Source organism: Sphaerotilus montanus, assembly GCF_013410775.1.
Taxonomy (GTDB): Bacteria; Pseudomonadota; Gammaproteobacteria; order Burkholderiales; family Burkholderiaceae_C; genus Sphaerotilus; species Sphaerotilus montanus.
The window spans coordinates 4,002,072-4,114,365 of the sequence record NZ_JACCFH010000001.1 but is presented as its reverse complement, the minus strand read 5'-3'; the positions used below and the strand labels follow the sequence as shown (position 1 = coordinate 4,114,365).

The following is a 112,294-nucleotide window of genomic DNA, read 5'->3' as shown; positions in this document are numbered from 1 at the left end:
AGCGCGTCGGCGTCGGACCAGCACTGCACCTGCGCGCCGGCGGCCGTCAGATAGGCACACCAGTCCCGGGCCTGCTGCGGATCGTCCAGCAGCACGTGGCCCTGCAGGCCGGAGAGTTCGGCCTCGCGCTCGAAGTGGGTGGCCGGGGCGCGCTCGCAGCGCTGCAAGGGCAGCGTCACCGTGAACACGGCGCCCTGCCCCGGTGTGCTCTCGACGCGGATGTCGCCACCAAACGCCGTCACGAGGCGGCGGCAGATGGACAGCCCCAGACCGGTGCCACCGTAGCGGCGCGAGGTGCTGCCTTCGGCCTGTTCGAAGGGATCGAAGACCCGGGCCTGCGCCGATGCCGGCAGCCCGATGCCGTTGTCGCGGACCTGCAGGACCAGACGGTCTTCGCCGAGCGCTTCGGCCCGCACCCGCACCTGGCCGGCCCGCTCCAGCCCGGCCGAGAACTTGACCGCGTTGGCCAGCAGGTTGTTGAGGATCTGGCGCAGCCGCACCACATCGCTGAGGATCCACGCCGGCAGCGCCGGATCGACGAACACCTGCAGCGACACGCGCCGCGCCACCGCCACCGGCTGCAGCGCGTCACACACGCCCTCCACCAGCCGCAGCAGCGCCACGGGCTCGGATTCCAGCGCCAGGTGCCCGGCCTCGATCTTCGAGAAGTCGAGGATGTCGTCCAGGATGCCCAGCAGCGCGAAGGCCGAGTCGCGGATCGTGTCGGCCAGGTCGGACTGGTAGGGCGTCAGGCTCGACTGCCGCAGCACGTCGACGATGCCGACCACGCCGTTCATCGGCGTGCGGATCTCGTGGCTCATCGTGGCGAGGAAGGCGCTCTTGGCCTCGTTGGCCGCTTCGGCCGCCTGCTTGGCCAGCGCAAGTTCCTGCGTGCGCGTGGCCACACGCTCCTCCAGGTGGTGCATGTGCTGGTCCAGCGCCTGCGACTGGCGCCAGCTCTGCATCCAGTGGGTCGCCACGCGGCCCAAGTCTTCCAGCATCTCGCGCTGCGCTTCAGTGAGCTGGCGGGGCTGGCGGTCGATCACGCACAGGGTGCCGATGGCGTGTCCGTCGAGGGTGAGCGGCATGCCGGCGTAGAAGCGCACGTTCGGGTCACCCGTGACCAGCGGGTTGTCGGCAAAGCGCGCGTCCAGCGTCGCATCGGGTACCTCGAACAGGGTGTCCCCCAGGACGGCGTGCCCGCAGAAGGACGGCGCACGGCCGGTCTGGGTGGCATCCAGTCCGACCCGGGCCTTGAACCACTGGCGGTCCGCATCGACCAGACTGACCAGCGAGATCGGGCAGCCCAATGCCAGCGCGGCACTGCGCACCAGGCCGTCCAGCACCGGATCGGCGGGGGTATCGAGCACGTTCAGGCCCGTCAGGGTCTGCAGGCGTGCGGCTTCGTTCGGGGGATGGGGGGCCGGTTTCATGACAGGCTTCTTTCTTCTTCTGGTCCATGCAGCCCACGGGCGGATCGCTGCACCACCGCGTGCCAGCGGGTCAGCACGCTGTCCAGTTCTTCCCAGGCGTGCACCCGCTGGTGGCCGGGGACGGTGCGGGCGCGGTCATCGAACACCAGCACCTCGGTGACCGGTGCCACACGCGCCAGGTGCCGGACGACCATGGGTGCGAAGGCGTCATCCACCGCCAGGTCCAGCAGCAGCAGCTGCGCCGGCTTGCGGGTCAGGCGCAGCAGCGCCTCCACCACGGTGTCGGCAACTTCCACGAGGCCGTCGGGCATGACCAGACCCAGCACGGCGTGCACCTCGGCCAGCCGACGCGGCGAGCCGACCACGACCAAGACGCGGCAGGGCAGTTCGGATTCAAGACCGTGCAGGGACACGCCGAGGCTCCCGCCGGAGTGGCGCCGGAATGGCACCAGAGTGACTTCCAGCGTGCCGGGACTCTAGGAGGGCGGGCCTGCCGGGTCTGCGGGGAGTTCTGGACAGGTCCTGCCGGAAAACGCCGTCAGCACCAAGTAAGGCACGAAAAGACTCACGGTTCGTCGGCGTCGATCAGACCGGCCCGGATGGCCAGCCGCACCAGCGCCGGCACGTCCGAGACGCCCAGCTTGCCCATCAGGCGGCTGCGGTAGGAGTCGACCGTCTTGGGCGACAGGTGCAGCAGCGTGCCGATCTCGGTGCTCGAATGGCCGCGCACGACCATGGCGATGATCTGCCGCTCCCGCACCGACAGGCCGTCGAGTGCCGAGGCCTCGTCACGGGCCGTCAGGCCCTGCACGGCCAGATCGGCCACGTCCGGGCTCAGGTGGCGCCGTCCCTGCAGCACGGCGTCGACCGCGCCCAGCAGCTCGCTCGACGGCGAGCCCTTGAGCACATAGCCCATCGCACCCAGGCGCAGCGCTTCGGCCACATGGCGGGGTTGCGCCGACATGCTCAGCACGATGGTGCGCACCGGCAACTGACGGCGCTGCAACTCGCCCAGCAAGGCCAGCCCGGACTGCTGCTCGCCCAGGTGCAGATCGAGCAGCAGCAAGGCCGGCTGGAGCTGCTGCAGCTCCGCCAGCGCCACCGTGGGATCGCCCGACTCGCCCACCACCCGGTGCCCGGCCGCCTGCAGCACCGCGCGCAGCCCGTCGCGCATCATCGCGTGGTCATCGACCAGATACAGCGCACACGTGTTCATGTCTTGTCCGCCTTCCAGCGCAGGGAGACCCGTGTCCCGCCATCCGGGCCGGGCCCCACCGAAAACCGGGCGCCGATGGCGATGGCCCGCTCGCGCATGCCGACGATGCCGAGGTGGCCGGGCCGCCCCTGCTGCATGAGCGCCGGAATGCCGCGCCCGTCGTCCTGCACGTCCAGCGCCAGCCCGTCGGCGCCAGCCCCGTCGTCCTCGCCCAGGATCACGCGGATCAGGCTCGCACCCGCGTGCTGGCGGGCGTTGGCAATGGCCTCCCGCGCCACCATGAACACGCCATATTCGACATCCGCCGGCCAGCGCCGAGCGGCCAGCTCGTCACTGACCTCGATCAGCACGTCCGCCCCCGTCTCGCTGCCGACACCGGGCAGCACCCGGGAGCGGATCTCGTTGTCGATCGCCGTCACCAGCCCCTGCGCCTCCAGCAGCGGGGGGCGCAGATCGGCCAGCACCAGCCGGACCTCGCGCACCACCTGGTCCAGCATCTGCGACAGGCCACCGCAGGTCTGCTGCAGACCGGCCGGCATCGAGGGGCCGTAGGTGGCCTGCGCTGCATCCAGATTCAGCCGGATCACCGCCAGCGTCTGTCCGACGTGGTCGTGGAGCGCCTGCGCCACGCGCTGGGTGGTCTGCTTTTCCTGCTCCAGCAGGCGCTGGGTGAGCTCGGACAGCTCCAGCTGGTAGTTCAGCAGCGCGGTCTCCGTGGCACGCCGCGCGGAGATGTCGCGCAGCACCTTGACGTGGCGCTGCCCGTCCAGGGCCCGGACGCTGACCTCGGCCGGGAACTGCGTGCCATCCCGGCGCCGGTGTGCCCATTCGTCCAGGTGCATTCCCCCCGAGAGCAGCCGGACCCGCTCGGCATCCAGCCGCGGACGCTCGTGTTCGGCCAGCAGGTCGTGCATCGACAGGCGCAGGAGTTCCGCGCGGGTGTAGCCCAGCATGGCCTGCGCCTGCGGGTTGGCATCCAGCACCATCAGCGTGCTGTCGATCAGCAGCACGCCGTCGGCCAGTTGCTCGAACACCAGGCGGCGGTAGGCCTCGGATTCGCGCAGCGCCTCCTCGGCCCCCTTGCGCTCGGTGATGTCGAAGGTGGTGCCGGCCATGTAGATGGCGCGCCCGCGGGCATCCCAGACCGCCTGGCCCTGGGTTTGGAACCAGCGCCAAGAACCATCGGCATGGCGCATGCGGAATTCCAGCCAGTACGGCGCCCGCTGCCGCAGATGGGCCGTGAGTGCCGACCGGAAGCACGACAGATCGTCCGGATGCAGGCGCTCCTCGAACCGATGCAGGCTGGCCTGCGGCGGCGGCGCCTGCAGCCCCTGCCCCACCCAGAACCCGGAGGCGATGACCAGCTGACCGGTGTCGGCGCTCCAGTCCCAGATCTGGCCGTGGCTCGCCGCCAGCCGGTAGCGCTGCTCGCTGACCTGCAGCGCCCGCTCGGCCTGCCGCCGGGGCGTGATGTCGGAAAAGTAGATCGACAGGCCCTGCGGCGACGGGTAGATGCGGGACTCGAACCAGCGGTCCCAGGGCGGGTGGTGGTCCTCGCGCACGATGGGCTGCTGGTCCTGCATGGCCTGCTCGCAGGCCTGCTGGAATGGCCGTCCGACCACGGTCGGGAACGCGGTCCAGACCTGGCGGCCGATCAGCTCGTCCGGATGCTGGCGCCCGAGCATCCGGGCCGCCGGCGGATTGGCGTAGGTGAAGGTCCAGTCCCGGTCGAGCGCGACCAGGCCGTCGTCCACCCGCGCCAGCACGTCGCGCAGCAGATCGCGGGCCCGGTGCGCGGCCTCCAGCGCCTGCTGCCGCTGGCGGGCCAGCGCGCTGCGTTCGGTGGTGTCGCGCGAAATGCCGTACAGGCCGGTGACCTGGCCATCCGCCCCCCGCAGCGGCCCCTTGAGCGCCTGGAAGGTCCGCAGCCCGGCGACGGTGTCGAGCACCTCCTCGAAGGTCAGATCCTGGCCCAGCGCCATGACCTGCTGGTCGTTGGCCTGCACCGCCACGGCCTGGTCGGCGTCGAACAGCGCGCGGTCGTCCTGCCCGATCACGGCCGCGACCGGCTTGCCGACGATGCGGGCGGCCGCGGCGTTGAACAGCTGGTAGCGCCCGGTGCGGTCCTTCACGAAGATGGCGTCTGGCGAGGCATCGACCAGGGACTGCAGCAGCACCATCGCTTCGTCACGCTGTTGCCAGGCGGCGCGCTCGCGGTCGAAGGCCTGGTGTCCGCGCTCCACATGGCGCAGCAGCAGCCCGTACAGCACCACCGCGGTCACCCCGATGAACACCCAGCCCTTGAACGTGCCGACCACCCCGCGCAGCACCGGATCGGGCAGCAGCCACTGGACCAGGGCATCGGACAGGACGATCCAGAGCGCCGCCGCCAGCACGTAGAGCAGCACGACCCGCGAGACCTCCTCGCGGGATCGCTGCTGGGTCGGCGTTCCGGGGTGGGGCACGGGGCCCGGATCGGACGGGGACGGGACGTTCAATCGGCTCTGCCTGAAATGAAGCAACCCCCTCAGATTACAGGCTCTGACCGTGTCCTTGGTGTCGCAGGGGCTCGGAGACGGACCCGGAAGGCCGGCAGCACGATGCGGAACACCGATCCCTTGCCCGGCACACTGTCGATCAGCAACTCGCCGTCATGCCGCTGCACCACGTGCTTGACGATGGCCAGCCCCAGCCCGGTGCCGCCGGTCTCGCGCGAGCGGCTGCTGTCGACGCGGTAGAAACGCTCGGTCAGGCGGGGAATGTGCTCGCGCTCGATGCCGGCACCGGTGTCGGTCACGCGGAACTCGCCCGTGCCATCGGGGCGCACCGCCCACTGGGCCGTCACGCTGCCGCCCGCCGGGGTGTAGCGCAGCGCATTGCTCACCAGGTTCCAGAAGGCACTGAACAGCTCCGATTCGGTCCCGCCCAGCTGCGCCGGCCCGCCGACCTGCAGCTCGAAGTGGTGGCGGTCCTTGTCGGACGCCCGCGCGCTGATCTCGATCTGCGACATCAGCTCGCCCACATCGGTCCAGTGGTCCGACAGCGGCCGGGGCGCGCCCTCGATCTGCGCCAGCGCCAGCAGATCGGTGACGAGGTTGCGCATGCGGTCGGTCTGCTGGCGCATGAGCACCAGCACCCGCTGGCGCTCGGCCCCGGTCAGGGGCAGATCGGACAGCGTCTCGATGAAGCCGGCCAGCACCGTCAGCGGGCTGCGGATCTCGTGCGAGACGTTGGCGACGAAGTCGCGCCGCATCCGGTCGCTGCGCTCGCGGGCGGTGATGTCCTGCGACAGCACCAGCTTCATCGAGTCGCCGTAGGGCCGCACCACCACCGACAGCATCGTGTCGCCCCGCGGACTCGGAAAGCTCACGCCTTCGTCGAAGCCGTCGAATCGCCCGCTCTGCAGGTGTTCCACGAATGCGGGCGAACGCACGAGATTGGTCACCCGCTGGTCGCGGTCGCGCAGCACGTCGAGGCCGAAATGGGCCGCCGCGGTCTGGTTGATCCACTGGAGATGGTCCTGCGCATCGAGCAGCAGGATGCCGTTGGGCGAGGCGTCGATGGCGGTGAGGAAGGTCTCCAGCCGCCGCACCTGCTCGGCCTGGGCGGCGGCCCCGGCCCGCAGGGCACGCTCGACCCGCTGCCCGATCTCCCCAGCAGCGCCCGGCAGCAGCGGCGCGTCCGTTTCGCCCATGCCCGCGGCCGTCCAGCGCAGCAGGCGCTGCTGCCTGCGCCACAAGCCCGCCGCCACCGCGACAGCGACCAGCGCCACCGCCAGACTCAGCAGCAGCGCCCAGATCACTGGGCCGCCTGGCTGGTCAGGTTCGGTCGGGCCAGGCGGTAGCCGGCACCGCGCACCGTCTCGATCAGGTCGGCACACCCGGCCGGTGCGAGCGAGGCGCGCAGCCGCTTGATGTGGACATCGACCGTGCGCTCCTCGATGAACACATGGTCACCCCAGACGCGGTCCAGCAACTGGTTGCGGCTGTGCACCCGCTCCGGATGCGACATCAGGAAGCGCAGCAGGCGGAACTCGGTCGGGCCGAGCGGGACCTCTTCCTGCCCGTGCCAGACGCGGCGCGTGGCCGGATCGAGCCGGATCGGGCCGGCCTCGATCGGCGTGTCCAGCGCCTCGGGCAGCTTGCGGCGCAGCACCGCACGGATGCGCGCCAGCAGCTCGCCGGTCGAGAACGGCTTGGTCAGGTAGTCGTCCGCACCGGCGTCGAGACCCTGGATCAGGTCGCGCTCTTCCGAGCGGGCCGTCAGCATGATGATGGGCAGCTCCCGCGTGCGGGCGTCCGACCGCCAGCGGCGTGCCAGCGACACCCCCGACTCGCCCGGCAGCATCCAGTCCAGGATGACCAGCTCGGGCAGCTGTTCAGTGACCTGCCGCACGGCGGCGTCGGCAGTGCCGGCCACCCGCACGTCATGGCCTTCGTAGCGCAGATTCAGCGCGATCAGCTCGGCGATGGCCGGCTCGTCCTCGACGATCAGGATGCGTCCCATGGTCTTTCAGTCCCTGTTGTGGCGGTGGCTCACTGCACCACCGTCTCGACGCTGTCGGGCGGCGTGTGGCGCACATCGGCGCCCTTGACGACGTAGATCACCTGTTCGGCGATGTTCTTGGCATGGTCGCCGACACGCTCCAGCGCCTTGACGACAAAGACCAGGTCGATGCAGGCCGAGATGGTGCGCGGGTCTTCCATCATGTAGGTGATGAGCTTGCGCATCAGGCCGTCGAACTCGGCGTCGATCTCGCTGTCCTGCTTGATGACCTGCAGGGCCTGCAGCGCATCCAGCCGGGCGAAGGCATCGAGTGCCCGGCGCAGCGAGGCGATCGCGAGGCCGGCCTCGAACGCGACGTCCGCGATCGGCAGACGGCCGGACATGCCGAAGTTCGTCACGCGCTGCACGGTGCGCGCGATGCGGGCGGCCTCGTCGCCGACGCGCTCCAGATTGCCGATGGTCTTCGACGTGGCGATCAGCAGGCGCAGGTCGCGGGCCGTCGGCTGGCGGCGGGCGATGACGGTGGAGAGATCGCGGTCCATCTCGATCTCCATCTGGTTGACCCGGTGCTCCTGGCGGATCACCTGTTCGGCCGTCACATGGCTGAAGTGGGTCAGCGCGTAGACCGCCTGCGCGACCTGGGCTTCGACCAGACCGCCCATTTCGAGTACCCGGGCCGAGATGGCGCTGAGTTCAGCGTCGAACTGGCTAGAGAGATGCTTGTCGCTCATTGGGGGTCCTCCCTGGATGTGGGCCGGAATGGCCTGTAGCGGGAACTGGGCCACTGTAGGCAGCCACTGTGAAACTTTGGTGACAACGGGCGTCATGAACGGACACCCTGAACGGCATGGCCTTCAGGGTGCCGAGCTGAAGCGGTAGCCGACACCGCGCACGGTGCGGATGACATCCCCCGCGCCGGCCTCCTCCAGACAGCGGCGCAGACGCTTGATGTTCTGGTCCACGGTGCGGACGTCGACCTCGCTGCCCTTGCCCCAGACGCTGGACAGGATGTGCTGGCGCTCGATCGCGTGGTCCGGCCGTGCCATCAGGCACTGCAGCAGCTTCAGCTCCACCGGGGCCAGCTCGATCGGCGTCGCCCGGCCCTGGCGGTTCACCGTGATCAGGTGCCGCTCGGCATCGATCACGATCGGGCCGGCGCGCAGGCGCTGCGGATCGCGCCGCAGCAGCCGCACCACCTCGCCCACCAGTTCGCGCGGGGAAAACGGCTTGCGCAGCCGCAGCACCGCGTTGCATCCGGCCACTGCCTGTGCGGACACCAGCACCAGCGGCAAGGGCGGCACGGCCTCGGCCGCGAAGCCGGTGTCGGCCGTGGCCGGCACATCCGGATCGACCAGCACCACATCGGGACGCACCTCGCCCGCGAGCCGCCGCGCCTCGGCCGACGATGCCGCCAGCATCGGAAAGAACCCGGCGAACCGGAAATGGACCGCGAGCAGTTCGCGGATCACCGCCTCCTCCACCACCACGAGAACAGTCCTGTGGGGCGGGCGTGGCGCGGGAACGGCAGGTTCATGCATGGGGATCGACTCACCGGTGGGCCAGAAGCGGAACTGTCATGGTCGCGCCGTCATGTGACAGCGTTTTGACAGACAGGTGCCGGTAGTGGAAATCGTGTGGAATTACACCTATATTTCCAGCATAATGGAATCATGGAAGAATCAACCGCCACCACTGCACTGGCCGCGCTGGCCCAGCCGATGCGGCTGCGCGTGTTCCGGGCCCTCGTTGGCGCCGGCCTGGACGGCATGACCCCCGGCGCGCTCGGCGCGCTGCTCGACGTGCCGGCCTCGACCCTGTCCTTCCACCTGAAGGAGCTGACGCACGCCGGCCTCGTCAGCCAGGAGCGGGACGGCCGCAACCTCATCTACCGCGCCGCGATGGCGCAGATGAACGCCCTGCTCGCCTACCTCACCGCGCACTGCTGCGAAGGTTCGGCCACCACCTGCGCCACCACCCCCACACCCGACTGCGGCACCACCTGCTGCTGAACCCCTGACCGGAGTCCCGCCATGAAGCGTTTCCATGTCCACCTCCACGTCGATGACCTGTCCCAGAGCATCGCCTTCTATTCGAAGCTGTTCGCCGCCGAACCGGCCCGCGTCGAAGGCGACTACGCCAAGTGGATGCTCGACGATCCGGCCGTCAACTTCGCCATCTCGACCCGCGGCAGCCAGCCCGGCCTCGACCACCTCGGCATCCAGACCGACAACGCCGAGGAACTCGCCGGACTGAAGGCCCGTGCCGAGGCTGCCGACCTGGCGCTGCTCGACGAAGGCGCCACCAGCTGCTGCTACGCCCGCAGCGAGAAGCACTGGGTGACCGATCCGCAAGGCATTGCCTGGGAACACTTCCACACGCTGGGCAACATCCCCGTGTTCCGGGAGCGGGCCGATGCCACCCCGACCGCCACGGCCTGCTGCGCCCCGAACACCCGCCCGGCCACCGGACCGACCGTGCGCGGCAAACCGCTGGGCATCGCGATCAGCACGCCGGCCACGGGCGGCGGCAGCAGCAGCTGCTGCTGAGCCGATTGCCAAGTTCCGATGTCCATTGCATTCACCACGGTCTCGCAGACCAACTGCACGGAGCCTGCCATGCACCAGCGCCCTCGCCATGTCCTCTTCCTCTGCACCGGCAATTCCGCCCGGTCCGTCCTGGCCGAAGCCATGCTGCGGCAACTGGGCGGCGACCGGTTCGTCGCCCATTCGGCCGGAAGCCATCCGGCTGGCGCCGTCCATCCGCTGACGCTCCAGGCGCTGGCGCAGCTGAAATTGCCGACCGAAGGTCTGCGCAGCAAGTCATGGGACGAATTTGCCGCACCAGGCGCCCCGGTGCTGGACTTCATCTTCACGGTCTGCGACCAGGCGGCCGGTGAAGTCTGTCCGCACTGGCCGGGCCAGCCGATCAGCGCGCACTGGGGCGTCCCCGACCCGGTCGCCGCCGAAGGCAGCGACGCCCAGCGCTTGCAGAAGTTCGTCGATACCGCGCTCACGCTCAAGCGCCGCATCGATCTGATGCTGGCCTTGCCGATCGACAAGCTCGACGCCATGGCACTGACACACGAGCTGCGCAGCATCGGCCAATCCTGAGTTCTCCACACGTCCATGACCACCCACGTTCTCATTCTCTGCACCCACAACTCGGCCCGCAGCGTGCTGTCCGAGGGCATGCTGAACCACCTCGCGGCCCGGCTCGGCAAGGATGTCCGCGCCCACAGCGCCGGCAGCGCCCCGAGCGGCCGCATCAACCCGTACGCGATCCAGGCCCTGAACGGCGCCGGCATCGACACCAGCGCCTACCGCAGCAAGAGCTGGGACGCGTTCACCACGCCGGACGCGCCGCCGCTGTCGATCGTGATCACCGTGTGCGACTCCGCAGCCGCCGAGTCCTGCCCGGTGTTCTTCGGCGGTGCAGGCCAGCAGCCGGTCAAGGTGCACTGGGGTTACCCGGATCCGTCCAACGCGGCCGAGGCCGACAAGCCCCGCGCCTTCGAGCTGACCCGGCAGGCCATCGGCTACCGGATGCTGCAATTGCTGGCCCTGCCGCTGGAGACGATGGACCGCGCGGCGCTGCAGGCCGCGCTCGTCGCCATCGGCCAGAGCTGAGCGCAGGAGACACCCCATGAACGTCTTCGAGCGCTACCTCACCGTCTGGGTCTTCCTCTGCATCGTCGTCGGCATCGCGCTGGGTCAGGCCTTGCCCGGCCCGGTCCAGGCCATCGGCGGCATGGAGGTCGCCAAGGTCAACCTGCCGGTCGGCCTGCTGATCTGGGTGATGGTCATCCCGATGCTGCTGAAGGTCGATTTCGGCGCGCTGCACCAGGTCCGCCAGCACTGGCGCGGCATCGGCGTCACGCTGTTCATCAACTGGGCGGTCAAGCCGTTCTCGATGGCGCTGCTGGGCTGGATCTTCGTGCGCCATGTCTTCGCGCCGTGGCTGCCCGCCGGGCAACTGGACAGCTACATCGCCGGCCTGATCCTGCTGGCTGCCGCACCCTGCACCGCGATGGTCTTCGTCTGGAGCCGGCTCACCAACGGGCACCCGCTGTTCACGCTGTCGCAGGTGGCGTTGAACGACACGATCATGGTGTTCGCCTTCGCGCCGATCGTCGCGCTGCTGCTCGGCCTGTCGTCGATCACGGTGCCGTGGGACACGCTGCTGACCTCGGTGGTGCTCTACATCGTGGTGCCGGTGGTCATCGCGCAGCTCTGGCGACGGGCGCTGCTGGCGCGCGGGCAGGCGGCGTTCGATGCGGCGCTGGAAAAGATCGGGCCGTGGTCCGTCAGCGCGCTGCTGCTGACGCTGGTGCTGCTGTTCGCGTTCCAGGGCGAGGCCATCCTGCGCGAGCCACTGGTGATCGCGATGCTGGCGGTGCCGATCCTGATCCAGGTGCTGTTCAACTCGGCGCTGGCCTACTGGCTGAACCGGCGGGTCGGCGAGGCGCACAACGTCGCGTGTCCTTCCGCATTGATCGGCGCGAGCAACTTCTTCGAGCTGGCGGTGGCCGCGGCGATCAGCCTGTTCGGGTTCGAGTCGGGTGCGGCGCTGGCCACCGTCGTCGGCGTGCTGATCGAGGTGCCAGTGATGCTGCTGGTGGTGCGGGTGGTGAACCAGAGCAAGGGCTGGTACGAGGCGGGCTCCGCGCTGCACCGCCCCTGATCTGCATCAAGGGGCCGCACGCAGGGTCCCGCATGCTGGAGTCCATGCACGCGACCGCCCTGAACTTGCCACGCCGGTACCCTGCCGCCTTCCTGCTGGCAGCCGCCACCGTCTGGTGGCTGCTCTACCAGTCGCTGGTTCCCGTGTCGGAAGCCCTGGTCGCCGCGCTGCCCGTCGACCGCGCCAGCCACCTCGGCGGTGCCTTGCAGTTCTTCCTCTACGACACGCCCAAGGTGCTGCTGCTGCTCACGGGCGTGGTGTTCGTGATGGGCATGGTGAACTCCTGGTTCACGCCGGAGCGCACCCGCGCCCTGCTCGCCGGCCGCAGCGAGGGTGTCGCCAACGTGATGGCCGCCCTGCTCGGCATCGTCACGCCGTTCTGCTCGTGCTCGGCCGTGCCGCTGTTCATCGGCTTCGTGCAGGCGGGCGTGCCGCTCGGGGTGACGTTCTCGTTCCTGGTCTCGGCGCCGATGGTCAACGAGGTGGCGCTGACGCTGCTGTTCGGGCTGTTCGGCTGGAAGATCGCGCTGCTCTACCTCGGGCTGGGGCTGTCGGTGGCCATCGTCGCGGGCTGGACCATCGGGCGGCTGAAGATGGAGGCGCACCTGGAGGACTGGGTGCGCGACATGCCGCGGGTGCAGGCCGAAGCGGACCACGACGGCCTGGGCCTGTCCGACCGCATCGACGCCGGGTTCGCCAGCGTGCGCGAGATCGTCGGCAAGGTCTGGCCCTGGATCCTGGCCGGCATCGCCGTCGGCGCCGGCATCCACGGCTGGGTGCCGGAAGACTTCATGGCCTCGTTCATGGGCCGGGAGGCGTGGTGGTCGGTGCCGCTGGCAGTCCTGGTCGGCGTGCCGATGTACACCAACGCAGCGGGGATCATCCCGATCGTGCAGGCGCTGCTGGCCAAGGGAGCCGCGCTCGGCACGGTACTCGCGTTCATGATGAGCGTCATCGCGCTCTCGCTGCCCGAGGCCATCATCCTGCGCAAGGTGCTCAAGGTCCGGCTGATCGCCACGTTCATGGGCATCGTCGCTGGCGGCATCCTGCTGGTCGGCTACGTCTTCAATGCCCTGCTCTGACCCCCTCCATCCAGACAAGGAACCCCTCCCATGGACATCCAGGTTCTCGGCACCGGCTGTGCCAACTGCCGCAACACCATCGCCCTGATCCAGCAGGTCGCCCAGGCCCGCGGCGCGGCGATCACGCTGAGCAAGGTCGAGGAGATGCGCGACATCGTCGGCTATGGCGTCATGGCCACGCCCGGTGTCGTGGTCGATGGCAAGGTGGTCCACGCGGGCGGTGTGCCGACCCGGGAAAAGGTCGAGCAGTGGTTTCGCGGCTGACCTGCCTGACCCTGGCGGGCCTGCTGGCTGTCAGCGCATGGCCGCCAGCCGCCGCGCAGACCGGCGCCCGACTGGCCGCCGACAAGGGCTGCTACAACTGCCACGGCGACCCGCCGAAGAAGAAGACCCCCAGCTTCGCCACGCTGGCCAAGGACTATGCGCAGTACCAGGGCCAGCCGGACAAGGAAGCCGCCCTGGCCGAACAGCTGCGCACCGGCAGTTTCTTCGGTCACGTCGACGCCCACGAGCGCCTGAGCGCCGAGGACGCCCGGGCGCTGGTGCGCTGGATCGTCAGCGGCAGTCCACCACCTTGAACTCGACCCGCCGGTCGACGGCGTCCTTCAGGTCGTCGCTGCCGGTGCCGACGAGGTTGTCGCGCCAGCCCACGCCGGAGGCCTCGATGCGCTGCACCAGCGCCGGATTGGCGGTTTCGAGCTGCTGGCGGACCGCGTCGGCACGCTGGGCCGACAGCAGCACGTTGTAATCCTCGGCGCCGCTGTGGCTGGAGTGGCCGACCACCTGCAGGCACGACGGCACGTCCCCCGCCTGCCGGGCGATCTCGCGCAGCCATTCGGGGTAGAACTTGCTGATGGCAGGATCGGGCCAGAACTCGGTCTTGCCCGGCGCGAACAGCAGCTTCACGCCCATCACCCGGGTCTTGAGGCCGAGCGCGACGATGCGGGCGAAGGCTTCCTGCGCCTCCTGGTCCCGGCCCGAGCGGATGGCGGACAGGTAGGTGCCAACCAGCGCCTGCATGGTGTCCGCCCCGGGCAGCGTGGCCGCCGAGCGGTAGAGGTCCAGCGCGCGGTCGTAGCGGCCGGCGGCGTAGGCGGCGCCGGCTTCGTCCAGCCGGGCGATCGGCAACGTGCGGTCGCGTTCGGACAGGGCCGTCCCTCCGGCCGTCGACGAGGCGTCCGCCTCCCCCGACGCGAGCGAGAACGGGCTCTCGCGGAAGAAGTTCACCGGCGTGCCGTCCATGCCGGCGTCCACCACGGAGGCTTCGCTGCGGGCCAGCGTGCGGCCGTCATGCAGGCTGACCAGACGCATGTCGAGCCTGACGCGGTCCGTGGCCCGGCGCCCGTCCGGGAGCAGGGCCGCCGTGAGCGTGGTGTCCAGCCGGAGTTCGCTGCGCGCCGCCGCGGCGGCGGTGAACGGCACCAGCTCGATCCCGCGGTGCTGGCTCTTCAGATGCACGGCGATCAGCTCGCGCACACGCACCGTGCTCACCGTCTGTTGCCGGCTGCCGGCATCGACCACCGGGGCGACGTAGACGCGTGTCGAGCGGCTCAGGTAGCGGGCCAGACCGCGCTGCTCGTCCAGAAGGCGCACGGTCTGGTCGGTCGCCATGCCCACGGCCTGCGCCAGCGGCAGGTCGGCCGTGATCGCAGGCGGCGGCGGCGTGGCACATCCGGCGAGGGTCAGCAGCGCGAACAGGGTGCCCAGACCGACCAGGTGCCGGAGGCCGGCGGACAGGCGCGGGGGATGCAGAGGCATGGTGCAAGCTCCTTCTTCAAGGTTCAAGGCGAGGCAAGACGGACGACTCATTCGCAGGCAGGGTTCGACGTGCGCTCGCTGCCCGCAGGCTCCAGCGAGCGGCGACGCAGCCAGTCGATGCAGGCCTCGGAGGTTTTCTTGCGCGCAGCCACCTCGGTCGGGCGGACTGTTGTCGGAGGCAGCTCAGGCACCGGGGACACGGAAGCCTGCTTCGGCTTCGGTGTCGGCGCGGGCGCTTGCACCTGCGGCGGTGCAGGCGGCTTGGGCGGCGCCTTCGGTTTCACTGGCAACGGCGGCGGCGGGACGGGCGGAACCCGGTGTCCAGCGCCCGCGGGACGCTGGTCGAGGGCATCCGCCATCGCTGCAGCCACGGGCTCGGCCGTCGGCGGGCGGTTGATCCAGAGCACGGCGAACACCGCCGACAGCGACACCAGCAGGCCGCCCAGCGTCATCAGCCCGGTGCGGTCCGCCTTGGCTGGCGGGGCCGGCGGCACGGATGGCAGCGGTGCAGGCGCCGGCTTGGGCGCCGCGACGCTCGGCGCATGGCGTTCCGACCAGCCGAGCGCCATGCGCAGCGCCGCGATGCTGCCGAGCCGGTCGGCCGGCTTCGGCGCCAGCGCGCTGCGCAGTGCACGGCGGCGCAGCGGATCCGGCTCGGCCCGCTCCAGCTCGGCCCAGCAGTCCGGCGCATCGGCCTGGCGCCGCGACAGGCTCGGCGGTGCCGAGCCGGTCAGCAGCCAGTGCGCGAGCGCGGCGACGGCATGGACATCCGTCCAAGGCCCCGTCACCAGTCCAGCCAAACGGCCCGCCTCGGTCTGCTCCAGCGCCAGCCACGGCGACAGCGGCTGGCGGCTCGGGTCGGTGTCCGGCAGCGGCAGACACCAGGTGCCGCTGTCGAGCACGACCACGCGCTCCGGCGTCAGGCTGCCGTGCAGCTCGCCCAGCCGGTGCAGCGACTCGACGGCGTTGCAGCAGGCGTGCAGCCCGGCGTCCACTGTGGCGCGGTCGGGCCAGCCGGGCCCCGCCTCGGCCACCTGGCGCAGCGTGCGGCCAGTGGCCGGCGACAGGCAGACCCAGGCCGTGCCGTTGGCCTCGCCCCGCGCCTCGATGCGGACCAGCGCGGAGTGCGCCAGCCGCGCCAGATCGGCCGAGCGGCCCGCCTGCTCCCAGTGGCCGGTCAGGCGGGTCCAGCGGGCGAGCCAGTCGCGGAAATCGTCTTCGGCACCCGGCACGGGCACGACCTGCGCGCCGACACGCGCGACCAGCCCGACCGGGCAGCCCTCGCGGATCGTCACGGCACGGCCGCTGTGGCGCTCCACGGCGTCGTAGTCGAAGCCGTCGAGGTCTTCGCCATGACACGCGCCAAGCTCGTAGGCACCAAGGCAGGAACCCGGTGCCAGCGGCACCGGAACAGAAGGAATGGCAGGATGAGGTGACATGAGCGGCTGGATTATGGAAAAACCACACGCCTGTGACCTTGCGCATTGGCCTGTTTCACCCTGTCGCTTCAGCATAGGCAAAGTTTCGAAGGGGTTCCGGCAATGAAAGAAGTGATCAATACAACAGTGGGCCTTGCTGGCGGGTCTGGGACCCCTGCAGAGGTCCCATTTGGTACCGATCTGGCGAAGGCCCTGAACCAGGATTGCCACTGCCTGACGCTCGACCGGGACGCCCTCGCCCGCGCGCTGGATGCGGAACTGGGCGCGCCCGGCCTGTCGGCGCTGCTGCGCGAGCGCTGCCCCTTCGTCTTCGCCGCGCAGCCCGTGTTCGTCGCTGGCGCGCACCTGCGGCGCATGGGCGAGGTCATCCGTGCGGTCGAATCGGTGGTCGCCCTGCCGGCGTGGCACGAGCGCGTGCTGGCGGCCGCACCCGAAGCGGCGCGCGTGCCGCTGCCGCCGGGCCAGCGGCTGCCACGCAGCGTGTTCTTCGGCCACGACTTCCACCTCGACCACGACCAGCTCGGCCTGATCGAGGTCAACACCAACGCGGGCGGCGCGCTGCTGAATGCCCTGCTCGCCCGTGCGCAGCGCGCCTGCTGCCCCGAGATGGCACCGCTGGTACCGACGGCGGCCCAGGCGGCGGCCTTCGAGGCCGCGATCGTCGCCATGTTCCGCGCGGAATGGCAGCACACCGGACGCACCGCACCCCTGCGCACCATCGCGATCGTCGACGAGGCCCCCGCGCAGCAATACCTCTACGCCGAGTTCCTGCTCTTTCGCACCCTGTTCGAGCGCCACGGCCTGCAGGCGGTCATCGCGGATCCGGCGGAACTCGACTGGCGCGCCGGCCAGCTCTGGCACGGCGACACCGTGATCGACCTGGTCTACAACCGGCTGACCGACTTCTACTTCGAGCAGCCCGCCAGCGCCGCGCTGCGCCAGGCGTGGCTGACGCAGACCGCCGCCATCACGCCCCACCCGCAGGCCCACGCGCTCTACGCGGACAAGCGCCACCTGGCCGTCTTCAGCGACGAGGCCGAACTGGTCGCGCTGGGAGTGCCCGCCGAGACACGCGCGGTCCTGCTGGCACACGTGCCGCACACCGAAGTGGTGGCCGCGGCCGACGCCGAGCGGCTCTGGGCGGCGCGGCGCGGCCTGTTCTTCAAGCCGGCAGGCGGCTACGGCAGCCGCGCGGCCTGGCGCGGCGACAAGCTCACCCGGCGTGTCTGGGACGAGATCCTGGCCCGCGACGGCGACTACGTCGCCCAGGCACTCGCCACGCCCGGCCAGCGCCAGCTGGAGGCCGACGAGACCCGGCGCCCGATGAAATTCGATCTGCGCGCCTACGCCTATGACACGCAGGTGCAATGGGTGGCCGCCCGGCTCTACCAGGGACAGACCACCAACTTCCGCACCGCAGGGGGCGGCTTCGCACCGGTCTACAGCACCTGCTGAACCGTACTTCGGTCGGGGGGCGGGCGCGTGTCAGCGCGGCAGAATTCCCGCATGAACCCGCCACTCCGCCCCCAGCCAGGTTGTGACCGCGTCCGTCGAGAAGCTTCGCCAGCACGGGCCTGCGGCAGACGCTCGCGGCACACCCGCCGCTACGTCACCTCGCTCATCCACCTGGCACGCGCGATGGACATCCAGGCCCTCGACCGCCTGCGCCTGCGGGCCCGCCAGTCGGGCAGCGGCGGCGTTCTCGGACTGAACACGCTGACCGAGACGCTGATCCTGCCGACAGGCGCAGTTCACCCCTGATGCCGCGCGCGCGGCTCACGGACACTGGGCGGACGTGCGCACACGCGGCAGCACCTGCGCCCGGTAGCAGCCCTGCATGTTCGGCGTGCTGCAGTCCGCCGTCCGGGTCCCCGACCAGTAGTTGCAGAACAGGTTGCCGCCCGCACGGGCGCAGCCGAGATACCGCGCACCCTTCCAGACCATGGCCGTGAAGTGCCCGGCCGCGCCGGACGGATCCTCCGGCCGGTAGTCCGACACCTCGCTGTACCAGGACTGCACCGCTTCGGCGCCCGTGGGCACCTCGGACGAACCGTACAGGTTCTCGCCGAGCGGCCCGATCGGCGCGTTGTAGGAATCGCTGTGGTCAAACCCGCCCTGGCGGACCCAGTGGCGGGCATAGGCCGCGACCCCCGCGTGCCACGCCAGCGGCGCAACACCATGCAGGCAGCGCACCTGGTTGTGGGCCCGCAGGATGTCCTGCGCAAACGCGGCGTCGTCCGCCGCAGCAGCGACAGCGGTACCCGCAACCGCGAGTCCGGACAACAGGATCCGCCAGGGAAAGCGCAAGCGCATCACGTACTCCTCGGCCAAGGAGCTTGGCTGACCGCATCTTCGGCCAGAACGCCGCGAAATACCGTGAACAATTGCCACCCGATCCTCCAGATTGAGGAGGATCGGCACTGAAACGTACCACTGCTGGCGCCGCAGAATTCCGGCCCATGCACGCTCCTCCACACCATCTGCGCCGCCTCTGCGCCGTTCTGGGTCTCGTCGGGACGACCGCCCACGCCGCCACGGTCACGCCACCCCCTCCGCTGAAGGGCTATGGCATCGTCGCCTACAGCACCCCGGACGCGGTCACCACGGCGTGGATGGACCAGCGCTTCGAGGTGCGACTGGCCGGGCCGAAGCCGACGTCCCCCGCGGTGAAGTGGATGGGCTACCAGGACATCCACGGCATCGGCTCGATCGCCGAACTGCTGGAAATGAAGGACTGGGCGCTGGCCAGGCGGCTCGTGCCCGAAGAGATGCTGCTGCACGCCAAGGCGAACTACACCGCCCGGGTCGGGCGGATCTTCGACGGCCTGGACCGCTTCGACGCCTTCGAGGGCCGCAATGGCGTGCTGCGCAGCACGGACGGACGCAGCGTCACCGACGTGTCCGCCACCGCCTACGCGGGCCAGGTGGCGCTGTCGGGACAGACCTACCTCGGCTACGAGGAGCCGTTCGCCGACATCCGGTTCACCTTGTCCACGGCGGGGGCCGACGTCGTGCGGACCGTCCAGTACTGGAACGGCAGCGGCTGGGCCACGCTCTCGGCTGGACTGCAGGACGGCACGGCCGCCTTCACCCGGTCGGGCACGCTGTCCTTCGTGCCGCCGGCCGACTGGCAGCCGACCAGCCTGAACGGCTCGCGCCGCAAGTACTTCGTCCGCATCGTCGTCAGCGCGGCCCGGGTGGTCCCGGTCAGCAGCCAGATCCGCGGCGACGACTGGCTCGGCGCCACGCCGCAGAGCGGCCGGGGCTGGGACGCCAGCAGCCCGACCATCGTGCACCGCGGCACCCCGCTGGCCTACAACCCGACACCACCCGCCGGTGCCTCGGCGAAGTTCCCGTACCAGGCGCGCATCGCGTTCTGGTCGAGCAACCACTTCATCGCCAATCCGGCCGACCGGCAGGGGCTGGCCGATGGCAGCTGGGCGACCTTCCTCGCCAGCAAGATCGTCAAGGACAGCCGCAGCAGCGGCGCCGGCGGCGTGATGTGCGACGACGGCGAGCGCGACGTGGCCGACGACGGCGTGCCGGCCAGCGCCACCGATTTTGTCGACAAGGCCGCCGGCGCCACCTGGGCAGCCGCCACGCTGGCCAGGTACCGCAACGTCGTTCGCCTGACCCGGCAGCAGCAGCCCGCGCTGCTGCTGGGCGTGAACGCCACGAGCACCGCGCTGGTCAAGTCAGGCCAGTGGAGCATCGCCGAGTACCACACCTTCGTCTGGAAGACCAACGACCTGCGCGGCATCACCACCGGCGACGACGGCCGTCCGAACACGATGGCCTACGACGACTACCTGCCCGCCCGCAACCCGGCCGGAACGCAAGGCGTGTTCCTCTACGCCGACACGCAGGACACGGTCGCCGCGGGCAGCGTGGCCTGGGACCGCGGCAACCGCGGCCCGATCGTCGCCCTCAGCAAGCACCACATCGCCCGCAACGCGAACACCGCGTTCGCCTACTACTCGCGCGGCGGCTACATCTACAGCGAGACCGACGAGGTGCTGCGCGTGGACGGGGCCGTGCTGCACCAGGCGAAACAGGCGCTGCCGCGGCTGGACCAGGTGCGGCGCTGGGCGACGTGGTTTCCGGCCATGGGCGTCGACATCGGTGTGCCCGACCCGCGCGGCTACCGGGCCGGTGCACGCGACCTGGCATGGAAACGGGGCACGGACCTGGGCGGCGGGCCGGATGTCTGGCGGCGTGACTACACGAAGGCGATCGTGCTGCACCGACCCGCAGCGTGGAACACCACGGCGTCGCAGTACACCGTCCACTCGCCGCCGATCGACCTGGGCGGGCGCTACCTCCCGCTCGCCGCGGACGGCAGCGTCGGCGCCGCGGTCACCCGCGTCCGGCTGCGGGCCGGAGAGGGGGCGATCCTGATGAAAGCCGCGCCCTGAGTCAGCAGGACGCTGCCGTGCTGCTCAGGCCCCAGAACCACCGCCTGACAGCGGAACGACCCCGTCGTCGCACGCCTTGGCAAAGCAGGCCCAGTCGGTCTGCACCTCTTCCGCGCAGGCATGCGCCAGATCGATCAGGCGGCCCTGCCACTTGGCTTGCTGGCCAAACGCGATCAGCTCGTCGGCCGTGGCAGCGCCTCCGCGCCCGCTGCTGCGCAACTGCGCCCAGGCCAGGCACTGCCCCATGACCACCAGCAGTTGCTGCAGCCGCGCGACGGGACGGCCGACCTGCGACAGCGTCACCCGGTCTTCGCTCGGCAGCAGCGCGCGCAGGACAAACGGCGTGTCCTCCAGCCGGACCGCGTGCAGGAAGGCCATGCTCGCGGCCTGCATGCGCTGCTGGATGGCCACGATGCGGTGGGCCTCGTCCGGCCACGCCGGCTGCACGGTGGGCACGTGGCCCTGCAGCGACGAGGGCAAGGCCTTCTTGAGATCCAGCAGGTAGTTGCCGTCCGGCGAGCCCTTGCCGCGCACGAGCACGATGTAGCGCTCCACCCCGAGGCTGCCGGTGCCGGCGATGCGCCGCGCCACGTCGAGCACGTCGAAGAACCGCGGTCGGGACTGCTCGCGGGCAAAGCCGGTCATGAAGGCGCGGACCTTCTCCTGCTCGTCCTCGCCGGCCTTCAGTGCCTTGTGCCCGTCGACGCGGATGCGGCGCTGGCGCCCTTTCAGCGCCGTGCGGCTGTCCAGGAACTCCGGGCGGCTGCGCCCGCGCACCGCCTGCAGCAGATCGGACACCGGCGGCCGGGCCGTGTCGCGGTCCACCCAGCGCGCCTTGCCATCGACCAGTGCCTGCACGTAGGCGTGCAGCAGGACCTCGCACAGCTGGCGCGAGGAAGACGCCACGCGACGACCCAGGCTCCGGCTCTGCCGCCCCACCACGACGCTGGTCAGCAGCCGCACCAGATCCCAGGTGGCCGGTGCGAGCAGCGATTCGTCGAAGTCGTTGATGTCGAACTGCACCTGCCGGCTGTCGCCCTTGTAGCTGCCGAAGTTCTCCAGGTGCAGGTCACCGCAGGTCCACACGGCCGGCGCCTTGCGCAGCTCGGACGTCACCGGCAGGCGGGCGTGGAACAGGTGGCAGGTGCCGCGCAGGAACACGAACGGGTCGGTGCGCATGGCCTGGTACTTCATGGCCAGCCGGACCGGATCGCGGCCCTCGTTGAAACGCAGGATCTTCTTGACGATGTTCATGGACGATCCAGGGCGTTGAAAACGATGGCTGCCGCAGCGACTCAGCGCTCCTGCAGTTCCAGGGTGAGGTGGCTGGCGCGGGACCAGTTCGCCACCTCCTCGCGCAGCAGGTGCATGCTGCGCGGGTACTCGGCGGCCCAGGCACGGTCCAGCCGCAGCACGACCGTGTCCTGCTGGCACACCAGACCGGGCCGGAAGGCGCCCAGCTCGTTGCGGGCATGGCAGAACAGCACCGCCAGGCGCAGCGCCAGGATCTGGGCGTCGCGACCGGCATCGCCCAGCACCGCCTCGACCTTGCGCAGCCCGCCGCGCTGGCCCAGCACCAGATCGGCGAGTCGGCGCTGCTGGCTCTGCGAAAAGCCCGGCGCGTCGATGTGGGCCAGCAGGTAGGCGCTGTGGCGGTGGTGGTCGTGGTGGGAGATGCTCATGCCGATCTCGTGCAGCCGGGCCGCCCAGACCAGTTCCTGCTGCAGCACGGCGGACGCGTCCGGTGCGATCTGCCCGAACAGGTGCTGGGCCAGCTGCTGGACACGCGACGCGTGCGCCCGGTCGCACTGGAAGCGGCGCTGCAGGTCGCCGACCGTCTCGTCCTGCCAGCTGTGGCCGTCCTTCTCGCGCCGCACCTGGATGCGCTGGTGCAGATCGAAGATGACGCCCTGGCGCAGTGCCGCGCGGGTCGGCCGGATCTCGTCGATGCCGAACTCGTTCATCACCGCGCCCAGGATGGCCAGCCCGCCGGGCAGCACGGCCCGGCGCTCCGCCAGCAGGCCGGGCAGCTCCAGTGACTGCAACGCATCCGCCGCGACGCACTGCTTGCGCAGCCAGCGCAGGCCGTCCTGCGTGATCGCCCCATCGCCGCGGCCGGACTGCAGCAGGATCTGGCTCACGGCGCTGGCGGTGCCGGACGAGCCGAGGGCCTCGTCCCAGCGTTCCTGCCGGAAGGCCTGCACGGATTCTTCCAGCACCGCCTCGGCGTTGATCTGGGCCTGGCGGAAGCGGTGTTCGGTGCAGCGGCCATCCGCAAAGTAGCGCTCCGACAGGCTGACACTGCCGATCTGGAACGATTCGGCGAGCTGCGGCTTGAGGTTGCGGCCCAGGATGATTTCGGTCGAACGTCCGCCGATGTCGATCACCAGCCGGGGATGCGCCGCCGGCTCGATGCGCGACACGCCGGCGTAGATCAGCCGCGCCTCTTCCCGCCCGGAAATCACCTCGATCGGATAGCCCAGCGCCTCGGCGGCGCGGGCCAGAAACTCGTCGCGGTTGCCCGCTTCGCGCAGGGTCTGGGTGGCCACGGCACGCAGCTGCATGGCGGGCAGGCCGCCCAGCCGCTGGCGGAAGCGCGCCAGACAGGCCAGCCCGCGCTGGGTGGCCAGCGGGGTCAGCCGGCCGCGGGCATCGAGGCCGCCGCCCAGTCGCACCATCTCCTTGAGGTAGGCAATGCGCTGGTAGCGGCCCTCGCGGATCTGGGCCAGCTCCAGCCGGAAACTGTTGGACCCCAGGTCGACGGCCGCGAGCACGCCGCGCCAGTGCAGGCCCTGGCTGTCCGTTGCCAGGTCAGGGAGGTGGGCGGAATTCAGTGTGCTCGGGACAGGAGCGCAGGCAGCCAGGATGGTCATGACGACAAATTAAGTCGGATCGATGACAGCTTGATGGCAAGGCCGCTGCCCGGCCATGCCGGCGTGCACGGCAGCGCCTTTTCCCACACTTCAGCGCTTCTTGCCCGACTTCGGACGGCCGGTCTTGAGCGGCGTCACGGCCTTGAGCGCCGCGAGCAGCGCCTCGTCGGGCAGGGCCGACAGCGCCGCGATGCCCGCGCGGAGCACCTCGCTCTTCTTGGCGTGGTGCGCCAGCGCCAGCGCCCGGCTCTTCAGCACCTCGATCTGGGCGTACTCGTTTTCGGGAAAGGTGAAACTGTCGCGGACGAGCTTCTGCTTCACGGCAGGCGCCGCCGGCACGGTCACCGGCGGGACCGGCGCGGCCGCGGGGACGGCAACGACCTTGGCGCGGGGCGTGCGGGGGGCGCGCTTGCGGGCAACGGGGGACTGGACGGGATCATTCATTCTGTTCTCCTAAACGGTATAAACAGTATAGTTATTTTAAAAACACAGTGGCGACCATCGGCGCATGTCCCCGCGACACTTCACGGAATTGCGGCAGACTCGGGCCCCCCGCTATTCGGACTGCAAGCGACCGGACTGATGCGCACCGACTTCCAACATGCACTCCCTGGCGAGAACCTCTATGGCAGTGACCCGGCCGGACTGATCTGGGGGTTCCGGTTCTCCGCACCCGCCGGTCCCGCCGATGCGGAGGTGTCGCTGCAGGCCGAGCCGATCTCGTCGACCCAGGCCCGGCAGTGGCTGGCCGACCACCCCGACGAGGACGGTGACACCGCCGGAGCCGGCCTGCTGTGGCTGCACTTCAACCTGGCCAACAACGCCACCGAACGCTGGCTGCGCGACCACGCCGATCTCCCCGAGGCCTTCTTCGAATCACTGCGCGGCGGCCTCAATTCAACCCGCGTGGAGCGGGTCGAGCAGGTGCTGCTGGCGGTGGTCAACGACCTGCAGTTCGACTTCTTCTTCGAGCCGACCGACACCGCCACGCTGTGGATCTGCCTGAACCGCCGCCTGCTGATCACCGGGCGCCGCAAGCCGCTGCGCTCGATCGACCAGCTGCGCGTGGCGGTGCGCGATGGCGAGCCGGTGCGCTCGACCGCCGACCTGCTGGCGCAGTTGCTGCGGCACCAGGCCGACATGCTGGTCGACCTGGTGCGGCGGGCCACGCTGCAGATCGATGACGTGGAGGACCAGCTGCTCGCCGGACGCCTGAACCACAAGCGCTCGCGCCTGGGCGCGATGCGGCGGCTGCTGGTGCGCCTGCAGCGGCTGCTGCTGCCGGAGCCGGCGGCACTGTTCCGCCTGCTCCAGCACCCGCCGGTGTGGATGGCCGATCTGGACGTGCAGGACCTGCGCGATGCGACGGAAGAGTTCTCCGTGGTGCTGCGCGACATGGTGTCGCTGCAGGAGCGGGTGAAGCTGCTGCAGGAAGAAGTGGCCGCGCAGATCAACGAGCAGACCAACCGCAGCCTCTTCGTGCTGACCATCGTCACCGTGCTCGCACTGCCGATCAACCTCACCGCCGGCCTGCTGGGCATGAACGTCGGCGGCATTCCGCTGGCCGACCACCCGCATGGCTTCCTCGTCGTGGTGAGCATCGTGATCGCGTTCACCATCATCGCGGGATGGGTGGCATTCCGGCGCCGGGACGACGGCGGATGAGCGCGGGTCGCGAACGCCAGGTCGTGCTCGACCTGCGCACCGGCACCGACCCCGCCGCGCGGCTGGCGCAGCTGCACGCCACCTGGCGCGCCGACCCGCTGCGCGGCGAACGCCTGATCGTCCTCGCGCTCGATGGCCCGGACAGCCTGGACAGGGACGGCGCGCAGGTGCAATGGATGCGGGTGCCCGGCGAATCCGGCGATGTGGAGCAGCGCCTGCGCGGACTGCAGGCGCAGGTGGGCCGCTTCCTGCTCGATGCCCGTGTCACGCTGACGCCCGATCTGCTGCGGCGGCTGAACCGGCTGGCCGCGCCCGGCGCCACCCTGGTGACGCCCCGAACCGACGCCTCGGTGCGGGACGGCCTCGCGCGCAACGGCTTTGTCGTGGACGCGGCGGAATCCGGGTCCACGCAGGCCCGCTTCGCGCCGCGTTTCACCCTCCCGCAGCCGGCCGCGTTTCGCCCGCCGCACCAGGGGCCGCGCGAGGCGCTGGTCCTCGGTGCCGGACTGGCCGGGTGTGCCGCCGCCTGGGCGCTGGCGCGTCAGGGCTGGTCCACCACCGTGCTGGACCGGCAAGCCGCCCCGGCGCAGGAGACTTCAGGCAACCCGGGCGGCCTGATGCACGGCACCTTCAACGCCCCCGACAGCCTGCACGCGCGCTGGTTCCGCGCCGCGTCGCTGCTGACGGCCCGGCTGGCCCGTCCGGCGATTGCCTCGGGCGCGGTCGCAGGGGATCTGCGCGGCTTCGTGCGGCTGGAAGACCGGCTGGACGCCACGCAGGCCGCGGCGCAGCTCGCCCGGGTCGGTCTGCCGGACACCTATGTCCGCTGGGTCACGGCCGCCGAGGCGCGCCACCACACCGGCCTGGACGTGCCCACTGGCGGCTGGTTCTATGCCGATGCCGGCTGGCTGTCACCGGGCGACTGGTGCCGCTGGCTGCTCGCGCAGGCGGTGTCGGCAGGGCTGGCGCGCTTCCAGGGGCAGACCGAGGTCGCCGCATTGCGGCGCAGTCCATCGGGTGAATGGCAGGCGCTGGACCACCAGGGGCAGTTGCTGGCGCAGGCTCCGGTGGTCGTGCTGGCGAATGCCGGTGCGGTCAACCGGCTGCTGGCGCCCCACGCCGCGGCGCTGCGGCTGCAGGCAGTGCGTGGCCAGACAACGTTGCTGCCCGCCGACACGCCGGGGCTGTGTCCGCCGCGGATGGCCTTGTCTGGGCAGGGCTACGGCCTGACGCTGCCAGACGGCCGCGTGCTGACCGGCGCAACCAGCCAGGCCGAGGATCTGGACGGCAGCGTCCGGCTGGCCGACCACCAACACAACCTGGCGCGCGCCGCACAGCTCGGAATCTGCCTGCCGGACATGGCAGCGCGGGAGACCATGGCCACGGCAGGCCGCGTCGGCTGGCGCGCCACCACGCCGGACCGGCTGCCGGTGATCGGCCCCCCCGTCGACCGCACCGCCTTCGATGCCGCACGCCAGAGCGGACGGACCCGGCTGGACGGACTGCGCCACGTACCGCGCTGCCACGGAGCCAGCCACGGCCTGTTCGTGCATGCAGGACTCGGATCGCGGGGCATCACCAGCGCGGCGCTGGGCGCGCAGGTCCTCGCCGCATGGGTCACGGGAGCGCCCTTTCCGGTCGAGGCCGCACTGCGGGACGCGCTGGATCCGGCGGGCGAAAAAAAAGGCGACTCCCGGGGAGCCGCCTTGTGAAGCGATGGAGATTTCAGGACCAACTTCTCCATCGAATGGAAATCGACAGACAGACAACAAAATCGACCTTGAGCCTAAGCACTTTGTGCAGTGGCGAACAGGGCATGCAACCCCCTGATCGGAGGTGCGACCCTTCATTCCGGGGGGGCGTCGGCCGAGAGCGCTGGCGGCCCGTCCGCCGGATCCAGCGATTCCACGGAACGCAGCTGGCGTGCCATCGCACGGGTGCGCACCTCTGCGGATTCGATCGTCTGGCTGGCCTCGTGCAGCTTCTTGCGGGTCTTTTCGAGCACTTCTCCGAAACGCGAAAATTCCATTTTCACCGCGCCGAGGATCTTCCAGACCTCCGCGCTGCGCTGCTCCAGCGCCAGCGTGCGGAAGCCCATCTGCAGGCTGTTGAGCATCGCCAGCAGCGTGGTCGGCCCAGCCAGCGTGACGCGGTGCTCGCGCTGCAGCCGCTCGTTCAAACCGGGGCGGCGCAGCAGTTCGGCGTACAGACCCTCGGTCGGCAGGAAGAGCACGGCGAAGTCGGTGGTGTGCGGCGGCGCCAGGTACTTGGCGGCGATGGTGCGGGCCTCGTCGCGCACGCGCAACTCCAGCGCACGCGCGGCCAGCTCGGCGGCCGGCTTGTCGGCGCGGTCCTGGGCGTCCAGCAGGCGTTCGTAGTCCTCCCGGGGAAACTTGGCGTCGATCGGCAGCCAGACCGGCGCGTCCAGCCCCGCCGCGCCGCGCCCCGGCAGCCGGATCGCGAACTCCACCCGGTCGTTGCTGCCCGGCACGGTCACGACATTGGTCGCGTACTGCTCCACCGTGAACACCTGCTCCAGCAGCGCCGCGAGCTGCACCTCGCCCAGCAGCCCGCGGGTCTTCACGTTACCCAGCACGCGCTTCAGATCGCCGACACCCTGCGCCAGCGTCTGCATCTCGCCGAGGCCGCGGTGGACCTGCTCCAGCCGGTCGGCCACCTGCTTGAAGCTCTCGCCGAGGCGGGCCTCCAGCGTGGCGTGCAGCTTCTCGTCCACGGTGGCACGCATCTGTTCGAGCTTGCGCTCGTTGTCGGCCTGCAGGCTCGCCAGCCGCTGCTCGACGCTGAGCTGCACGGCGTCGAGCCGCTGCTCCATCGACTGCTGCAGCCCGGCCAGGCGGCGGTCGTTGGCCTCGGTGAGCTGGCGCAGGTGCTCGGACTGGGTGCGGCTGGCCTCGCCGGTCTGGGTCAGCAGCAGGCGCTGGAACTGGGCCAACGCCGCGTTCAGCTCCTGGCGGGTGCCGCGGGCGCTGCCCTGCACTTCGGTGCGCAGTTCGCGCTCGACCCGCTCGCTGTGGGCATGGCCGGCGTCGATGATGGCGTCGGCAGTGGCCTGCAGGCGCTCGGGGTCGTCGACTGGCGCGGCGGGATCGGTCAGTCGGCGCCAGACCAGCCACGCCAGCCCGACCGCCTGCAGCGCCACCAGCACCAGCAGGCCGATCAGCAAGCTCCGGTCACTCACCCGAGACCAGCGCCCGGATCGCGTCGGGCAGCGGTACCGATTTCTGCGCGGGAAAGTCCACCCACACCGTCTTGGCGCCGCCGGCCGCGTAGACCACGCCGGGGTCGTCGGTGCGGCCGAGCGTGATGTAGGTGTCGAAGCTGCTGCGCCCCGGGTTGCAGACGTAGTGGCGCGCCACCACGTCGCCGGGGAACTCCAGCTGCTTGTAGAAGTTGCAGAAGGCGTTGACGATCACCGGGCCGGTGCCACGCGGGTCCGGCTGCGAACCCAGGCGCTCGAACCAGTCGATCCGCACGATCTCCAGGTAGCGGAAGTAGATGGTGTTATTGACATGGCCCATCGCGTCCATGTCGCCCCAGCGGATGGGCAGCACCATCTCGTGGGTGAAGCGCATGCTGGCTTCGTCGGGAATCTCGAACCGCATCGTCACAGCTCCACGCCGAGGGCCGCGGCAATCCGGCCGAGCTGTCCGCGCAACTCGTGGACTTCGGCGCGCAGCACCGCCACTTCTTCCGCCAGCCCGGCATCGACCGCGCCGCCCGCCGCCGACTCGGTGGACGCCGCCTCCAGCCCCGCGTCGCCGCAGAGCAGGTGCGCCCAACGTGATTCACGCGCACCCGGCGCCCGCGGCAGCTTGCGCACCCGCGGCGGCTCTTTCTCGGCGAGTTCGTCGAGGAACCCTTCGACGGACGAGACATCGGCAAAACGGTGCAACCGCTCGCAATGCAGGCGCAGTTCGGCCGCCGTCTGCGGTCCGCGCAGGATCAGCATCGTCAGCAGCGCCGCCGCCGCGCCCGGCACCCCAAGCACCCGCGCCAGGTTGTGCTCGTAGCGCACGACCCGCGTGCCGCTGACTTCGTTGACGAGGCTCAGCGATTTCAGCTCCTCGATCGCGGCCAGCACCTCGGCCTCGCCCAGCGTCATCACCGGCTCGCGTGCCGTCTTCTGGTTGCAGCCGGCGCACAGCGCGTTCAGCGACAGCGGGTAGGAGTCGCGCACCGTCGCCTCCTTCTCCAGCAGCACCGCGACGATGCGCGCCTCCATCGGCGTCAGGTTGCGTCTCATCGGCGTCCCCCGCAGTTCAGAGGCCGAAGCCGTCGTCGGCCTGGATGATGGCGCCGTTGATGAAGCGGCTCTCGTTGGCGCACAACATCATCAGCACCGCGTCCAGGTCCTGCGGCGTGCCCAGGCGCTTGCGCGGCAGCATGTGGATCAGCTTCTGGCCGGCGTCGGTCTGCCAGTGGTGGTGGTTGATCTCGGTGTCGATGTAGCCGGGGCAGATGGCGTTGACATTGATGTCGAACTTGCCCCACTCCAGCGCCATCGCGCGGGTCATGTGGATCACCGCCGCCTTGCTCATCGCGTAGGGGCCGATCTGGCTCAGCACGCGCAGGCCGGCCATCGAGGCGATGTTGACGATGCGGCCACCGGTGTAGGTGCCCGGTGCGGCGCCGCGGGCACGGGCCACCATGCGCTTGCCGACTTCCTGCGCGACGAAGAAGGCGCCGCGCACATTGGTGTCGAACACGAAGTCGAAGTCTTCCGGGGTGACATCGACCAGCTTCTGGGTCGTGCTGACGCCGGAGTTGTTGATCAGGATGTCGAGCACGCCGACTTCGGTCTCGGCGTGGGCGACGGCCGACTTGATGCTGTCGATGTCGGTGACGTCCAGTTCGACCACGTGGGCGTCGCCGTCCGCAGCCTCCAGTTCGGCGCGCAAGGCCTTCAGGCGGTCGGTGCGCCGACCCGCCAGGACCACCGCGGCACCCGCCCGCGACAGCACCCGTGCGAACTGAGCCCCCAGACCACTGGAAGCACCGGTGACGAGGGCCACGCGGCCGGACAGATCGATGGGGTAGCTCATGGAATTGCTCCTCTTTCGGTGTGGATCGATGTTGGTCGAAATCTTCACCTGAAGATAGCACGCCCCATGCGGGCGTCCTGTCACCGCCGCTGCACCGGCCCGGCGCCTCGGAAGACGCCGTGGAATTCAGCGCATCAGGGCGCGCACATGCATCAGCGCGGCGGCTGCCGGGTAGCGGCGTGCGGGCACGCGGCGGCGTTCGTAGCGGGCCAGATCGTCGAGCAGGCCGCGGACCAGCCGCTCGGCCTGCTGGCGCTCGCCCAGCAGCAGCTCGATTTCTTCGGCCTCGGACTCGTCGATCTCGTAGGAGCGCAGCACGACATCGTCGCCATCGGCGGTGATCTGGCCGAACAGGTCGGCGTGGCGGGCAAAGACGTCCGGATTGGCGATCCGGATGTGGCCGACCAGCCGGCTGGCCAACTGCTGGAGCAGCGCATGCGGCGTCTCACCCACACGGCGCGACAGCGCATCGAACAGGACCTGGAGCTGGGCGGCCGGGTAGGTGTCGAGCAGTTCATCGTCGTGCCCGGCAGGAACGTCCATGCCGAAGAGGATGGCGTCCGCCACCGGTGCGCCAAAGCGCGCTTCGACCATGTTCACGAATTCGGTAACCAGCAGACCCAGCATCACACACCCCACGTTGACCAGACAGTACCGGCTAAGCGGGTCATCCCGTCTGCAAGCCGATACAGCCAGCATAGGTGCCCCCGAATTGAACAAAACGGAGAAATGCCTGACTTCCGCCAGTTATCTTCTGAAGATCATCGGAGGTGCCAATTGACGCACGGCAGGGTTTCACGACGCCAAAAAAGAACGGTCGTTCTTTTTTTGTCTGAGGGCCGTTAGAATCTCGTCCGCCCGCATGACCCAGACCCCGCCATTACAAGGACGCCCATGAGCCCCCAGGAGATCCTCGACCAGTTCGGCCCCCGCGACGCGATGGAGTACGACGTCGTCATCGTCGGAGCCGGCCCTGCCGGACTGGCCGCCGCCATCCGCATCAAGCAGCTTGCCGAGGCGCAGGCCCGGGAGTTGTCGGTCGTGGTGATCGAGAAGGGCTCGGAGCCGGGGGCGCACATCCTCTCGGGTGCCGTGATGGACCCGGTCGCGATGGTCGAACTCTTCCCGGACTGGAAGGAACGCGGTGCACCGCTGAACCAGCCAGTGACCGCCGACGAAGTGCTGTTCCTGACCGAGACCGGTGCCACGAAGACGCCCCAGGCCCTCATCCCCGACTGCTTCCACAACCACGGCAACTACATCGTCAGCCTCGGCAGCGTCGTGCGCTGGATGGGCGAGCAGGCCGAGGCGCTGGGCGTCGAGATCTTCCCCGGCTTCACGGCGGCCGAGGTGCTGTACCACGCCGACGGCAGCGTCAAGGGCATCGCCACCGGCAACCAGGGCGTCGGCAAGGACGGGGAACCGAGCGACAGCTTCCAGATCGGCATGGAACTGCACGGCAAGTACACGCTGTTCGCCGAAGGCGCCCGCGGCCACCTCGGCAAGCAGCTCATCGCCAAGTTCAAGCTCGACGAAGGCAAGGACCCGCAGAGCTACGGCCTCGGCATCAAGGAACTCTGGGAGATCGATCCGGCGAAGCACCAGCCCGGTCTGGTCATCCACACCGCGGGCTGGCCGATGAACGCGGACACCTACGGCGGTGGTTTCCTCTACCACCTCGAAGACAACAAGGTCACGCTCGGCTTCGTCACGGGCCTGGACTACAAGAACCCGTGGCTGAGCCCGTTCGAGGAGATGCAGCGCTGGAAGACGCACCCGTCGATCCGCCAATACCTGGAAGGCGGCAAGCGCCTGGGCTACGGCGCGCGGGCCATCACCGCCGGCGGCCTGCTGAGCCTGCCGAAGACGGTGTTCCCGGGCGGCGCGCTGATCGGCTGTGACGCCGGCTACCTGAACGCCGCACGCATCAAGGGCAGCCACGCCGCGATCAAGACCGGCATGCTCGCCGCCGAAGCCGCGTTCGAGGCGCTGGCCGCCGGCCGCCAGCAGGACGAACTCAAGGCCTACCCGACCGCGTTCGAGTCCAGCTGGCTGCACGCCGAACTCGACAAGTCGCGCAACTTCAAGCAGTGGTTCAAGAAGGGGGTCTACGTCGGATCGCTGATGACGGGCATCGAGCAGTGGCTGCTGCCCAAGCTCGGCTTCGCCGCCCCGCCGTGGACGGTGCACCGCGACAAGCCGGACCACGCCTACCTGCGCCCGGCGGCCGAGTGCGAGAAGATCGAGTATCCGAAGCCGGACGGTGTCATCACCTTCGACCGCCTCAGCTCGGTGTTCATCTCCAACACCAACCACGAGGAACACCAGCCCGCGCACCTGACGCTCAAGGATGCGCGTGTGCCGGTGGAGATCAACCTCGCGAAGTACGCCGGGCCAGAGTCACGCTACTGCCCGGCCGGTGTCTACGAGTTCGTCAAGACCGACAACGGCCACGACAAGCTCGTCATCAACGCGCAGAACTGCGTGCACTGCAAGACCTGCGACATCAAGGATCCGACCCAGAACATCGTCTGGGTCACGCCAGAAGGTGGCGGCGGACCGAACTACGCGGGCATGTGAGCGACAGCGGCCCCGCTCAGCCGCGGGCCGGCAACACCGCTGCGGGCAGCGATTCGAAACCCGGTCGGCCGAACAGGTAGCCCTGGAACAGGGACACGCCCTCATCGGCCAGCCAGCAGAATTCATCCACCGTCTCGACACCCTCGGCGATGGCGTCGATGCCCAGGTCGGTACAGGCACTCAGGATGGCGCGCACGATCGCCTGGCGCGGGCCACTGCGTTCGATGCCGCGCAGCAACGCCATGTCGAGCTTGAGGACGTCGGGCTGGAACTCCGCCAGCAGGTTCAGCCCGCAGTAGCCCGCACCGAAGTCATCGATCGCCAGCTTCAGCCCCTGGGCCCGGTAGCGCTTGATCAGCCCGGCAAAACGCGCCACGTCATCGATCACCTCGCCCTCCGTGACCTCCAGCACCAGGCGGTCGATCGGCAGGCCGCTGCGGCTCGCCGCCTCCAGCATCGGGGTCAGGAAATCCCGCTGGCTGAACAGGCTCTGCGGCAGGAAGTTCAGGTTGAGCTGGGTGCACAGGCCCAGCCGGGCCGCCAGCGCGATGGCCACTGCGCGGCCGTGGGCATCAAACTCGTGCAGGGCACCGTGTGGCACACGGCTCAGCACACTGTGCGCCGATTCGCCGTCCGGTCCGCGGATCAGCGCCTCGTATGACACCACCGTGCCGCTGGTCGCCTGCACGATCGGCTGGAACGCGAAAGAGAACCGGGGCAGCGGCAGCGGCATGGGGACGGTCATGTCAGACCGGCGCATCGCTCACCTGCACACGCCGGTGCCAGCGTCCGGCACTGAAGGCCTCCAGCAGTTTCCTGGCCCGTCCCCCATCGATCTGGTTCAGCGCATGGCCGGCGCCGAAGAAGTCATTCAGCCCCGGTATCTGCGCACGGTCCGCCTCGTCCAGTCGGGCGAATCCCATCGTCCAGGCCGAGAAGCTGCGCCGGGCGATCGGCTCGTGGATGATCTCGACCACCCGGTGGTGCCGTGGATCGGTGGCGATGTGGGCATACAGCCGTGCCACCACCGCCTCCGGGCCTTCCAGCACCTGAAAGAAGTTGCCCCGGTCATGGAGCAGCATGCCGGTCACGCCGAGCGCGGCATTGCACACCCGCGCACGCGCCAGCAGTGCCAGCAGCTCGTCTGCACTCAGGTCGCGCGTGGCCGTGCTGGCGTAAATGCAATGGACCAGATCAGACATCTTCGGACCCCCACCGATAGACCGGTATCGACCATCTGTCCGCGGAATTGAGCCGATCGCTCACCAGTTGGGCGGACGCTTGTCGATGAAGGCCTGCACGCCTTCGAGCGCACTCTCGTCCATCATGTTGCAGGCCATGGTCTGCACGGCGGTCTGGTAGGCGGCCTCGACCCCCATCTCCAGCTGGCGGTAGAACAGCGCCTTGCCCATCGCCACCGCGGCGCGTGGCTTGGCGACGATGCTGGCAACCAGGCGCTCGACTTCCGCATCCAGCGCTTGCGCCGGCACGACACGGTTGACCAGTCCCTTGGCGAGGGCCTCGCTGGCGGACAGGAACTCGCCCGTCACCAGCATCTCGAACGCCGTCTTGCGCCCGACGTTGCGCGACAGCGCCACACTGGGCGTCGCGCAGAACAGACCGAGGTTGACGCCACTCACCGCAAAGCGCGCTGTCTCCACCGCCACCGCCAGATCGCAGGTCGCCACCAGCTGGCAGCCCGCCGCCGTCGCCACGCCATGCACGCGGGCAATCACCGGCACCGGCAGACGCTGGATCGCCAGCATCACCTTGCCGCAGCGGGTGAACAGGTCGCGGTAGTAGCCCAGGCTCGGCTCGGCGCGCATCTCCTTCAGGTCGTGGCCCGCGCAATAGGCGCGCCCGGCCGCCGCCAGCACGACGCAGCGCACCGACGGGTCATCGGCCAGCCCGTCCAGTTCGGTCTGCAGGGCTGCCAGCATCGCCTCGGAGAGCGAATTGAACGCCTGCGGACGGTTGAGCGTCAGGGTCACGACGCCGCGGGCGTCCTGGGTGCGCAGCAGCAGGGATTCATCGGGGTGGGTCATGGGCGTCTCCAGGGGGTGTTTTCCTGCAGTGTGCCAAAGCGGCGACAATCGGGCCATGTCTGTTCTTCGAATCCTGCGCGCGACCCTGTGTTCGGCGCTGCTGCTGAGCCCGCTCTGGCCCGCCATGGCCGCGACACGCGCGCCGGTGGTCCCTGGCCCGCCTCCCGGCTATGAAGCCCGGGCGGATGTCGCCACCTTCATCAAGGACCTCGTCCAGCGCCACCCGGAACTCGACGAGGAGGTCGTCGCCACCACGCTGTCGGAAGCACGCTACCAGGCCCAGGTCGCCAAGTTCATCATGCCCGCGGCCAGCCCGGCGGCCAAGAACTGGAAGGTCTACCGCTCGCGCTTTCTCGACACGCTGCGCGTGCGCGAAGGTGTCAATTTCTGGCGCGACAACGAAGCATGGCTGCGGCAGGCCGAAGAACGCTGGGGCGTGCCGGCGCGGGTCATCGTCGCGATCATCGGCGTCGAGACGATCTACGGGCGCCAGACCGGCGGCTTCCGCGCCGTGGACGCACTGGCGACGCTGGCCTTCGACTTCCCGCGGGGCCGCAGCGACCGCAGCGGGTTCTTCCGCGACGAGTTGGAGGCGCTGTTCGCCCTCGCCTCGCGCGACAGGATCAATCCGCTCAGCCTGAAGGGCTCGTACGCCGGCGCACTGGGCATGCCGCAGTTCATGCCGAGCACCTGGCTCAAGTTCGCCATCGACTTCGACGGCGACGGCCGCACCGACCTGCAGCGCAGCACCCCGGACGTGATCGGCAGCGTGGCCAACTACCTGGCCGGACATGGCTGGGTCAAGGGCATGGCCACGCACTACGACGTGCTCCCCCCGACGACCGACGCGGACCGCGAAGCCCTGCTCGTGCCCGACATACTGCCCAGTTTCACCGCCGCGGAACTCGCCCAGCGCGGCGCGCTGCTCAGCCCCGCCGGCCAGCAGCACGCTGGCAAGCTCGCGCTGGTGGAGTTGCGCAACGGTGTCGAGGCGCCCAGCTTCGTCGCCGGCACCGATAATTTCTGGGTCATCACCCGCTACAACTGGTCCGCGTACTACGCCATGGCCGTGATCGACCTCTCCGAATCCCTGGCCGCGCTCAAGACCGTCGCCGACAACCGCTGATCCGCCCCGCGCGGCCCCCCATGCTCCAGTTCAAGTCCATCACGCTGCGCCGCGGCGTCAAGATCGTCCTCCAGAACGCGTCCTTCACGCTGCAACCCGGCGAGAAGGCCTCGCTCGTCGGCCGCAACGGCGCGGGCAAGTCCTCGCTGTTCTCGCTGCTGACCGGGCGGCTCCAGTCCGACCAGGGCGATGTCGAGATGCCCCCGCGCTGGGAAATTGCCGAAGTCGCGCAGGACATGCCCGAGACCGAGACCGGCGCCACCGAGTTCGTGCTCGAAGGCGACCGGCCGCTGATGGCCGCCCGCGCCGCGCTGGCCGCGGCAGAAGCCGCCGACGACGGCCACGCCATCGGCGACGCCCACGCCCTGCTCGGTGAAGTGGGTGCCTTCGATGCGCCGGCTCGGGCGCAGTCGCTGCTGCTCGGCCTGGGCTTCCGCGTCAGCCAGCTCGACGCGCCGGTCAACAGCTTCTCCGGTGGCTGGCGGATGCGGCTGCAGCTGGCGCGGGCGCTGATGTGCCCGGGGGACCTGCTGCTCCTCGACGAGCCCACCAACCACCTGGACCTGGACGCACTCGTCTGGCTCGAAGCGTGGCTGCTGCGCTTCGACGGCACCATGCTGGTCATCAGCCACGACCGCGAATTCCTCGACGCCGTCACCAAGGTCACGCTGCACCTGGACGAAACCCAGGTCACCCGCTACGGCAGCAACTACAGCGGCTTCGAGATGATGCGCGCCGAGCGCATGTCGCAGCAGCAGGCAGCCTTCTCCAAGCAGCAGGAAAAGGTCGCCCACCTGCAGCGCTTCATCGACCGCTTCAAGGCCAAGGCCAGCAAGGCCAAGCAGGCGCAGAGCCGCGTCAAGGCCCTGGACCGCATGACCAAGCTGGCGCCGATCCTCACCAGCGCCGACTTCGAGTTCGAGTTCCGCGAGCCGCAGAGCCTGCCGAACCCGATGATCGTGATGGACGATGTCTCGGTCGGCTATGGCGACAACGTCATCGTCTCGAACATCAGCAAGTCCGTGCTGCCCGGGCAGCGCATCGGCATCCTCGGCGCCAACGGCCAGGGCAAGTCCACCGTGGTGAAGACGCTCGCCGGGGCGATCCAGAGGCTCGGTGGCCACATCCAGGAGGGCAAGGGCCTGTCGATCGGCTACTTCGCGCAGCAGGAACTCGACGTGCTGCGACTGGAAGAAGGCCCGCTCGCCCACATGGTCCGGCTGGCGCGCGATGTCGGCCCCCAGGCGCGCGAGCAGGAATTGCGCGACTTCCTCGGCCGCTTCCGCTTCACGGGCGAGATGGTGGGACAGGCCGTGGGGTCGCTCTCCGGCGGCGAAAAGGCCCGGCTGGTGCTGGCGATGCTGGTCTGGCAGCGCCCCAACCTGCTGCTGATGGACGAGCCGACCAACCACCTGGACCTCACCACCCGCGAGGCGCTCAGCATGGCCTTGAACGAATACGAAGGCACGGTGATGCTGGTCAGCCACGACCGGGCGCTGCTGCGCGAGGTCTGCGACGAGTTCTGGCTGGTGACGGGCGGCGAGGTGCGGCCCTTCGACGGCGATCTGGACGACTACCAGAAGTGGCTGCTGGAGCAGAGCAAGGAAATGGCCAAACGCGCCCGCGAGGAAGACCGGGCCATGCAGAGTCGGAAGGTCACTGCACCCGCCGCCCCGATCATCGCCGCACCGGTGGTGGAAGCCCCCGCGTCGGCACCGGTCAGCCGGGACGATCGCAAGGCCCAGACCGCCTCGCGTCTGAAGCTCGCCGAACTGACCAAGCCGCTGAAGAAGCAGCAGCAGCAGGCCGAGCAGGCGCTGGAGGCCGCGCAGAAGGACCACGCCCGCGTGCTCGCCGCCCTCGGCGACACCGGTCTGTCACCAGCAGCACGCGCCGAGCAGGGCCGTCGGCTCAAGGAACTCGACGACCGCATCGCCGAACTGGAGCTGCGCTGGATGGAGCTGGGCGAACAGATCGAAGCCATGGGAGCCGTCTGAATGACCATTTCGGGCAGCATGTGGCATCTTGACTGCCTTGCGCCCGCCTGACAGCACCGGTCCGGGAATCCATCGTGGCAGCCGCGGATAATCGTCGGCCCCCCCTGCAGGATTCACCGCTTGAACCACCATAGATCCGCGCAATCACGTGTGAATGAATGGATTCATGCTGGCTTGCGGTCCATACAAGGTTGCTGGCAGACCAGCAGCACCGACGTACCGCTGCGTCAGCGGCTGCAAGCGCGCCAGCTCGAAACCTGGCGCAACGGGCACTGGATCAACCACCTGTCCATGGTCGCGGCAGCCGGACTGATCGTCATCGCAGCGGGTCCCTTGATCTCGCCGTCCATCGCGGGGCTCTGGCTGGGGGCGCTGCTGCTCAACCCGGCCATCCTGAACAGCCGGTGGCGCAGGCGGCCGTCGACGAAAGCGCGCATGAACGTGTTCCCGCGCCGACTGCTGCAGGCCCTGCTGACCGGGTTTCTCTACCAGGGTGTGGCGTCCTGGCTCTACCTGATCGGACCGGATCCGCTGCGGCTGCTGATCGGACTGATCACCTGCGGTGTGCTGTGTTCCGGCGCGCTGGGGTTTGCACGCAATCCGCAGGTCGGGCTGGTCTGGCTGGGTTCGCTCGGCCTCGCCAACATCGTGGTCCTCGGGATCAGCGGCCGGGACAACGACCGGCTCCTCGTGCTGGCCATGGTCGCCTACGTGCTGGTGCTGTCCAAGGACATGCTGGTGACGTCCCGGGAATTCGTGCGGCGCTGCGAGGCCGAATTCGAGGCCGAGCGGCAGTCGCACATGGTCAGCCTGCTGCTGAGCGAGTTCGAGGGCTCCTCGCAGGACTGGTTCTGGGAGACCGATGCCCGGGGCTGCATCACCCACGCCTCGCCCCGCATGTCGGAAGTGCTGGGCACACCGGCAAGCGCGCTGCCTGGCCAGTCGCTGGTGGCGGTGCTGGCTGCCAAGGCACCACAGGACGCGGAGGGTCATGCAGCGCGGCAGTTGCTGGCGGGGCACTTCGGCCGATCCAAACCGTTCCGCGATCTGGTCGTCCCCCTTCAGACCGGTACGGAGTGCCAGTGGTGGAGCCTGGGCGGGCGCCCGATGCTGAATCCCGCTGGTGTCGTGCAGGGCTGGCGCGGCCTGGGCACCGACACCACGGCGATGCGCCGCCATGAACGCGAACTGCAGCGTCTGGCCAATACCGACGGCTTGACCGGCCAGACGAGCCGGCGGGGCTTCCAGGACCACCTGCGTGCCTGCTTTTCGGCGGGCAGCGAACAGCGTTCCGTCGCCCTGCTGATGATCGATCTGGACGGATTCAAGGACATCAACGACGCCCACGGCCATGCTGTCGGCGATGCGCTGCTGCAGGCCGTCGCCAGGCGCATGGCGGACATCGCCACGCCCGACATGGTGCTGGCACGGCTCGGCGGCGACGAATTTGCCGTCATCCTGCCGGGCGACAGCGAACCGGGCCACGCCGAATCCGTCGGTTGGCAGATGCTCATGGCGCTGCGGGCGCCGTTCCAGCTGGAGGCCCTCCAGGTCGATGTGCGGGCCAGCCTGGGACTGGCGCATGCGCCAGCACATGGCGACAGCGATGTCGAACTGCTGCGCTCGGCAGACATGGCGCTCTATGCCGCCAAGGCCGCCGGGCGGGACCGGCTGCAGGTGTTCGACCAGGCGATCGGCCAACGTGCACAGCACCGTGCGCTGGTGACGCGGGAGCTTGCCGACGCCATCGCGCGGCAGGAACTCGACCTCGATTACCAGCCGGTCTTCGATGCCCGTACCGGACACGCCACCGGCGCCGAAGTGCTGCTGCGCTGGCACCATCCCAGACTCGGCACCCTCGCCCCGGGCGCATTCATTGCGCTCGCCGAAGAGTCAGGGCTCATCACCTCGATCGGTACCTGGGTGCTGCGACAGGCGTGTCACGAAGCGGCGTCATGGCCGGCATCACAGCGTGTGGCCGTCAACCTGTCCGTGCGCCAGCTCCACGACCCGCACCTCATCGACGAGGTGCGACAGATCCTGATCGACTCCGGCCTGCCACCCCATCGACTGGAGCTGGAAGTGACGGAGTCCGCGCTGGCCGAGGAGCAGACCGCGCTGATGCAGCTCTCGGCACTGAAGACACTCGGGGTCCTGCTGGCCCTGGACGATTTCGGGACCGGCTACTCCTCGCTGTCCTACCTCCAGCGGTTCCGCTTCGACCGCCTCAAGATCGACCAGTCCTTCGTCCGGCCGTTGCGGCAACCGGACGCCGTCGAGCAGCTCGCGCTGGTGCGGGCGGTGATCGAACTGGCCCGCGCCCTGCGGCTGCGGTGCACGGCCGAAGGCATCGAGGACGATACCCAGGCGGCTGCGCTGCGGGCACTGGGCTGCGACGAACTGCAAGGATTCCAGCTCGGCCGCCCGATGTCCGCAACCGCCTGGCGTCAGTGCATCAGCGCATCGACCCCGGACACGGCCAGTTCGTGAGCCGGGAGGTGCTGCTCCAGCCAGTCGAGATCCAGGCCGAGGTGCACCACCAGATCCCCTTGCACGGCCAGCAGCCCCTCCGAGACAGGGCGGCCGCTTTCGCGGCATTCCGCCACCACACTGGCCAGCCGCAGCGCCGCCGCCAGCCGGGAGAAGGGCCGCGCCGCCATCGGCTGGTTCGCGGCGCGGAAGGCCTCGACCAGCACGGCCGGGAATTTCCAGTGCTGCGCCAGCTCCGCCGTGACCTCCGGATGAGAACACCCGAACACGAGCGTCTCGTAACCGATGCGGCTGTCGAGGTCGATGGCCCGGGTCACCACCGACCGTGCCTGCGCCGGCTCGACCATCCACATCAGCAGCTGACCGGTGCGCAGCATCAGTCCGCCCAGATAGGCCATGTCCTCGTCCAGATCGAGCGCACGGGCGATCGGCTGGGCGTAGGCGGCCACGGCCAGCGTGCCGCGCCAGAACGAGAGCCGGTCGAAATCCTTCAGCGCCGGGAAGGCCCCCACCATGCTGGCCGACAGCGTCAGGTCGCGCAGCGCCCGCAGCCCCAGGGACGCCGAGGCATCACCCAGTGAAGTGACCGTGTGCGACGGCGAATAGCGCGGCGAGTTCGCCAGTCGCAGCACCTTGGCGGCCAGCGTCTGGTCGCGACCGATCAGGCCGGCGATCTCCGGCAGCGGCAGGTCTTCGCGGTCGAACGACTGCAGGAGTTTGTGCGCCACTTCGGGCATGGCCGGGAGCGTGCAGGCACGTTCGACGAATGGAGCGATTCGGGTCGGGCAATTGGGCACGGAAGTGACTCCTTGGAAAAAGAGGTGAACTTCCGTCATCGACAGCGGCAGCCCGCAGCTGAATGGGGGTATTCACGGAATGGCGGCTGCTTGCATTTTTGAAAATGATAAATATGCAAATCCGATCCACCATCTTCGACGGTTTGCAAGCCAACCTGAACCAGAGATTTCACGAACCAGAGGCCAAGTGAAATATCATGTTTTCACGGTATCTGGGAGCCGCTCCAGACTATTCCAGAAAATACCAGGGGAACTGTCCAGTGCCAGAAGTCTCGATCATCCTGCCGACCTACAACCGCGTCGACGTGATCGGGCGCGCCGTTGCCAGCATTCTTCTGCAGACCCACCAGGACTGGGAATTGCTGGTGATCGATGACGGCTCGAACGACGGCACGGTCGAGCGACTCGACGGACTGGATCCGCGCATCCGGTTCATCCGCCAGGCCAACCAGGGTGTGGCGACAGCCCGCAATACCGGCATCGCTGCCGCCACGGGTCGCTTCATCGCCTTCATGGACTCGGACGATGAATGGCGGCCGCAGTTCCTGGCGCTGACCACGGCCTTCCTGCGTGCCCATCCGGACGAACACTGGGTCGCCACCGAGTCCCTGGAAGACCTGGGCGATGGGGGACCGCCGATCCGGCACAGTTGCACGGACATCGCGACAACCTACGTCGCCTTCGCGCGCTCCATCGGATCCCGTGCACTGGATCTGCCCCCGGGTACCCGCGACGACTACCTGCGCGTCTACCAGCGGTGCGCGCCGGTCGGTGCCTGGGGACGGGCGGTTCTGGATGCAATCGGGCTCGACTGCGCCATGGTCTACCACGGGCACACGCTGCAGCACATGCGCTGGGGCTACCTGAACTGGCTGCCAGCCACCCTGCTCACCCGCGAGGCACTCGCCACGGCCGGCCCCTTCGCCACCCATGTGCGCAGCGCCTCCGACTACCGCTACTTCATCGCGCTCGCGCGCCACTTTCCGGCCAATCTGATCGCCGTGCCGCTGGCCATCAAGTACGAGCGTGCCATGGGCAACCAGGTCCTCGCCCAGGACCACCTGGCCACCGGTGCAGGCGCCTACCGGTTCGAGCGCAACAAGCTGGCCTGTCTCGACGAGGCCTTCGACCCGCACGACCCGGAGATCGCCTTGCTGCGACGCCACAACTGCCTGTACGTCGGACACCGTGCACTGGTCTGCGGTCACCGGGACGAGGCCGTCGCCCATCTCCGGCAGGCCGCGTGCTGGCGACCGATCCTCTGGAAGGCCTGGGGAATGCTCGCGCTCGCCCGTGCCATGCCGACACCGGCAAGCACCGCAGCCGTCTACAAGGGCTGGCTGCGGGTGTTCGACATCGGTGCACGCCTGGCCACCGGACGGCTCCAGCCCGGTGTCCTGCTGCACAAGGCCTGGCTGCGGGTCACCGGCCGAACGGCACCGCCCCCCTCACTCACCACCGCGGGCCTCACGCTGACAGACGCCGCGCTGGCCAGCCTGTCGATGGGCGACGGGCACGCAGAACAGATTCGATCGAACTGATCCGGAACCCGCGCATCACACGCCGAGAATCTGTTGAGAGATATTGACCGGCGTCAGCCCAGAATCCCGTCCAGGGTATTGCCCGGCCGGATACAGCAGTTTCCGGTGTCGGATATCCGGGCCGTTCTGGCACCTTGGCGCGGCCGCACGGTCAGTATTTCCGATTTGAGGAGGGCGGTGGATGCCCTTATCGCGATCCTGGCGGGCAGCAGTGCGGGTGAGGAGACTGGTGCAGCGCAGTCAGCAGGGCGAGCTGCTCTTTCTGCAGGGTCAGCAGTTCGTCCCACTGGTGCAGGCGCAGGGCATCCACCTTCTCGTGCAGCAGCATGATTTCCAGCTCGGCCTTGAGGTTGATCTCGTAGTCGTGCTCGGCGGTGATGCGGTCCTTCTGTGACTGGCGGTTCTGGGACATCAGGATGATGGGCGCCTGGATCGCCGCCAGCATCGACAGGAACAGGTTGAGCAGGATGTAGGGATAGGGATCGAAGGTAGATCCACGGTGCGCCAGCAGATAGCCATTGACGGCGATCCACCCGAACATCACGGCCGCGAACAGGCCGACGAAGGTCCACGACCCACCGAACTTCGCCACCGCGTCCGCGGCGCGCATCCCGCGGGTGGCGTGTTCCTCGTCGAGATCGGCGGACGCGCTGTGGGCCATGCGCAGACGCTCGGCCACGTGGCGGGCGACGTTCTGGGTGCGCTTGTCCAGCTTGGCATAGGGCGCGCCGAGGAATTTCGAGGCAATGTCTTCGTGGGAATGGCGGCGGGCGGACATGGTGCGTTGGCTTCCTTCAAACAGGCCCGATCATCGCCCGCGCATCCACCCACGCATCGAATTCCGCCCCGCTGACACCACCCACCGCCAGCGCCGCCTCGCGCAGCCCCAGCCCGTGCCGGTGCGCGTGCTTGGCGATCAGCGCCGCGCGGTCGTAGCCGATGTGCGGCGCAAGCGCGGTGACCAGCATCAGCGAGCGCTGCAGCAACTCGTCCATGCGCGCCGCGTTCATCGTCAGGCCCTCGATGCAGTGCGCCGAGAAGCTCGCCATCGCGTCGCCCAGCAGGCGCAGGCTGTCGAGCACGTCGTGGGCGATCAGCGGCTTGTAGACGTTCAGCTCGAACTGCCCCTGGCTGGCGGCAATGCCGACCGCGACGTCGTGGCCCATCACCTGCGCGCAGACCATGGTGAGCGCCTCGACCTGGGTCGGGTTGACCTTGCCCGGCATGATGGAGCTGCCGGGTTCGTTCTCCGGCAACTGCAGCTCGCCCAGCCCGGCGCGCGGCCCGCTGCCCATCAGGCGGATGTCGTTGGCGATCTTGTTCAGCGCGATGGCCAGCAGGCGCAACGCCCCATGCAGGCCGACCAGCGCCTCGTGCCCGGCCATCGCGGCGAAGCGGTTGCCCGCGACGACGAAAGGCGCACCGAGCCGCTCGGCCAGGACAGCGGCGACCCGGGCGCCGAATTCAGGATGGGTGTTCAGCCCGGTGCCGACCGCCGTGCCGCCGATCGCCAGCGCGTGGACGGCCGGCAGCGCCTGGCGCAGCGCCGCTTCGGCCAGCGCGAGCTGCGCGTCGTAACCGCCGAACTCCTGGCCGAGGGTGACGGGCGTGGCGTCCTGCAGGTGGGTGCGGCCGATCTTGAGCGCGTCGCGGAACACGTTGGCCTTGTCCTGCAGCGCGCCGCGCAGGCGGGCCAGCGCGGCCAGCAGCGGCCGCATCTGCTGCACGGCGGCGAGGTGCATCGCAGTCGGGAACACATCGTTGGACGACTGCCCGAGGTTGACGTGGTCGTTCGGGTGGACGCGCCGGTCGGTGCCGAGCGCGCCGCCCAGCGCCAGCGAGGCCAGGCTGGCGATGACCTCGTTGGCGTTCATGTTGCTCTGCGTGCCCGAGCCGGTCTGCCAGACCGAGAGCGGGAACTCGGCGTCGAACTCACCGGCGGCGACCCGCGCCGCCGCCGCCGCGATGGCCTCGGCCCGCGGAGCGTCCAGCAGGCCGAGCGCATGGTTGACCTCCGCCGCCGCTCGCTTGATCTCGGCCAGCGCGTGGACCACGGCCAGCGGCATGCGCTGCTCGCCGATGGCGAAGAAGCGCCGGCTGCGCTCGGTCTGGGCGCCCCACAAGGCCCGCGCGGGCACCTCGATCGGACCAAAGGAGTCGGATTCAGTGCGGGTGGTCATGGCGGTTCAGCCCCCGAGCGCCTTGAACAGCCCGACCCGGTTCACCTGCTCGGCCAGCCGGGTCTGCACCAGCGTCTGCTCGGCAGCGAGCAGGCTGCGCTGGGCGTCCAGCCGGTCCAGCTCGCTGGCGGCGCCGTTGGTGTAGCGCAGCTCGGTCAGCCGGGCGATCTCGCGGGCGGCGTCGAGCTGCTGGCCTTGGGCCGCGAGCTGTTCGCGCCAGCTGGACAGACCCGCCAGCGCGTCCGCCGTCTCGCGGAAGGCGGACTGCACCGCCTTCTCGTACTGCGCCACCGCGATGTCGCGACTCACCCTGGCGACGTTCAGGTTCGCCTGGTTGCGACCCGAGTCGAAGACCGTGGCCAGCGCCGATGCGCTCAGCGACCACGCGAAATTGCCCGCCTGGAACAGGTCGCTCAGGCGGCTGCCGGCCTGCCCCGCGCTGCCGGTGAGGGCCAGCCGCGGGAAGAAGGCCGCGCGCGCCACGCCGATGTTGGCACTGGCGGCCACCAGCGCCTGCTCGGCCTGGATCACGTCCGGGCGCTGCAGCAGCACGTCCGAGGCCAGCCCGACCGGCACCGGCGCCAGCACCTCGCCCGCCGTGCCCGCAACCGTGCCGGCTGCAGCCGCCCCCGGCCGCAGATCGGCCGGCACCGGTCCGCCGACCAGCAGCGCCAGCGCGTTCAGGTCCAGCGCGTGCTGGCGGCGCAGCTGCACCTGCGTGTTGCGGGCCTGGGCGACGAGGCTCTGGGCGGTCTGCAGCTCCAGCGCCGACGCGGCACCGGCATCGAAGCGCAGCTTCGACAGCTTCAGCGTGGACTCGCGGCTGGCCAGCGTGCGGTCGGCGACCGAGAGCAGCTCGGCGTCCGCACCCAGCGTCAGCCAGCTGGAGACGACCGCACCGACCAGCGCCAGCTCGGCGCTGCGCCGGCCGGCTTCGGTGGCGAGCACCTGCGCCTGCGCGGCTTCGCCCAGGTTGGCGATGCGGCCGAACAGGTCCAGCTCCCAGGCCGTGACCTGCACGCCAGCGGTGAAGCTCTGCGTCTGGCGACCGCTGGAAGCATTCGGCGTGGCCGCTGCGGTCAGACCGGCACTGACGGTCGGCAGGCGATCCGCCCGCGCCACGCCGAGCTGTGCTTCCGCGCGCTGCACGTTGAGCACCGCCACCCGCAGGTCGCGGTTCTGGTCCAGCGCACGCTGCACCAGTTGCGCGAGCTGCGGCGACTGCACGAAGGCCTTCCAGCCCAGCGGCACCGCGGCCGCGGCCGAAGCCGATGCGGCGGCCTCGGCCGGCAGCGGCAGCTGCGCCGGGATCGGCGAGGCCGGCCGCTCGTGGCGTGGCGCGAGGTTGGTACAGCCGGCCAGCACCAGTGCGGCCACGATCAGTTGCAGGTGTCCCACGGTCTGTCTCATGGTCTGGCTCACGACGCTCATGACTTGTCCTTCAGCAGCTCCGCCACCGAATCCGTGCTCGGGGACGACAGCGCCGTGCTGTGCGGGGCCACATGGCCGCCGGGGAAGATCTTGCGCACGACGACGTAGAACACCGGCACGAAGAACACCGCCAGCACCGTCGCGGTGACCATGCCACCCATCACGCCGGTGCCGATGGCGCGCTGGCTGGCCGAGCCCGCGCCCGAGGCGATCGCCAGCGGCAGCACGCCGAGGATGAAGGCGAACGAGGTCATGATGATCGGCCGGAAGCGCAGGTGACAGGCCTCCAGCGTCGCCTCCAGCAGGCCCTTGCCTTCGGCCTGCAGGTCCTTGGCGAACTCGATGATCAGGATCGCGTTCTTCGCCGACAGGCCGATGATGGTGATCAGGCCGACCTTGAAGTAGACGTCGTTGGGCATGTCGCGCAGCCACACGCCCGACAGCGCCCCCAGGATCCCCAGCGGCACCACCAGCAGCACGGCCACCGGGATGCTCCAGCTTTCATACAGCGCTGCCAGGCACAGGAACACCGCCAGCATCGAGAACGCCAGCAGCACCATCGCCTGCGAGCCGGAGAGCTTTTCCTCCCGCGACTGGCCGGTCCACTCGAAGCCGAAGCCCGGCGGCAGCTGGCTGGCCAGGCGCTCCATCTCCAGCATCGCGTCGCCGGTGCTGGCGCCCTTGGCGGCGTCGCCGGAGATCTTCATCGCCGGATAGCCGTTGTAGCGCACCATCTGCACCGGGCCGGTCACCCAGCGCGTGGTGGCGAACGCCGAGATCGGCACCTGCTGGCCCTTGCTGTTCGGCACGTAGAGCTTCAGCAGATCCTCCGGCTGCATCCGCGCCGCGGCTTCCGCCTGGACGATGACCCGCTGCAGGCGACCCTGGTTCGGGAAGTCGTTGACGTAGGTCGAGCCGAAGGCCGTCGCCAGCACACTGGCGATGCTGTCGTAGGAGACGCCCTGCGCCGCCGCGCGCTCGCGGTCGATCTCCAGGCGCAGCTGCGGCGCGTCTTCCAGCCCGTCCGGGCGCACGCCGGCCAGCACCTTGCTCTGGCCCGCCATGCCCAGCAACTGGTTGCGGGCGGCGAGCAGCGCGTCGTGGCCCTGGCCGGTGCGGTCCTGCAGGCGGAAGGTGAAGCCGGTCGCGTTGCCCAGCTCCGGGATCGGCGGCGGGCTGAGCGGGAAGATGAAGGCATCGCGCACCCCCATCAGCGCCCCGAAGGCCCGCCCCGCCACGGCCTGCGCCGAGTGCTGCGGCCCCTGGCGCTCGCTCCAGTCCTTCAGCGGCACGAAGGCGAGGGCCGCGTTCTGGCCCGAGCCCGAGAAGCTGAAGCCCAGCACGCCCACGACCTTGTCCACCTCCGGCTGCTTCAGGAAGAACCCTTCGACCTGCTGCATCACTGCCTCGGTGCGGCTGAGCGTGGCGCCCGGCGGCAGCTGGACGTTGACGATCAGGTAGCCCTGGTCCTCGTTCGGCAGGAAGGAGGTCGGCAGCTTGGTGTACATGAAGCCCACCGCCGCCAGCACCGCCGCGTAGATCACCAGATAGCGCCCCGCCTTGCGGATGATGCGGGCGACCAGGCCCTCGTAGCCGTGCGTCGTGCGCTTGAAGCCGCGGTTGAACCAGCCGAAGAAGCCGCGCTTCTCGTGGTGGCCCGGATCGACCGGCTTGAGCAGCGTGGCGCACAGCGCGGGCGTCAGCGTCAGCGCCAGCAGCGCCGAGAACAGCATCGACGCCACCATCGACAGCGAGAACTGCCGGTAGATGTTGCCCACCGAGCCGGCGAAGAACGCCATCGGCACGAACACCGACACCAGCACCACGGTGATGCCGATGATGGCGCCCGTGATCTGGCCCATCGCCTTGCGCGTCGCTTCGACCGGGCTCAGGCCTTCCTCGGCCATCAGGCGCTCGACGTTTTCCACCACGACGATGGCGTCGTCCACCAGGATGCCGATCGCCAGCACCATGCCGAACAGCGTCAGCACGTTGATCGAGAAGCCCGCCACCAGCATCACCGCGAAGGTGCCCAGCAGCGCCACCGGCACCACGATGGTCGGGATCAGCGTGTAGCGGATGTTCTGCAGGAACAGCAGCATCACCAGGAACACCAGCGCGACCGCCTCGATCAGCGTCTTGATCACCTGCTCGATCGAGATCGAGACGAACTTCGAGCTGTCGTAGGGCACCTCGTAGCTGACGCCCTCCGGGAAGAAGGCGGACAGCTCGGCCATGCGGGCCTTGATCGCCTTGGCGGTGGCCAGCGCGTTGCCGCTGGGGGCGAGCTGCACGCCGATGCCGGTGGCGGTGACGCCGTTCAGGCGCGAGGAGCTGGCGTAGGTCTGGCCACCCAGCTCGATGCGGGCGACGTCCTTGAGCCGCACGGTCGAGCCATCGGCGTTGGCGCGCACGATGACCTGGCCGAACTCGGCTACCGTGGTCAGCTGGCCGCCGACGGTGACGGTGGCGAAGTTGGTCTGCGTCGCCAGATTCGGCAGGCCGCCGACCGTGCCGGCCGAGACCTGCAGGTTCTGCGCGCGGATCGCGCTGGTCACGTCCGCGGGCGTCAGGCCCAGGCCGACGAGCTTGCCCGGATCGATCCAGACGCGCATCGCCCGCTCGGTGCCGAAGAGCTGCGCCTGGCCGACACCCGGCACCCGCAGCAGCTCGGGCTGGATGTTGCGCGCCGCGTAGTCGCCCAGCGCCACCGGGTCATAGGCCGGGTTCTTGGACGTGAGCATCACGAACAGCAGGAAGTTCGAGCGCGCCTTGTCGACGCGCACGCCCTGCTGCGTCACGGCGGACGGCAGCCGCGGCGTGGCGCGGCTCAGGCGGTTCTGCACCTCGATCTGGGCGATGGCGACATCGGTGCCCGGCTCGAAGGTCACGGTGATCTGGCCGCCGCCGTTGGCGTCGGCGCTGGACTCCATGTAGATGAGGTTCGGCGCGCCATTCAGCTCCTGCTCGATGACGGCGAGCACGCTCGATTCGAGCACCTGCGCCGAGGCGCCCGGGTAGGCGGTGGTGATGACGATGGACGGAGGGGCCACCGTCGGGTATTGCGACACGGGCAGCTTGGTGATCGCCGCCGTGCCGAGCACGACGATGAACAGCGCGATCACCCAGGCGAAGATCGGCCGGTCGATGAAGAACTTGGAGGACATGCGTGGGCCTCCGGCTCAGCGACTGGCGGCCGAGGCTGCAGCCGGCGCGGCGCTACCCATCGGCGCCCAGGGCACCGGCGTGACCGGCGTCTTCGGGCGCATCTTCTGGAAGCCGTCGACGATGACCTGCTCGCCCGGCTTCAGCCCGTCCAGCACGACCCAGTCCGCGCCATTGGCGCCGCCGATCTTCACCGGCCGCGGCGCGGGCATGTTGCCTTCGCCGACCACCATCACGCTGTCACCGGCCGTGCCGCGCGTGACCGCCTGCTGCGGCACCAGCACGCCCTGCGCGGCCTCGGCCTGCGCGAGCCGCACCTTCACGTACAGGCCCGGCAGCAGCACGCCTTCCGGGTTCGGCACTTCGGCGCGCAGCGTGACCTGGCCGGACGTGGCGTCGACCGTCAGGTCGGAAAACAGCAGCTTGCCGGGATGGGTGTATTCGGTGCCGTCTTCCATCACCAGCCGCACCTCGGCGCCCGCCCCGCCCGCCCGCTTGAACTGGCCGGACTCGTAGGCGCGGCGCAGGCGCAGCGCCTCGGACGCCGACTGCGTGAAGTTCACGTACAGGCGGTCCACCTGCTGGATCAGCGCCATCTGGGTCGCCTCGCCCTGCCCGACCAGCGCGCCTTCGGTGACGAGGGCGCGGCCGATGCGGCCCGCGATCGGCGCGCGCACGGCGGCGTAATCGACATTGAGCTTCGCGGTCTGCACGGCGGCCTTGGCGGTGGCGACATCGGCCTGCGCCTGCTTCACCGCCGTCTGTGCGGCGACCCATTCGGTCTGGCTGATGGCCTTGGCGGCGACCAGCGGCTCGTTGCGCGTCAGCGTGGCCTGGGCCTGCGCGAGGTTGGCTTCGGCCTTGGCCTGGGCGGCGGTGGCGCTGTCGAGCGTGGCGCGGTAAGGCGCGGCGTCCAGCTGGTAGAGCGACTGGCCGGCCTTGACCTCGGCGCCTTCGGTGAACAGGCGCTGCTGGACGATGCCGGCGACGCGGGCCCGCACCTGCGCGGTGCGCCAGGCTTCGAGGCGGCCCGGCAGCTCGGCGCGGATCGCGACCGCCTGCGGCTGCGCGGTGATCACGCCGACGGCGGGCGGCGGCGGCTTGCCGGCCCCGGGTCCGCCCGCGGGCGCACCACCACCGCCGGGCGCAGCGCCCGAAGGTGACGAACCGCCGCCACACGCCACCAGCGCCGCCGCCAGGGCCAGCGTGGCCAGTCCGGCGGTGGTGCGGCGCACCGAAGTTGAGTCGAGTCTGTGATGCATGTCAGTGTTTTCCCAAGGGAACGCTTGAATCGGGAACGATGGCTGCCATCTTACATACAATCACGAATGTATGTAGTCAGGAGCGTGAACACAGTGGTACGACGCACGAAGGAAGAAGCCGCCATCACCCGCGAGCACCTGCTGGACACGGCCGAGGTCGTGTTCCTGCGCGAGGGCGTGGCGCGCACCTCGCTGCAGCGCATCGCGGACGAGGCCGGCCTGACGCGGGGCGCCATCTACTGGCACTTCAAGGACAAGGTCGAGGTCTTCAACGCGATGATGGAGCGGGTCCGCCTGCCCTGCGAGGAAGCGCACGACGCGCAGGCCCTGGGCCTCACGCAAGACACGGACCCGGTGGAGGCGCTGCGTGATTTCGCGTGGGTACCGATTGCGCGGATGCTGGACGACGCGCGCACGCGGCGTGTCTTCACCATCGCCATCCACTGCACCGAATACAGCGACGAGATGCGCCCGGCGCTGGAGCGGCACATGGCCGCGATGGAGGAATTCAGGTCGCGGGCCGAGCGGCTCATTGCCGCGGGTCAGGCGCGCGGTCTGCTGGATGCGGCAATCAGCGCGCGGTCGGCGTCGATCGGCTTCATCGCGCTGATCGACGGGCTGCTGTCGCGGGCGACGCTGCTGCCGATCGAGGCTGGGGATGTCGAAGGCTACCGGGGGGGGATTGAGGTGTTTCTGCGGGGGTTGCGGCAGGACGAGAGTAAGGTGTAAGTATTTCTCAGATTAGTCGCAAGTGTGAAATATTGCCGCAAGCATCATTAGTGCAGTATGGACTGTAGACAATCGACACACTATTCTGACAAATCCGTTCAATTGTTGAGCGGAAATTATCAAAAAATAATACCAACCTCGCTGCAATCCCAAGGAATAACATGGATTTCATAGATCAAATTCGCGTTCTTGCCACCCGCATCACAAATACAAGAACAATAATTCAAACAGAGGAGGCAACAAAAAATGCAATGATTATGCCGTTGATCCAGATACTTGGGTACAACGTCTTTGATCCACTCGAAGTCACGCCTGAATTGGTTGCTGACGTAGGCACAAAAAAAGGAGAGAAAGTTGATTACGCCATTCTTCGGGACGGGAAGCCAATTATCCTCTTCGAGTGCAAAAAAGCCGGCGCCGAACTAAACATCAACCATGCCGGGCAGCTCTTCCGTTATTTTCATGTCACCGAGGCCAGGTTCGGCGTTTTGACAAATGGTATTACCTATCAGTTCTTCACTGATCTGGAAAAGCCAAACAAGATGGATGAGAAGCCATTCTTTGAGTTCAATATCCTTGACTTCAAAGATCGGGATATCGAAGAACTGAAGAAGTTCGCAAAAATTGCGTTCGACTTGGACACCATCTTAACAACCGCAAATGAGCTGAAATACACTCGCGCCATTCAAACTCGCTTAGCAGAATTAATACTCAATCCAACCGAAGATCTGGTACGAATGGTTTCATCGGATTTACTCGGTGGACGTCGATTCACTCCAGCTATACGCGATCAATTTACACAAATAACTCGTCGCGCATTTGAGCAGCTAATAAGTGAGCGAATCAATGATCGACTAAAAGGGGCTATGGCGCCTGAGTCTATTTCAATACCAGACCCTGTCTCCGTCACGTTGGCGCTGTCGCAAGAAAATCCGATTGCACCGGTCAAATCAGAGGCTCAAGTAGTAACTTCTCCGGAAGAGTTAGAAGGCTTTTATATAGTTCGCTCTATTGTCAGGGAGTTGGTCCCAGCAAAACGTGTATCCATGCGAGACGCGCAGAGCTACTGCGCAATTTTACTTGACGACAACAATCGGAAGCCAATTTGCAGGCTGCGGTTCAACAATCAAGAAAAGCTGCGCCTAGGTTTATTTACCGACAAAAAAGAGGAAGAAATAGTAACCATAGAATCCCCTGACGACATACACAACTACGCCGAAAAAATCAAAGGCATTATTGGCGCCTACATCTCAAAATCATAACGATAAGCAGCCTCATAGAAGTTCTTTACCTCAAAAAGTCAGTCAAGTCATTGATATCTCCCTACCGGCTTAGGTAAAGAACTTCTCCGGAATTGCTTAAACGCCCGATACCGCGAATCGTACCTCAATCGTTCACCGCACCACTTGAATCGCCATGGGCATCCACGACCGAGACTGGTACCACGATCACCACCGAAACGCAGCCGCGAAAGCCCGTCGGCCATCAGCCTCCCGATTTCGGATTCGCACCAGCAAATCAGGCTGGTTCCCATGGCTTGCCTGGATTGCGCTGTTCGTCGGCGCTTTCCTCGTCACAAAACTGCTTCTCGAATCAAAGCGGGATCTGCCATTTCCAGAGACTGGACAAGTTCATTGGTTCATTGAACGCACTTCCGAAACTGTTGCACCACTCACGATCATCGCTCCGTCAGACGGACAGGTTCAGTACGTGGTACACCTCGATGACTGGGAATCGAAGGCCCCCGTTGCCATGATTCCTGTCCGCGGGCGCGAAACAGCAAAAATTGAAATGCCCTTCGGACGCTACCGAGTCACGATGACAAAAGGTATTGGTTGGCGCGGCCCTGGAAAGCTCTTTCGACTCAATACCGAGTCGAAGGAAGCAACGTCTCCGCTGGAGTTTTACTCAGTTGACCGGCAGATTGTTGGCCACACCATTCGACTTGAGACGGTCGCTGGGAACATGGACACAAGGCCAGCCCGCAGATGACTCGAACCGCAACGGATTCGCGGTAGGCCAAGTCGATTGGCCAAGTGATAGCGCGCGGAAGCTGAAGCGTCGCCTCGATCAGTCATCCAGCGGCCACAAACGGATTGAAAACCTCCATCTCGCCGAGCGTCACGGCGGACAAATACAACTGGCTGTCGTCCAGCGATTCCAGCCAAGCCACCGCGCCGCCGTGCGGGCGCGGCCGGCGCAACTCGGACACCACATTCGTGTCGAGCAGGTTGCCCCCTCATGACGACAGCACAACTCCTGTGGGGCGTCCTGTTCGGCTCGATCGGCTTCGGCTACTTCCTCTATGGCAAGAAGCAGCGCGCCATCGCTCCCTTCCTGTGCGGCCTGGTGCTGATGGTCATTCCGTACTTCATCCCGAACACGGTGCTATTGGCGCTGACTGGCGCGGCCATCACGGCCGTGCCGTACTTCGTCAGGTTCTAGCGCTGCAAGGCATTCGAACAATTCACGGCACGCCAGCATTGAAATGAGAATCTCCGGATTCCATGCAAAAGGCCGGTCGGATCCGAAAATCCGCCGGCCCAATATGCTGGTTGCAGCGCCACTGGACAGTGGCGCACACCGCAGCAGGAATCAGCCCTGACGCCGGCGGCGGCGGGCCACCATGCCCAGCACACCCAGTCCAGCAACCATCATGGCGTAGGACTCCGGCTCCGGCACCGGCACGACCACCTGACCGGCCAGACCGAATCGGAGATTGTCGATGGCGAAGCCGGCCGGCTCGGCGCCAACCAGCGTGTATTGCAGGCCGGCAATGCGCTGGCTGCCATCCGCCGTGACCAGGCCGAGAAACTCGATGCCCGTCGTCGTGTTGGAGACCGAGCCGATCACGGAGCCATCCCGTGCGAACGCGGTAATCGCGGTGCCGCCGATGGAATCGAAATATCCACCATCCAGGCCCACGCCGGCCATGTCACGGTCGAACAGGATCGATACCGGACCATTGAACAGCGGCGTTCCGGACAGCACCGGACTCGTCGGGTTCGCACTGTCCGAGACGATCGACGTCAGCGGCGACAGACCGCTCAGCGACAGAACGCCCGTGGGCAACCCGTTCACGCAGCCAGTCACGGCTGCGCCGGTCGGGCAGGTCAGCGCCGTACCGAGCGACTGCCCGGTGAAAAATCCACCGAACGACACGGTGGGCGCCCCGACGCTGCCGCCGTATTCGGCCGCCGTGTAGACCGGATTCACGGACCCCAGTGCCTTTTCGGAGAAGGTGATCAGACCAGCCTGCGCATTGAATGCAGCTTCGTCGATCCGGACCACCTGGGCCTGTGCCGCCGTGACGGAAACCAGCAGCGTCACCGCAATGGACAACGCCGAACGATTGATTGATTTCATTTTCACCCCTATATCAACGATTTATTCGACACCATCTGAAAATAATCCACCGGAGTGGTCTGATCATATTCAGATCATCGGACGAAATCATCCAGCGGATACCCGTTACAGGCATCCGGGAAAATTCATTGCTGACCCGATGTGCGCAAGTATCGCCGTGTTTTCTATTTTTTACATACCACGCATGCCGGACCCCCCTTGAATGCGGGGTGGCTCAAATATGGAACCCGTCAAATGTCAAACCATCCGGAGCCGCGACAGCCATCAATATATTGACAAGAAAATCAACAATACGCAGACAGGCGATTCCAGCCTCTTGAAAACTGGAATAACAAGGTAAATATTCACCGACATTGCTGCCGGCCCGCGCACATTCAGCGCGCCACGTAGCGCCCCGGCCGGTGGTTCATCGCCAGCACCAGGTTCAGCGTCAGCGCCCCCAGCACCGACAGCAGCACTTGCGGCAGCGGCACGACAAAGAGCGCTGCCGAGAGGATGCAGCAGTCGATCGTCATCTGCACCTGGCCGGCGCGCCAGCCCTTGCGCTCCTGCAGCAGCACGGCCACCACGCCAATGCCGCCGATGCTCGCCCGGTGGCGGAACAGGATCAGCATCCCGGTGCCGATCAGCAGCCCGCCCGCGACCGCCGCGAATAGCGGATTCAGGGTCGAGAAGGACAGCACCCGCGGCAGCAGTTCGATCTCGGCCGACATCAGCGCCACCGCGGCGAAGGTCTTGAGCGTGAACTCGTGGCCCATGTGGCGCCAGGCGAGCCAGTAGAACGGCAGGTTGATGAGGAACAGCGCCAGCCCGAAGTTGACGTGGCTGGCGTAGTGGATCAGGAAGGCGATGCCGGTGGTGCCGCCCGCGACCATCGAGGCCTGCCGGAACATCGCCACGCCGAGGACGACCAGCACCGTGCCGCTGAGCAGCGCGATGAGGTCCTCGACGAGCGAGTGCGGGGTGACGGGGTTGGCGAGCGCGGGGGGAGCAGAGGAAGTGGTTTGAACAGTCATGGGGCGGGGGTTTGCAAACGGCGTGCCGCCGCCGCGTCACACAGCCGCGCCATCACCACATCCCGCGCCGACACGCCCTGCACGTCGTGGCTGGTCCACGCCACATCGACCCGGTTGTAGACGTTGAACCACTCGGGGTGGTGGTCGTGGCGCTCGGCGTGCAGCGCGATCTCGGCCATGAAGCCGAAGGCTTCGGCGAAGCTGGCGAAGCGCAGGCGCCGGGTCAGCGTGCCGCGCTCCGTGTCCAGGGTCCACAGCGGCAGTTCGGCCAGCGCGAGGCGCAGCGCGTCAGGGTCGAGGAGGTCCTGGTGTTGCATGGCACCGGCCGCCGCTCACATCAGCACGATGTCGTACTGCTCGGGATTCACCGTCGCCTCCGCCTGCAGCGAGATCGGCTTGCCGATGAAGTCGCTCAGGCCGGCCAGGTGGGTGCTTTCCTCGTCGAGCAGCATCTCGATCACCGACGGGCAGGCGATGACACGGAATTCCTTGGGATTGAACTGCCGCGCCTCGCGCAGGATCTCGCGCAGGATGTCGTAGCAGACCGAGCGCGGCGTCTTCACCTGCCCGCGCCCGCCACAGGTCGGGCAGGGCTGGCAGAGCATGTGCGCCAGCGATTCGCGGGTGCGCTTGCGCGTCATCTCGATCAGGCCGAGCTGCGTGAAGCCGCTGATCGTGATCTTGGTGCGGTCGCGGGCGAGCTGCTTGCGCAGCTCCGACACCACCTGCTCCTGGTGGTCGGCGCGGGTCATGTCGATGAAGTCGAGGATGATGATCCCGCCCAGATTGCGCAGCCGCAGCTGCCGCGCGATGGCCTGCGCCGCTTCCAGGTTGGTCTTGAAGATCGTGTCGTCGAAGTTGCGCGCACCGACATAGCCGCCAGTGTTGACGTCGATCGTCGTCAGCGCCTCGGTCTGGTCGACGACGAGGTAGCCACCCGACTTCAGATCGACGCGCCGGGCCAGCGCCTTCTCGATTTCCTGGTCGATGCCGAACAGGTCGAAGATCGGCCGCTCGCCCTTGTAGTGCTGCAGGCGGTTCACCGAACTCGGCGTGAACTGCTGGCCGAAGGAACGCAGCGCGTCGAACTGCATGCGCGAGTCGATGCGGATGGTCGCCGTGCGCTCGTCCACCAGATCGCGCAGCACCCGCTGGACGAGGTTCAGGTCCTCGTGCAGCAGCGAGCCGGGCGGCGATTTCAGCGCCTGCGCGCGGATCGTGGTCCAGGTCTTGCGCAGGTAGGCGATGTCTTCGGCCAGCTCGTCGTCGGTCGCGTCCTCGGCGTTGGTGCGCAGGATGAAGCCCCCTCCCCCGCCCGTCTCCCGGTTGCCGACCAGCACGCCCATGCGCTGGCGCAGCTGCTCGCGCAGCTCGTGCGAGCCGATCTTCTGCGAGATGCCGATGTGGTCATCCTGCGGCAGGTGCACCAGCAGCCGGCCGGCCACGCTGACCTGCGTGGACAGCCGCGCGCCCTTGGTGCCGATGGGGTCCTTGATGACCTGCACCACCAGCGTCTGGCCTTCGTAGACCAGCTTCTCGATCGGCGGCATCGTGCCCGTCTCGGCGTGGTGACCGCGGCCGGTCTGCCCGGCGACCTGCACATCGGCGACGTGCAGGAAGGCCGCGCGCTCCAGCCCGATGTCGATGAAGGCGCTCTGCATGCCGGGCAGCACACGGGCGACCTTGCCGGCGTAGATGTTGCCAACGAGGCCGCGCTCCAGCGTGCGCTCGACGTGCAGTTCCTGCACCGCGCCGTGTTCGACGATGGCCACGCGCGTCTCCTGCGGCGACCAGTTCACCAAGATGTCTTGCATGGGACTTTTCAATGTTCTTGTGGGTTCAGAGGGACCAGCCCGCGTCCCGCAGCAGACGGGCTGTCTCGAACAGGGGCAATCCCATGATGCCCGAATAACTGCCGGCGATCCGCTCGACCCAGGTGGCCGCGCCACTCTGGATGGCATACGCGCCAGCCTTGCCCATCGGCTCGCCGGTGGCGACATAGGCGGCGATGTGCGCGGCGTCCACCGGCGCGAAGCGCACGCGCGAGACGCTGAGGCCTTGCAGCACGCGCTCGCCATCGGCCAGCGCCACGGCGGTGAGGACGCGGTGTTCGTGTCCGGCCAGCGCGCCGAGCATCTCGCAGGCCTCGTCGGCGTCGGCCGGCTTGCCCAGGATGCGGCGGCCGAGCGCGACCGTCGTGTCGGCGCAGAGGATGGGTGCGGCGGGCAGGCCGGCGCGCTGCAGGCGGGCGCGGGCGGCGTCCAGCTTGGCCAGCGTCACGCGCTGCACGTAGGCGCGCGGGGCTTCGTTCGGGCGCACGGTTTCGAGCGCCTCGGCGTCCTCGTCCGGGCCGGGCAGCAGCAACTCGTGCCGCACGCCGATCTGGTCGAGCAACTGGCGGCGGCGCGGGCTTTGCGAGGCGAGGTAGATCCAGCGGGTCATCGTCGTCTCGGCGCGGTCAGCGCCGGCTCACTTCGGGTTCATTCGCGGTGAGATCACTCGCGGTGGTAGGGGTGTCCGACCGTGACGGACCAGGCCCGGTAGAGCGCCTCGGCCAGCATCACGCGCACGAAGGCGTGCGGCAGCGTCAGGTCGGACAGGCGCAGCAGTTCGTCCGCGCTGGCGCGCAACTCGGGGTCGAGTCCGTCCGGCCCGCCGATGACCAGCGCTACGTCGCGGCCGTCGTGCTGCCAGACCTTCAGCCGCTCGGCCAGCGCCACGGTGGTGACCCGCGTGCCGCGCTCGTCGAGCACGACCCGGCGCACGCCCTTGGGCAGCGCCGCCTCGATGCGCACCCGCTCCGCGGCCATCAGCGCCTCGACCGGCTTGCCGCTGGTGCGGGGCTCGGTCTTGACGGCCTTCAGTTCGAGACGGCAGTCCGGCGGAAAACGCTTGGCGTAGTCCGCGTAGGCCGTCTCGGCCCAGTCCGGCATCTTCTGGCCGACAGCGACGAGGTGCAGCTTCAAGGGCGACTCACCGCACGGGCATCAGGCGCTGCGCTTGGGCGCGGCGGCCTTCTTGCGGGCGGGGGCCTTGCGCTCGCGGTCGGGCGCGTTGATCACGACGGTCTTGATCTTCTGCGCGGCGCCGGCAGCGGTCTTGCGGGCCGGGGCCTTGCGGGCGACGGTGCCAGTGGCCGAGGTCGCGGCGGTCTTGCGCGCCGGTGCCTTCTTGGCGGCGGGCTTCTTCACGTCAGCCGCCGCTTCCGCTGCGGACGACGAACGCTTGCGCGGCGCGGCCTTGCGGGCCGGTGCGGCGGGCGCGTCGTCCTCGTCTTCGTCCTCGTCGCGCGAAGCCTTGACCAGACCTTGCGTCGCGCTGGCGAGCTTGAGGCGCACCGGCTTGCCGCCCCAGATCTCTTCGAGGTGGTAGTACTGGCGGATGGCGGGTTGCATGACGTGCACCACGGCAGCGCCGCAGTCCACGATGATCCATTCACCGTTGTCTTCGCCTTCGACGCTCAGGATGTCACCCCCGAGCGACTTGACCTTGTCGCGCACGCTGGCGGCGAGCGACTTGGTCTGCCGGTTGCTCGTGCCCGAGGCGATGACGACGCGCTCGAACATCGCCGAGAGGTGTTCGGTGTTGAAGACCACGATGTCTTGGGCCTTCACATCTTCGAGACCATCGACGATGGTGCGTTGCAGCTTGCGGATGTCCATTCAGCGCCGTTCTTGTTCCAGGGGATTCAGGATTGAGGAGAGGGTGGGTTGATTCGGTACAGCCCGTGGCGATCAATATAGCGCGCCACGACCGGCGCCACCATCCGGGGGGCCAGTGAAGTCGCCGACTCGCCTGCGGCGAGCCGGTGCCTCAATTCAGTCGAAGACACCGACATCGACGGCATGTCGAGTGCCACGATGCGGTGTCCGGTGTTCGATAGTTCAGCCGGGGCCTGCACCGGAACGCCTGCGCGCCCCGCCACCGCCAGCGTCACCCGCTGCAGCAGCTCGGCCCAGCCATGCCAGGTACAGAAGCCCGCCAGCTGGTCCTGCCCGATGATCAGAAACCAGCGGGCCGGGTGCCGTTCGCGCTGCTGCAGCAGGGTCACGGTGTCCAGCGTGTAGCTCGGACCGGTCCGTTCGACCTCGCACTTTTCGAGCACGAAAGCGGGATTGTCGCTGATTGCCAGCGCGACCATCTCGGCGCGGTGTTCGGCGGGTGCCAGACGACGGGTTTTCTGCCACGGCTGACCGACCGGGATCCAGCGCAACTCGTCCAGCGCGAGCTGGGCCAGGGCGGTGTCGGCCAGCACGCGGTGCGCCTGGTGCACCGGGTCGAAGCTGCCGCCGTAGAGCCCGATGCGCCGGGGTTCAACGGCCATCGGCACCGGTGTCGGTCAGCGCCAGCCAGTCGCGCGGGCGCAGGAAATCGCTGTAGAGCCGCGCCTCGGGCGTGCCCGGCTCGGGCGCCCACTGGTAGCGCCAGGTCACCTGCGGCGGCATCGACATCAGGATCGACTCGGTGCGCCCGCCCGACTGCAGCCCGAACAGCGTGCCACGGTCCCAGACGAGGTTGAACTCGACATAGCGGCCGCGCCGGTAGGCCTGGAAGTCGCGCTCGCGCTCGCCGTACGGGGTGTCGCGGCGGCGCCGGGCGATCGGCAGCCAGCCCTTGAGCAGCGCGTCGCCCACGTCCTTCAGCATCGCGAAGCTGCCCTGCGCACCGAGCGCCGAGAAGTCGTCGAAGAAGATGCCGCCGATGCCGCGCGGCTCGTTGCGGTGCTTCAGGAAGAAGTACTCGTCGCACCAGGTCTTGAAGCGCGGATAGAGCGCCGGATCGTGCGGTGCGAGCGCGTCGCGACACGCCTGGTGGAAATGCACCGCGTCGTCCTCGAACCCGTAGTACGGCGTCAGGTCCATGCCGCCGCCGAACCAGCGCACGGTCTGCCCGGCGAGCGGCCCTTCGGTGGGCGTGGCCGAGAGCATGCGCACGTTCATGTGCACGGTCGGGACGTACGGGTTGCGCGGATGGAAGACCAGCGACACGCCCATCGCCTCGAACGGCGCACCGGCGAGTTCCGGCCGGTGCTGTGTCGCGGACGGAGGCAACGCCGTGCCACGCACCTGCGAGAACGCGCAGCCGCCGCGCTCCAGCAGGCCGCCGTTCTCGATCAGCCGGGTGATGCCCGCGCCAGCGAGCTTGCCGCCGGGCGGGCGCTCCCAGGCGTCGGTGATGAACGTCTGGCCGTCCTCGGCGCCGACCGCGTCGCAGATCGACTGCTGCAGGCCCAGCAGGTAGGCCCGCACCTCGGCATTGGACAGTGCATCGGGCTGCGTCGTGTCGTCGGTCGTCATGGCGGTCCCGGTCAGGCTCAGGCGTGCGGCGCGCGCTTGATGGCGCGGTAGCCGATGTCGCGGCGGTACTGCATGCCGGCGTACTGGATCGACTGCGTGGCGTCGTAGGCGCGCTGCTGCGCATTGCGCACCGAGTCGCCCAGCGCGGTGACGCAGAGCACGCGTCCGCCGCTGGTCACGACGCCGCCGGCCGGGCCGCTTGCGGTGCCGGCGTGGAAGACCTTGCAGTCTTCGGCTTCCGCAGGGATGCCACGGATGGCATCGCCCTTCTTCGGGTCCAGCGGATAGCCGGCCGCGGCCATCACGACACCGAGCGCGACACGGCGGTCCCAGTCGAGCGTGACCTGGTCGAGCGTGCCGTCGGTGGCGTGCTGCAGCACCTGCAGGAAGTCACTCTTGAGCCGCATCATGATCGGCTGGGTTTCCGGGTCACCCATGCGGGTGTTGAACTCCAGCGTCTTCACGCCGCCCTTGGCGTCGATCATCAGACCGGCATAGAGGAAGCCGGTGAAGGGAATGCCGTCGCGGCGCATGCCTTCCACGGTCGGGCGGATGATGTCCTGCATCACCTTGGCGTGGATGTTCGGCGTGACGACCGGTGCGGGCGAGTACGCGCCCATGCCGCCCGTGTTCGGGCCTTGGTCGCCGTCGAGCAGGCGCTTGTGGTCCTGGCTGGTGGCCAGTGCGAGGATGTTGCGGCCGTCCACCATCACGATGAAGCTGGCCTCCTCGCCGACGAGGAACTCCTCGATCACGACGCGGGCGCCGTCGGCGTTGTGCTGCACGCCGAGCTTGTTGTCGAGCAGCATCCAGTCGACCGCCTGGTGCGCTTCTTCCAGCGACATCGCCACGACCACACCCTTGCCGGCGGCCAGACCGTCGGCCTTGATGACGATGGGCGCGCCCATGCGGTCCACATAGGCGTGGGCCTGCACCGCGTCGCTGAAGGTCTCGTAGGCGGCGGTCGGGATCTTGTGCCGCTTCATGAAGTCCTTGGCAAACGCCTTGGAGCTTTCGAGCTGCGCGGCCGCCTGCGTCGGGCCGAAGATGCGCAGGCCCCGGGCGCGGAACTCGTCCACCACACCCGCCGCCAGCGACACCTCGGGGCCGACCACCGTCATGCCGATCTTCTCGGCCTGCGCGAAGTCGGCCAGCGCGGCCACGTCCGAGATCGGCACGTTCGTCATGCGCGGATCCAGCGCGGTGCCGCCATTGCCAGGTGCCACGAACACCTTGTGGACACGGGTGGACTGGGCCAGCTTCCAGGCCAGTGCATGCTCACGGCCACCGCCGCCTATCACGAGAACTTTCATGGGACTTTCTTCATCATCTTGTCTGGAAACTGAACCCGGACGCGCCTGGCATCCGGTCCCCGCCTCGGAATCCTACCTTGTCCGTCTGCTCAGTCGCCCAGTTCGGCGTTGTGATAGACATCCTGCACGTCGTCGAGGTCCTCGATGACGTCGAGCAGCTTCTGCATGCGCTGGGCGTCGTCGCCTGCCAGCGCGACCGTGTTCTCGGCCCGCATCGTCACGCCGGCGATTTCCGCCACCAGGCCAGCCGCTTCGAGCGCCGCCTTGACCGCCTCGAAGTCCGGCGGTGAGGTCAGCACCTCGATGGCGCCGTCCTCGTCGGTGATGACGTCCTCGGCGCCCGACTCCAGCGCCACGTCCATGACCTTGTCCTCGTCCGTGCCCGGCGCGAACACCAGCTGGCCGCAGTGCTTGAACTGGAAGGCCACCGAGCCATCCGTGCCCAGGTTGCCGCCGTACTTGCTGAAGGCGTGGCGCACTTCGGCCACCGTGCGCACGCGGTTGTCGGTCATCGTGTCGATGATGATGGCCGCACCCCCGATGCCGTAGCCCTCGTAGCGGATTTCCTCGTAGTTGATGCCTTCGAGGTTGCCGCTGGCCTTGTCGATGTTGTACTTGATGCGGTCCGCCGGCATGTTGGCGGCCTTGGCCTTCTCGATGGCCAGCCGCAGGCGCGGGTTGGTGCCGATGTCGGAGCCACCTTGCCGCGCAGCGACCGTGATCTCACGGATGATGCGGGTCCAGATCTTGCCGCGCTTCTCGTCCTGGCGGCCTTTTCGATGCTGGATATTGGCCCACTTGGAATGACCGGCCATGAATGCTCCTGGATGCGCTGAGTTCGTTAGACTGCCATTTTACTTTTGCCGCGCCGCGTGCCCGACCCGGAGAACCAAATATGACTGAGCCGATCCTGCTTGCCCGCCACGGCGACATCGAATGTCACCTGCTGCCCGCGCTGGCAAACCGCCACGGCCTCATCACCGGCGCCACCGGCACCGGCAAGACGATCACGCTGCAGAAGCTCGCCGAGAGCTTCTCCCGCATCGGCGTGCCGGTGTTCATGGCCGACATCAAGGGCGACCTGACGGGCATCACGCAGCAGGGCCAGCTCGGCGGCAAGCTGGCGCAGATCCTGAAGGAACGTGGTCTGGACGAGCCCGAGTGGAACGCCTGCCCCGCCACGCTGTGGGACGTGTTCGGCGAACAGGGCCACCCGGTACGGGCGACCGTGTCGGACATGGGCCCGCTGCTGCTGGCGCGCATGCTCAATCTGAACGAGACGCAGCAGGGCGTGCTGCAGCTGGTGTTCAAGATCGCCGACGACAACGGCCTGCTGCTGCTCGACCTGAAGGACCTGCGCGCGATGCTGCAGTACGTCGGCGACAACAGCAGCGAGTTCCAGACCGAATACGGCAACATCAGCGCGGCGTCCGTCGGCGCCATCCAGCGCGGCCTGATGCAGATCGAGAGCCAGGGCGGCGACCAGTTCTTCGGCGAGCCGATGCTCTCGATCGAGGACTTCATGCAGACGGTGGACGGCCACGGCGTCGTCAACATCCTCGCCGCCGACAAGCTGATGAACGCGCCGCGGCTGTACGCGACCTTCCTGCTGTGGATGCTGTCGGAGCTGTTCGAGACGCTGCCCGAAGTGGGCGATCTGGACAAGCCCAAGCTGGTCTTCTTCTTCGACGAGGCCCACCTGCTGTTCAAGGACGCCCCCGCCGCACTGACCGAGCGGATCGAGCTGGTCGTGCGCCTGGTGCGCTCCAAGGGCGTGGGCGTGTATTTCGTGACGCAGAACCCGCTGGACATCCCCGAGACCGTGCTCGGCCAGCTCGGCAACCGCGTGCAGCACGCCCTGCGCGCCTTCACGCCGCGCGACCAGAAGGCCGTCAAGTCGGCCGCCGACACGATGCGCCCGAACCCGAAGCTGGACATCGCGGCCGCGATCACGGAAATGGGTGTCGGCGAGGCGCTGATCAGCCTGCTCGATGCCAAGGGCCGGCCCACCGTCACCGAGCGCGTCTACGTGCTGCCGCCGGGCAGCCAGATCGGCCCGATCAGCGCCGCCCAGCGCCAGCAGCTGCGCGAGACCTCGCTGGTGGCCGGTGTCTACGAGAAGACCGTGGACCGCGAGTCGGCCTACGAGAAGCTCAAGGGCCGCGCCGCCACCTCGGCCGACGCGGGCGAGAACCTGCGCAGCCAGGCCGGCCAGTCGATGGCCGATGGCGCACGCTCGGCCACCGAGGAAGCCGGCGGCGAGGGCCTGAGCGGCATGCTCTCGGGCGCGCTGGGCGGGCTGCTGTTCGGCACCACCGGGCCGCGCGGCGGCAAGCGCGACGGGCTGGTGCAGACGATGGCGAAATCGGCGGTGCGCACGGTCGGCTCGTCGGTCGGGCGCGAGATCGTGCGCGGGGTGCTCGGCTCGCTGCTGGGCGGCGCCAGCAAGCGGCGCTGAGCACGGTCGGCACCACGGACCTTTCCACCGTTCAATCCAAGGAGTACCCCATGGGCTGGTTTTCAAAGAAGGACGACGGCTTTTTCCTCGCCACGGTCGTGCCGACCGGTGAAGGCGCCCGCGTCGACCGCTTCCTCGGCATCGTCAACGGCGAAGCCATCATCGGCGCGAACATCTTCCGCGACATGTTCTCGTCGGTGCGCGACGTGGTCGGCGGGCGCGCGGGCGGGTATGAACGCGCCCTGTCCGGCGCGCGCGATGCCGCACTCGACGACATGATGGCCGCCGCCAGGGAACTCGGCGCCGACGGCATCGTCGGCATCGACTTCGACTACGAAGTGCTCGGCGAGACCAACGGGATGATGATGGTCGCCGTCAGCGGCACGGCCGTGAAGATGGCCTGACCACCGCCGACACGCCCTGTTTCTGACCGTTCGCGACGTCCAGCCACCGTTCGTCGCAAACCGGCTGCACCTGCAGCGCGGCTCCCGGACCATGACGCCATCGTCATCGCCACCCGTCCGGGAGATCCGCCACCATGCAACGCCGCCACCTGTTCCAGGCCCTCATCGCCAGCCAGCTCGTGCTGGTGGCCGCCTTGGCCCTGCCCGTCTGGTCCGCCGACCACGGCAGCCCGCCACCCGCCGCCTCGGCCAATGCCGAACTGGCCACCGCCGTCGCCCTCTTCCGGCGCGCCAGCGACGGTGATGCCACTGCCATCGCCCCTGCCCTGCACGACTTCACGGCCCTGCACCACACCCGGCCTGGCGACCCGCTGACGCTGGCCTATGCCGGCGCAGCCACCGCGATGCAGGCCCGCACCACCTGGCTGCCGTGGAAAAAAATCGACCACGCCGAGGACGGGCTGGCGATGCTGGACAAGGCGCTCGCGCTGCTCGGCCCGGCGCATGACCACGCGCTGGAGCGTGGCGTGCCGCTCGCGCTGGAAACGAAGCTCACGGCCGCGGGAACGTTCCTCGCGCTGCCGTCGATGTTCAACCGCGGCGAACGCGGCCGGCGCCTCCTCGACGAGGTGATGAAGCACCCCGCCTACGCCGGCACGCCCGCAGCCTTCCAGGAGGCCGCCCGCAAGATCGCTGCGAAGGCTGCCCAATGAACACCCCCGCAGCACCCGTCATCGAGCTGCGTGGCGTGCGCAAGACCTACCGGCTCGGCACGCACACCGTTCCCGCGCTGCAAGGCGTCGACCTGCGCGTGACCGCGGGCGAGATGGTCGCGCTGACCGGTCCGTCCGGCAGCGGCAAGAGCACCATCCTCAACCTCGCTGGACTGATCGACGCCCCCGACGCGGGCGAGGTCCGGCTGCGCGGCGCCACGGTCGATGCGCGCGCCGAACACGCCGCCACGCTGCTGCGCCGCGACACGATCGGCTTCGTGTTCCAGGGCTTCAACCTGATCCCGGTGATGACCGTCGCGGAGAACGTGGACTACCCGCTGTTCCTCGCTGGCCTGCCCAGCGCAGAGCGCCGCACACGGGTGGCAGCCATGCTCGACGCGGTTGGCCTGACGGAGCACGCGCAGCACCGACCCGACGCGCTCTCCGGCGGCCAGCGCCAGCGCGTCGCCATCGCCCGCGCCCTGGTGAAGCGGCCCGCGCTGGTCATCGCCGACGAGCCGACCGCCAGCCTCGACTCGCACACCGCCGAGCAGATGCTCGACCTGATGCGCGACCTTGGCCACCGCGAGGGCGCGTCCTTCCTCATCGCCACGCACGACGGCCGCCTGACCCGCCGCTGCGACCGCGTGATCGCCCTGCTCGACGGAGTGATCCAGTCATGAACGCCCTGCCCTTGCTGTCCTGGCTGCCGTGGCTGCGCTTTGCGTGGCTCAACACGCTGCGCAACCGCCGCCGCTCGCTCGTCACCGTCACCATCGCCGCGCTCGGCACCGCCGCCATCCTCATCGCCAGCGGCTTCGCGCAGTCCACCTACCGCGGCCTGGCCGAATCCTCTGCCCGCACCACCGGCCACTTGGTCATCGCGCACGCCGCCCAGTTCGACGGCGACGAGGACGTGCCGCTGCAGCACGGCCTGTCCGGCGCCGACGCCCTCACCCGCCAGTTGCTCGCCGACCCGCAGGTGCGCCAGGTGCTGCCCCGGGTCGAGTTCAGCGGCCTGATCAGCAACGGCGACAAGTCCACCGTGATGACTGCGGTCGGCATCGCGCCGGACGCCGAGTTCGCGGTGAAGGGGCCGTTCCTCACGGTCAAGTCCGGCCGCGTGCTCGCCGGTCAGGAGCGCGACACCGTGATGCTCGGCGCCGGCCTGGCGCGCAGCCTCAAGGCGGACGCGGGCAGCGCACTCACGCTGCTGGTCAGCACGACGGCGGGCGCGCTGAATGCCCGCGACGTGCTGGTCGCCGGCGTCATCACCACCGGCATCGCCGAAATCGACCAGCGGCTGGTCTACACCGACGTTGCGACGGCGCAGTCGCTGCTGGTGACCGACAAGGTGTCGAGCCTGGGCGTGTTCCTGGACCGGATGGACGCGACCCTGCCCGCTCGCGACCGGCTGCAGCCCGCGCTCGGCACGCTCGCCGTGCGGACCTGGGAAGAACAGGCGCCGTTCTACCGCAGCGTGCGCGCGCTCTACAACCGCATCTTCGGCGCGCTCGGGCTGATCATCGGCGTGATCGTGGTCTTCGTCGTCACCAACGCGATGGCGATGGCGGTCATCGAGCGGACCCGCGAGATCGGGACGCTGCGGGCGCTCGGCACGCTGCCCGGTCAGCTCGTGCGCAGCCTCGCGCTGGAAGGGCTGGTGCTCGGCGGGGCGGGCGGGCTGCTGGGCGCGCTGATCGCGGTGGCGGTGTCAGTCGGGCTGCTGCTGTTCCCGGTGCAGATGCCGCCGCCGCCGGGCCGCACGGTCGGCTATCCGCTGGTGATCGACCTGCACCCGAGCCTGTGCGCCGCAACGCTGCTCGGGATGCTCGCGCTGGTGATGCTGGCCTCGGCGCTGGTGGCGCGCAAGACGGTGCGGCGGCCGGTGGTCGAGGCGCTGGCCCATGTCTGACAAGACCATGAAACCTGCCCGTGAAACGACCCCGAGGAACCACGCCATGACCTTGACCCACACGCCCCGCGCCCTGTTTGCCACGCTGCTGCTGTCCGCCCTGCTGCCCGCACACGCTGCCGAACCCGATGTCACCCGCCTGCTCGCCGATGCCGACCGCTTCCGCGTCAGCGACGAGCAACTCGTCATCGAGACCCGCGTCAACACCTTCAAGTCCGACGGCACGCCCGACAAGGAGCGCCTCTACACCGTCCACACCAGCACCGGCCGGCGCTCGCTGGTGCTGATGCGCTCGCCGGCCGAGCAGGGGCAGAAAGTCCTGATGGTCGGCGACGACTTCTGGCTGATGATGCCCGGCACGCAGCGCCCGATGCGCATCACGCCGAGCCAGAAGCTGCTCGGCGACGCCTCCACCGGCGACATCGCCACGCTGCGCTGGAGCGAGGACTACCGCGCCACGCTGGTCGGCGAGGAGCGCTGCGACACGGCGCCGTGCTGGCACCTGAGCCTCGCGGCGCAGCGGCCGGGCGTGAGCTACCAGCGCATCGAGCTGTGGCTCGGCCGCGACCGCCACCAGCCGCTGAAGGCCGACCTCTACCTGCAGTCCGACAAGCTCGCCAAGCAGGCCCGCTTCATCCCCGACTCGGCGGAGCGGCCGACGCAGATCGACGAGATGGTGCTGCAGGACCAGCTCAGCCACCGCCGCGAGACGCGCGTGCGCTACACGTCGCGCGCGAAGAAGGTGGTGCCCGAGTCGTGGTTCAACCCGATGTCGCTGGCCCGCAACCCGACGCTGGAGTGAGTGATGCACAACCCCTGGTGGCTCGCCGGCCTGGCGCTGGCGTCCGGGCTCGGACAGGTGCATGCGCAAGGACTGACGCCCACACTGTCCGGCCAGTGGCAGACCGCGCGTGAATGGCGGCTGGCCAATCCGCTCGGCCCGGCGCCCGCGTTCGCGCCGCCCAGCCGCTGGCGCAGCGAACTCGACCTGAAGACCGACGCCCGACTGCCGCTGCCGGAAGGGCGGTCTCTGGCCCTGCATGCGGACGCGGCCGTGACCGTGTTGCACGACGACGGCGCCACGGCCAGCACCGGCACGGGCCGCGTCAACGAGCTGTACGCCACCACCGACCGCGGCGACTGGCAGTTCAGCGCCGGCCGCCGCATCATCGGCTGGGACGTCGGCCAAGGCTTCCGGCCGAACGACGTGGTGCAGCGCGAGGAACGCCGCCCGCTGCTGCCCGCCACGCCACAGGGCCGCGGCATCGTGCAGGTCGAACACTTCGGCGCCGACGACGCCACCAGCCTGGTCTGGGTCGATCCGCAGCAGGGCCACGACGGCAGCGCGCTCGCCCTGCGGCACTACCAGCGGCTCGGCGCGCTCGATCTGCACGCCCACGCGCACTGGAGCGCGGCGACCCGCGGCAACGTCGGTGCGGCGCTGGCGTGGGTCGCGTCGGACGCGGTGGAGTGGCACGCCTCGACCCGCTGGCTGCCCGCGCTGGGCCGCCACCAGACGCTCGTCGGCGGCAGTTGGACCGGCGGCGCGGACGTGACCGTGCTCGCCGAGGTCTGGCACGACGGTCAGGCCGCCACACCCTCCGCCCGTCGCAACGCCTACGGCCGCCTCGCGTGGCAGCACGATGCCTGGCAGGTGTCGGCCGACGCGCTGTGGCAACCCGCGGATGCCGGCCGGGTGCTGGGCGCCGGACTGCGCTGGCAGGGGGACCAATGGCGCGTCGAGGCCGTCTGGCGCGTGTTCGGCGGGCCGGTCGGCGCAGCGCTGCGGCACACCCCGAGCCGACAGACCGGTGCGCTGGCCATGACCCGCAGCTTCTGAAGGCTGCTACAAACCCACCATGACGCTCGAACCCGACTCCACCACCAGGCGCTGCTGGCACTGCACGGTCCTCAACCGCACGCTGCTCACCGTCGTGCTGGCCGTGGTCATCGCCACCGGACTGACGCTGGTGAGCCACGGGCAGTTCTTCAACAGCCTGGTGTATTCGCTGTGCGTCGGCCTGCTGTGCGAGCTGGCGCTGGACGGTGGCTGCCACGCCATCGCCTGGGTGATCAGCCGGCGTGACCCGGACAACCAGGCGGCGAAGGCGGGCTGGCCGGGCTGGTTCTGGATGGGTGCCTGCATCGTGGTCGGCGTGCCGGCGGCCTACATCGGCGGCCATGCGCTCGGCGGCCTGATCCTCGGGCACGACACCCACCTCGGCGCCAACTGGCGACCCAATGCCGGGATGCTGCTGTTGTCACTGAGCATCGGCTTGGCGGCCACGTTTTTCTTCAAGTCCCAGGGCGAACTCGCCGCCACCCGGGCCGAGGCCGAATCCGCGCTGCGCATGGCGGCCGAACACCGGCTGAAGCTCCTGGAAAGCCAGCTGGAACCGCACATGCTGTTCAACACGCTGGCGAACCTGCGGGTGCTGATCGCACTCGACCCGCCGCAGGCCCAGGCGATGCTCGACCACCTGATCGCCTTCCTGCGCAGCACGCTGCAGGGCTCGCGCACGACGCTGCACCCGCTGCACGCCGAATTCGACCGACTGCGCGACTACCTGGCGCTGATGAGCGTGCGAATGGGGCCTCGGCTGCAGACAAGCCTGGACCTGCCGCCGGAGCTGGCCGACCTCGCCGTGCCGACGCTGCTGCTGCAGCCGCTGGTCGAAAATGCCGTCCACCACGGCTTGGAACCCGCGATCGACGGCGGACAGATCCGCATCGAGGCACGCCGCCTGGACCATCCCGGTGGCGCGAGGCTCCAGCTCCGGGTCTTCGACAGCGGCGACGGGCTGACCCATGCCAGTGCCCCGCTGCCGAGCACCGGGACCGGCTTTGGCCTGTCACAGGTCCGCGAGCGACTGCGCACGCTGTACGGCACCGAGGCCACGCTGAGCCTGACACGCACCGACAGCATCCAGGAGCCGCCCGGCACACTGGCCCTCATCGATCTGCCCTTGCCCCTGCCAACGCCATGACCGCCCTGCGCACCGCCCTGATCGCCGAAGACGAACCCCTGCTCGCAGCACACCTGCGCGCCGAGTTGCAGCAGGTCTGGCCAGATCTGGCCGTGACCGCCGTCGCCACCAACGGTGTGCAGGCGCTGGCCCGCGCGCTGGAGCTGCGGCCTGACGTGTGCTTCCTCGACATCCGCATGCCGGGGCTGACGGGGCTGGAAGTGGCGCGGGCACTGGCCGAGGACTGGACGGACGATCCGGGAGTGCCCTTCCCGCTGCTGGTGTTCATCACGGCCTATGACCAGCACGCCGTGCAAGCCTTCGAGCTGCAGGCAGTGGACTACCTGCTCAAGCCGCTGGTCCGCGCGCGGCTGCAGTCGTGTTGCCAGCGCTTGCAACAGCAACTGGCGCGGCGCGACGTCCTGCACCCCTCGGAACCAGACCCTCTGCAGACGTTTGCACGCCAGTTGCAATCGCTGCTCGCCCCATCCATGACCACACCGCAGCGGCTGGACTTCATCCCGGTCCAGACGGGACACACCGTGGAAATGGTGCCGGTCGACGAGGTGGTCTATTTCGAAGCAGCAGACAAGTATGTCCGGGTCCTGACCACCGACCGCGAACATCTGATCCGGATGTCCTTGCGGGAATTAATCAATCAAATTGATGAAAGGCGCTTCTGGAAGATTCACCGCAGCATTCTGGTGCAGACACGCTGCATATCCCGCGCCGTGCGGGATGAGCAAGGCAGGCTCTCCGTGGTGTTGCGCCAGCGCAGCGAGATCCTGCCGGTGAGCCGGGTCTATGCCCATCTGTTCAAAGGCATTTGAACCGATCGCGAAGTTTGTGCCCATGCACGAACTGTTGCGCAGATTTATCAATAACGGCGCTGTTCCTGCACCGCCCGCTGCAACTCGACCAGTTCATCGAGCACCTCGGTGGCGAAGCCCCGGCGACCGGGCCGCGAACTGATGAGCAGTTCGTCGAAATACGCGTTCACCGCCTCGTCCTCACCCCAGAGAATCGCGAACTTGTTCACGATATGAGGGTGTCTTTTTGCCGTGATGAGCGGGCGAACCGTCACGGGCAAGGATTGAAGCCAGCGGGCACCATACCCGTTCAGACGCTCGGCCGTGAGCATGGACGGCGCCGAATGCTGGAAATCGGAAGCCCCCGGACGGGCCGTCGCGGCAGCACTTGAAAACCCGGTCGAAGGCAGACCCGGCAACGATGTGGCGCCGGTTTGTCTGCGCGCACTGGAAAAGTCGGACTTCTGCATCAAGGCCCCCGTCAACAATTGAACGATTGGCGACATTGTGCACTCCGTAACGACTTGTATTGACAAATCGGCCTTCAAAAATGCCGACTGTGACACGAGATTTGTGGTTTCGGCCCCGGAAACCGCTGTCGCGGTATGCAGGGGCGCAGGGCCGCGCCGGACTGGCAGTAACTCCAGCGGAATACACGGATATTCGAAGCTCATGCCCTGAGCCTGTTGCCAGCCATCCGGAAAGGCACCGCCACCGGCGTGCGCACCAGCCCGACCAGTCGCCCAGCGCACCATGTCAGAGCGTTTTCCGACACGCCGACGGCGTGACCCGCTGCGCACCGGCTCCCACGCCTCGACACGGGGGTACGGGGCCGCATCGTCGGCCGGGTCAGGAATCAGGAACTCGGAATCTGGATTCATTTCCCACAATCAGCACATGGTCATGTCAAGGTGTGACGCCATGTTAGAGAACGGTCCACCGATGCGGGCCCATCCACTGCGGGGGGCCGGTGTGCGGCAGAGCCCCTGGATGCAGGTGCCACCACCGGCCGCGGCGCAAGACTTGCGAATCGGGCACCCCGGGTCAGCCCCTGGCACCCCGTCGCTACAATCATTCGACCCCACCGCCCGACCCGGCGGCCGATCCTTCACGCACCAGACCACCCCGCCTCTGTCATGAGCGACGCGAACAAGACCTCAGCCGACGGCGCCGCCGTCGAGCACAAGACCAGCAATTTCCTGCGCGCCATCATCGAGCGTGACCTGGAACAGGGCACCTACGCCAGCCGCCGCTGGGCCGGCACCCCCGGCGACGCGGCCCACCATGCAGCCGGCGAGCCCGACCCGGCGAAGATCCGCACCCGCTTCCCGCCCGAGCCGAACGGCTACCTGCACGTCGGCCACGCCAAGAGCATCTGCCTGAACTTCGGGCTGGCGCGCGACTACGGCGGCGTCTGCCACATGCGCTTCGACGACACGAATCCGGAGAAGGAGGAGAAGGAATACGTCGACTCCATCCTCGACGCGGTGCAGTGGCTCTGCTTCGGCTGGGACACGTCGTTCGGAGGCCGCACGGAGAGCCATCTCTACTACGCCAGCGACTACTTCGACGTGATGTACCGCGCCGCCGAGGCACTGATCGAGCACGGCCACGCCTACGTCGACGAGCAGACGCCCGAAGAGATGCGCGCCAACCGTGGCGACTTCGTGCACCCGGGCAAGGACAGCCCGTTCCGCAACCGCACGCCTGCCGAAAACCTCGCCCGCTTCCGCGAGATGCGCGACGGCGTGCACGCGGACGGTGCGATGGTGCTGCGCGCGAAGATCGACATGGCCAGCCCGAACATCAACCTGCGCGACCCGGCGATCTACCGCATCCGCCGTGCCACGCACCACAACACGGGCGACCGCTGGTGCATCTACCCGATGTACACCTTCGCGCACCCGATCGAGGACGCGCTGGAGCAGATCACGCACTCGATCTGCACGCTCGAATTCGAGGACCAGCGCCCGTTCTACGACTGGTTGCTGGAGCGCCTGACGGAGGCCGGCCTGCTGCAGGCGCCGCCGCCGCGCCAGTACGAATTCGCGCGGCTCAACCTCACCTACGTCATCACCAGCAAGCGCAAGCTGGCGCAGCTCGTCAACGAAGGCTTTGTCGGCGGCTGGGACGACCCGCGCATGCCCACCATCGTCGGCCTGCGCCGGCGCGGCTACACGCCCGAGGCGATCCAGCTCTTCGCCGAGCGCATCGGCGTGACCAAGGCCGACAGCTGGATCGACTATTCGACGCTCGACATCGCGCTGCGCGACGACCTGGAACACAAGGCCCACCGGGGCATGGCCGTGCTCGACCCCGTCAAGCTCGTGCTGACCAATTGGGACGAGGTCATGGGCGCCGGCCATCTGGAACCCTGCACGCTGCCCGCGCTGCCGCACCCGCCTGAAGGACAGCCGGCGCCCGCCGCGCGCCAGTTCGTGATCGGCCGCGAGGTCTGGATCGAGCGCGAGGACTTCGAGGAAGTGCCGCCCAAGGGCTACAAGCGGCTGTTCCCGGGCAACAAGGTGCGTCTCAAGGGAGGCTACGTCGTGGAATGCACCGGTTGCGAGAAGGACGCGGACGGACGCGTCACCGCCGTGCTGGCGAAGGTGGTTCCCGACACCAAGAGCGGCACGCCCGGCGCGGACGCGGTCAAGGTCAAGGCCGCCATCACCTGGGTCAGCGTGGCGGACGGCGTGGCGGCGGAAGTGCGCCTCTACGACCGCCTGTTCACCGACCCGCAGCCCGATGCGGGCGGCAAGGACTTCAAGGCCAGCCTGAACCCGGCCAGCATGCGCACGATCACCGCCTATGTCGAGCCGTCACTGGCCCAGGCGACACCGGACGCGAAGTTCCAGTTCGAGCGCTTCGGCTACTTCGTGGCCGACCGGCTCGACCATGCGCCCGGACGTCCCGTGTTCAACAAGATCACGGGACTGAAGGACGGCTGGAAGTGAATCGCCAGCGCCACGTTCACGACGTGGCCTGACGGCCCGCATCCGGCAGCCCCGCCAGCTTCTTGCGCAGCTGCCGCCGCTCCAGGCGGAGGTCCTCCTGCAGGTGCGACAGGTTGAGCACGACATCCTGCAGGCGGGCGCCAGGTCCGGCGATCCCGCCCAGCGGCATCGGCGCGGACGCCAGATCGCCAAAGTTGGAGTTGTTCACCGACTGCACCTGCACCACACGCTCCCGCAGATCGACGAACTGGTGGACCAGCCGCTCGCCACTGGTGCGCAGCTCGCCCTCCACGGCACCCAGGCGCCGGTCCATCTCGCCGAGATGGCGCGCCAGCAGGCTCTCCAGCCGCTCGAAGCGCGCATCGAACACCGAGGCCACGGTGTCGGGCGAGGCCGTATCGGCCAGCCGGTCATATTGCGCCGACAGGGCATCCCGTGCACGCATCACCTGGGCTTCCAGGTACTGGAACTGCTGCTCCAGCGCACGCTCCCGCTCCTTCAGGCGTGTGCGCAATCCGTCCAGACGGTCCCCCTCCGCACGAAAACTCCGGTGCGCCCGGATACTCCAGAAGACGATCGCCACCGCGAGCAGCAGCAGGCATGCCACCAGAAGCACCCGCGCCGCGGTGATGTTGGGGGACTCGTTGATGTCGAGCAGGCTCGGCACCGCCGTGGTCGCCGCCTTGAACTGGAGCCGGGCCAGATCGTCGTTCAGGTACGCCAGCAGCCGGTCCCCCGCCATCGCGAGCGGGACCAGCCATGCGCAGGACACGGCCACGACCCAGCCGGCGGCCCATACGGACTTGATTCGATTCCACATGCGCGATCCCCTGCTCTGATGGAGCCATCATTTCCCGGCACGGGCCGATCCGGTTCTATCTGTTACCAAATTTCACAAAGAAACGCGATCTGCTCTTTCGGATATTCCTCAACAAGTTACCTGATTAGCAACGATCCTCAGCATTCCCCCGAACGACCCGCTGAGCCCGAGGCTTGCACCGCGCGACATCGATGATGAGCCGAGCCACCAGCCCGCGCAGGTCGAACCGGCGGTTGAAGCGGTAGGCGAACGCTGCCAGATAGCTGCTGGCGTACTTGGGGTACTTGAACGCATGGAACGCACCCGACAACGTCGTCTTCAGGTTGCCCAGCACCGTATTGACCCAGGTGAACTCGGGCAGCTCGCGCGGCTTGCGCTGGCCCACCACGATCGGCGTGTGCAGGCAGCCCGCGCTGGTGACCGCGGCGAAGCACCCCAGCCCGTCGCTGACCACCCGCGTTCCCGGCATCAGCGCCGCCTGCGCCCACTGGCCCACCGCCTCCAGCGTGAAGCCGCTCACCGGCGCGAGCTTGACGTACTGCGGATGCCCCTGGTCATCGACCGAGACCGCCGCCACGAACGGCACCTTGTTCTCCGAACCCCGGCCCGCCTTGCCGCCGCTGCGCTCTCCGCCAAGGTAGGCATCGTCGAGCTGCACCGTGCCGTCGAGTCGGTACTGGTCCACCCGCTCGGCCATCGCGTGCATGATCTTCTGGTGCATCAGCCACGCCGTCGGGTAGCTCACGCCCACCTGCCGCTTGAGCGCCAGCGCCGACAGTCCCGTCTTGGCCTGGCTGAGCAGGTAGATCGCCAGGAACCACGTCTTCAGTGGCAGCTTGGTGCTGGCGAACAGGCTGCCCGCGGTCAGCGATGTCTGGTGGCGGCAGCCGTTGCACTGGAACAGCTTGCGCGCCCCGTGGCCCACCACGTAGTGCGCCGCACTGCCGCAGCGCGGGCACTCGAAGCCCTGCGGCCAGCGCGCCTGCTTGACCGCCTCGGCGCATTGCTCTTCCGTGCCGAAGCTGGCCATGAACTCTGGCAGCGACATCCCCTGCTGGAACTGGATTCGGTTCATCGGCATGTGCTCGCTCCTGCGCTTGGTCTGTCTTCTACGCTACGCCTGATCGTCAGTTGGCACCTTGCTGAGAATCATTGCTAATCAGGACAAGTTAATCAACTAAATCAAGCACTCAGATTTATGAAAAATAATTGAGGAATTTTCTCAACCACCCGCCCGAAATCACTCATTCAACTTAAGGATATTCCCGCTTGCACACGGGAACTCTGCGCGGAAAATAAACTCACTCCAGTCAAGTCAAGCTGACCCGGCAGTTCATGCGGGTCACATGCAGGTCAACCTGGTACAGGAAGGACGAACCATGTCAGATCACCAAACGCCCGGCACGCCGCCGATGCCGCTTCTGCGACGCCTGACGCGCTGGCTCGGATCCGACAAGGACTCGGGTCGCGCCGGGTCGAACGGCATCGACAGCGCGCGGATGGACCTGGGCTACGAAGCGGCCTATGCGCCCAGACAGACCGACCGATCCGCAGCGCCCTCGCGCTTCGAGGAAGACCACTCGTCCGCCTGAGCGCCACCACCGGCACCGGGCATCCCGAACAGACCCAGTGCCAGCGCCTGGGGGTCGTTGACGGTCCGGAGCCGGTCGTGGGCCAGCGCAGCTTCGGGATGGCGCCGCCGCAGCAGCTGCAGCCACTGCTTGAGCCGCCCGGCCCGGTAGCGGGGTTCGAACTGCACGCCCACCCGCACCCAGAAATCCTGCAGCAGGTGCATCACCGCGGACCAGTCCATCGCCTGCGGACCCATGCCGAGGATGGCCAGGGCCAGTCCCGGATCGGCCACCAGACCGCGGCCCAGCATCAGGGTGTCGCAGCCGGATTCGGCCTGGCAGCGCCGGGCATCGTCCGCGGTCCAGATCTCGCCATTGGCCACGATCGGCAGGGTTGGCACTTCGGCGCGCACCTCGGCAATGCGCGCCCAGTAGGCTGGAGGACGGTAGCCCTGGTCGCGGGTGCGCGCATGGATGACCAGCTCCGAGGCCCCGGCCTCTGCCACCGCGCGGGCACAGTCCCCGGCACGGCGGTCGTCCGTCACGCCGAGCCGCATCTTGGCCGACACCGGCATGTCCGCCGGAACAGCCGCCCGCACCGCCGCCACGATGCGCCCCATCAGTTCCGGCTCGTCCAGCAGCGCTGCACCGCCGCGGTGGCGATTGACGCTCTTGGCCGGGCAGCCGAAATTCAGGTCAATGCCGGCCGGGCCGAGTGTGGCCAGGCGCGCGGCGTTGTCAGCCAGACACACCGGATCCGATCCGAGCAGCTGCGCACGCACCGGCACCCCCGCAGACGTGTGGCCGCCATTTCGCAATTCAGGCAGGATGCGGTGAAATACGCGGTCCGGCAGCAGCGTGTCGGTGACGCGGATGAATTCGCCGACACAGCGCTCGATGCCACCGGCCCGGGTGAGCAGATCTCGCAAGGTGCAATCCAGCAGCCCCTCCATGGGGGCCAGCAACAATCGTGGGGTGTTCATGCCCCGAAGTGTCCCCGATCCCGGCGCGTGACCTGCAGCGCATAATCTGGCGAGCCCAGCCAACGAATCCCATGGCCCTATACCGATGCAACCGATGCGGGCACCTGTCCGAGCCCGCCGATGACCAGATCGGCACGACCACGGCCTGCCCGGCCTGCGGCACAGACAACCAGACCTATCCCACCATCGCATTCCTGCGAACGATGCTGGACCGCTATTTCGCCACGCGCCGTGAATTGAGCGAAGCACGGGCGGAGATCGAACGTCTGCGCCTGCATGCCGGAGAAACGGTGACCCCGTCCGAACCGGCACCGCATGCGCACACCCTGCCCACCGATTTCGACGCACGCAACACCGACCATTTCTGCAGCCGGGTACAGGTCGCACCGGTGCTGGACTGGTTCCGCCAGGCCGGTGTCACGGCCGATCTGGACCCGCGTTCGCTCGAAACCTCGGGGCACTTCGACGAAGTGTCGGCCAGCATCGGCACCCGCTACCAGGGCCTGCACGAGATCGTCGAGCGCATCCGCCAGGCACAGAAGCAGGATTACAGCTTCATCAACATCGACCTGAGCAAGCGCACGCCCGAAGAGGTGAAGACGCTGAACGACTTCTGCCAGACCCTGGGCGAGAGCGGATTCCTGTCGAAATACCTCCGCCAGGAGGGGGACCAGGTGGTGCGCCTGTCGCTGCAGAAGGCCGAGGCAGTGCGGCGTTTCTTCGATGGGGGCTGGCTGAGCTGGTTCAGCTTCATGCTGGGTCTGCGCCATCTGGTCAGTGCCGGCGCGGAGTTCTCGGTCGCCCGCGACGTGAGCCTGTCCTGGCCGAAGGACGAGGGGCACACACTGGATCTGATGTTCCTGGTCGGCCAGGACACGCCGCTGTGCGTGCAGTGCCGTACCGGCGAGGTGATTCCGTATCTGGACCGCCTCACCCATGTGCGCGACCGGCTCGGCGTCGCGCCGGACCACTACCTGCTGTGTGTCAGCGATCTGACCGAGCAGCAGGCCGAGGACCTGTCGCGCCGCCACGGCCTGTCGGTCGCCACGCCACGGACGCTCAAGGCCTGGTTCGAGCGCCGGGTGCCGACCCGCTCAGCGGCCTGAAATCCGGCGCACCAGCGTCCAGACGCCCAGCGCCAGCGCGCCAGCGACCACACCGGCCACGCCGTTGGCCAGCAGCGGCAGCAGGGCCTCGCCGACGCTGCCCAGCACGGCGGCACGCTGCGTCCAGTCTTCGATCAGGTGGTGGGCCGCCGGCACGCCATGCGTCAGGATGCCGCCGCCCACCAGGAACATCGCGGCGGTACCGGCCACGGTCAGCGCCCGCATCAGCACCGGTGCGGCCTTGAGCAGGCCCTGGCCGATCGCCGCCATCGCGCCACGCCGGGTGCGCACCAGGTACAGCCCGAGATCGTCGAGCTTGACGATGCCGGCCACCGCTCCGTAGACCCCGACGGTCATCAGCACCGCCACGCCGGCCAGCACGCCGACCTGCGTCGGGAAATCCGTGCCCGCCACGGTGCCCAGTGCGATGGCGATGATCTCGCCCGACAGGATGAAATCGGTCCGCACCGCCCCCTTGATCTTGTCGCGCTCGAAGGCGACCAGATCGATCTGCGGATCGGTCAGCGCCTGGGTCAGTTCGGCATGGTGGGCATCGTCCTCGGACGCGTTGTGCAGGAACCGGTGCGCCAGTTTCTCGAAGCCTTCGAAACACAGGTAGGTTCCCCCCACCATCAGCAGCGGCGTGATCAGCCAGGGCGCGAACACGCTGATGAGCAGCGCCACCGGCACCAGGATCGCCTTGTTGAGCAGCGAGCCCTTGGCCACGGCCCACACCACGGGGAGTTCCCGATCGGCCGACACCCCGGTGACCTGCTGCGCGTTGAGCGCCAGATCATCGCCGAGCACCCCTGCCGTCTGCTTGGCGGCCACCTTGGTCAGCAGGGCGACATCGTCCAGCAGGGTGGTGATGTCGTCGAGCAGGGCTAACAAGCTGGCAGCGGCCATGGACAGAACTCCGGTGGATCAAGCCGAAGATCCTAGCGCACCGCGATGACGCCGTGGCCTGCGGCGCACTGCCCGGTCTTTCAACCCGCGAAACGGGCGGGGAACGGGGTCTTTTTTGCACTTAAGTTCTGGAAGCGGCGGCCTAGCATGGCGCCATGCCAGCCCAGACCCTCGTCGACACCACGCGTCCAAGCCCCCCGCCACCCCGGCGCAGCAGCTGGGCGGTGATGCGCAGTGTCGTGTTCGCGCTGTCGCTGCGCGAGTTGAAGACACGCCTGGATGGTCGCTGGGGCGGTGCGGTGTGGGTGGTCGGCGAGCCGCTGCTCAACATGCTGGCCATGCTCGCCGTCTACAGCGCGATGCGTGCCCGGACCATCGGTGGCGTGGACACGCTGCTGTTTCTGGTCAGCGGCCAGATGCCCTATCTGCTGTTCAAGTCGCTGGTGCTGCGCCTGATGGAGGCGATCGAATCAAACCAAGGGCTGTTCGCCTACCGCCAGGTGCAACCCATTGACGCCGTGCTCGCGCGCAGCGTGGTCGAAGTGCTGGTGTTTGCCATGGTCGCAGGCGCCTGCATCGCCGCGCTGGGATGGGCCGGGCACCCGATAGTGCCCCACCGCCCGCTGGAAATTTTCGCCGCGCTCACGTTGATGATCCTGATTGGCTGCGCCCTGGGCCTGTTCATGGCGGTCGGTACGGCACCTCCACTCGACCGCTTGCGCGGACTGGTCTCGATGGCCTTTCTCCCGATCTACATCACCTCCGGCGCACTGGTGCCGCTGGCGAGTCTGCCCCAGGGTCTGCAAGGGTTCTGTCTCCACAACCCCCTGGCCCACCTGCTCGAACTGCTGCGCAGCGCCTGGCTGGGTCCCGCCTACCAAACCAGTCCGCAGGTCGGCTGGACGCTCCCCACCGTGTGGGCGCTGGGCACGACACTGCTGGCACTCAGCCTCTACCGTGCCCGGCGTGACCGACTGCAGATGGGCTGAACGGACATGCTGGACCTGATCGACATCACCAAGAGCTACCCGAGCCGCCTCGGCCGGCGCTACATCTTTCGCCAGTTCAATCTGTCGATCCCCACGGGCTGCAACGCCGGTCTGATCGGCCCGAACGGCGCCGGCAAGTCCACGCTGATGCGCCTGATGGGCGGCCTGGAGCACCTGGACCAGGGTCGCATCGTCACGGATCGGCGGGTGTCGTGGCCGATCGGGCTGGCGGGCGGTTTCCAGGGCTCGCTGACAGGGCGCGACAACGTGCGCTTCGTCTGCCGCATCCATGCGGCATCGGCCGAGGAAATGCGCGAAAAGGTGGCGTTCGTGCAGGCGTTCGCCGAGATCGGCGACGCCTTCGATCTGCCAGTGAAAAGCTACTCGTCGGGCATGCGCTCGCGGCTGACCTTCGGCGTGGCCATGGCCTTCGACTTCGACTTGTACCTCATCGACGAGGTGACTGCGGTCGGGGACGCCGCCTTCCGCAAGAAAAGCCAGGACCTGCTGCGCGAACGACTGGAGCGCGCCCAGGTGGTCTACACCAGCCACAACATGGGCGAGATCACCCGGCTGTGCAACGCGGTGGTGCTGCTGCGCCCGGGCCAGTCGCCAGTGTTCTACGAGGACGTGCAGGAGGGCATCGCCGCCTACCAGCAAATGGCCTCCGCACCCCAGGTCCGCGCACGCCACCCGGAGGCCTGCCCCGCATGAAGCGACACCTCGCACGCCACCGGCTGGCCGTTCTGCTCATCGCCATGCCGATGCTGGTCGCTGCCCTGTATTTCACGCTGATGGCGCGCGACCGCTTTGTCAGCACGGCGGTGCTCACCGTGCGCAGCGCTGGCCACGACACGCCATCGCTGGGCGGTCTGTCGATGCTGCTGTCCGGCACGGCAGGTGCCTCCATCGAAGATACGCGCTACCTGCGCGAATATCTGCACTCGCTCGGCCTGATGCACAAGCTCGATGCCCGACTGCAACTCCGGGCGCACTTCGAATCCGCGCACACGGACGTGCTGATGCGCCTGGGCTCCGGCACGGGTCAGGAAGAGATGCTGGACTATTGGCGCCAGCGGGTCGAGGTGTCGCTGGACGAGACCAGCGGGCTGCTGACGCTCCGGGTCCAGGGCTTCGACCCGACCTTTGCCCAGCAGGTGAACAAGGCATTGCTCGCAGAATCCGAAGCCTTCATCAACCACATCTCGCAGCGCATCGCCAACGAACAACTTGGCTTTGCCAAGGAAGAACTCTCCCGCGCAGCGGGACAACTCGCGCTCGGGCAGCAAGCGCTGATCGCGTTCCAGGCCCGCCACCAGATGCTGGATCCGCTGGCGGATGCCCAGGCCACAGGCGCGCGAGCCACCGAACTGCGCAGCCGCCTGACCCGACTGGAAGCCGAACTCAACACCAAGCAGGCCTTCCTGAACGACGACGCCGCCGACATCGTCACCCTGAAGGCGGAACTGGCGGCCACCAGACAGCAGATCGGCCGAGAAACCAGCAGCGCCACGACCACCAGGCCGAACACGAACGGCACGCTCAGCAAGCTCGCCATCGAATTCCACGGCCTGAAGACCCAGGTCACGCTCGCGGAAAGTGCCTACAAGAGCGCACTCGCGTCGGTCGAGGCCACCCGCATCGAATCCAGCCGCAAGCTCAAGAGCCTGGTGGTGATCGAACCCCCGACCCATCCGGAGATGGCCGAGTTCCCGCGTCGCCTCTATGACCTGGCCACGCTGCTGATGGCCTGCCTGATCGTCTTCGCGACGGTGCAGCTCGCGCGGGCCACGGTCCAGGAACACCGCGATTGACCATGACCCAGCACACAGCTCTCTCCAACGCAAGCGCACACACGCGCAACCAGCCACACACCTGGCGCCAGCGGGTCCAGGCCACGGTGGTCTGCGCGGGTCTGTGGACGGGGTCGGTCGTGCTGGCCGCAGAACCCGCGCCGCTCCCGACCAACCCGCCCGTGCCGGTGTTCGGTGCGCAGATGTTCAATGGGCGTTTCGCCGGGCAGTCGTTTTCCGGCTTCAATCCGGAGTACCAGATCGCCCCAGGCGACAAGGTGCAGGTCCGCCTGTGGGGCACCTTCACGCTGGACACCACGCAGACAGTCGACGCCCAGGGCAACATCTTTCTGCCGAGCCTCGGCCCCGTGCGTGTCCAGGGTGTGCGCAACGGCGAGCTGGGCGCGCTGATCCAGAACAGCGTCAAGCGGGTCTACCGCGCCAGCGTCTACAGCTACGCGACGCTGGAAGCCGCGCAGCCGGTGAAGGTCTACGTGACCGGCTTCGTGCGGCAGCCCGGGCTCTACAACGGCCTGTCCTCGGACTCGGTGCTGCACTACCTCGATCAGGCCGGCGGCATCGATGCGGAACGGGGCAGCTACCTGGCCGTGGACGTGCTGCGCCATGGCCGGTCGCACGCCCGCATCGACCTCTACCGCTTCCTGCTCGAAGGCCGCATGGAGGCGCTCCAGCTCCACGATGGCGACACCATCTTCGTGGCGCCGCGTCAATCCAGCGTGCGGGTCGGTGGTGACGTCGCGAACGCCGGCATCTTCGAGTTCCGGGGGGCGGACATTCCGGCGAGCCAGATCCTGGCGATGGCACAAGCCAAGGCCACCGCCACCCATCTCTCCATCGTCCGCCAGGTCGGCCCCGAACGGCGCAGCGAGCACCACCCCATCGCCGAGGCCGCGACCGTGCGGATCGGCAATGGCGACGAGGTGACGCTGATGTCGGACAAGGTCCCCGGCACGATCCTGGTCCGCATCGAAGGCGCCCACCGCGGGGAACGCTCGGTGGTGCTGCCCTATGGTGCGAAGCTGTCTGATGCAATGGCCCTGCTGCGCCCGGCACCGCAGGCGCAGCTGGAGGCGCTGCAGGTGTTCCGGAAATCCATCGCGGCGCGGCAGCGGGACATGATCACGTTGTCGCTGGACAAGCTCGAAACCCAGGTGCTCACGGCACGCTCCGCCACCAGCGAGGAAGCGGCCTTGCGCGCCCGCGAAGCCGAGCTGGTCATGAAGTTCACCTCGCGCGCCCGCAACGTCGAGCCGAAGGGCCAGCTGGTGCTGCCCAGCCTGGACAGCGCCGCCCAGACCTTGCTGGAAGACGGTGACACGCTGGTCCTGCCCGAGCGCTCGTCGCAGGTCACGGTCCATGGCGAGGTGCTGTTTCCGCTGGCGATCCAGCACGACCCGCAACGCACCGTGGCCAGCTACATCGGCCTGGCCGGGGGCTACACGCAGAACGCGGACACCTCGCGCGTCCTGCGCATGGCACGCAATGGCACGGTGGTGGAGACGCGGCTGGATGCCGTGCCCCTGCCCGGTGAAGAGCTGATGGTGCTGCCCGCCGCGGGCGCCAAGAACATCGAGGTCACACGCGGGATCACGCAGATTCTTTATCAGATCGCGGTGGTGGCCAGAGTGGCCCTCGGCCTCTGACGTCAAGAACTCGCCATGCGCAAACTCAAGAAATTCATGCGCTCTCCAGGGATATTCCTGCGCGACCACTTGAACAAACGCTATCCGCAAATCCTGAACGAATTGGGTTGCGCGGAAGATGGCGAAGTGGCGCTCATCGCGCAGGATCTGGATCCGGACAAGGGACTGCCTTCACGGTTTCCAATTGATGTGGTCTACACCTGGGTAGACGGCGCAGATCCGAGCTGGCGTGAACGGTATGCGGCCCACCGACCTGACCACGCAGCCTCCGTCGCTGGCGGACGAGATGAAGCCCGCTTTCGGTCCCACGACGAGCTGTATTTCTCGGTCGCCAGCGTTCTGGAAAATATGCCGTGGGTGCGTCGCATCCACATCGTTACCGACAACCAGACGCCGGCCTGGCTGAAAGAATGCAGGCTCTGCGGTGATCGCATCCGTATTGTTGACCACCGCCAGATCATTGACGGGCAGTACCTGCCGACCTTCAATTCGCACGTCATCGAAGCCCACCTGCATCGGGTACCAGACCTCGGCGAACATTTCATCTATTTCAATGATGACGTGCTGCCGGCCCGCCCCCTGCCAGCCGCCCACTTTTTCCAGTCGAACGGTCTGGCGTCGATCTTCATCTCGAAAAAATCGCTGTCAGCCATGCAGTCGGCGGGCAAGGAAACCCCGACACTCGCAGCCTCCCGCAACGCTCGCCGACTACTGCAGGAACTCCACGGCGGCGAAGTGGATTCACCGCTGGTTCACACCTATGTTCCGCTGCGGCGCAGCGTACTCGAGCGCCTGTGGGCCGATCCTGTGGCCCGCCCCAAGATCGAAGCATTTCTCGGGAACCGGACCCGTGGTCGCAACGATCTGAACATGGCAACTTTCATGGCCCCGTGGTCAGCCTACTTTCTGGGCATGTCCGCACCCCGAACCGACATCTGCCATTACTTCAATGTCAGGTCACCCGCGGCGCCCTCACGGTACGCCACTCTGCTTCGTCGGCAACACGGTGGGTCAGCCCCGCATTCGATATGCCTGAACGATTTCCAATCCACGGGAAATACCGTTGACGGCTATGACGCCCGCCTTTCAGATTTTCTCGGAACCTATTTCAGCTCGGCAGTTGATCAATTGAAGGACGCACCATGAACAAGAAGCTTCGCAAATTCATCCGGTCTCCGCGCCTTTTCATCAAGGACATGCTGATCAAGCGCCAAGCCAAAAAGGCGCCGGTGGTCAACAAGATCACTGGAAATCACAAATTCTCCGTGGTATCGGCCGTCTACAACGTCGGTCGATATCTTGACAAATACTTCGAGAGTCTGATCAACCAGCGCCTGGATTTCAAGGATCATCTGCAACTGGTTCTAGTGGACGACGGATCGATCGACAACTCTGCAGAAATAATAAAAAAATGGCAGCAGCGTTACCCGGAAAATATTGTCTATCTCCACAAGGAAAACGGCGGCCAAGCTTCCGCCAGAAACCTCGGAATCCGACACGCATCGCACAAATGGGTTACCTTCATAGATCCGGATGACTTTGTCAATCAAGACTATTTTCTAGGCCTCTCCACCTTCATCGACAAGAACAAGAGTTCAGATCTCAGGATGATCGGATGCCATCAGATCTTCTACATGGAGAAAACCGACAAGTTCAAGGACGACCATCCTCTGCGGTACAAGTTCATCAATGGCAACAAGGTATTCCCCATCGCGGACATGGGAACCAACATCCAGTTGTCAGCGGCTACAGCCATTTTCCATCGATCAACCATCCTGGACAACGAACTCGCATTCGACTCCAGAGTCAAGCCCAACTTCGAAGACGGACTGTTCATTGCACAGTACCTCGCAGCATGCCCGTCCGGGTCGGTGGGCTTCGTCAAGGACGCGATTTACTATTACCGGAAGCGCGAAGACGGAACCTCGACTCTCGACACGTCATGGCAACACCCGGGACGTCTGGGCGCGGTGCTGGAGCACGGCTATCTGGGTGCATTTGCCGCCTTTGACAGCCATGAGAAGATTCCAGTGCATATCCAGCGCACGGTGCTGTATGACATCGTGTGGATCGTCAGACAACTCATGGACCGTCCACAGGCACATGCCTTCCTGACGCAGGAGCAGCGTACTCGCGGAATGGATCTGTTGCGTGAGGTCTGTGCCCACATCGGCGTCGAGACGGTCATGCAGTTTGAACTGGCAGGGTGCTGGTTCATGCACAAGCTCGCGATACTGGAATCACTGAAAGGCACTCCACCACCGTTCCAGATCGCATACATCGAGGAAATGGATGAAGTCAAGCAGCAGGTATTGATCACCATCTACACAGGCACCAAAGCGCCTATCCTGAGCTATCAGCGTGACGGAGTCGACATCATCCCCGACCACCTCAAGGTCGTCGAACACAAGATGTTGGACGAAGATTTCCTGCATTGCTGGCGATGCTGGTTACCGCTGGTTGGAGGAACCGGCAAGCTTGCCGTCAAGATCAACGGCAAGAGCGCCAGACTGTCGCTTGGTGGGAAACTCCATCAAGACACGCTGCCAGTAGGAGATATCCGCAAGCATTTCTCCAGCCGCACACCCCGTCGGCGGTCTGTGCCGAGGTATGAAAACTGTTGGCTGCTCATGGATCGTGATACCCATGCAGACGACAACGCGGAGCATCTCTATCGGCATATCGCTCGAACCGATCCGTCGAAGAACATATTCTTCGTTCTGGACGAAAACTCGTTCGACTGGGATCGCCTCTCCCGAGACGGTTTCAAGCTACTGGCCTATGGCTCAGTCGAGCACCGGTCCGCTGCAACATGTGCCAGCAAGATCATCAGCTCGCACGCAGACGCTTACGTCGTGGACCTGCTAGGCAAATCGACGCCTGTCAATCAGCACTTTGTCTTCCTCCAGCACGGAGTAATTAAAGATGACCTTTCTGGGTGGCTAAACAAGAAGAAAATCCATTGTTTCGTGACATCCGCCGGGCGAGAGCATCAATCGATCGGAGGAAATGCAGGAGCCTACAACGTCGGCTCAAAGGAAACAGTGCTGACAGGAATGCCCAGGCATGATCGCCTGAAATCTCTCGCCGATGCGTGTGAACCAAACGATATTCTGATAATGCCGACGTGGCGCAGTGCACTGATGGCTGCACCTACCGGCACCAGCGCGAAAAGAGTCTTGGTCGACAATGCCGCCGAGTCAACCTATGCGACAGCATGGGTTGGCCTGCTGAATGACCCGGATCTCAAGCGCATGGCCGAGCAAGCGGGGAAACGGATCGTCTTCTTCCCACATGCAAACATGCAGGCAATCCTAGAGCAACTGCAGATCCCGGAGCACATTCACGTCTGCTCACACGCTGGCACTTCCATCCAAGAGCTTTTTGCTTCAGCCACCATGCTGATCACCGATTATTCCTCTGTCGCATTCGAAGTGGCGATGATTAATCGACCGGTCGTCTACTACCAGTTCGACGAGAAGGAATTTTTTGATCAGCAGAGCAGCTATACACGGGGCTATTTCGACTATCGTCAGGACGGTTTTGGGCCCGTCGTTACTGCGCACACTGAAGTCATTGCGGCAGTAGACGAAATACTGGAGAACAATGGTTCATGGCACGAAGCCTACGGCCCACGCATCCAGAACTTCTTCACGTTTCAGGATAACGATAACTGTGCACGAGTCGTTGCCGCCATCGAAGCACTGGATGAGCCAAGGGGCGAAGCGGAGGAAAATGCAAGCGCCCGGATGCTACGTTCTCTCGCAGCCACGGCTTACCAACTTGGAGACCTTGACCTCGCGGCCCGCAGATACCGTCGACTCATGGAAATGGAGATTTTGCTGACAATGGAAGAGGTTTCCAGATACCTTGAAATTGTCGAGTCTCAGGCGCCTGTCTGGTTCGGTAAAAAGGACTATGAACGCTGCATGAAGAGCGCCAAGATTGCAGTACGGAAAGCGGAAGAACATCACCTCCAAACACCAGACATGATTCTGGCCATACAAGCCGCATCCGCATCCGCTCAGAAGCAGTGGGGGTTAGCGGCCGAGTTGTGGACCGCACGGCTGACGAATGATCCCGATGCACCGTTCGCGGCGGCAGAGGCGCTCAAGCACCAGGGATGGCTGCACGAAGCGTCAGTGCTGCTCACGCGCGCGGGTGTCCGACTGCCTAGCTCCAGGAACGAGTATCAATTGGCAGCCGACCTTGCAGTCGGTACCGGCGACTGGAAGCGTGCTGCTGATCTGCTGCTCGACATGGTCTTCGACTACAAGGACAACAAGTCCGTGGCCGTCATAGAACGGGCCTTGAAACTTTACGAGACCCACGCAGCCCAAAACCACCTGAACTTGGGCGAGACCGTGGAACTCTGGACTACGCACGCCAGTCGCGACAGCTCAATGCTGTACGCAATAGCAGGCGCACTCTATCGGCAAGAAAAACACGCTCTGGGCTATACCACACTAGGGTCTCGCTTGATGAGAGCACCTGTGTCTCAGGCTGAGTGGCAATTGCTCGCGGACCTCGCGATCGCATCCAGCGATTGGGGCGCTGCGGCGGATGCCCTTCGTCTGATAGCCGTTAGATACAGCAGTTCGTGTCCGGTAGATACCCTGGACAAGGCACTTGACCTATATCAGAAATGCAAGGAGCGGGCCGACTCTGATTCGACAGTCCATTATCAGGAAGAAACTTCTTGAAAATATTTATATTGACCACCTATCACCAGACCATGTTGTGGCCGCTCATTGAATTGTCACTAATGACGATCGATTCGGCCGACCTATCCACCCTCAAATCCAACAACAAGCAGGGAGATTAATTTTGATGCAAATAACCAAACTAGCACCGTATTCAGACGAAGATAACAACACCATCCAATACAACGCAACTTCAACCCCCCCGGTGAATATAAATTTCAAAGGGAAGAACAACAGACTTATAATTCATGGCGACGCAGAAATATCGAAACTTGTTATTTCATTTGACTGCGACGATGGTTACTGCGAGATAGGAAAAGGCCATTTCAAGGGAACCATACGGATTGGTCAATCATGCAAGGTGATTATAGGCGATGGGGTGACATGCACTAGCGAGTGCTATATTTCATCAGCAGAATTTACTGAGGTGAAAATCGGATCTGACGTCATGATTGCATCCCAGGTTGAAATCAGAGCAGATGATGCACACCCCATTTTTGATGTCACCACAAAAAAGCGCATAAATTTGCCTCGCCCAATTTCTATCGGGAATCACGTATGGATTGGCGCCTTCGCAAAGGTATTAGGTGGAACAACGATTGGAAATGGTAGCGTGATCGGCCTCGGAAGTATTGTCAAACGGAAAATTCCGAACAACTGCATCGCTACCGGAGTTCCAGCGAAAGTCACACGGAAGAATATTGCCTGGGAACGGCCACATTTGACCTTGGCGAAGCCATATTTTAAACCTGATGCCGACTCGATAAAAACCGGAAACTACTGGAATCTCACTGAAGAGGACATTCCGGCTGAAATCCAGGACACCCCCCAGGATCAAGCAGCGACATCGCAGGCAATCGGCACGTTCTAGAGCGTGTTATTGACCTACAGCCAGCGCGCCCAAGGCCTGAAGTCGGAATCCAGGCCTAACTGCACCCACTGCTCGCCGATATACATCCCCTTGGGGCACTTCTAGAAACCGACCCTGACCGCCACCTGAGCCGCGCGCTGCGGCAAGATGCCGCCCCATGATCACACCCCGCACCAAGCCATCGAGCTTCTTTCCTGAGGAGGCCGCGGACGACCTGTTCGTGGTGCAGCAGCGCAAGGCCAAGCTGGAGGGCTACGTACAGACGCTGGCGGCGATGGACGAACTGATCGACTTCGCAGCGATGGCCGCGGCGGTGGACAAGGCTTGCCCGCGTGCAGACCGCAGCAAGGGCGGACGCCCGCCGTACCCGACCGAGGCGCTGGTGCGCATGGTGTTCCTGCAAGGGCTGTACAACCTGTCGGACGAGCAGTGCGAGCACCAGGTGCTCGACAGGATGAGCTTCCAGCGGTTCTGCCGGCTGGACGGCGCGCTGAACATTCCGGACGCACGCACGCTGTGGAACTTCCGGCAGCGGCTGGCCGAAGGCGGGCTGGGAGGCCGGGCGATTTTCGAGGCGTTGAGCCAGCAGTTGCAGCGGCACGGCTTCATCCCGAGGGGCGGGCAGATCGTGGACGCCAGCATCGTGCAGGCGCCGATCACGCAGGCCAACGCCCGGGAGCGCGAGGCGCTGAACAAGGGGGAGGCGCCCGAGGGCTGGAGCAAGAAGCGCCTGGCGCACACCGACCGGGACGCGCGCTGGACGCAAAAGCACGGCAAGTCGTACTACGGCTACAAGCTGCACGGCAACGTGGACGCACGCTACAAGCTGATCCGCCAGATGAAGATCACGGCGGCCAACGCGGACGACGGACAGCAACTGCCCGACGTGCTGCAGGTGGCGAACACGCGCAAGCGGCTGCTGGCCGACCGGGGCTACGACAGCGCGGCCAACCGTCAGACGCTGCAGCAGCACGGACTGGCCGACGGCATCGCACGTCGCGCCAAGCCAGGGCAGACGGCCAAGGTTCGGCTCAAGCAGCGCAACAAGACGATCAACCGCACGCGGGCACGGGTCGAGCACGTCTTTGCGGCGCTGAGCCAGCAGGGCGGCAAGTGCGTGCGGGCGATGACGCTGGCGCGCAATGCGCTGGCGATCACGCTGCAGTGCGCGGCCTACAACGCGCGCAGGCTGGTGTGGCTGGTCAAGAGCGCAGGTGCGTCCGCACAGCCCGCGTGAGGGGAAAAACCCCGTCGCGGGGTACCGCGACGGCGGGGACAGCGGCTGGCAGCCGTCATCCACTGCTCGTCTGAGCTGGATTTGTGCAGGCTCAGACCAGGTTCAGGGCTGCAGGGCCGGTTTCTAGAAGTGCCCCTTGGGGCACTTCTAGAAACCGACCCTGACCTCCACCTGAGCCGCGCGCTGCGGCAAGATGCCGCCCCATGATCACACCCCGCACCAAGCCATCGAGCTTCTTTCCTGAGGAGGCCGCGGACGACCTGTTCGTGGTGCAGCAGCGCAAGGCCAAGCTGGAGGGCTACGTGCAGACGCTGGCGGCGATGGACGAGTTGATCGACTTCGCGGCGATGGCCGCAGCGGTGGACAAGGCTTGCCCTCGTGCTGACCGCAGCAAGGGCGGTCGCCCGCCGTACCCGACCGAGGCGCTGGTGCGCATGGTGTTCCTGCAGGGGCTGTACAACCTGTCGGACGAGCAGTGCGAGCACCAGGTGCTCGACAGGCTGAGCTTCCAGCGGTTCTGCCGGCTGGACGGCGCGCTGAACATTCCGGACGCGCGCACGCTGTGGAACTTCCGGCAGCGGCTGGCCGAAGGCGGGCCGGGAGGCCGGGCGATTTTCGAGGCGTTGAGCCAGCAGTTGCAGCGGCACGGCTTCATCCCGAGGGGCGGGCAGATCGTGGACGCCAGCATCGTGCAGGCGCCGATCACGCAGGCCAACGCCCGGGAGCGCGAGGCGCTGAACAAGGGGGAGGCGCCCGAGGGCTGGAGCAAGAAGCGCCTGGCGCACACCGACCGGGACGCGCGCTGGACGCAAAAGCACGGCAAGGCGTACTACGGCTACAAGCTGCACGGCAACGTGGACGCACGCTACAAGCTGATCCGCCAGATGAAGATCACGGCGGCCAACGCGGACGACGGACAGCAACTGCCCGACGTGCTGCAGGTGGCGAACACGCGCAAGCGGCTGCTGGCCGACCGGGGCTACGACAGCGCGGCCAACCGTCAGACGCTGCAGCAGCACGGACTGGCCGACGGCATCGCACGTCGCGCCAAGCCAGGGCAGACGGCCAAGGTTCGGCTCAAGCAGCGCAACAAGACGATCAACCGCACGCGGGCACGGGTCGAGCACGTCTTTGCGGCGCTGAGCCAGCAGGGTGGCAAGTGCGTGCGGGCGATGACGCTGGCGCGCAATGCGCTGGCGATCACGCTGCAGTGCGCGGCCTACAACGCACGCAGGCTGGTGTGGCTGGTCAAGAGCGCAGGTGCGTCCGCACAGCCCGCGTGAGGGGAAAAACCCCGTCGCGGCGTACCGCGACGGTGGGGACAGCGGCTCGCCGCCGTCATCCACTGCTCGTTTGAGCTGGATCTGTGCAGGCTCAGACCAGGTTCAGGGCTGCCGGGCCGGTTTCTAGAAGTGCCCCTTGGCATCGACATCGGAACGCACTGGTCAGAGAAGTCTTCCCTCGTGTCGAACAGCTCTGATCGGGCTGATCTATGCCGCTAATCTACGGGTTGCCAAACGAGTAGAGGTTGAACAATCGCCTCATGCTGCTCGAATGGCTAACCCCCACCACCCGCGTCGCCGATGACGACACCCGCCCTCACCTGGCAGTCCTGACCCACGGTCTGCGGCAGATCAGCACCCTGCCCGCCCTGCTGCCCGAGTGGGCGATCGGAAACGGACAGCAGACTCGGGCAGCATCCGCCGTCCTCGCCTGGGGCCACAAACCCAGCGCCCGCATCGCCGAGCAGTTCGCCCAGCGCCACGGCCTGCCCCTGCTCCGCGCCGAAGACGGCTTCCTGCGCTCCACCGACCTCGGCCACCGCTGCCCGCCGCTCTCGATCGTGCTCGACGACCAGGGCATCTACTACGAAGCGGCACAGCCCTCGCGGCTGGAAAGCCTGATCGCCGCCCCGCTCGGCGCGGCACCACTCGACCGCGGCGCCCGCCTGCGCGAGGCCTGGGTCCAGGCGCGGGTCTCCAAGTACAACCACGCCCACGACGGTCTGCCCGACGCGCTGCTGCGCCAGGCGGCCACCGACCCGCCAGTGCTCGTGGTCGACCAGACCGCCGGCGATGCCTCCATCACCGGTGCCGGCGCCAGCGCCACCCACTTCCAGTGGATGCTGCAGGCCGCGCTCGACGAGCACCCGGACGCGCCGATCTGGCTCAAGGTGCACCCCGACGTCATCGCCGGCCGCAAGCAGGGCCACTTCGCCCACCTCACGCCCGGTGAAGCCGCACGCGTCACGCTGATCGCCGACGCCATCCACCCGCCCGCGCTGTTCGACGTGTGCCGGGCGGTCTACGTGGTCAGCTCGCAGATGGGCTTCGAGGCGCTGCTGCACGGCCGCTCGGTGCGCTGCTTCGGCCTGCCCTTCTATGCCGGCTGGGGGCTCACCGCCGACCACCTGAGCGCCCCCGTCCGGCGCCGCGCCGCGAGTCCGGGCATCGCCGCGCTCACCCACGCGGCCCTGATCGCGTATCCGCGCTGCCTTGATCCCGAAACGGGGCGCCTGTGCGAGCCCGAACGGCTGCTCGCCCATCTGGCCCTGCAGCGCCGGCAACGCGCCACCTGCCCGTCGCCGGTGCAGGTACTGGGTTTCTCGCGCTGGAAACGCCCGATCGCACGCGCCTTCCTGCAAGGCAGCGCCGACATCGCCTTCCTGCGCCGCGAGCGGCAGGTCGATCCGGGTACCGCGGTCGCGGTGTGGGGCCGCCGACCGGCGCCGCCGCTGGCCACCGGACCGGTGCTGCGCATCGAGGACGGCTTCCTGCGTTCGGTCGGGCTGGGCGCCGACCTGACACGCCCGGTGTCCTGGGTCGTCGACGACCTGGGCATCTACTTCGACGCCACCCGCCCGAGCCGCCTCGAACACCTGCTGCGCCAGCACGACTTCGACGACGCCCTGCGCGAGCGGGCCCGCGCGCTGCGCACGGCCATCGTCAACGCCGGCCTGACCAAGTACAACGTCGGCGGCGGCGCGTGGCAACGCCCGGCCTCGGCGCTGCACGTCGTGCTGGTGCCGGGCCAGGTCGAGAGCGACGCCTCGATCCAGTGGGGCGCGGCCGACATCCGCACGAACGCCGAGCTGCTGCGCGCCGTCCGGGCCGCGGAGCCCGATGCCTGGCTGGTCTACAAGCCTCATCCAGACGTCGTCGCCGGCCTGCGCCAGACCGGCCGCTCCTGGCAGGCCGAGTGCGAGCGCCTGCGTCCGTACTGCGACGAGATCGTCACCGACGTGCCCATGCACAGCTTGCTGGCCAGCGTGGACGCCGTGCACACGCTGACCTCGCTGACCGGCTTCGAGGCGCTGCTGCGCGGCTGCCCGGTCACCACCTGGGGCGTGCCCTTCTACGCCGGCTGGGGGCTGACCGAGGACCGCGCACCGGCCGACCACCCCGCCCGCCAGCGCCGCAAGCGCGCGCTGCAGCTGGACGAGCTGGTGGCCGCGACGCTGATCCTTTACCCCACCTACCTCAGCCGCCACTCCGGCGCCTACACCACGCCCGAGCAGGCGCTGGTGGAGCTGCGCGAATGGCAGCGGCTGGGCACCCCCGCGGGCTCGCCGGTCGCGCGCACCTGGCGACTCCTGAAACGGCAGGTGCTGCACGCCCTGGCCCGGGCCCGACAGCGCTGAACCGGCGCGAACCGCGATTTGCCCGGTCGCGCTCGCGCTATTCCACCCATTCAGGAACGGCCCGGTACGGTGCAATCGACCTCAAGCCAGAAGCCTTCCGGCTGTCAACGTCCACGCTGAAGCCCCCTCTGCCACCATGCCGACTGCCACCGAGAATGCCAGCCTGCCACCGTGGCCCACCGCGTTCCGCGCACTGGTCGACCGGCGCCACACGCTGATCCTGCAAGGACCGATGGGCTGGTTCTTCAGCGATCTGGCGGCCCTCCTGACCAAGCAGGGACAGCACGTCACCAAGGTGCATTTCAATGGCGGGGACCAGCTCTTCTGGCGCCAGGGTGGCGCGCTGCGCTACACCGGCCGGCCCGAAGCCCTGGCCGGCTGGCTGCGCGACCTGATGAAGCGCCAGCGCATCGATGCCGTGGTGCTCTTCGGCCAGATGCGACCGATCCACTGCGTGGCACGCGAGGTGGCGCTCGAACTCGGTGTGGGCGTCTTCGTGTTCGAGGAAGGCTATCTGCGCCCGAATTACGTCACCATCGAGCGCCGGGGGGTCAACGCGCTGTCGCGCCTGCCTCGCTCGGCGGGTTTCTACGCCGAGCAGCACCTGCCCCGCCAGCCGCCCCCGCAGCCGACCACCCAGAACATCCGGCGCACGGCCCTGATCGCCGCGGCTTACGGCATCGCGGCACTCGCCCTGCGCCCGTGGTTCCCGCACCAGACCTACCACCGCTCGCTCAACCCGGTCACCGAGCCGCTGCGCTGGGCACGCAGCTACCTGCGCCACCTGCGCTACCAGTTCAGCGAACGCGGCTGGCACGCCAGGCTCACCAGTCCGGACCAGAGCAAGCGCTGGTTCCTGGTGCCGCTGCAGGTGCAATCCGACAGCCAGATCACGCACCACTCCCCCTACGGCAGCATCGAGGCCTTCATCAGCGATGTGATGGCCTCGTTCGCCGAGCACGCCCCCGGCGACGTTGGTCTGGTCATCAAGCACCACCCGATGGACCGGGCCTACAGCGACTACCGGCGCCACATCCACAGGGAAGCGCAGCGGCTGAACCTCGGTCACCGCGTGGTCTACCTGCACGACCAGCACCTGCCGACGCTGCTGGACCACACCCGCGGCGTCATCACCATCAACAGCACGGTCGGCCTGCAGGCGCTGCACCACGGCGCGCCGGTCATCACGCTGGGCGAGGCGGTCTACAGCATGCCGGGTCTGGTCCACAGCGGCCCGCTCGCTTCGTTCTGGCAGGAGCCGGGCAAGGTCAACCAGACGCTCTACCAGCGCTTCCGGCACCACCTCGTCGCGCACACGCAGCTCAACGCGAGCTTCTATGCCAGTGCGCCCGCCCTGCAGGGACGCCCACCCAGCGTGCACAACCCCGTCCGCCAGACCCGACGCGCCGAGTTGCCTTCGGTGGAGCTGCCCTCCGCCCGGATCCACGACGTGGCGGATGCCTGAAACGCCCGGACCGATCGGCTCGGCGCCGACGCTGTAGAGTTCGGGCTCTTCTGACGATTGAACCCAGGCCCTGCGCCGCCCCCGATGTCCGCTACAACAACAGCTCCCCGTCCCCTGCCCCAGCCCCGCCACGCCAGCCGCATCCCGTCCCATCTCACGCCGGAACAGGTTGACCGAATCCGCCTGGCGGCTTATCTGCTGCCCCAGGTCGTGCAGCCGATCGACTACCAGATGGAGCAGAGCGCCGAGGCGGATGCGCATCTGGACGGCCTCGGCCTGATCCTGCTGCAGAAGGCGGTGCCCGGCCAGCGACCCAGCCGCTGGATCGACCCGGCGCTGATGACAGAAGCGCTGCAGCACCTGAACGTGGTCGGCTCGGGCCAGAGCGTGCGGGCACTGATGCTGGAGCGCGCAACGACGCTGGACGCCCAGGGCGTGGCCCGGCGCGGCGACGAATGGCAGCGCGAAGCGCGCCAGGGCGTGCAGCTCCATGCCCAGGGCTGGCGCCTGACGGTGACGCACCACCAGCCCGTGCCGGCACAGGCCGTGTGGGACTTCTTCCGCACCGGGGACAAGCCGGCGCTGATCAAGGCCCTGAGCACCCTGCCCGACTACCCGCATGCCGAAGCGCTCGGCGCCCATCTGGAGCGGCTGGTCAACCGCAGCGCCGAGCTGAACCTGTGGCAGATCGGCTCGCTGCTGCCCGCACTGCAGTCCGAGTGCGCCACCGCACAGCCGCTCGACAGCCTGATGGCCGCCTGCACCCGGGCCCAGGACCGCTGGGAGCACCGCGTCAACGAACAGGACACCATGGAGGGCCTGAGCAGCGAGCTGGCCTTCCAGGGCTACCCCGACAGCTTCCCGCAGGCCCGCCGCCTGCAGCGCAAGGTGACGCTGTTCGTCGGCCCGCCCAACAGCGGCAAGACGTACCAGGCCTTCGAGCGTCTCGCCAAGGCCAAGGCCGGTGCCTACCTCGCGCCGCTGCGCCTGCTCGCGCTGGAAGGCCGCGACCGGCTGGCCGCGCGGGGCGTGCCGTGTTCGCTGCGCACCGGCGAGGAAAGCGTGCCCGCCGACGGCGCCCGCGTTGTCTCCAGCACCATCGAGATGGTCGACACCAACAAGCCCATCGAAGTGGCGGTGATCGACGAGGCGCAGATGATCTTCGACCACAGCCGCGGCTGGGCGTGGACCCAGGCCATCGTGGCCGTGCCGGCGGAGGAGCTGCTGATCATCTGCTCGGACTACGCGGTCGAGGCGCTGCGCAACCTGCTGGGCCTGTGCGGCGAGGAATGCACGGTGCAGCGCTTCGAGCGCAAGCAGCACGTCGAGCTGCTGCCCGCACCGGTGTCGCTCAGTTCGCTGAAGAAGGGCGATGCGGTCGTGGCCTTCAGCCGCCGTGACGTGCTGATGCTGCGCGACCAGGCGGCGGCCAACGGACAGGTCGTCTCGGTGATCTACGGCGCCTTGCCGCCGGAAGTGCGCCGGCGTGAGGCCGAGCGCTTTGCCACCGGCGAGTCGCATGTGCTGGTGGCCACCGATGCGATCGGCATGGGCCTGAACCTGCCGGTGCGGCGCGTGCTGTTCAGCACCATGACCAAGTTCGACGGCCAGGGCGACCGGCCGCTGACCGAGTCCGAAGTCCACCAGATCGCCGGCCGCGCCGGGCGCTTCGGCATCCACGAGGAAGGCTTCTGCGGCGTGCTGAAGGAAGCCGAGCCGACGGCGCTGCGCACGCTCAAGGCGCTGCTGCCCAAGGTGCCCAAGGCGCCGCGTGACTTCAAGGCGCCAGTCGCCCCGAACTGGTGGCACATCGACACCATCGCCAGCCGGCTGGGCAAGAGCCGGCTGCGCGACGTGCTGGGGATCTTCGTCGAGCAGCTGCAGCTCGACAACGCCCACTTCGCCGTGGCGGAACTCGACCAGATGCTCGACCTCGCCGCGCAGCTCGACCAGGTCGCCGGCAACCTGCCGCTGCGCCAGCGCTTCGTCTATGCGCAGGCGCCGGTGGACACGCGCACCGATGCGCAGGTCAAGCAGTTCCTGGAATGGGCCGGGCACCACGCCAGGTCCGGTCAGGCCGGCGCCGCGTGGTTCCTGAACGACGTGGACGAGCACAGCCGCCTGGAGCGCATGGAGCAGACGCTGCGCACCTGCACGCTGTGGCTGTGGCTGGACCTGCGCTTCCCCGGCATCTATGGCCAGGTGGACGAGGTGGTGGACCTGCGCGCGCGGCTGAACGACGGCATCGAGCGCCAGCTCAAGGCCAAGAAGCCGCTGTGGCAGGCCCGCGGCGGCCGGCGCGGTTGACACGACGCCTCGTCATGCCCGCGCAGGCGGGCACCCACCCAGTCAGACCACCCGATCCGCCATCAGCTCGCCGAGGCGGATCGGCCCGGCCGGCTGCCACCCAGGATTGAACGCCAGCGCCGCCCCGGCGCCCGGCGCGTCCTTCGGGAACAGCATCACCACGGTCGAACCGAGCAGGAAGCGCCCCATCTCCTCGCCCTGCTTCAAGCGGATGTCCTGGTCGGCATAGGTCCAGTCGCGCAGGTGGCCGGGCCGCGGCGGGTTCACCAGCCCGTGCCAGACGGTGGCCATGCTGCCGACGATGGTGGCGCCGACCAGCACCAGCACGAACGGCCCGCGCGGCCCCTCGAACACGCACACCACCCGCTCGTTGCGCGCGAACAGGCCGGGCACGCCGCGCGCCGTCGTCGGGTTGACGGAGAACAGCTCGCCGGGGACATGGATCATCCGCAGCAGCCGGCCGTCGCAGGGCATGTGGATGCGGTGGTAGTCGCGCGGGCTGAGGTAGAGCGTGGCGAACAGGCCGTCGTCGAACTGCCTGGCCAGCTGCGCGTCGCCGCCGACCAGCGTGGTGGTCGAGTAGCGGTGACCCTTGGCCTGGAAGACCTGGTCCCGCTCGATGCGGCCGAACTGGCTGATCGCGCCATCCACCGGGCAGATCAGCTCCGCCTTGGCCAGCGGGCGGGCGCCGGGTTTCAGCGCGCGGGTGAAGAAGTCGTTGAAGCTCTTGTAGCTGACGATGTCCGGGTTCAGCGCCTCGGCCATGTTCACGTTGTAGCGGCGCACGAAGCGGCGAATGATGCCGGTGGTCACGGCGCCGCGCTCCTTGCGGGCCACCCAGCCGGCGAACGTGGTCAGGGCCTGCTTCGGAAGGAGGTACTGGGGCAGGACGGCAAGACGGTCGGACATGGCGCGGGAGGGGGCTGGCGTGAGGGCGGGCCATTGTAGCGACGGCCCGGGGTGTGAAATTTCGCTGGTTTGCCGCTCAGGCTGGCCCCGACCGCGCCGGCTCGCGCGCCCGGTAGAGCATGTCCAGCGTGATGTGGCGCACCTCCAGCTTGCTCTGCCCGATGTGGGCGCGCAGCAGGCGCTGGGCCTCGTCGCTGCGGCGGCGGGTGATGGCGCCGAGGATGCGGGCGTGTTCGTCGTAGGTCGCGGCCACGCGGTCGGACTTGGTGAAATCGAGTCGCCGGATGATGCGGATGCGCTCCGTGATGTCGGCGTGGACGCGGGCCATCTCGCGGTTGCCGCTGCTGGCGACCAGCGCACGGTGGAAGGCCTCGTCCAGCGCACCGACCGCCACGCCATCAGCGATCCGGTCCGCCGCCTCGACCAGCCACACCTCGGCCAGCGCCTGCAGACCGGGACGCTCTTCCACCTCGCACAGCCGCTGCACCGCCGCACATTCGATCAGCACGCGCAGGTCATACAGCTCGTCGAAGGTGTCGAAGTCCAGCGGCGCCACCTGCCAGCCCAGCTTGGGGAAGACACGCAGGAAGCCTTCGCGCTGCAGCCGCTGCAGGGCCTGGCGCAGCGGCGTGCGGCTGACCTCGACGCGGCGCGCCAGCTCGCTCTCCGAGAAGTGATCGCCGGGCATCAGCACGAAGTCGAAGATCAGGCGCTTCACCTCGGCGTAGGCGTGCTCGGCGAGGTTGGGCGCAGGGGGCGTGGCCGGGGTCAATCGGTCGCGGGGGAGGCTTGGAGGGGTTGTGGCCATTCGATCATGCTGACGTGTGCGGCCACGATTTTCCACCCGAGGCCGGCCATGCGCGCCCAGCATTGGGTCTGGAAGCCGCGCAGCGCGGTGTCGCTGCGCAGGAACTCGACCTGCACGATCGCCACGTCCGACCCGAGGCCCAGCACCCGCGGGTGGAGCAGCTGCCGCGTGAAGTTCGGCGCCGGCACCCCGGCACGCCACGTCGCCAGCGCGTCCGCGCCCCACTGGCGGTCGGCGATGCCGTAGCGGGTCACGCGCGGGTCGTCCCAGAAGAAGCCGGTCAGCGCCTCGACGTCGTTGGCCATCAGCGCGGCCTCGTAGGCGTCGAACAGCGGGCCGAGTTCTGCGTGGGTCGCCGGCAGGTCCAGTCGGTCGGCGGACAGCCCCACCGGCGCGGCAGCCGGCGTGACACCCGCGGCCATGTAGCCCCGCCAGCCACCGAACGCGCTGACATCCGGCGCCCCGAGCAGCCCGGCCGGCTCGCAGATGAAGCCCTTGACCCAGGTACCGTCGGCCAGCTCGACCGTCCCCAGCCCCAGCGGCGGCGGGATCAGCGCGAGGAAGCTGCCCACCTGGTCGATCGGCAGTTCGTAGACCTCCAGCGCGATCGCGTGACCCGCCTCGCCGGGGCCGACACGCGCCAGACCGGGCTTGGGTGGCACGGTGCCGGGCAGCGCGTGCAGCCGGTAGCGCGGCGCCGTGTGCGTGCGCGCCAGCAGCCGGGCGCCGCGCTCGATCAGTTGTCCGTGCAGCGGCATCCCTTGCAGGTGGGCGCCGACGACGGCCAGCGCCAGCGTCGGGGCACTCGCGGGCTGTGTCGCGGGTTGCAGATCAGCGGCCGTCAGCGCCGGCAGGTGGGCGCCGACCGGCTGCGTGCCCGGCGAGGCCGCGAGCTGCCAGCAGGTGCCGAGTGCGGCCAGCGCAGCATCCGAGCCCCCCGGCGCGATCCAGGTGACCCCAAACGGCAGCCCGGCCGGCGTCTCGCCCGCCGGCACCGCCAGTGCCGCCAAGCCCAGCAGGTTGACGAAGTTGGTGTAGCGCCCGAGTTCGCTGTTGCGCAGCACCGGCTCGGCGGCCACCGCGGCCAGCGTCGGGTGCGTCGGCGCGGTCGGCACGAGCAACACGTCGATGCCCTGCCAGACCGCCTCGGTGGCGCGGGCGAGTTCGGCCAGCCGGTAGCGCGCCTCGAACGCGGCGGTGGCGTCGAACTCGGCGGCGCGGGCAATGACGCGGCGCACGGTCGGGTCGATCGCGTCGGGCTGCGTGCGCATCAGGTCCTGGACGACGCTGTGGCGCTCGGCGACCCAGGGGCCGTCATAGAGCAGTCGGGCCACGGCATCGAAGGGCGCCATGTCGATCGGCACGATCTCGATGCCCTCGCCCGCCCAGGCCGGCGCACCGCCCGCCGCTGTCGGCGACAGGGTGGTGAGCCGTGCGAGTGCGCCAGTCCATGCCACCCGGTAGCCCAGCGCCTCATCCAGCGCCGACACATCGGCCGGCACCCCCACCCGCAGCGGCCGGCCCAGCCGACCCAGCCAGGCCGGACGCTGCGCGGCGCTCTGGAACACCGGACCGTCGTCCGGCCCTTCCATCACAGCGAGCACGCGGGCCGCGTCCGGCACGTCGAGCGCGAAGACCGACACCACGTCCAGCGTGCGGCAGGCCGGCAGCACGCCGTGCATGCCGACCCGCCCCGGCGTCGGCTTCAGCCCGACGAGGTGGTTGAAGCCGGCGGGCACGCGGCCCGACCCGGCCGTGTCGGTGCCCAGCGCGAAGGCCACCAGCCCGCGCGCCACCACCGACGCCGAGCCCGAGCTGGAGCCCCCGCTGACCCGCTGCGGATCGAGCGGGCACGGCACCGCGCCGTACGGCGAGCGGGTGCCGACCAGCCCGGTGGCGAACTGGTCGAGGTTGGTCTTGCCGATCAGGATGGCGCCCGCGTCGAGCAGGCGCTGCACCACGGTGGCGTGGCGCTCGGGCGTGTACGCGAAGGCGGGACAGGCCGCGGTGGTCGGCAGACCCGCCACGTCGATGTTGTCCTTCACCGCGAACGGCACCCCAGCCAGCGGCAGCGCCCGCCCCTCGCGCTGCAGCGCGGCGAGGCGGTCGAGCTGCGCGGTCAGGTACGCGGCGTCGCAGCGCAGGATCCAGGCCGGGTCGTCCTCGGCCAGTCGGGCAGCGAGTGCCGGGATCAGCTCGGTGGGCCGGGCGCCCGCGCGGTAAGCGCTCAGCCAGCCGGCGATCGTGGTCGGCAACGGGGGGGTCATGGTCGGCATCGTGGCGTCATCCGGGCAGCGCGGCGATCAGGTCGGTGGAGGTGGCGGTCCAGCCGACGATGGCGCCTTGCGCGCGCACCATCGCCAGCGTGGCGGCCTTGAATTCGGGGAAATAGCTTTCGGTGGCGTCCTCGATCAGCACGCAGTCGTACCCGCGGTCATTGGCTTCGCGCATCGTGGTCTGCACGCACACCTCGTTGGTCACGCCGGTGAAGACGAGGTGGGTGATGCCACGTTCGGCCAGACGCGCCTGCAGGTCGGTGCCGTAGAACGCGCCCTTGCCTGGCTTGTCGAGCACCAGCTCGCCGTCGACCGGCGCCAGTTCCGGAATGATCGCGTGGCCCGGTTCGCCCTGCAACAGCAGCCGCCCCATCGGTCCGGCATCACCGATGCGCAGACCCGGCGCACCGCGCAGGCGCTTGGCGGGCGGGCAGTCGGACAGGTCCGGGCGGTGGCCTTCGCGGGTGTGGATGACGTGCAGGCCGGTGCGGCGGGCCTCGGCGAGCAGTTGCTTCAGCGGCTCGATCGGGGCGCGCGTCTGGCTGAGGTCGTAGCCCATCTTGTCGACGTAGCCCCCGACGCCGCAGAAGTCGGTCTGCATGTCGATGATGACGAGCGCGGTGTTGGCCGGCGTGAACTGGCCGTCATACGGCCAGGGATAGGGCACGGAATTCAGATGGACAGGCATGTCGGTCTCCCGGAGAGGTGTCAGCGCTGCACGCCCAGCTCGGCCGGCGCCCCGCGGATGGCGCGGTTCGGCGAGCAGGTCAGCACCAGGATCAGCAACGTCAGCGCATACGGCACCGCGTTGAACAGGTAGTAGTAGCCGGTGACGCCGACCGACTGCAGCGCCGGCCCGAGCGCACCCGCACCACCGAACAGCAGCGCCGCCCCCAGGCAGGCCAGCGGGCGCCAGCGCGCGAAGATGACCAGCGCCACCGCGATCAGGCCCTGGCCGCTCGACAGCCCTTCGTTCCAGCTCCCCGGGTAGACCAGCGTCAGCGAGGCCCCGCCCAGCCCGGCGATGAACCCGCCCGCCGTGGTCGCCGCGATGCGCACGCCGTTGACCGAGTAGCCCAGCGCCCGCGCCGCGTCAGCCGAGTCGCCCGCCATGCGCACGATCAGCCCCCAGCGCGTGTTCGCCAGCCCCCACTGCAGCAGCACCGCCAGCACCACGCCCAGCGGGAACAGCGCGTTGATCGACAGCGCCGACTGCACGGCGGGCGAATCGCTCCAGCCGCCGAGCGCGATCACCGGGATCTGCGCCGCCTGGGGCTGGATCAGCGGCTTGCCGAGGTAGAAAGCCAGCCCCGCGCCGAACAGCATCAGCGCGATGCCGGTGGCCACGTCGCTGACCCGCGGCAGCGAGCACAGCAGGCCGTGCAACAGCGCCAGCGCCGCACCACTGCCCCCCGCGATCAACAACCCGATCCACGGCGAGCCACTCCAGTAGCTGCCGCCGAACCCGGCCATCGCCGACAGCACCAGCACGCCCTCCAGCCCGAGGTTGATGCGCCCGGACTTCTCGGTCAGGCACTCGCCCAGGCTGACGAAGAGGAAAGGGGTTCCCACGCGCACCGCCCCGCCCAGCACGGCCAGCAGCACGTCGAACCAGAGGAATTCACCTGTGCCCGTCATCGACATCATCGACCTCGACCGGAACCACCGAACAGCCGGCCACGCCCGGCCTCGGCCGCCAGGATCAGCACGAACGCAAAGCCCTGCAGCACCAGCACCGAGGCGTCCGGCAGGTCCATCCGGCGCTGCAGCAAGCTGCCCGCCGCGCCAAAACCGCCGAACAGGATGGCCACCGGCGGGATCGCCCACGGGTTGTGGCGCGCAACGAAGGACACCAGGATGCCGGTGTAGCCCAGGCCGGCGATCAGCGAGGCGTTGGCGGAGGTGTGGACCGCCAGCACCTCGATCGCGCCGGCCAGCCCCGCCGCCGCGCCGCCCAGCGCACACCCGGCCAAGATCAGCCCCAGCGTCGGCAGCCCGACCAGCCGCGCCGCCCGCACATTGCCGCCCACCACCCGCAGCGCGAAACCCGAGGCGGTGAACGTCAGCCAGACCCCCGCCGCGAGGCACAGCAGCACGCCCCAGGCCAGCCCCCAATGCACGTCCGTCACCGCGCCGTCCCACGGCAGGCCGCCGATGCGCACCGACTCGGCCACCGGCGGTGTCGACGGTTTGTTCAGGCTGGCGGGGTCACGCAGCGGGCCTTCCACAACATGCTTGAACAGCGCGATCGCCAGGTAGCCCAGCAGCAGGCTGGAAATCGTCTCGTTCACCCCGCGCGCCTGCCGCAGCCAGCCCGCCAGCGCCACCCAGCCCGCCCCGGCCAGCGCCCCCGCCAGCAACATCAGCCCGGTCCCCGGCCAGCCCGCCAGCGACGGCACCAGCATCGGCAGCGCCGCACACGCCAGCGCCCCGAGCACCAGCGCGCCCTCGCCCCCGATCACCGTCAGCCCCGCCTGCGCCGGCAGCGCCACGGCCAGCGCGGTCAGCATCAGGGGGGCGGCGCGCTGCAGCGTGTTCTGCCACGAGAAGCTGTCGCCGAACGCGCCCTTGAACAGCAGCACCCAGGCCTCGACCGGGTCGCGACCCGACAGCCAGACGAACACGCCAAACGCCAGCAGCGCCCCGGCCAGCGCCAGCACCGGCAGCGCCACCGCCTCGGCGGATTCGCGCCAGTGACCGTCGGACGGAGCAGGAGCAGCAGCGGGAGCGGAGGTGGCAGCGGCCAGGGTGCGCATGGTGGCCCCGCCTCAGACCTTGCCGATGACGCCGTCGATCAGGTAGTTCATCGACTCCAGCTCGACATCGGTCTGCTTGTAGACCTTGCCCTTCGGGATGACGACCTTGCCGGTGTTGTCCTTGAGTTCGCCCTTGAAGATGTCGAACTTGCCCGCGACCATCGCCGCCTTGACGCCGTCGGCGGCCTTGCGCGCCCCTTCCGGCACCATCGCGCCGTAGGGCGAGGTCTTGACGAAGCCTTCCTTCAGCCCGCCGCGGACGAAGTTCGGGTGCGGCTTGCCGGCCTTGGCCGCTTCGATGATCTGCGTGTAGGCGGTGACCCAGTTCCACTCGGCGCCGGTCAGGTAGGCGTTCGGGGCGAGCTTGGCCTGGCTGGCGTGGTAGCCGCAGACGAACTTGCCGCGCTTGGCCGCCGTCTCGACGATCACCTTCGGGCCGTCGACGTGCATCGTGAAGACATCGACGCCCTGGTCGGCCAGGCTGTTGGTGGCCTCGGCTTCCTTGACCGGCATCGACCAGTCGCCGGTGAAGATGACCTGCGTGGTGATGGTCGGGTCGACCGAGCGGGCGCCCATCGTGAAGGCGTTGATGTTGCGCAGCACCTGCGGGATCGGCTTGGCCGCGATGAAACCGAGCTTCTTCGACTTCGTCATGTGGCCGGCGACGACGCCGTTGAGGTACTGCGCCTCGTCGATGTAGCCGAAGAAGCTGCCGATGTTCTTCGGGTGCTTGCCTTCGCTCCACAGGCCGCCGCAATGGGCGAAGCGCACGTCGGGGTTCTTGCCAGCCACCGCCAGCATGTGCGGGTCGAAGTAGCCGAACGAGGTCGGGAACAGCAGCGTGGCGCCGTCCTGCGAGATCATGCCCTGCATCGTTTTCTGCACGGCGTTGGTCTCGGGCACGTTCTCTTCCTCGACCACCTTGATGCCGGCCATCTTCTTCACCACGGCCACGGCTTCAGCGTGCGCCTGGTTGTAGCCGAAGTCGTCCTTGGGACCGACGTAGATGAAGCCCAGCGTCATCGGCTTCTGGGCCAGCACCAGACCGGGCAGACCGGCGGTGGCCAGACCGGCGCCGGTGGCACCGACGGTGCGCAGCCAGTCACGGCGGTTCGGATTCGGGGGCAAAGCGCGCATGGGAACACTCCGGCAAAGGGTTGAGAACGGGTTGGGGACCAGTTGAACTTCAGCTGGTATACAAGCAGTTCGCGTGCCACGCCCCGGTCCGCAGGAGGCTCGGTACCCGCGCAGTCCGGGGGCACCGAAACAGGCGCGCCGATGCACCGGGCTGGCGCTGGTGCTGTGCAAAAGCGGTGCGATGTCACGGTCCGAGCCGGTGCGGAGACCGGGCACAGCGCTTGCATACGCTTTCCACCAGGAAGCGATTTCGTATCGCCACTGCAAGGCCGCTAGGGTTCCGGCGCTGCACCACGCGGCGCGACTGGTCCGAGAGCGACCGGCCTCAAGCACCCGGTGCCCGACCACGGCGCCGACGGTGCTCAGGCTCCACGGCGGGACAAAAGCCCGGGAGGTTCACTTCGGTGCGAGGTGGCTTCCTGTGTCTGTCCAGATCTGTCCAGATCCCGTCCATCCAGGAGCCTGTTGCCATGCGTCTCTTCCGCTCACGCCGTTCCCCCTCCTCCTCCTCGAACCGTGTCCGCGCCACGCTGGGCGTTGTGGCCCTGGCGTTCGGGCTCGGACACGCGCTGCCAGCCGCCGCCGAAGTGAAGGTCGGCGTGTCCGACTGGCCGGGCTGGGTGGCGTGGTACGTCGCCGAGCAGAAAGGCTTCTTCAAGAAACACGGCGCCGACGTCAAGCTGGTCTGGTTCGCCAACTACACCGACTCGATCTCCGCCCTCTCCGCCGGCCAGCTTGACGCCAACTCCCAGACCTGGTCCGACACCCTCGGCCCGCTCGCCAAGGGCCTGCCGCTCAAGGCCATCCTGGTCAACGACAACTCGGCCGGCAACGACGCGCTGCTGGTCAGCCCCAAGATCAAGTCCTTCGCCGACCTGAAGGGCAAGTCGGTCGCGCTGGAGCAGTACAGCGTCTCGCACTTCGTGCTGGCCACCGCGCTGGCCAAGAACGGCCTGAAGCCTGCCGACGTGAAGATCACCAACCTCGCCGCCGGGGACGCCGCCGCCGCCTTCATCGCCGGGCGGGTCGACGCCGCGGTGGTCTGGAACCCGTGGATCGACCAGATCACCAAGAGTGGCAAGGGCCGCACGCTGTTCACCTCCAAGGACATGCCCGGCCTGATCCCTGACCTGCTGGTCGCGCAGGACAAGGCCATCGCCACCAAGCGCAAGGACCTGGTCGGGATGATCAAGGCCTGGTTCGACACCGAGAAGTTCATCCGCGAGCAGCCAGCCGAGGCGGCGAAGATCATGAGCAAGGTGGTCAGCCTGAAGCCGGAGGAATACACCGTCTTCCTGCCCGGCACGAAGTTCTTCGACGCCGCGGCCAACAAGACCGCCCTGGACGCCAAGGCCCCCGGCTCGCTGGTGGGCGTGGCCCCGACCATCGCCAGCTTCCTGCTGACCCACAAGCTGATCGAGGGCAAGCCGGACCCGCTGAAGGGCGTGGACGCGAGCCTGCTGGCCGACGCGCTGAAGTAAGCCGCGCCATGTCCACCTCCTCCGTGCAGACCCCCGAGTTCCTGCCCGAGCCGCAGCCGTGGTGGGCGGTGCGCGGCACGATTCCGCCACGGCGGGCGCTGGTGCTGACGGCGCTGGGCCTGCTGCTGCCGCTGCTGGGGTGGATGGCGCTGGCCGGCAGTGGCTGGGTCGATCCGGTGTTCCTGCCCGGTCCGGGGGCGGTGCTGGCGCGGCTGGCCACCTGGTGGGCCGACGGGCTGTTGGAGGACATCGGCATCAGCACGCTGCGGGTGCTCGGCGGCTGGGCGCTGTCGGCGCTGGTGGCGCTGCCGCTGGGGCTGCTGATCGGCAGTTTCCGCACGCTGCAGGCGCTGCTGGAGCCGCTGACCGACTTCATCCGCTACATGCCGGCGGTGGCCTTCGTGCCGCTGGTGATGGTCTGGATCGGCATCGACGAGGGCGCCAAGGTCGCGGTCATCTTCATCGGCACCTTCTTCCAGATGGTGCTGATGGTGGCCGAGGACATCCGCCGCGTGCCACAGGCCCAGATCGAGGCCGCGCAGACGATGGGCGCGTCCCGGCGCGAGGTCGTGGAGCGGGTGCTGGTGCCCTCGGCCAAGCCGGCGCTGCTGGACACGCTGCGGGTGACGATGGGCTGGGCCTGGACCTACCTGGTGGTGGCCGAGCTGGTGGCGGCGAGTTCGGGGCTGGGCTTCGCGATCCTGAAGGCGCAGCGCTTCCTGCAGACCGACAAGATCTTCGCCGGCATCGTGCTGATCGGCCTGATCGGGCTGGTGATCGACCAGGGCCTGCGCTGGGCCCACCGGCGCGCGTTTCCCTACCTGCACGCGAGGCACTGAGCATGGCGCCCGACCTGTCCCCACGGCCTGACGCCGACCGCCCCAAGCTGCAGGCCCGCGGCGTCTGGAAGACCTTCGGCCACGGCGCGGCGCGCACGGTGGCGCTGCAGGCCGTCGACCTCGACATCGCCGACAACGCCTTCGTCACGCTGGTGGGCGCCTCGGGCTGCGGCAAGTCGACGCTGCTGCGCACGCTGGCCGGGCTGGAGCACCGCAGCGCGGGCGATCTGCGCTGCGACGGCCAGCCGATCGACGGCCCCGGGCGCGAGCGCGCGATGGTGTTCCAGCACTACAGCCTCTACCCCTGGCTGAACGTGCTCGACAACATACGCTTCAGCCGCCAGCTCGCCACCCACACCCGCGACCGCACAGACGCCGACGTCGAGGCCGCCTCCGGCCGCGCCGACGCGCTGCTGCGGCTGATGGGCCTGGCGCATGTCGCGCGTGCCTACCCGAGCCAGCTCTCCGGCGGCATGCAGCAGCGCGTGGCAATCGCCCGCGCGCTGATGAGCCGGCCGCAGGTGCTGCTGATGGACGAACCCTTCGGCGCGCTCGACGCGCAGACCCGCGAGGTGATGCACGACCTGATCCTGCACGTCCACCGCCTGGAGCGCACCACCATCGTCTTCGTCACCCACGACGTGGAGGAAGCCCTCTACCTCGGCCACCAGGTCGTGCTGATGGCGCCGCGCCCGGGGCGGATCGACTCGATCCACCCGGTGCCGCTGCCCGCGCTGCGCACGCAGGACATGAAGCTCGCCCCCGAATTCACCGCACTGAAACGCACGCTGCTGGAACGCATCCGTGCGACCTCGGGCATGCAGACCGACACCGAGCTGCTGGCGCGCCTGTCGCGGGCCGGCTCGATCGACCTGGCCCGCTGACACGGAACCGCCCCCGAACTCCGACCCCTTCGCCGCCATGGAACACCCCACCCACACCCTCGACAACCCGCCCGCCGACCAGCCAGTCGACGCGCCCGCGCTGTGGCGCCGCTTCGCCCCCGACCTGCCCGCCGAGCGGGTGGTCTGGAGCGAGATCGTGCCCGGCGGTGGCCACTGGAGCTGGCGGCTGTCGCGCGGCACGGCGCTGCGCTTCGCCGCGCTGGACGCCCGCGCCAACGTCTCGCTCGTGCTCTACGCCGCCCACAACCCGCTGGAGCGCTACAACATGCCCGACAGCCTCAAGGCCCAGCACACCGCGCACTACCGCGCCGGCCACGTGCTGATGAGCGACATGGGCCGCGCGCTGGCCTCGTTCACGCTCGACACGCTGGGCTGGCACGACCCGCTCGGCGCGCTGCTCGACACGCCGACGATGGAGGCGAAGTACGGCGTCCACCGCTACCAGGAACACCGCAACGGCATGTACCGCAGCGGCCGGGACGGCCTGCTGATCGAGACGGGCAAACACGGCCTGACCGTGCGCGACCAGATCGCGCCGGTCAACCTCTTCAGCCGCGTCGTGGTCGACGGCGAGGGCCGCTTCGTCTTCGACGCCGAGCGACCGGTGCAGGGAGCGCAGGTCGAGCTGCGCATGGACCTGGACGTGGTCGTGGCGATCTCGACTGCGCCGCACCCGCTCGATCCGCGCCCTGGCTACGCGCCCGGCAAGGTCGGCGTGGCCGCGTGGACATGTGGTCCGGCGCCGGCCGACGACCCCTGCCGCCGCTTCCGCCCGGAAACCGCCCGGGCGCTGCACAACAGCGATGTCTTCGCCCTGAGCTGACCCCGGAGCCGACGCCATGACCACAGCGACCACCGCCGCCGCCATCCGCCTGCAAGAGAGCCCGCTCTCCCCCGACACCGCCACCCGCCGCCACCGCCAGCCCGCGGGCGAGCCCTGGTTCACCACGCTGCGCGCCGGCCAGACCGTGCGCATCGTCGACCTGGAGGGCAACCAGGCCGTCGACGTGATCTTCTACGCCGCCGGCGACAACACCGAGCACTACAGCGCCACCGACACCCTGCTGCGCCAGGGCGGGATCTACCTCACCACCGGCTCGGTGCTGGTGAGCAACCTCGGGCGCGCGATGCTGACCCTCGTCGCCGACACCTGCGGGCGGCACGACACGCTGGGCGGCGCCTGTGCAGCGGAGAGCAACACGGTGCGCTACGCCCTGCAGAAGAAGTTCATGCACAACTGCCGCGACAACTACCTGCTCGCGCTGCAGAACGCCGACGTCGGCTTGGGCAAGCGCGACCTGGTGCCCAACATCAACTTCTTCATGAACGTGCCGGTCACCGCCGACGGCCAGCTCACCTTCGCCGACGGCATCTCCGCGCCGGGCAAGTACGTCGAGCTGCGCGCCGAGATCGACGTCCACATGCTGGTGTCGAACTGCCCGCAGCTCAACAACCCCTGCAACGCCTACCACCCGACGCCCGTCGAGTTCGTGATCTGGTGACCCGATGTTCGACACCGTCCTGATCGCCAACCGCGGCGCCATCGCCTGCCGCATCCTGCGCACGCTGCGCCAGCTCGGCCTGCGCAACGTCGCGGTCTACTCCGAAGCCGACGCCGACGCGGCCCATGTCCGCCAGGCCGACCAGGCGGTGTGCATCGGCCCCGCCCCGGCCGCGCAGAGCTACCTCGACGCCGACGCGATCCTCGCCGCCGCGCGGGCCACCGGCGCGGGCGCCATCCACCCTGGCTACGGCTTCCTCTCGGAAAACCCCGCCTTCGCCGACGCCTGCGAGGCCGCCGGCATCGCCTTCATCGGCCCGGACGCGGCGCAGATGCGCGCCTTCGGCCTCAAGCACACCGCCCGCGCGCTGGCCGCCGCCCACGGCGTGCCGCTGCTGCCCGGCACCGACCTGCTGCCCGACCTCGCCAGCGCGCAGGCCGCGGCCGCGCGCATCGGCTACCCCGTGATGCTCAAGAGCACCGCGGGCGGCGGCGGCATCGGGATGCGGCTGGTGCGCGACGCCGACGCGCTGGCCTCCGCCTGGGACGGCGTGCAGCGGCTGGCGCAGGCCAATTTCAAGGACGCCGGCCTCTACCTGGAAAAGTTCGTCGAACGCGCCCGCCACATCGAGGTGCAGGTCTTCGGCGATGGCCGCGGGCAGGTGGTGGCCCTGGGCGAGCGCGACTGCTCGGCACAGCGGCGCCACCAGAAAGTGGTCGAGGAAACCCCCGCCCCCGGGCTGGACACTGCCACCCGCGCCGCGCTCTGCGACGCGGCGGTGCGGCTGGCGCGGGCGGTGCGCTACCGCTCGGCGGGCACGGTGGAGTTCGTGCTGGACGCCGACACGGGGGCGTTCTACTTCCTGGAGGTCAACACGCGGCTGCAGGTGGAACACGGCGTCACCGAGCAGGTCACCGGCGTCGACCTCGTGGCGTGGAT

At 68.1% G+C, this 112,294-nt stretch carries 105 protein-coding genes and 1 riboswitch (2 of these 106 only partly in view); of the genes, 53 read left to right on the top strand and 52 right to left on the bottom strand.

All coding sequences use genetic code 11. From position 1 onward, the window contains the following. The 8 genes from BDD16_RS18705 to BDD16_RS18670 form a co-directional block, all read right to left on the bottom strand. Positions 1-1,433: the 5' end (the start) of an EAL domain-containing protein gene (locus BDD16_RS18705; RefSeq protein ID WP_179635332.1), read on the bottom strand. 2,308 nt of this gene lie to the left of the window's left edge; 1,433 of the gene's 3,741 nt are visible here — the first part of the coding sequence; it begins with the start codon at positions 1,431-1,433; its stop codon lies off the left edge, out of view. Next, complete coding sequence (locus tag BDD16_RS18700; protein ID WP_179635331.1) at positions 1,430-1,846, bottom strand: hypothetical protein; 417 nt, start codon at positions 1,844-1,846, stop codon at positions 1,430-1,432. The genes BDD16_RS18705 and BDD16_RS18700 overlap by 4 nt, the downstream gene beginning before the upstream one ends. Positions 1,847-1,998: 152 nt before the next feature. After that, positions 1,999-2,649, bottom strand: a complete 651-nt coding sequence (locus BDD16_RS18695) for a response regulator (RefSeq protein WP_179635330.1) — start codon at positions 2,647-2,649, stop codon at positions 1,999-2,001. After that, positions 2,646-5,114, bottom strand: coding sequence for a PAS domain-containing sensor histidine kinase (locus tag BDD16_RS18690; RefSeq protein WP_179635329.1), 2,469 nt, complete (start codon positions 5,112-5,114; stop codon positions 2,646-2,648). Before BDD16_RS18690 ends, BDD16_RS18695 begins: the two co-directional genes overlap by 4 nt. A 62-nt stretch (positions 5,115-5,176) precedes the next feature. Further along, on the bottom strand, positions 5,177-6,451 hold the full coding sequence (phoR, locus tag BDD16_RS18685; protein ID WP_310732823.1) for a phosphate regulon sensor histidine kinase PhoR: 1,275 nt from the start codon (positions 6,449-6,451) through the stop codon (positions 5,177-5,179). Further along, entirely contained in the window at positions 6,448-7,155 is a 708-nt protein-coding gene (phoB, locus tag BDD16_RS18680) for a phosphate regulon transcriptional regulator PhoB (RefSeq protein ID WP_179635328.1), read from the bottom strand. Before phoB ends, phoR begins: the two co-directional genes overlap by 4 nt. A gap of 29 nt (positions 7,156-7,184) precedes the next feature. After that, the gene (gene phoU, locus BDD16_RS18675; protein WP_179635327.1) at positions 7,185-7,886 is read right to left on the bottom strand and encodes a phosphate signaling complex protein PhoU; all 702 of its coding nucleotides are present in this window, start codon (positions 7,884-7,886) and stop codon (positions 7,185-7,187) included. A 123-nt stretch (positions 7,887-8,009) separates the two neighbouring features. Continuing rightward, positions 8,010-8,693 (bottom strand): winged helix-turn-helix domain-containing protein, encoded by a 684-nt coding sequence (locus BDD16_RS18670; protein ID WP_179635326.1) that lies wholly within the window; start codon positions 8,691-8,693, stop codon positions 8,010-8,012. A 132-nt stretch (positions 8,694-8,825) separates the two neighbouring features. On the opposite strand from BDD16_RS18670, the gene BDD16_RS18665 reads away from it, so the two are divergent. From BDD16_RS18665 to BDD16_RS18630, 8 genes are all read left to right on the top strand, one after another. Further along, complete coding sequence (locus BDD16_RS18665; RefSeq protein WP_179635325.1) at positions 8,826-9,164, top strand: ArsR/SmtB family transcription factor; 339 nt, start codon at positions 8,826-8,828, stop codon at positions 9,162-9,164. A 21-nt stretch (positions 9,165-9,185) separates the two neighbouring features. Continuing rightward, positions 9,186-9,701, top strand: a complete 516-nt coding sequence (locus BDD16_RS18660; protein ID WP_179635324.1) for an ArsI/CadI family heavy metal resistance metalloenzyme — start codon at positions 9,186-9,188, stop codon at positions 9,699-9,701. A 69-nt stretch (positions 9,702-9,770) separates the two neighbouring features. Further along, on the top strand, positions 9,771-10,265 hold the full coding sequence (locus BDD16_RS18655) for an arsenate reductase ArsC (RefSeq protein ID WP_179635323.1): 495 nt from the start codon (positions 9,771-9,773) through the stop codon (positions 10,263-10,265). 15 nt (positions 10,266-10,280) lie between these two features. Further along, entirely contained in the window at positions 10,281-10,781 is a 501-nt protein-coding gene (locus tag BDD16_RS18650; protein WP_179635322.1) for an arsenate reductase ArsC, read from the top strand. Positions 10,782-10,797: 16 nt separating this feature from the next. Next, on the top strand, positions 10,798-11,835 hold the full coding sequence (gene arsB / locus BDD16_RS18645) for an ACR3 family arsenite efflux transporter (protein WP_179635321.1): 1,038 nt from the start codon (positions 10,798-10,800) through the stop codon (positions 11,833-11,835). A 44-nt stretch (positions 11,836-11,879) separates the two neighbouring features. Then, on the top strand, positions 11,880-12,917 hold the full coding sequence (locus BDD16_RS18640) for a permease (RefSeq protein ID WP_179635320.1): 1,038 nt from the start codon (positions 11,880-11,882) through the stop codon (positions 12,915-12,917). Between the two features lie 30 nt (positions 12,918-12,947). After that, positions 12,948-13,181 carry a thioredoxin family protein gene (locus BDD16_RS18635; protein ID WP_179635319.1) on the top strand — a complete coding sequence of 78 codons (234 nt, stop codon included), beginning with the start codon at positions 12,948-12,950 and terminating at the stop codon, positions 13,179-13,181. Further along, on the top strand, positions 13,166-13,495 hold the full coding sequence (locus BDD16_RS18630; protein ID WP_179635318.1) for a c-type cytochrome: 330 nt from the start codon (positions 13,166-13,168) through the stop codon (positions 13,493-13,495). Before BDD16_RS18635 ends, BDD16_RS18630 begins: the two co-directional genes overlap by 16 nt. On the opposite strand, the gene BDD16_RS18625 is transcribed toward BDD16_RS18630, so the two are convergent. Together BDD16_RS18625 and BDD16_RS18620 are read right to left on the bottom strand one after the other, a co-directional pair. Next, complete coding sequence (locus BDD16_RS18625; RefSeq protein WP_179635317.1) at positions 13,473-14,675, bottom strand: OmpA family protein; 1,203 nt, start codon at positions 14,673-14,675, stop codon at positions 13,473-13,475. The two genes, BDD16_RS18630 and BDD16_RS18625, sit on opposite strands and share 23 nt — an antisense overlap. Positions 14,676-14,722: 47 nt before the next feature. Further along, on the bottom strand, positions 14,723-16,114 hold the full coding sequence (locus BDD16_RS18620) for a serine/threonine-protein kinase (RefSeq protein WP_179635316.1): 1,392 nt from the start codon (positions 16,112-16,114) through the stop codon (positions 14,723-14,725). Between the two features lie 102 nt (positions 16,115-16,216). On the opposite strand from BDD16_RS18620, the gene BDD16_RS18615 reads away from it, so the two are divergent. Further along, positions 16,217-17,569, top strand: coding sequence for a hypothetical protein (locus BDD16_RS18615; RefSeq protein WP_246332607.1), 1,353 nt, complete (start codon positions 16,217-16,219; stop codon positions 17,567-17,569). A gap of 51 nt (positions 17,570-17,620) precedes the next feature. Beyond that, entirely contained in the window at positions 17,621-17,875 is a 255-nt protein-coding gene (locus BDD16_RS18610; protein ID WP_179635315.1) for a hypothetical protein, read from the top strand. A gap of 15 nt (positions 17,876-17,890) precedes the next feature. On the opposite strand, the gene BDD16_RS18605 is transcribed toward BDD16_RS18610, so the two are convergent. Further along, entirely contained in the window at positions 17,891-18,427 is a 537-nt protein-coding gene (locus BDD16_RS18605) for a CAP domain-containing protein (RefSeq protein WP_179635314.1), read from the bottom strand. 146 nt (positions 18,428-18,573) lie between these two features. Here BDD16_RS18605 and BDD16_RS18600 point away from each other — a divergent pair, with 146 nt between their 5' ends. Continuing rightward, positions 18,574-20,529 carry a hypothetical protein gene (locus BDD16_RS18600; RefSeq protein WP_179635313.1) on the top strand — a complete coding sequence of 652 codons (1,956 nt, stop codon included), beginning with the start codon at positions 18,574-18,576 and terminating at the stop codon, positions 20,527-20,529. 24 nt (positions 20,530-20,553) lie between these two features. Here BDD16_RS18600 and BDD16_RS18595 read toward each other — a convergent pair whose 3' ends face one another. The 3 genes from BDD16_RS18595 to BDD16_RS18585 all read right to left on the bottom strand — a co-directional run bounded on the left by BDD16_RS18595 (position 20,554) and on the right by BDD16_RS18585 (position 23,846). Continuing rightward, positions 20,554-21,783: a DUF2252 domain-containing protein gene (locus BDD16_RS18595; protein WP_179635312.1), complete on the bottom strand. Its 1,230-nt coding sequence runs from the start codon at positions 21,781-21,783 to the stop codon at positions 20,554-20,556. Between the two features lie 41 nt (positions 21,784-21,824). After that, positions 21,825-23,402 carry a Ppx/GppA phosphatase family protein gene (locus tag BDD16_RS18590; RefSeq protein WP_179635311.1) on the bottom strand — a complete coding sequence of 526 codons (1,578 nt, stop codon included), beginning with the start codon at positions 23,400-23,402 and terminating at the stop codon, positions 21,825-21,827. Positions 23,403-23,492: 90 nt separating this feature from the next. Next, positions 23,493-23,846 (bottom strand): hypothetical protein, encoded by a 354-nt coding sequence (locus BDD16_RS18585; protein ID WP_179635310.1) that lies wholly within the window; start codon positions 23,844-23,846, stop codon positions 23,493-23,495. A gap of 138 nt (positions 23,847-23,984) precedes the next feature. On the opposite strand from BDD16_RS18585, the gene BDD16_RS18580 reads away from it, so the two are divergent. After that, positions 23,985-25,067 carry a transporter gene (locus BDD16_RS18580; RefSeq protein ID WP_179635309.1) on the top strand — a complete coding sequence of 361 codons (1,083 nt, stop codon included), beginning with the start codon at positions 23,985-23,987 and terminating at the stop codon, positions 25,065-25,067. Beyond that, on the top strand, positions 25,064-26,779 hold the full coding sequence (mnmC1, locus tag BDD16_RS18575; protein WP_179635308.1) for an FAD-dependent 5-carboxymethylaminomethyl-2-thiouridine(34) oxidoreductase MnmC1: 1,716 nt from the start codon (positions 25,064-25,066) through the stop codon (positions 26,777-26,779). Before BDD16_RS18580 ends, mnmC1 begins: the two co-directional genes overlap by 4 nt. Positions 26,780-26,913: 134 nt before the next feature. On the opposite strand, the gene BDD16_RS18570 is transcribed toward mnmC1, so the two are convergent. The 5 genes from BDD16_RS18570 to BDD16_RS18550 form a co-directional block, all read right to left on the bottom strand. Beyond that, a complete protein-coding gene (locus BDD16_RS18570) occupies positions 26,914-28,266 on the bottom strand; it encodes a DNA recombination protein RmuC (RefSeq protein WP_310732832.1) in 1,353 nt (450 codons plus the stop codon). Next, entirely contained in the window at positions 28,259-28,690 is a 432-nt protein-coding gene (locus tag BDD16_RS18565) for an acyl-CoA thioesterase (protein WP_179635307.1), read from the bottom strand. The genes BDD16_RS18570 and BDD16_RS18565 overlap by 8 nt, the downstream gene beginning before the upstream one ends. A 2-nt stretch (positions 28,691-28,692) precedes the next feature. Further along, complete coding sequence (locus BDD16_RS18560; protein WP_179635306.1) at positions 28,693-29,331, bottom strand: YceH family protein; 639 nt, start codon at positions 29,329-29,331, stop codon at positions 28,693-28,695. Between the two features lie 16 nt (positions 29,332-29,347). Continuing rightward, positions 29,348-30,130, bottom strand: a complete 783-nt coding sequence (locus BDD16_RS18555) for an SDR family oxidoreductase (RefSeq protein ID WP_179635305.1) — start codon at positions 30,128-30,130, stop codon at positions 29,348-29,350. Positions 30,131-30,256: 126 nt separating this feature from the next. Next, positions 30,257-30,757 (bottom strand): heme NO-binding domain-containing protein, encoded by a 501-nt coding sequence (locus tag BDD16_RS18550; RefSeq protein ID WP_179635304.1) that lies wholly within the window; start codon positions 30,755-30,757, stop codon positions 30,257-30,259. A gap of 267 nt (positions 30,758-31,024) precedes the next feature. On the opposite strand from BDD16_RS18550, the gene BDD16_RS18545 reads away from it, so the two are divergent. Continuing rightward, positions 31,025-32,710: an electron transfer flavoprotein-ubiquinone oxidoreductase gene (locus BDD16_RS18545; protein WP_179635303.1), complete on the top strand. Its 1,686-nt coding sequence runs from the start codon at positions 31,025-31,027 to the stop codon at positions 32,708-32,710. Between the two features lie 16 nt (positions 32,711-32,726). Here the strand turns inward: BDD16_RS18545 and BDD16_RS18540 are convergent, their stop codons facing one another. Genes BDD16_RS18540 through BDD16_RS18530 form a run of 3 tightly spaced genes read right to left on the bottom strand, consistent with a single transcriptional unit; the run spans position 32,727 to position 34,755 of the window. Continuing rightward, the gene (locus tag BDD16_RS18540) at positions 32,727-33,455 is read right to left on the bottom strand and encodes an EAL domain-containing protein (RefSeq protein ID WP_246332606.1); all 729 of its coding nucleotides are present in this window, start codon (positions 33,453-33,455) and stop codon (positions 32,727-32,729) included. 1 nt (position 33,456) lies between these two features. Further along, positions 33,457-33,912 carry a BLUF domain-containing protein gene (locus BDD16_RS18535; RefSeq protein ID WP_179635302.1) on the bottom strand — a complete coding sequence of 152 codons (456 nt, stop codon included), beginning with the start codon at positions 33,910-33,912 and terminating at the stop codon, positions 33,457-33,459. Positions 33,913-33,972: 60 nt separating this feature from the next. Further along, positions 33,973-34,755, bottom strand: coding sequence for an enoyl-CoA hydratase (locus BDD16_RS18530; protein WP_179635301.1), 783 nt, complete (start codon positions 34,753-34,755; stop codon positions 33,973-33,975). Positions 34,756-34,810: 55 nt separating this feature from the next. On the opposite strand from BDD16_RS18530, the gene mltB reads away from it, so the two are divergent. From mltB to BDD16_RS18515, 3 genes are all read left to right on the top strand, one after another. Then, entirely contained in the window at positions 34,811-35,881 is a 1,071-nt protein-coding gene (mltB, locus tag BDD16_RS18525) for a lytic murein transglycosylase B (RefSeq protein ID WP_179635300.1), read from the top strand. Positions 35,882-35,901: 20 nt separating this feature from the next. Beyond that, positions 35,902-37,878, top strand: a complete 1,977-nt coding sequence (locus BDD16_RS18520; protein ID WP_179635299.1) for an ABC-F family ATP-binding cassette domain-containing protein — start codon at positions 35,902-35,904, stop codon at positions 37,876-37,878. 174 nt (positions 37,879-38,052) lie between these two features. Then, complete coding sequence (locus BDD16_RS18515; protein ID WP_179635298.1) at positions 38,053-40,368, top strand: putative bifunctional diguanylate cyclase/phosphodiesterase; 2,316 nt, start codon at positions 38,053-38,055, stop codon at positions 40,366-40,368. On the opposite strand, the gene BDD16_RS18510 is transcribed toward BDD16_RS18515, so the two are convergent. Beyond that, positions 40,326-41,105, bottom strand: a complete 780-nt coding sequence (locus BDD16_RS18510; RefSeq protein ID WP_246332605.1) for an HDOD domain-containing protein — start codon at positions 41,103-41,105, stop codon at positions 40,326-40,328. The genes BDD16_RS18515 and BDD16_RS18510 overlap by 43 nt on opposite strands. A gap of 320 nt (positions 41,106-41,425) precedes the next feature. Here BDD16_RS18510 and BDD16_RS18505 point away from each other — a divergent pair, with 320 nt between their 5' ends. Continuing rightward, entirely contained in the window at positions 41,426-42,706 is a 1,281-nt protein-coding gene (locus BDD16_RS18505; protein WP_179635296.1) for a glycosyltransferase family 2 protein, read from the top strand. A gap of 187 nt (positions 42,707-42,893) precedes the next feature. On the opposite strand, the gene BDD16_RS18500 is transcribed toward BDD16_RS18505, so the two are convergent. From BDD16_RS18500 to BDD16_RS18480, 5 genes are read right to left on the bottom strand one after another with little or no spacing between them, the layout of a single operon-like run. Next, positions 42,894-43,484, bottom strand: a complete 591-nt coding sequence (locus tag BDD16_RS18500) for a DUF1003 domain-containing protein (RefSeq protein WP_179635295.1) — start codon at positions 43,482-43,484, stop codon at positions 42,894-42,896. Positions 43,485-43,500: 16 nt separating this feature from the next. Continuing rightward, positions 43,501-44,886, bottom strand: coding sequence for a class II fumarate hydratase (gene fumC / locus BDD16_RS18495; RefSeq protein WP_179635294.1), 1,386 nt, complete (start codon positions 44,884-44,886; stop codon positions 43,501-43,503). Positions 44,887-44,892: 6 nt separating this feature from the next. Then, entirely contained in the window at positions 44,893-46,296 is a 1,404-nt protein-coding gene (locus BDD16_RS18490; RefSeq protein ID WP_179635293.1) for an efflux transporter outer membrane subunit, read from the bottom strand. A gap of 17 nt (positions 46,297-46,313) precedes the next feature. After that, entirely contained in the window at positions 46,314-49,484 is a 3,171-nt protein-coding gene (locus BDD16_RS18485; protein WP_179635292.1) for an efflux RND transporter permease subunit, read from the bottom strand. Positions 49,485-49,499: 15 nt separating this feature from the next. Further along, positions 49,500-50,744 (bottom strand): efflux RND transporter periplasmic adaptor subunit, encoded by a 1,245-nt coding sequence (locus BDD16_RS18480; RefSeq protein WP_179635291.1) that lies wholly within the window; start codon positions 50,742-50,744, stop codon positions 49,500-49,502. A gap of 93 nt (positions 50,745-50,837) precedes the next feature. On the opposite strand from BDD16_RS18480, the gene BDD16_RS18475 reads away from it, so the two are divergent. The 3 genes from BDD16_RS18475 to BDD16_RS18465 all read left to right on the top strand — a co-directional run bounded on the left by BDD16_RS18475 (position 50,838) and on the right by BDD16_RS18465 (position 53,465). Beyond that, on the top strand, positions 50,838-51,473 hold the full coding sequence (locus BDD16_RS18475; RefSeq protein ID WP_179635290.1) for a TetR family transcriptional regulator: 636 nt from the start codon (positions 50,838-50,840) through the stop codon (positions 51,471-51,473). A gap of 161 nt (positions 51,474-51,634) precedes the next feature. Next, positions 51,635-52,735 (top strand): type I restriction endonuclease, encoded by a 1,101-nt coding sequence (locus BDD16_RS18470; protein WP_179635289.1) that lies wholly within the window; start codon positions 51,635-51,637, stop codon positions 52,733-52,735. A 154-nt stretch (positions 52,736-52,889) separates the two neighbouring features. Continuing rightward, positions 52,890-53,465, top strand: a complete 576-nt coding sequence (locus BDD16_RS18465) for a hypothetical protein (RefSeq protein ID WP_179635288.1) — start codon at positions 52,890-52,892, stop codon at positions 53,463-53,465. Between the two features lie 82 nt (positions 53,466-53,547). Here BDD16_RS18465 and BDD16_RS18460 read toward each other — a convergent pair whose 3' ends face one another. Next, complete coding sequence (locus BDD16_RS18460) at positions 53,548-53,685, bottom strand: PIN domain-containing protein (protein WP_246332602.1); 138 nt, start codon at positions 53,683-53,685, stop codon at positions 53,548-53,550. 29 nt (positions 53,686-53,714) lie between these two features. On the opposite strand from BDD16_RS18460, the gene BDD16_RS18455 reads away from it, so the two are divergent. After that, a complete protein-coding gene (locus BDD16_RS18455; protein ID WP_179635287.1) occupies positions 53,715-53,918 on the top strand; it encodes a hypothetical protein in 204 nt (67 codons plus the stop codon). A gap of 150 nt (positions 53,919-54,068) precedes the next feature. On the opposite strand, the gene BDD16_RS18450 is transcribed toward BDD16_RS18455, so the two are convergent. Then, the gene (locus BDD16_RS18450; protein WP_218897868.1) at positions 54,069-54,815 is read right to left on the bottom strand and encodes a PEP-CTERM sorting domain-containing protein; all 747 of its coding nucleotides are present in this window, start codon (positions 54,813-54,815) and stop codon (positions 54,069-54,071) included. On the opposite strand from BDD16_RS18450, the gene BDD16_RS18445 reads away from it, so the two are divergent. Continuing rightward, positions 54,808-55,041, top strand: coding sequence for a hypothetical protein (locus BDD16_RS18445; protein WP_179631892.1), 234 nt, complete (start codon positions 54,808-54,810; stop codon positions 55,039-55,041). The genes BDD16_RS18450 and BDD16_RS18445 overlap by 8 nt on opposite strands. A gap of 172 nt (positions 55,042-55,213) precedes the next feature. Here BDD16_RS18445 and BDD16_RS18440 read toward each other — a convergent pair whose 3' ends face one another. The 10 genes from BDD16_RS18440 to BDD16_RS18395 all read right to left on the bottom strand — a co-directional run bounded on the left by BDD16_RS18440 (position 55,214) and on the right by BDD16_RS18395 (position 63,280). After that, positions 55,214-55,855 (bottom strand): YitT family protein, encoded by a 642-nt coding sequence (locus tag BDD16_RS18440; RefSeq protein ID WP_179635285.1) that lies wholly within the window; start codon positions 55,853-55,855, stop codon positions 55,214-55,216. Next, positions 55,852-56,172 (bottom strand): 4a-hydroxytetrahydrobiopterin dehydratase, encoded by a 321-nt coding sequence (locus BDD16_RS18435; RefSeq protein ID WP_179635284.1) that lies wholly within the window; start codon positions 56,170-56,172, stop codon positions 55,852-55,854. The genes BDD16_RS18440 and BDD16_RS18435 overlap by 4 nt, the downstream gene beginning before the upstream one ends. Before the next feature lie 15 nt (positions 56,173-56,187). Continuing rightward, positions 56,188-57,669 (bottom strand): ribonuclease G, encoded by a 1,482-nt coding sequence (gene rng, locus BDD16_RS18430; protein ID WP_179635283.1) that lies wholly within the window; start codon positions 57,667-57,669, stop codon positions 56,188-56,190. Positions 57,670-57,694: 25 nt separating this feature from the next. Further along, positions 57,695-58,297: a Maf family protein gene (locus BDD16_RS18425; protein ID WP_179635282.1), complete on the bottom strand. Its 603-nt coding sequence runs from the start codon at positions 58,295-58,297 to the stop codon at positions 57,695-57,697. 53 nt (positions 58,298-58,350) lie between these two features. Continuing rightward, positions 58,351-58,821, bottom strand: coding sequence for a 23S rRNA (pseudouridine(1915)-N(3))-methyltransferase RlmH (gene rlmH / locus BDD16_RS18420; RefSeq protein ID WP_179635281.1), 471 nt, complete (start codon positions 58,819-58,821; stop codon positions 58,351-58,353). Positions 58,822-58,842: 21 nt separating this feature from the next. Continuing rightward, positions 58,843-59,517: a ribosome silencing factor gene (gene rsfS, locus BDD16_RS18415; RefSeq protein WP_179635280.1), complete on the bottom strand. Its 675-nt coding sequence runs from the start codon at positions 59,515-59,517 to the stop codon at positions 58,843-58,845. 26 nt (positions 59,518-59,543) lie between these two features. After that, on the bottom strand, positions 59,544-60,179 hold the full coding sequence (gene nadD, locus BDD16_RS18410; RefSeq protein ID WP_179635279.1) for a nicotinate-nucleotide adenylyltransferase: 636 nt from the start codon (positions 60,177-60,179) through the stop codon (positions 59,544-59,546). Next, positions 60,169-61,152: an oxygen-dependent coproporphyrinogen oxidase gene (gene hemF / locus BDD16_RS18405; protein ID WP_179635278.1), complete on the bottom strand. Its 984-nt coding sequence runs from the start codon at positions 61,150-61,152 to the stop codon at positions 60,169-60,171. Before hemF ends, nadD begins: the two co-directional genes overlap by 11 nt. 17 nt (positions 61,153-61,169) lie before the next feature. Then, the gene (gene purD / locus BDD16_RS18400) at positions 61,170-62,465 is read right to left on the bottom strand and encodes a phosphoribosylamine--glycine ligase (RefSeq protein ID WP_179635277.1); all 1,296 of its coding nucleotides are present in this window, start codon (positions 62,463-62,465) and stop codon (positions 61,170-61,172) included. 89 nt (positions 62,466-62,554) lie between these two features. Beyond that, entirely contained in the window at positions 62,555-63,280 is a 726-nt protein-coding gene (locus tag BDD16_RS18395; RefSeq protein ID WP_179635276.1) for a YebC/PmpR family DNA-binding transcriptional regulator, read from the bottom strand. Positions 63,281-63,360: 80 nt separating this feature from the next. On the opposite strand from BDD16_RS18395, the gene BDD16_RS18390 reads away from it, so the two are divergent. The 9 genes from BDD16_RS18390 (at position 63,361) to BDD16_RS18350 (ending at position 71,751) form a co-directional block, all read left to right on the top strand. Continuing rightward, complete coding sequence (locus tag BDD16_RS18390) at positions 63,361-64,923, top strand: helicase HerA-like domain-containing protein (RefSeq protein WP_179635275.1); 1,563 nt, start codon at positions 63,361-63,363, stop codon at positions 64,921-64,923. Positions 64,924-64,973: 50 nt separating this feature from the next. Next, on the top strand, positions 64,974-65,327 hold the full coding sequence (locus tag BDD16_RS18385; protein ID WP_179635274.1) for a heavy metal-binding domain-containing protein: 354 nt from the start codon (positions 64,974-64,976) through the stop codon (positions 65,325-65,327). A 134-nt stretch (positions 65,328-65,461) separates the two neighbouring features. Beyond that, positions 65,462-66,040, top strand: coding sequence for a hypothetical protein (locus tag BDD16_RS18380; RefSeq protein ID WP_179635273.1), 579 nt, complete (start codon positions 65,462-65,464; stop codon positions 66,038-66,040). Continuing rightward, a complete protein-coding gene (locus BDD16_RS18375; RefSeq protein ID WP_179635272.1) occupies positions 66,037-66,723 on the top strand; it encodes an ABC transporter ATP-binding protein in 687 nt (228 codons plus the stop codon). The genes BDD16_RS18380 and BDD16_RS18375 overlap by 4 nt, the downstream gene beginning before the upstream one ends. Next, positions 66,720-67,955, top strand: a complete 1,236-nt coding sequence (locus BDD16_RS18370) for an FtsX-like permease family protein (RefSeq protein ID WP_218897866.1) — start codon at positions 66,720-66,722, stop codon at positions 67,953-67,955. Before BDD16_RS18375 ends, BDD16_RS18370 begins: the two co-directional genes overlap by 4 nt. Positions 67,956-68,001: 46 nt before the next feature. Then, positions 68,002-68,757 (top strand): outer membrane lipoprotein-sorting protein, encoded by a 756-nt coding sequence (locus BDD16_RS18365; RefSeq protein ID WP_179635271.1) that lies wholly within the window; start codon positions 68,002-68,004, stop codon positions 68,755-68,757. Positions 68,758-68,760: 3 nt separating this feature from the next. After that, entirely contained in the window at positions 68,761-69,795 is a 1,035-nt protein-coding gene (locus BDD16_RS18360; RefSeq protein WP_179635270.1) for a hypothetical protein, read from the top strand. Positions 69,796-69,814: 19 nt separating this feature from the next. Continuing rightward, positions 69,815-70,942, top strand: a complete 1,128-nt coding sequence (locus tag BDD16_RS18355) for a sensor histidine kinase (protein WP_179635269.1) — start codon at positions 69,815-69,817, stop codon at positions 70,940-70,942. Continuing rightward, a complete protein-coding gene (locus BDD16_RS18350; protein ID WP_179635268.1) occupies positions 70,939-71,751 on the top strand; it encodes a LytR/AlgR family response regulator transcription factor in 813 nt (270 codons plus the stop codon). Before BDD16_RS18355 ends, BDD16_RS18350 begins: the two co-directional genes overlap by 4 nt. Positions 71,752-71,798: 47 nt before the next feature. Here BDD16_RS18350 and BDD16_RS18345 read toward each other — a convergent pair whose 3' ends face one another. Further along, positions 71,799-72,611, bottom strand: coding sequence for a hypothetical protein (locus BDD16_RS18345; RefSeq protein ID WP_179635267.1), 813 nt, complete (start codon positions 72,609-72,611; stop codon positions 71,799-71,801). 255 nt (positions 72,612-72,866) lie between these two features. Here BDD16_RS18345 and BDD16_RS18340 point away from each other — a divergent pair, with 255 nt between their 5' ends. Further along, complete coding sequence (locus BDD16_RS18340; protein ID WP_179635266.1) at positions 72,867-74,687, top strand: glutamine--tRNA ligase/YqeY domain fusion protein; 1,821 nt, start codon at positions 72,867-72,869, stop codon at positions 74,685-74,687. A gap of 16 nt (positions 74,688-74,703) precedes the next feature. Here BDD16_RS18340 and BDD16_RS18335 read toward each other — a convergent pair whose 3' ends face one another. After that, positions 74,704-75,507 carry a hypothetical protein gene (locus tag BDD16_RS18335; protein ID WP_179635265.1) on the bottom strand — a complete coding sequence of 268 codons (804 nt, stop codon included), beginning with the start codon at positions 75,505-75,507 and terminating at the stop codon, positions 74,704-74,706. A 124-nt stretch (positions 75,508-75,631) separates the two neighbouring features. Further along, positions 75,632-76,588, bottom strand: coding sequence for an IS1595 family transposase (locus BDD16_RS18330; protein WP_179632313.1), 957 nt, complete (start codon positions 76,586-76,588; stop codon positions 75,632-75,634). Positions 76,589-76,886: 298 nt separating this feature from the next. Here BDD16_RS18330 and BDD16_RS18325 point away from each other — a divergent pair, with 298 nt between their 5' ends. Further along, positions 76,887-77,099: a hypothetical protein gene (locus BDD16_RS18325; protein ID WP_179635264.1), complete on the top strand. Its 213-nt coding sequence runs from the start codon at positions 76,887-76,889 to the stop codon at positions 77,097-77,099. On the opposite strand, the gene BDD16_RS18320 is transcribed toward BDD16_RS18325, so the two are convergent. Beyond that, positions 77,030-78,061, bottom strand: coding sequence for a tRNA dihydrouridine synthase (locus BDD16_RS18320; RefSeq protein ID WP_246332601.1), 1,032 nt, complete (start codon positions 78,059-78,061; stop codon positions 77,030-77,032). The two genes, BDD16_RS18325 and BDD16_RS18320, sit on opposite strands and share 70 nt — an antisense overlap. Before the next feature lie 71 nt (positions 78,062-78,132). Here BDD16_RS18320 and BDD16_RS18315 point away from each other — a divergent pair, with 71 nt between their 5' ends. Then, positions 78,133-79,167: an FmdB family zinc ribbon protein gene (locus BDD16_RS18315; protein WP_179635263.1), complete on the top strand. Its 1,035-nt coding sequence runs from the start codon at positions 78,133-78,135 to the stop codon at positions 79,165-79,167. On the opposite strand, the gene BDD16_RS18310 is transcribed toward BDD16_RS18315, so the two are convergent. After that, positions 79,156-80,073: a DUF808 domain-containing protein gene (locus BDD16_RS18310; RefSeq protein WP_179635262.1), complete on the bottom strand. Its 918-nt coding sequence runs from the start codon at positions 80,071-80,073 to the stop codon at positions 79,156-79,158. The two genes, BDD16_RS18315 and BDD16_RS18310, sit on opposite strands and share 12 nt — an antisense overlap. Before the next feature lie 155 nt (positions 80,074-80,228). On the opposite strand from BDD16_RS18310, the gene BDD16_RS18305 reads away from it, so the two are divergent. The 12 genes from BDD16_RS18305 to BDD16_RS18250 all read left to right on the top strand — a co-directional run bounded on the left by BDD16_RS18305 (position 80,229) and on the right by BDD16_RS18250 (position 98,742). Next, on the top strand, positions 80,229-81,062 hold the full coding sequence (locus BDD16_RS18305; RefSeq protein ID WP_179635261.1) for an ABC transporter permease: 834 nt from the start codon (positions 80,229-80,231) through the stop codon (positions 81,060-81,062). A 6-nt stretch (positions 81,063-81,068) separates the two neighbouring features. Continuing rightward, positions 81,069-81,776 carry an ABC transporter ATP-binding protein gene (locus tag BDD16_RS18300; RefSeq protein WP_179635260.1) on the top strand — a complete coding sequence of 236 codons (708 nt, stop codon included), beginning with the start codon at positions 81,069-81,071 and terminating at the stop codon, positions 81,774-81,776. Next, positions 81,773-82,876 (top strand): KpsE/RkpR family capsule polysaccharide export protein, encoded by a 1,104-nt coding sequence (locus BDD16_RS18295; protein ID WP_179635259.1) that lies wholly within the window; start codon positions 81,773-81,775, stop codon positions 82,874-82,876. The genes BDD16_RS18300 and BDD16_RS18295 overlap by 4 nt, the downstream gene beginning before the upstream one ends. 2 nt (positions 82,877-82,878) lie before the next feature. After that, positions 82,879-84,519, top strand: coding sequence for a polysaccharide biosynthesis/export family protein (locus tag BDD16_RS18290; RefSeq protein ID WP_179635258.1), 1,641 nt, complete (start codon positions 82,879-82,881; stop codon positions 84,517-84,519). A 15-nt stretch (positions 84,520-84,534) separates the two neighbouring features. Then, the gene (locus tag BDD16_RS18285; protein ID WP_179635257.1) at positions 84,535-85,665 is read left to right on the top strand and encodes a stealth family protein; all 1,131 of its coding nucleotides are present in this window, start codon (positions 84,535-84,537) and stop codon (positions 85,663-85,665) included. Further along, positions 85,662-89,222 (top strand): CDP-glycerol glycerophosphotransferase family protein, encoded by a 3,561-nt coding sequence (locus BDD16_RS18280; protein WP_179635256.1) that lies wholly within the window; start codon positions 85,662-85,664, stop codon positions 89,220-89,222. Before BDD16_RS18285 ends, BDD16_RS18280 begins: the two co-directional genes overlap by 4 nt. Positions 89,223-89,349: 127 nt before the next feature. Continuing rightward, positions 89,350-90,093: an acyltransferase gene (locus BDD16_RS18275; protein ID WP_179635255.1), complete on the top strand. Its 744-nt coding sequence runs from the start codon at positions 89,350-89,352 to the stop codon at positions 90,091-90,093. 157 nt (positions 90,094-90,250) lie between these two features. Beyond that, positions 90,251-91,330, top strand: coding sequence for an IS5 family transposase (locus BDD16_RS18270; protein WP_179635254.1), 1,080 nt, complete (start codon positions 90,251-90,253; stop codon positions 91,328-91,330). A 203-nt stretch (positions 91,331-91,533) separates the two neighbouring features. Beyond that, complete coding sequence (locus tag BDD16_RS18265; RefSeq protein WP_179635253.1) at positions 91,534-92,613, top strand: IS5 family transposase; 1,080 nt, start codon at positions 91,534-91,536, stop codon at positions 92,611-92,613. Positions 92,614-92,858: 245 nt separating this feature from the next. Then, on the top strand, positions 92,859-94,970 hold the full coding sequence (locus BDD16_RS18260; protein WP_246332600.1) for a capsular polysaccharide biosynthesis protein: 2,112 nt from the start codon (positions 92,859-92,861) through the stop codon (positions 94,968-94,970). Between the two features lie 136 nt (positions 94,971-95,106). Further along, entirely contained in the window at positions 95,107-96,435 is a 1,329-nt protein-coding gene (locus tag BDD16_RS18255; protein ID WP_179635252.1) for a capsule biosynthesis protein, read from the top strand. A gap of 84 nt (positions 96,436-96,519) precedes the next feature. After that, a complete protein-coding gene (locus tag BDD16_RS18250; RefSeq protein WP_179635251.1) occupies positions 96,520-98,742 on the top strand; it encodes a helicase-related protein in 2,223 nt (740 codons plus the stop codon). A gap of 42 nt (positions 98,743-98,784) precedes the next feature. On the opposite strand, the gene asd is transcribed toward BDD16_RS18250, so the two are convergent. From asd to BDD16_RS18215, 7 genes are all read right to left on the bottom strand, one after another. Then, entirely contained in the window at positions 98,785-99,651 is an 867-nt protein-coding gene (gene asd / locus BDD16_RS18245; RefSeq protein ID WP_179635250.1) for an archaetidylserine decarboxylase, read from the bottom strand. 76 nt (positions 99,652-99,727) lie between these two features. Next, positions 99,728-100,459, bottom strand: a complete 732-nt coding sequence (locus tag BDD16_RS18240) for a GntR family transcriptional regulator (RefSeq protein ID WP_179635249.1) — start codon at positions 100,457-100,459, stop codon at positions 99,728-99,730. Next, entirely contained in the window at positions 100,420-102,735 is a 2,316-nt protein-coding gene (gene atzF, locus BDD16_RS18235) for an allophanate hydrolase (RefSeq protein ID WP_179635248.1), read from the bottom strand. The genes BDD16_RS18240 and atzF overlap by 40 nt, the downstream gene beginning before the upstream one ends. Before the next feature lie 7 nt (positions 102,736-102,742). Beyond that, the gene (locus BDD16_RS18230; protein WP_179635247.1) at positions 102,743-103,423 is read right to left on the bottom strand and encodes a cysteine hydrolase family protein; all 681 of its coding nucleotides are present in this window, start codon (positions 103,421-103,423) and stop codon (positions 102,743-102,745) included. 20 nt (positions 103,424-103,443) lie between these two features. Continuing rightward, positions 103,444-104,379, bottom strand: a complete 936-nt coding sequence (locus BDD16_RS18225; protein ID WP_246332598.1) for an ABC transporter permease — start codon at positions 104,377-104,379, stop codon at positions 103,444-103,446. After that, positions 104,379-105,491: an ABC transporter permease gene (locus BDD16_RS18220; RefSeq protein ID WP_179635246.1), complete on the bottom strand. Its 1,113-nt coding sequence runs from the start codon at positions 105,489-105,491 to the stop codon at positions 104,379-104,381. Before BDD16_RS18220 ends, BDD16_RS18225 begins: the two co-directional genes overlap by 1 nt. Before the next feature lie 12 nt (positions 105,492-105,503). Continuing rightward, positions 105,504-106,628 carry a BMP family ABC transporter substrate-binding protein gene (locus tag BDD16_RS18215; RefSeq protein ID WP_179635245.1) on the bottom strand — a complete coding sequence of 375 codons (1,125 nt, stop codon included), beginning with the start codon at positions 106,626-106,628 and terminating at the stop codon, positions 105,504-105,506. Positions 106,629-106,889: 261 nt separating this feature from the next. Continuing rightward, positions 106,890-107,024, top strand: a riboswitch (guanidine-I (ykkC/yxkD leader). A gap of 74 nt (positions 107,025-107,098) precedes the next feature. Here BDD16_RS18215 and BDD16_RS18210 point away from each other — a divergent pair. The 6 genes in view from BDD16_RS18210 to uca are tightly spaced (at most 37 nt apart) and all read left to right on the top strand, a layout consistent with a single transcriptional unit that may run on beyond the window. Beyond that, a complete protein-coding gene (locus tag BDD16_RS18210) occupies positions 107,099-108,109 on the top strand; it encodes an ABC transporter substrate-binding protein (protein ID WP_179635244.1) in 1,011 nt (336 codons plus the stop codon). A gap of 8 nt (positions 108,110-108,117) precedes the next feature. After that, on the top strand, positions 108,118-108,948 hold the full coding sequence (locus BDD16_RS18205; RefSeq protein ID WP_179635243.1) for an ABC transporter permease: 831 nt from the start codon (positions 108,118-108,120) through the stop codon (positions 108,946-108,948). A 2-nt stretch (positions 108,949-108,950) separates the two neighbouring features. Beyond that, on the top strand, positions 108,951-109,832 hold the full coding sequence (locus tag BDD16_RS18200; protein WP_179635242.1) for an ABC transporter ATP-binding protein: 882 nt from the start codon (positions 108,951-108,953) through the stop codon (positions 109,830-109,832). 37 nt (positions 109,833-109,869) lie between these two features. Then, positions 109,870-110,676, top strand: a complete 807-nt coding sequence (locus tag BDD16_RS18195; RefSeq protein WP_179635241.1) for an urea amidolyase associated protein UAAP1 — start codon at positions 109,870-109,872, stop codon at positions 110,674-110,676. A 16-nt stretch (positions 110,677-110,692) separates the two neighbouring features. Beyond that, a complete protein-coding gene (locus BDD16_RS18190) occupies positions 110,693-111,355 on the top strand; it encodes an urea amidolyase associated protein UAAP2 (RefSeq protein WP_179635240.1) in 663 nt (220 codons plus the stop codon). Between the two features lie 4 nt (positions 111,356-111,359). Next, positions 111,360-112,294, top strand: the start of a protein-coding gene (gene uca / locus BDD16_RS18185; protein ID WP_179635239.1) for an urea carboxylase. It continues 2,674 nt past the right edge of the window; 935 of the gene's 3,609 nt are visible here — the first part of the coding sequence; its start codon is at positions 111,360-111,362; its stop codon lies beyond the right edge, outside the window.

What these genes read in the sequence shown, in the direction of transcription:
- BDD16_RS18695 (WP_179635330.1), bottom strand. Translation starts at nt 2,649, where the DNA reads ATGAACACGTGTGCGCTGTATCTGGTCGATGACCACGCGATGATGCGC.
- phoB (WP_179635328.1), bottom strand. Translation starts at nt 7,155, where the DNA reads ATGGGACGCATCCTGATCGTCGAGGACGAGCCGGCCATCGCCGAGCTG.
- phoU (WP_179635327.1), bottom strand. Translation starts at nt 7,886, where the DNA reads ATGAGCGACAAGCATCTCTCTAGCCAGTTCGACGCTGAACTCAGCGCC.
- BDD16_RS18670 (WP_179635326.1), bottom strand. Translation starts at nt 8,693, where the DNA reads ATGCATGAACCTGCCGTTCCCGCGCCACGCCCGCCCCACAGGACTGTT.
- BDD16_RS18665 (WP_179635325.1), top strand. Translation starts at nt 8,826, where the DNA reads ATGGAAGAATCAACCGCCACCACTGCACTGGCCGCGCTGGCCCAGCCG.
- BDD16_RS18660 (WP_179635324.1), top strand. Translation starts at nt 9,186, where the DNA reads ATGAAGCGTTTCCATGTCCACCTCCACGTCGATGACCTGTCCCAGAGC.
- BDD16_RS18655 (WP_179635323.1), top strand. Translation starts at nt 9,771, where the DNA reads ATGCACCAGCGCCCTCGCCATGTCCTCTTCCTCTGCACCGGCAATTCC.
- BDD16_RS18650 (WP_179635322.1), top strand. Translation starts at nt 10,281, where the DNA reads ATGACCACCCACGTTCTCATTCTCTGCACCCACAACTCGGCCCGCAGC.
- arsB (WP_179635321.1), top strand. Translation starts at nt 10,798, where the DNA reads ATGAACGTCTTCGAGCGCTACCTCACCGTCTGGGTCTTCCTCTGCATC.
- BDD16_RS18640 (WP_179635320.1), top strand. Translation starts at nt 11,880, where the DNA reads ATGCACGCGACCGCCCTGAACTTGCCACGCCGGTACCCTGCCGCCTTC.
- BDD16_RS18635 (WP_179635319.1), top strand. Translation starts at nt 12,948, where the DNA reads ATGGACATCCAGGTTCTCGGCACCGGCTGTGCCAACTGCCGCAACACC.
- BDD16_RS18625 (WP_179635317.1), bottom strand. Translation starts at nt 14,675, where the DNA reads ATGCCTCTGCATCCCCCGCGCCTGTCCGCCGGCCTCCGGCACCTGGTC.
- BDD16_RS18620 (WP_179635316.1), bottom strand. Translation starts at nt 16,114, where the DNA reads ATGTCACCTCATCCTGCCATTCCTTCTGTTCCGGTGCCGCTGGCACCG.
- BDD16_RS18615 (WP_246332607.1), top strand. Translation starts at nt 16,217, where the DNA reads ATGAAAGAAGTGATCAATACAACAGTGGGCCTTGCTGGCGGGTCTGGG.
- BDD16_RS18610 (WP_179635315.1), top strand. Translation starts at nt 17,621, where the DNA reads ATGAACCCGCCACTCCGCCCCCAGCCAGGTTGTGACCGCGTCCGTCGA.
- BDD16_RS18605 (WP_179635314.1), bottom strand. Translation starts at nt 18,427, where the DNA reads ATGCGCTTGCGCTTTCCCTGGCGGATCCTGTTGTCCGGACTCGCGGTT.
- BDD16_RS18600 (WP_179635313.1), top strand. Translation starts at nt 18,574, where the DNA reads ATGCACGCTCCTCCACACCATCTGCGCCGCCTCTGCGCCGTTCTGGGT.
- BDD16_RS18595 (WP_179635312.1), bottom strand. Translation starts at nt 21,783, where the DNA reads ATGAACATCGTCAAGAAGATCCTGCGTTTCAACGAGGGCCGCGATCCG.
- BDD16_RS18590 (WP_179635311.1), bottom strand. Translation starts at nt 23,402, where the DNA reads ATGACCATCCTGGCTGCCTGCGCTCCTGTCCCGAGCACACTGAATTCC.
- BDD16_RS18585 (WP_179635310.1), bottom strand. Translation starts at nt 23,846, where the DNA reads ATGAATGATCCCGTCCAGTCCCCCGTTGCCCGCAAGCGCGCCCCCCGC.
- BDD16_RS18580 (WP_179635309.1), top strand. Translation starts at nt 23,985, where the DNA reads ATGCGCACCGACTTCCAACATGCACTCCCTGGCGAGAACCTCTATGGC.
- mnmC1 (WP_179635308.1), top strand. Translation starts at nt 25,064, where the DNA reads ATGAGCGCGGGTCGCGAACGCCAGGTCGTGCTCGACCTGCGCACCGGC.
- BDD16_RS18565 (WP_179635307.1), bottom strand. Translation starts at nt 28,690, where the DNA reads ATGCGGTTCGAGATTCCCGACGAAGCCAGCATGCGCTTCACCCACGAG.
- BDD16_RS18560 (WP_179635306.1), bottom strand. Translation starts at nt 29,331, where the DNA reads ATGAGACGCAACCTGACGCCGATGGAGGCGCGCATCGTCGCGGTGCTG.
- BDD16_RS18555 (WP_179635305.1), bottom strand. Translation starts at nt 30,130, where the DNA reads ATGAGCTACCCCATCGATCTGTCCGGCCGCGTGGCCCTCGTCACCGGT.
- BDD16_RS18550 (WP_179635304.1), bottom strand. Translation starts at nt 30,757, where the DNA reads ATGCTGGGTCTGCTGGTTACCGAATTCGTGAACATGGTCGAAGCGCGC.
- BDD16_RS18545 (WP_179635303.1), top strand. Translation starts at nt 31,025, where the DNA reads ATGAGCCCCCAGGAGATCCTCGACCAGTTCGGCCCCCGCGACGCGATG.
- BDD16_RS18540 (WP_246332606.1), bottom strand. Translation starts at nt 33,455, where the DNA reads ATGACCGTCCCCATGCCGCTGCCGCTGCCCCGGTTCTCTTTCGCGTTC.
- BDD16_RS18535 (WP_179635302.1), bottom strand. Translation starts at nt 33,912, where the DNA reads ATGTCTGATCTGGTCCATTGCATTTACGCCAGCACGGCCACGCGCGAC.
- BDD16_RS18530 (WP_179635301.1), bottom strand. Translation starts at nt 34,755, where the DNA reads ATGACCCACCCCGATGAATCCCTGCTGCTGCGCACCCAGGACGCCCGC.
- mltB (WP_179635300.1), top strand. Translation starts at nt 34,811, where the DNA reads ATGTCTGTTCTTCGAATCCTGCGCGCGACCCTGTGTTCGGCGCTGCTG.
- BDD16_RS18520 (WP_179635299.1), top strand. Translation starts at nt 35,902, where the DNA reads ATGCTCCAGTTCAAGTCCATCACGCTGCGCCGCGGCGTCAAGATCGTC.
- BDD16_RS18510 (WP_246332605.1), bottom strand. Translation starts at nt 41,105, where the DNA reads ATGCCCGAAGTGGCGCACAAACTCCTGCAGTCGTTCGACCGCGAAGAC.
- BDD16_RS18500 (WP_179635295.1), bottom strand. Translation starts at nt 43,484, where the DNA reads ATGTCCGCCCGCCGCCATTCCCACGAAGACATTGCCTCGAAATTCCTC.
- fumC (WP_179635294.1), bottom strand. Translation starts at nt 44,886, where the DNA reads ATGACCACCCGCACTGAATCCGACTCCTTTGGTCCGATCGAGGTGCCC.
- BDD16_RS18490 (WP_179635293.1), bottom strand. Translation starts at nt 46,296, where the DNA reads ATGAGACAGACCGTGGGACACCTGCAACTGATCGTGGCCGCACTGGTG.
- BDD16_RS18485 (WP_179635292.1), bottom strand. Translation starts at nt 49,484, where the DNA reads ATGTCCTCCAAGTTCTTCATCGACCGGCCGATCTTCGCCTGGGTGATC.
- BDD16_RS18480 (WP_179635291.1), bottom strand. Translation starts at nt 50,744, where the DNA reads ATGCATCACAGACTCGACTCAACTTCGGTGCGCCGCACCACCGCCGGA.
- BDD16_RS18470 (WP_179635289.1), top strand. Translation starts at nt 51,635, where the DNA reads ATGGATTTCATAGATCAAATTCGCGTTCTTGCCACCCGCATCACAAAT.
- BDD16_RS18465 (WP_179635288.1), top strand. Translation starts at nt 52,890, where the DNA reads ATGGGCATCCACGACCGAGACTGGTACCACGATCACCACCGAAACGCA.
- BDD16_RS18455 (WP_179635287.1), top strand. Translation starts at nt 53,715, where the DNA reads ATGACGACAGCACAACTCCTGTGGGGCGTCCTGTTCGGCTCGATCGGC.
- BDD16_RS18445 (WP_179631892.1), top strand. Translation starts at nt 54,808, where the DNA reads ATGGACAACGCCGAACGATTGATTGATTTCATTTTCACCCCTATATCA.
- BDD16_RS18440 (WP_179635285.1), bottom strand. Translation starts at nt 55,855, where the DNA reads ATGACTGTTCAAACCACTTCCTCTGCTCCCCCCGCGCTCGCCAACCCC.
- BDD16_RS18435 (WP_179635284.1), bottom strand. Translation starts at nt 56,172, where the DNA reads ATGCAACACCAGGACCTCCTCGACCCTGACGCGCTGCGCCTCGCGCTG.
- rng (WP_179635283.1), bottom strand. Translation starts at nt 57,669, where the DNA reads ATGCAAGACATCTTGGTGAACTGGTCGCCGCAGGAGACGCGCGTGGCC.
- BDD16_RS18425 (WP_179635282.1), bottom strand. Translation starts at nt 58,297, where the DNA reads ATGACCCGCTGGATCTACCTCGCCTCGCAAAGCCCGCGCCGCCGCCAG.
- rsfS (WP_179635280.1), bottom strand. Translation starts at nt 59,517, where the DNA reads ATGGACATCCGCAAGCTGCAACGCACCATCGTCGATGGTCTCGAAGAT.
- nadD (WP_179635279.1), bottom strand. Translation starts at nt 60,179, where the DNA reads ATGGCCGTTGAACCCCGGCGCATCGGGCTCTACGGCGGCAGCTTCGAC.
- hemF (WP_179635278.1), bottom strand. Translation starts at nt 61,152, where the DNA reads ATGACGACCGACGACACGACGCAGCCCGATGCACTGTCCAATGCCGAG.
- purD (WP_179635277.1), bottom strand. Translation starts at nt 62,465, where the DNA reads ATGAAAGTTCTCGTGATAGGCGGCGGTGGCCGTGAGCATGCACTGGCC.
- BDD16_RS18395 (WP_179635276.1), bottom strand. Translation starts at nt 63,280, where the DNA reads ATGGCCGGTCATTCCAAGTGGGCCAATATCCAGCATCGAAAAGGCCGC.
- BDD16_RS18390 (WP_179635275.1), top strand. Translation starts at nt 63,361, where the DNA reads ATGACTGAGCCGATCCTGCTTGCCCGCCACGGCGACATCGAATGTCAC.
- BDD16_RS18385 (WP_179635274.1), top strand. Translation starts at nt 64,974, where the DNA reads ATGGGCTGGTTTTCAAAGAAGGACGACGGCTTTTTCCTCGCCACGGTC.
- BDD16_RS18380 (WP_179635273.1), top strand. Translation starts at nt 65,462, where the DNA reads ATGCAACGCCGCCACCTGTTCCAGGCCCTCATCGCCAGCCAGCTCGTG.
- BDD16_RS18375 (WP_179635272.1), top strand. Translation starts at nt 66,037, where the DNA reads ATGAACACCCCCGCAGCACCCGTCATCGAGCTGCGTGGCGTGCGCAAG.
- BDD16_RS18370 (WP_218897866.1), top strand. Translation starts at nt 66,720, where the DNA reads ATGAACGCCCTGCCCTTGCTGTCCTGGCTGCCGTGGCTGCGCTTTGCG.
- BDD16_RS18365 (WP_179635271.1), top strand. Translation starts at nt 68,002, where the DNA reads ATGACCTTGACCCACACGCCCCGCGCCCTGTTTGCCACGCTGCTGCTG.
- BDD16_RS18360 (WP_179635270.1), top strand. Translation starts at nt 68,761, where the DNA reads ATGCACAACCCCTGGTGGCTCGCCGGCCTGGCGCTGGCGTCCGGGCTC.
- BDD16_RS18355 (WP_179635269.1), top strand. Translation starts at nt 69,815, where the DNA reads ATGACGCTCGAACCCGACTCCACCACCAGGCGCTGCTGGCACTGCACG.
- BDD16_RS18350 (WP_179635268.1), top strand. Translation starts at nt 70,939, where the DNA reads ATGACCGCCCTGCGCACCGCCCTGATCGCCGAAGACGAACCCCTGCTC.
- BDD16_RS18345 (WP_179635267.1), bottom strand. Translation starts at nt 72,611, where the DNA reads ATGAATCCAGATTCCGAGTTCCTGATTCCTGACCCGGCCGACGATGCG.
- BDD16_RS18340 (WP_179635266.1), top strand. Translation starts at nt 72,867, where the DNA reads ATGAGCGACGCGAACAAGACCTCAGCCGACGGCGCCGCCGTCGAGCAC.
- BDD16_RS18335 (WP_179635265.1), bottom strand. Translation starts at nt 75,507, where the DNA reads ATGTGGAATCGAATCAAGTCCGTATGGGCCGCCGGCTGGGTCGTGGCC.
- BDD16_RS18330 (WP_179632313.1), bottom strand. Translation starts at nt 76,588, where the DNA reads ATGCCGATGAACCGAATCCAGTTCCAGCAGGGGATGTCGCTGCCAGAG.
- BDD16_RS18325 (WP_179635264.1), top strand. Translation starts at nt 76,887, where the DNA reads ATGTCAGATCACCAAACGCCCGGCACGCCGCCGATGCCGCTTCTGCGA.
- BDD16_RS18320 (WP_246332601.1), bottom strand. Translation starts at nt 78,061, where the DNA reads ATGAACACCCCACGATTGTTGCTGGCCCCCATGGAGGGGCTGCTGGAT.
- BDD16_RS18315 (WP_179635263.1), top strand. Translation starts at nt 78,133, where the DNA reads ATGGCCCTATACCGATGCAACCGATGCGGGCACCTGTCCGAGCCCGCC.
- BDD16_RS18310 (WP_179635262.1), bottom strand. Translation starts at nt 80,073, where the DNA reads ATGGCCGCTGCCAGCTTGTTAGCCCTGCTCGACGACATCACCACCCTG.
- BDD16_RS18305 (WP_179635261.1), top strand. Translation starts at nt 80,229, where the DNA reads ATGCCAGCCCAGACCCTCGTCGACACCACGCGTCCAAGCCCCCCGCCA.
- BDD16_RS18300 (WP_179635260.1), top strand. Translation starts at nt 81,069, where the DNA reads ATGCTGGACCTGATCGACATCACCAAGAGCTACCCGAGCCGCCTCGGC.
- BDD16_RS18295 (WP_179635259.1), top strand. Translation starts at nt 81,773, where the DNA reads ATGAAGCGACACCTCGCACGCCACCGGCTGGCCGTTCTGCTCATCGCC.
- BDD16_RS18290 (WP_179635258.1), top strand. Translation starts at nt 82,879, where the DNA reads ATGACCCAGCACACAGCTCTCTCCAACGCAAGCGCACACACGCGCAAC.
- BDD16_RS18285 (WP_179635257.1), top strand. Translation starts at nt 84,535, where the DNA reads ATGCGCAAACTCAAGAAATTCATGCGCTCTCCAGGGATATTCCTGCGC.
- BDD16_RS18280 (WP_179635256.1), top strand. Translation starts at nt 85,662, where the DNA reads ATGAACAAGAAGCTTCGCAAATTCATCCGGTCTCCGCGCCTTTTCATC.
- BDD16_RS18275 (WP_179635255.1), top strand. Translation starts at nt 89,350, where the DNA reads ATGCAAATAACCAAACTAGCACCGTATTCAGACGAAGATAACAACACC.
- BDD16_RS18270 (WP_179635254.1), top strand. Translation starts at nt 90,251, where the DNA reads ATGATCACACCCCGCACCAAGCCATCGAGCTTCTTTCCTGAGGAGGCC.
- BDD16_RS18265 (WP_179635253.1), top strand. Translation starts at nt 91,534, where the DNA reads ATGATCACACCCCGCACCAAGCCATCGAGCTTCTTTCCTGAGGAGGCC.
- BDD16_RS18255 (WP_179635252.1), top strand. Translation starts at nt 95,107, where the DNA reads ATGCCGACTGCCACCGAGAATGCCAGCCTGCCACCGTGGCCCACCGCG.
- BDD16_RS18250 (WP_179635251.1), top strand. Translation starts at nt 96,520, where the DNA reads ATGTCCGCTACAACAACAGCTCCCCGTCCCCTGCCCCAGCCCCGCCAC.
- asd (WP_179635250.1), bottom strand. Translation starts at nt 99,651, where the DNA reads ATGTCCGACCGTCTTGCCGTCCTGCCCCAGTACCTCCTTCCGAAGCAG.
- BDD16_RS18240 (WP_179635249.1), bottom strand. Translation starts at nt 100,459, where the DNA reads ATGGCCACAACCCCTCCAAGCCTCCCCCGCGACCGATTGACCCCGGCC.
- atzF (WP_179635248.1), bottom strand. Translation starts at nt 102,735, where the DNA reads ATGCCGACCATGACCCCCCCGTTGCCGACCACGATCGCCGGCTGGCTG.
- BDD16_RS18230 (WP_179635247.1), bottom strand. Translation starts at nt 103,423, where the DNA reads ATGCCTGTCCATCTGAATTCCGTGCCCTATCCCTGGCCGTATGACGGC.
- BDD16_RS18225 (WP_246332598.1), bottom strand. Translation starts at nt 104,379, where the DNA reads ATGTCGATGACGGGCACAGGTGAATTCCTCTGGTTCGACGTGCTGCTG.
- BDD16_RS18220 (WP_179635246.1), bottom strand. Translation starts at nt 105,491, where the DNA reads ATGCGCACCCTGGCCGCTGCCACCTCCGCTCCCGCTGCTGCTCCTGCT.
- BDD16_RS18215 (WP_179635245.1), bottom strand. Translation starts at nt 106,628, where the DNA reads ATGCGCGCTTTGCCCCCGAATCCGAACCGCCGTGACTGGCTGCGCACC.
- BDD16_RS18210 (WP_179635244.1), top strand. Translation starts at nt 107,099, where the DNA reads ATGCGTCTCTTCCGCTCACGCCGTTCCCCCTCCTCCTCCTCGAACCGT.
- BDD16_RS18205 (WP_179635243.1), top strand. Translation starts at nt 108,118, where the DNA reads ATGTCCACCTCCTCCGTGCAGACCCCCGAGTTCCTGCCCGAGCCGCAG.
- BDD16_RS18200 (WP_179635242.1), top strand. Translation starts at nt 108,951, where the DNA reads ATGGCGCCCGACCTGTCCCCACGGCCTGACGCCGACCGCCCCAAGCTG.
- BDD16_RS18195 (WP_179635241.1), top strand. Translation starts at nt 109,870, where the DNA reads ATGGAACACCCCACCCACACCCTCGACAACCCGCCCGCCGACCAGCCA.
- BDD16_RS18190 (WP_179635240.1), top strand. Translation starts at nt 110,693, where the DNA reads ATGACCACAGCGACCACCGCCGCCGCCATCCGCCTGCAAGAGAGCCCG.